Annotated in this window: 119 protein-coding genes and 2 tRNA genes (1 of these 121 running past the window's edge); 74 read left to right on the forward strand and 47 right to left on the reverse strand. The window is 68.3% G+C overall.

What is annotated here, in order from left to right; genetic code table 11:
- Positions 1-928 precede the first annotated feature (928 nt).
- From AC07M8_RS07750 to AC07M8_RS07785, 8 genes are all read left to right on the forward strand, one after another.
- A complete protein-coding gene (locus AC07M8_RS07750; protein ID WP_495173794.1) occupies positions 929-1,579 on the forward strand; it encodes a peptidylprolyl isomerase in 651 nt (216 codons plus the stop codon).
- 146 nt (positions 1,580-1,725) lie between these two features.
- Complete coding sequence (locus tag AC07M8_RS07755) at positions 1,726-2,904, forward strand: BaiN/RdsA family NAD(P)/FAD-dependent oxidoreductase (RefSeq protein WP_495173795.1); 1,179 nt, start codon at positions 1,726-1,728, stop codon at positions 2,902-2,904.
- A 2-nt stretch (positions 2,905-2,906) separates the two neighbouring features.
- Positions 2,907-3,584, forward strand: coding sequence for an HPP family protein (locus tag AC07M8_RS07760; RefSeq protein ID WP_495173796.1), 678 nt, complete (start codon positions 2,907-2,909; stop codon positions 3,582-3,584).
- An 84-nt stretch (positions 3,585-3,668) separates the two neighbouring features.
- Positions 3,669-5,462 carry a DEAD/DEAH box helicase gene (locus AC07M8_RS07765; RefSeq protein ID WP_495173797.1) on the forward strand — a complete coding sequence of 598 codons (1,794 nt, stop codon included), beginning with the start codon at positions 3,669-3,671 and terminating at the stop codon, positions 5,460-5,462.
- A gap of 129 nt (positions 5,463-5,591) precedes the next feature.
- On the forward strand, positions 5,592-6,071 hold the full coding sequence (locus AC07M8_RS07770; RefSeq protein ID WP_495173798.1) for a YaiI/YqxD family protein: 480 nt from the start codon (positions 5,592-5,594) through the stop codon (positions 6,069-6,071).
- A 288-nt stretch (positions 6,072-6,359) separates the two neighbouring features.
- On the forward strand, positions 6,360-7,421 hold the full coding sequence (locus AC07M8_RS07775; RefSeq protein WP_495173799.1) for a hypothetical protein: 1,062 nt from the start codon (positions 6,360-6,362) through the stop codon (positions 7,419-7,421).
- 111 nt (positions 7,422-7,532) lie between these two features.
- On the forward strand, positions 7,533-8,627 hold the full coding sequence (locus tag AC07M8_RS07780; RefSeq protein WP_495173800.1) for a type I restriction endonuclease: 1,095 nt from the start codon (positions 7,533-7,535) through the stop codon (positions 8,625-8,627).
- Between the two features lie 104 nt (positions 8,628-8,731).
- The gene (locus tag AC07M8_RS07785; RefSeq protein ID WP_495173801.1) at positions 8,732-9,205 is read left to right on the forward strand and encodes a hypothetical protein; all 474 of its coding nucleotides are present in this window, start codon (positions 8,732-8,734) and stop codon (positions 9,203-9,205) included.
- 108 nt (positions 9,206-9,313) lie between these two features.
- Here the strand turns inward: AC07M8_RS07785 and lepA are convergent, their stop codons facing one another.
- From lepA to pnuC, 3 genes are read right to left on the reverse strand one after another with little or no spacing between them, the layout of a single operon-like run.
- Positions 9,314-11,122, reverse strand: a complete 1,809-nt coding sequence (lepA, locus tag AC07M8_RS07790) for a translation elongation factor 4 (RefSeq protein ID WP_495173802.1) — start codon at positions 11,120-11,122, stop codon at positions 9,314-9,316.
- A gap of 57 nt (positions 11,123-11,179) precedes the next feature.
- The gene (locus AC07M8_RS07795) at positions 11,180-11,701 is read right to left on the reverse strand and encodes an AAA family ATPase (RefSeq protein WP_495173803.1); all 522 of its coding nucleotides are present in this window, start codon (positions 11,699-11,701) and stop codon (positions 11,180-11,182) included.
- Positions 11,698-12,270 (reverse strand): nicotinamide riboside transporter PnuC, encoded by a 573-nt coding sequence (gene pnuC / locus AC07M8_RS07800; RefSeq protein ID WP_495173804.1) that lies wholly within the window; start codon positions 12,268-12,270, stop codon positions 11,698-11,700. Before pnuC ends, AC07M8_RS07795 begins: the two co-directional genes overlap by 4 nt.
- Positions 12,271-12,378: 108 nt before the next feature.
- Between pnuC and AC07M8_RS07805 the strand changes: the two genes are divergently transcribed.
- Positions 12,379-12,455: transfer RNA gene (locus AC07M8_RS07805), tRNA-Pro, on the forward strand.
- Between the two features lie 51 nt (positions 12,456-12,506).
- On the opposite strand, the gene AC07M8_RS07810 is transcribed toward AC07M8_RS07805, so the two are convergent.
- From AC07M8_RS07810 to AC07M8_RS07825, 4 genes are all read right to left on the reverse strand, one after another.
- Positions 12,507-12,983: a hypothetical protein gene (locus AC07M8_RS07810; RefSeq protein ID WP_495173805.1), complete on the reverse strand. Its 477-nt coding sequence runs from the start codon at positions 12,981-12,983 to the stop codon at positions 12,507-12,509.
- A 67-nt stretch (positions 12,984-13,050) separates the two neighbouring features.
- Positions 13,051-13,176 carry a hypothetical protein gene (locus tag AC07M8_RS07815; RefSeq protein WP_495173806.1) on the reverse strand — a complete coding sequence of 42 codons (126 nt, stop codon included), beginning with the start codon at positions 13,174-13,176 and terminating at the stop codon, positions 13,051-13,053.
- 75 nt (positions 13,177-13,251) lie between these two features.
- On the reverse strand, positions 13,252-13,434 hold the full coding sequence (locus tag AC07M8_RS07820; RefSeq protein ID WP_495173807.1) for a hypothetical protein: 183 nt from the start codon (positions 13,432-13,434) through the stop codon (positions 13,252-13,254).
- Positions 13,435-13,493: 59 nt separating this feature from the next.
- The gene (locus tag AC07M8_RS07825) at positions 13,494-14,114 is read right to left on the reverse strand and encodes a cysteine hydrolase family protein (protein ID WP_495173808.1); all 621 of its coding nucleotides are present in this window, start codon (positions 14,112-14,114) and stop codon (positions 13,494-13,496) included.
- A gap of 71 nt (positions 14,115-14,185) precedes the next feature.
- Here AC07M8_RS07825 and dinB point away from each other — a divergent pair, with 71 nt between their 5' ends.
- Complete coding sequence (gene dinB, locus AC07M8_RS07830) at positions 14,186-15,304, forward strand: DNA polymerase IV (protein WP_495173809.1); 1,119 nt, start codon at positions 14,186-14,188, stop codon at positions 15,302-15,304.
- A 13-nt stretch (positions 15,305-15,317) separates the two neighbouring features.
- Here dinB and AC07M8_RS07835 read toward each other — a convergent pair whose 3' ends face one another.
- The 3 genes from AC07M8_RS07835 to glmU all read right to left on the reverse strand — a co-directional run bounded on the left by AC07M8_RS07835 (position 15,318) and on the right by glmU (position 19,515).
- Complete coding sequence (locus AC07M8_RS07835) at positions 15,318-16,232, reverse strand: ROK family protein (protein ID WP_495173810.1); 915 nt, start codon at positions 16,230-16,232, stop codon at positions 15,318-15,320.
- Positions 16,233-16,338: 106 nt separating this feature from the next.
- Positions 16,339-18,162: a glutamine--fructose-6-phosphate transaminase (isomerizing) gene (gene glmS, locus AC07M8_RS07840; RefSeq protein ID WP_267394926.1), complete on the reverse strand. Its 1,824-nt coding sequence runs from the start codon at positions 18,160-18,162 to the stop codon at positions 16,339-16,341.
- On the reverse strand, positions 18,163-19,515 hold the full coding sequence (gene glmU, locus AC07M8_RS07845; protein ID WP_495173811.1) for a bifunctional UDP-N-acetylglucosamine diphosphorylase/glucosamine-1-phosphate N-acetyltransferase GlmU: 1,353 nt from the start codon (positions 19,513-19,515) through the stop codon (positions 18,163-18,165).
- A 63-nt stretch (positions 19,516-19,578) separates the two neighbouring features.
- Between glmU and AC07M8_RS07850 the strand changes: the two genes are divergently transcribed.
- A complete protein-coding gene (locus tag AC07M8_RS07850; protein WP_495173812.1) occupies positions 19,579-20,271 on the forward strand; it encodes an HAD hydrolase-like protein in 693 nt (230 codons plus the stop codon).
- Positions 20,268-20,627 (forward strand): VanZ family protein, encoded by a 360-nt coding sequence (locus AC07M8_RS07855; protein WP_495173813.1) that lies wholly within the window; start codon positions 20,268-20,270, stop codon positions 20,625-20,627. The genes AC07M8_RS07850 and AC07M8_RS07855 overlap by 4 nt, the downstream gene beginning before the upstream one ends.
- Here AC07M8_RS07855 and AC07M8_RS07860 read toward each other — a convergent pair.
- The 4 genes from AC07M8_RS07860 to AC07M8_RS07875 are packed head-to-tail and all read right to left on the reverse strand — an operon-like array spanning position 20,602 to position 23,057.
- Positions 20,602-21,609 carry a nucleotidyltransferase domain-containing protein gene (locus AC07M8_RS07860; protein ID WP_495173814.1) on the reverse strand — a complete coding sequence of 336 codons (1,008 nt, stop codon included), beginning with the start codon at positions 21,607-21,609 and terminating at the stop codon, positions 20,602-20,604. The genes AC07M8_RS07855 and AC07M8_RS07860 overlap by 26 nt on opposite strands.
- Positions 21,594-22,448: an HprK-related kinase A gene (locus AC07M8_RS07865; protein WP_495173815.1), complete on the reverse strand. Its 855-nt coding sequence runs from the start codon at positions 22,446-22,448 to the stop codon at positions 21,594-21,596. Before AC07M8_RS07865 ends, AC07M8_RS07860 begins: the two co-directional genes overlap by 16 nt.
- Positions 22,445-22,711 (reverse strand): HPr-rel-A system PqqD family peptide chaperone, encoded by a 267-nt coding sequence (locus AC07M8_RS07870; RefSeq protein ID WP_495173816.1) that lies wholly within the window; start codon positions 22,709-22,711, stop codon positions 22,445-22,447. The genes AC07M8_RS07865 and AC07M8_RS07870 overlap by 4 nt, the downstream gene beginning before the upstream one ends.
- Positions 22,712-22,715: 4 nt before the next feature.
- A complete protein-coding gene (locus AC07M8_RS07875; protein WP_267395109.1) occupies positions 22,716-23,057 on the reverse strand; it encodes a hypothetical protein in 342 nt (113 codons plus the stop codon).
- Positions 23,058-23,315: 258 nt separating this feature from the next.
- Between AC07M8_RS07875 and AC07M8_RS07880 the strand changes: the two genes are divergently transcribed.
- The 10 genes from AC07M8_RS07880 (at position 23,316) to AC07M8_RS07925 (ending at position 33,133) form a co-directional block, all read left to right on the forward strand.
- Positions 23,316-24,566, forward strand: a complete 1,251-nt coding sequence (locus AC07M8_RS07880; protein ID WP_495173817.1) for an ATP-binding protein — start codon at positions 23,316-23,318, stop codon at positions 24,564-24,566.
- A gap of 18 nt (positions 24,567-24,584) precedes the next feature.
- Positions 24,585-25,625, forward strand: a complete 1,041-nt coding sequence (locus AC07M8_RS07885; protein WP_495173818.1) for a substrate-binding domain-containing protein — start codon at positions 24,585-24,587, stop codon at positions 25,623-25,625.
- A complete protein-coding gene (pstC, locus tag AC07M8_RS07890; protein WP_495173819.1) occupies positions 25,622-26,998 on the forward strand; it encodes a phosphate ABC transporter permease subunit PstC in 1,377 nt (458 codons plus the stop codon). The genes AC07M8_RS07885 and pstC overlap by 4 nt, the downstream gene beginning before the upstream one ends.
- Positions 26,991-28,289: a phosphate ABC transporter permease PstA gene (gene pstA, locus AC07M8_RS07895; protein WP_495173820.1), complete on the forward strand. Its 1,299-nt coding sequence runs from the start codon at positions 26,991-26,993 to the stop codon at positions 28,287-28,289. Before pstC ends, pstA begins: the two co-directional genes overlap by 8 nt.
- Positions 28,289-29,059 carry a phosphate ABC transporter ATP-binding protein PstB gene (pstB, locus tag AC07M8_RS07900; RefSeq protein WP_495174261.1) on the forward strand — a complete coding sequence of 257 codons (771 nt, stop codon included), beginning with the start codon at positions 28,289-28,291 and terminating at the stop codon, positions 29,057-29,059. The genes pstA and pstB overlap by 1 nt, the downstream gene beginning before the upstream one ends.
- A 20-nt stretch (positions 29,060-29,079) precedes the next feature.
- Positions 29,080-29,775: a phosphate signaling complex protein PhoU gene (phoU, locus tag AC07M8_RS07905; RefSeq protein ID WP_267394943.1), complete on the forward strand. Its 696-nt coding sequence runs from the start codon at positions 29,080-29,082 to the stop codon at positions 29,773-29,775.
- Positions 29,775-30,467, forward strand: a complete 693-nt coding sequence (gene phoB / locus AC07M8_RS07910) for a phosphate regulon transcriptional regulator PhoB (RefSeq protein ID WP_267394944.1) — start codon at positions 29,775-29,777, stop codon at positions 30,465-30,467. The genes phoU and phoB overlap by 1 nt, the downstream gene beginning before the upstream one ends.
- A 103-nt stretch (positions 30,468-30,570) precedes the next feature.
- Positions 30,571-30,900: a hypothetical protein gene (locus AC07M8_RS07915; protein WP_495173821.1), complete on the forward strand. Its 330-nt coding sequence runs from the start codon at positions 30,571-30,573 to the stop codon at positions 30,898-30,900.
- 110 nt (positions 30,901-31,010) lie between these two features.
- A complete protein-coding gene (locus AC07M8_RS07920) occupies positions 31,011-31,916 on the forward strand; it encodes an SDR family NAD(P)-dependent oxidoreductase (RefSeq protein WP_495174262.1) in 906 nt (301 codons plus the stop codon).
- Positions 31,917-32,095: 179 nt separating this feature from the next.
- Complete coding sequence (locus AC07M8_RS07925) at positions 32,096-33,133, forward strand: hypothetical protein (RefSeq protein ID WP_495173822.1); 1,038 nt, start codon at positions 32,096-32,098, stop codon at positions 33,131-33,133.
- Here AC07M8_RS07925 and AC07M8_RS07930 read toward each other — a convergent pair.
- On the reverse strand, positions 33,130-33,471 hold the full coding sequence (locus AC07M8_RS07930) for a DUF2794 domain-containing protein (protein ID WP_267394948.1): 342 nt from the start codon (positions 33,469-33,471) through the stop codon (positions 33,130-33,132). The two genes, AC07M8_RS07925 and AC07M8_RS07930, sit on opposite strands and share 4 nt — an antisense overlap.
- Positions 33,471-34,157, reverse strand: a complete 687-nt coding sequence (gene epsC, locus AC07M8_RS07935) for a serine O-acetyltransferase EpsC (protein ID WP_495173823.1) — start codon at positions 34,155-34,157, stop codon at positions 33,471-33,473. Before epsC ends, AC07M8_RS07930 begins: the two co-directional genes overlap by 1 nt.
- Positions 34,158-34,368: 211 nt before the next feature.
- On the opposite strand from epsC, the gene AC07M8_RS07940 reads away from it, so the two are divergent.
- The 5 genes from AC07M8_RS07940 to AC07M8_RS07960 all read left to right on the forward strand — a co-directional run bounded on the left by AC07M8_RS07940 (position 34,369) and on the right by AC07M8_RS07960 (position 39,607).
- Positions 34,369-35,142 (forward strand): sulfite exporter TauE/SafE family protein, encoded by a 774-nt coding sequence (locus tag AC07M8_RS07940; protein WP_495173824.1) that lies wholly within the window; start codon positions 34,369-34,371, stop codon positions 35,140-35,142.
- Positions 35,143-35,311: 169 nt separating this feature from the next.
- Positions 35,312-35,875, forward strand: coding sequence for an alkyl hydroperoxide reductase subunit C (gene ahpC / locus AC07M8_RS07945; RefSeq protein WP_495173825.1), 564 nt, complete (start codon positions 35,312-35,314; stop codon positions 35,873-35,875).
- Between the two features lie 195 nt (positions 35,876-36,070).
- Positions 36,071-37,657 (forward strand): alkyl hydroperoxide reductase subunit F, encoded by a 1,587-nt coding sequence (gene ahpF / locus AC07M8_RS07950; RefSeq protein ID WP_495173826.1) that lies wholly within the window; start codon positions 36,071-36,073, stop codon positions 37,655-37,657.
- 374 nt (positions 37,658-38,031) lie between these two features.
- Positions 38,032-38,934 (forward strand): hydrogen peroxide-inducible genes activator, encoded by a 903-nt coding sequence (locus tag AC07M8_RS07955; protein WP_267394953.1) that lies wholly within the window; start codon positions 38,032-38,034, stop codon positions 38,932-38,934.
- Between the two features lie 64 nt (positions 38,935-38,998).
- Positions 38,999-39,607, forward strand: a complete 609-nt coding sequence (locus AC07M8_RS07960; RefSeq protein WP_495173827.1) for a fasciclin domain-containing protein — start codon at positions 38,999-39,001, stop codon at positions 39,605-39,607.
- Positions 39,608-39,782: 175 nt separating this feature from the next.
- On the opposite strand, the gene AC07M8_RS07965 is transcribed toward AC07M8_RS07960, so the two are convergent.
- The 3 genes from AC07M8_RS07965 to pgsA are packed head-to-tail and all read right to left on the reverse strand — an operon-like array spanning position 39,783 to position 41,057.
- A complete protein-coding gene (locus tag AC07M8_RS07965; RefSeq protein ID WP_495173828.1) occupies positions 39,783-40,232 on the reverse strand; it encodes a molybdenum cofactor biosynthesis protein MoaE in 450 nt (149 codons plus the stop codon).
- On the reverse strand, positions 40,229-40,486 hold the full coding sequence (gene moaD, locus AC07M8_RS07970) for a molybdopterin converting factor subunit 1 (protein ID WP_267394956.1): 258 nt from the start codon (positions 40,484-40,486) through the stop codon (positions 40,229-40,231). The genes AC07M8_RS07965 and moaD overlap by 4 nt, the downstream gene beginning before the upstream one ends.
- A 4-nt stretch (positions 40,487-40,490) precedes the next feature.
- Complete coding sequence (pgsA, locus tag AC07M8_RS07975; protein WP_495173829.1) at positions 40,491-41,057, reverse strand: CDP-diacylglycerol--glycerol-3-phosphate 3-phosphatidyltransferase; 567 nt, start codon at positions 41,055-41,057, stop codon at positions 40,491-40,493.
- A gap of 118 nt (positions 41,058-41,175) precedes the next feature.
- Between pgsA and AC07M8_RS07980 the strand changes: the two genes are divergently transcribed.
- Positions 41,176-42,465, forward strand: a complete 1,290-nt coding sequence (locus AC07M8_RS07980) for an MFS transporter (protein WP_495173830.1) — start codon at positions 41,176-41,178, stop codon at positions 42,463-42,465.
- Positions 42,466-42,469: 4 nt separating this feature from the next.
- Here AC07M8_RS07980 and AC07M8_RS07985 read toward each other — a convergent pair whose 3' ends face one another.
- Positions 42,470-42,637 carry a hypothetical protein gene (locus AC07M8_RS07985; protein WP_495173831.1) on the reverse strand — a complete coding sequence of 56 codons (168 nt, stop codon included), beginning with the start codon at positions 42,635-42,637 and terminating at the stop codon, positions 42,470-42,472.
- A 111-nt stretch (positions 42,638-42,748) separates the two neighbouring features.
- On the opposite strand from AC07M8_RS07985, the gene AC07M8_RS07990 reads away from it, so the two are divergent.
- Together AC07M8_RS07990 and AC07M8_RS07995 are read left to right on the forward strand one after the other, a co-directional pair.
- A complete protein-coding gene (locus AC07M8_RS07990; protein WP_495173832.1) occupies positions 42,749-43,225 on the forward strand; it encodes a GreA/GreB family elongation factor in 477 nt (158 codons plus the stop codon).
- Positions 43,226-43,460: 235 nt separating this feature from the next.
- Positions 43,461-43,643: a hypothetical protein gene (locus AC07M8_RS07995; RefSeq protein WP_267394961.1), complete on the forward strand. Its 183-nt coding sequence runs from the start codon at positions 43,461-43,463 to the stop codon at positions 43,641-43,643.
- A 51-nt stretch (positions 43,644-43,694) separates the two neighbouring features.
- On the opposite strand, the gene AC07M8_RS08000 is transcribed toward AC07M8_RS07995, so the two are convergent.
- From AC07M8_RS08000 to AC07M8_RS08010, 3 genes are all read right to left on the reverse strand, one after another.
- The gene (locus tag AC07M8_RS08000; protein WP_495173833.1) at positions 43,695-45,050 is read right to left on the reverse strand and encodes a sensor histidine kinase; all 1,356 of its coding nucleotides are present in this window, start codon (positions 45,048-45,050) and stop codon (positions 43,695-43,697) included.
- Positions 45,047-45,748 (reverse strand): response regulator, encoded by a 702-nt coding sequence (locus AC07M8_RS08005; protein WP_495173834.1) that lies wholly within the window; start codon positions 45,746-45,748, stop codon positions 45,047-45,049. Before AC07M8_RS08005 ends, AC07M8_RS08000 begins: the two co-directional genes overlap by 4 nt.
- Positions 45,749-45,850: 102 nt before the next feature.
- Positions 45,851-46,114, reverse strand: coding sequence for a hypothetical protein (locus AC07M8_RS08010; protein WP_495173835.1), 264 nt, complete (start codon positions 46,112-46,114; stop codon positions 45,851-45,853).
- Between the two features lie 261 nt (positions 46,115-46,375).
- Here AC07M8_RS08010 and AC07M8_RS08015 point away from each other — a divergent pair, with 261 nt between their 5' ends.
- Together AC07M8_RS08015 and AC07M8_RS08020 are read left to right on the forward strand one after the other, a co-directional pair.
- Positions 46,376-46,858: a hypothetical protein gene (locus AC07M8_RS08015; protein ID WP_495173836.1), complete on the forward strand. Its 483-nt coding sequence runs from the start codon at positions 46,376-46,378 to the stop codon at positions 46,856-46,858.
- A gap of 126 nt (positions 46,859-46,984) precedes the next feature.
- The gene (locus AC07M8_RS08020) at positions 46,985-47,809 is read left to right on the forward strand and encodes an EF-hand domain-containing protein (protein ID WP_495173837.1); all 825 of its coding nucleotides are present in this window, start codon (positions 46,985-46,987) and stop codon (positions 47,807-47,809) included.
- A 221-nt stretch (positions 47,810-48,030) separates the two neighbouring features.
- On the opposite strand, the gene AC07M8_RS08025 is transcribed toward AC07M8_RS08020, so the two are convergent.
- The 3 genes from AC07M8_RS08025 to AC07M8_RS08035 form a co-directional block, all read right to left on the reverse strand.
- The gene (locus AC07M8_RS08025; protein ID WP_495173838.1) at positions 48,031-49,092 is read right to left on the reverse strand and encodes a glycosyltransferase family 4 protein; all 1,062 of its coding nucleotides are present in this window, start codon (positions 49,090-49,092) and stop codon (positions 48,031-48,033) included.
- A gap of 6 nt (positions 49,093-49,098) precedes the next feature.
- Positions 49,099-49,995: a UDP-2,3-diacylglucosamine diphosphatase gene (locus tag AC07M8_RS08030; RefSeq protein ID WP_495173839.1), complete on the reverse strand. Its 897-nt coding sequence runs from the start codon at positions 49,993-49,995 to the stop codon at positions 49,099-49,101.
- Between the two features lie 79 nt (positions 49,996-50,074).
- Positions 50,075-52,474, reverse strand: a complete 2,400-nt coding sequence (locus AC07M8_RS08035; protein WP_495173840.1) for a DUF3772 domain-containing protein — start codon at positions 52,472-52,474, stop codon at positions 50,075-50,077.
- A gap of 83 nt (positions 52,475-52,557) precedes the next feature.
- On the opposite strand from AC07M8_RS08035, the gene AC07M8_RS08040 reads away from it, so the two are divergent.
- Positions 52,558-53,538 carry an amidohydrolase family protein gene (locus tag AC07M8_RS08040; protein ID WP_495173841.1) on the forward strand — a complete coding sequence of 327 codons (981 nt, stop codon included), beginning with the start codon at positions 52,558-52,560 and terminating at the stop codon, positions 53,536-53,538.
- Positions 53,539-53,629: 91 nt separating this feature from the next.
- Here the strand turns inward: AC07M8_RS08040 and AC07M8_RS08045 are convergent.
- Both AC07M8_RS08045 and AC07M8_RS08050 read right to left on the reverse strand, forming a co-directional pair.
- Positions 53,630-53,705, reverse strand: a tRNA-Ala gene (locus tag AC07M8_RS08045).
- A gap of 139 nt (positions 53,706-53,844) precedes the next feature.
- The gene (locus tag AC07M8_RS08050) at positions 53,845-54,165 is read right to left on the reverse strand and encodes a TIGR02300 family protein (RefSeq protein WP_267395020.1); all 321 of its coding nucleotides are present in this window, start codon (positions 54,163-54,165) and stop codon (positions 53,845-53,847) included.
- A gap of 112 nt (positions 54,166-54,277) precedes the next feature.
- Between AC07M8_RS08050 and aroA the strand changes: the two genes are divergently transcribed.
- Both aroA and cmk read left to right on the forward strand, forming a co-directional pair.
- Positions 54,278-55,621, forward strand: coding sequence for a 3-phosphoshikimate 1-carboxyvinyltransferase (gene aroA, locus AC07M8_RS08055; protein ID WP_495173842.1), 1,344 nt, complete (start codon positions 54,278-54,280; stop codon positions 55,619-55,621).
- The gene (gene cmk, locus AC07M8_RS08060) at positions 55,618-56,235 is read left to right on the forward strand and encodes a (d)CMP kinase (RefSeq protein WP_495173843.1); all 618 of its coding nucleotides are present in this window, start codon (positions 55,618-55,620) and stop codon (positions 56,233-56,235) included. The genes aroA and cmk overlap by 4 nt, the downstream gene beginning before the upstream one ends.
- A 13-nt stretch (positions 56,236-56,248) precedes the next feature.
- Here cmk and AC07M8_RS08065 read toward each other — a convergent pair whose 3' ends face one another.
- Entirely contained in the window at positions 56,249-57,085 is an 837-nt protein-coding gene (locus tag AC07M8_RS08065; protein WP_495173844.1) for a hypothetical protein, read from the reverse strand.
- A 1-nt stretch (position 57,086) separates the two neighbouring features.
- Between AC07M8_RS08065 and AC07M8_RS08070 the strand changes: the two genes are divergently transcribed.
- On the forward strand, positions 57,087-57,233 hold the full coding sequence (locus tag AC07M8_RS08070; RefSeq protein WP_495173845.1) for a hypothetical protein: 147 nt from the start codon (positions 57,087-57,089) through the stop codon (positions 57,231-57,233).
- Here the strand turns inward: AC07M8_RS08070 and AC07M8_RS08075 are convergent.
- Positions 57,230-58,780, reverse strand: a complete 1,551-nt coding sequence (locus AC07M8_RS08075) for a hypothetical protein (RefSeq protein WP_495173846.1) — start codon at positions 58,778-58,780, stop codon at positions 57,230-57,232. The genes AC07M8_RS08070 and AC07M8_RS08075 overlap by 4 nt on opposite strands.
- A 483-nt stretch (positions 58,781-59,263) precedes the next feature.
- Here AC07M8_RS08075 and rpsA point away from each other — a divergent pair, with 483 nt between their 5' ends.
- From rpsA to AC07M8_RS08105, 6 genes are all read left to right on the forward strand, one after another.
- A complete protein-coding gene (gene rpsA, locus AC07M8_RS08080) occupies positions 59,264-60,982 on the forward strand; it encodes a 30S ribosomal protein S1 (protein ID WP_495173847.1) in 1,719 nt (572 codons plus the stop codon).
- A 134-nt stretch (positions 60,983-61,116) separates the two neighbouring features.
- On the forward strand, positions 61,117-61,395 hold the full coding sequence (gene ihfB / locus AC07M8_RS08085; protein ID WP_267395025.1) for an integration host factor subunit beta: 279 nt from the start codon (positions 61,117-61,119) through the stop codon (positions 61,393-61,395).
- Between the two features lie 129 nt (positions 61,396-61,524).
- Entirely contained in the window at positions 61,525-61,698 is a 174-nt protein-coding gene (locus tag AC07M8_RS08090) for a hypothetical protein (RefSeq protein ID WP_495173848.1), read from the forward strand.
- A gap of 755 nt (positions 61,699-62,453) precedes the next feature.
- The gene (locus AC07M8_RS08095; protein WP_495173849.1) at positions 62,454-62,762 is read left to right on the forward strand and encodes a glycine zipper 2TM domain-containing protein; all 309 of its coding nucleotides are present in this window, start codon (positions 62,454-62,456) and stop codon (positions 62,760-62,762) included.
- Positions 62,763-62,852: 90 nt separating this feature from the next.
- Positions 62,853-63,278, forward strand: coding sequence for an OsmC family protein (locus tag AC07M8_RS08100; protein ID WP_495173850.1), 426 nt, complete (start codon positions 62,853-62,855; stop codon positions 63,276-63,278).
- Between the two features lie 140 nt (positions 63,279-63,418).
- Positions 63,419-63,955 carry a glycine zipper 2TM domain-containing protein gene (locus AC07M8_RS08105; RefSeq protein ID WP_495173851.1) on the forward strand — a complete coding sequence of 179 codons (537 nt, stop codon included), beginning with the start codon at positions 63,419-63,421 and terminating at the stop codon, positions 63,953-63,955.
- A gap of 178 nt (positions 63,956-64,133) precedes the next feature.
- Here the strand turns inward: AC07M8_RS08105 and AC07M8_RS08110 are convergent, their stop codons facing one another.
- A complete protein-coding gene (locus AC07M8_RS08110; protein WP_267395031.1) occupies positions 64,134-64,355 on the reverse strand; it encodes a hypothetical protein in 222 nt (73 codons plus the stop codon).
- A gap of 58 nt (positions 64,356-64,413) precedes the next feature.
- Between AC07M8_RS08110 and AC07M8_RS08115 the strand changes: the two genes are divergently transcribed.
- The 6 genes from AC07M8_RS08115 (at position 64,414) to AC07M8_RS08140 (ending at position 68,377) form a co-directional block, all read left to right on the forward strand.
- Entirely contained in the window at positions 64,414-65,196 is a 783-nt protein-coding gene (locus AC07M8_RS08115) for a hypothetical protein (protein ID WP_495173852.1), read from the forward strand.
- A gap of 120 nt (positions 65,197-65,316) precedes the next feature.
- Positions 65,317-65,700 carry a fluoride efflux transporter CrcB gene (crcB, locus tag AC07M8_RS08120; protein WP_495173853.1) on the forward strand — a complete coding sequence of 128 codons (384 nt, stop codon included), beginning with the start codon at positions 65,317-65,319 and terminating at the stop codon, positions 65,698-65,700.
- Positions 65,697-66,806 carry an RluA family pseudouridine synthase gene (locus AC07M8_RS08125; protein WP_267395034.1) on the forward strand — a complete coding sequence of 370 codons (1,110 nt, stop codon included), beginning with the start codon at positions 65,697-65,699 and terminating at the stop codon, positions 66,804-66,806. The genes crcB and AC07M8_RS08125 overlap by 4 nt, the downstream gene beginning before the upstream one ends.
- 10 nt (positions 66,807-66,816) lie before the next feature.
- Positions 66,817-67,470: an HAD-IA family hydrolase gene (locus AC07M8_RS08130; RefSeq protein ID WP_495173854.1), complete on the forward strand. Its 654-nt coding sequence runs from the start codon at positions 66,817-66,819 to the stop codon at positions 67,468-67,470.
- On the forward strand, positions 67,467-67,700 hold the full coding sequence (locus AC07M8_RS08135; protein WP_495173855.1) for a hypothetical protein: 234 nt from the start codon (positions 67,467-67,469) through the stop codon (positions 67,698-67,700). The genes AC07M8_RS08130 and AC07M8_RS08135 overlap by 4 nt, the downstream gene beginning before the upstream one ends.
- Positions 67,697-68,377: an ATP12 family chaperone protein gene (locus tag AC07M8_RS08140; RefSeq protein ID WP_495173856.1), complete on the forward strand. Its 681-nt coding sequence runs from the start codon at positions 67,697-67,699 to the stop codon at positions 68,375-68,377. The genes AC07M8_RS08135 and AC07M8_RS08140 overlap by 4 nt, the downstream gene beginning before the upstream one ends.
- A gap of 115 nt (positions 68,378-68,492) precedes the next feature.
- Here AC07M8_RS08140 and gmk read toward each other — a convergent pair whose 3' ends face one another.
- From gmk to AC07M8_RS08165, 5 genes are all read right to left on the reverse strand, one after another.
- On the reverse strand, positions 68,493-69,143 hold the full coding sequence (gmk, locus tag AC07M8_RS08145) for a guanylate kinase (protein WP_267395038.1): 651 nt from the start codon (positions 69,141-69,143) through the stop codon (positions 68,493-68,495).
- A gap of 196 nt (positions 69,144-69,339) precedes the next feature.
- Positions 69,340-69,537, reverse strand: a complete 198-nt coding sequence (locus AC07M8_RS08150; RefSeq protein ID WP_495173857.1) for a hypothetical protein — start codon at positions 69,535-69,537, stop codon at positions 69,340-69,342.
- Complete coding sequence (locus AC07M8_RS08155) at positions 69,534-69,746, reverse strand: hypothetical protein (RefSeq protein ID WP_495173858.1); 213 nt, start codon at positions 69,744-69,746, stop codon at positions 69,534-69,536. Before AC07M8_RS08155 ends, AC07M8_RS08150 begins: the two co-directional genes overlap by 4 nt.
- 64 nt (positions 69,747-69,810) lie before the next feature.
- The gene (gene fumC, locus AC07M8_RS08160; protein ID WP_495173859.1) at positions 69,811-71,202 is read right to left on the reverse strand and encodes a class II fumarate hydratase; all 1,392 of its coding nucleotides are present in this window, start codon (positions 71,200-71,202) and stop codon (positions 69,811-69,813) included.
- A gap of 60 nt (positions 71,203-71,262) precedes the next feature.
- Positions 71,263-71,748, reverse strand: a complete 486-nt coding sequence (locus AC07M8_RS08165; RefSeq protein ID WP_267395042.1) for an SspB family protein — start codon at positions 71,746-71,748, stop codon at positions 71,263-71,265.
- Between the two features lie 71 nt (positions 71,749-71,819).
- On the opposite strand from AC07M8_RS08165, the gene hisB reads away from it, so the two are divergent.
- The 9 genes from hisB to AC07M8_RS08210 all read left to right on the forward strand — a co-directional run bounded on the left by hisB (position 71,820) and on the right by AC07M8_RS08210 (position 77,570).
- Positions 71,820-72,407, forward strand: a complete 588-nt coding sequence (gene hisB / locus AC07M8_RS08170) for an imidazoleglycerol-phosphate dehydratase HisB (protein WP_495173860.1) — start codon at positions 71,820-71,822, stop codon at positions 72,405-72,407.
- A 123-nt stretch (positions 72,408-72,530) separates the two neighbouring features.
- The gene (gene hisH / locus AC07M8_RS08175; RefSeq protein WP_495173861.1) at positions 72,531-73,139 is read left to right on the forward strand and encodes an imidazole glycerol phosphate synthase subunit HisH; all 609 of its coding nucleotides are present in this window, start codon (positions 72,531-72,533) and stop codon (positions 73,137-73,139) included.
- Positions 73,136-73,897: a 1-(5-phosphoribosyl)-5-[(5-phosphoribosylamino)methylideneamino]imidazole-4-carboxamide isomerase gene (gene hisA / locus AC07M8_RS08180; RefSeq protein ID WP_495173862.1), complete on the forward strand. Its 762-nt coding sequence runs from the start codon at positions 73,136-73,138 to the stop codon at positions 73,895-73,897. The genes hisH and hisA overlap by 4 nt, the downstream gene beginning before the upstream one ends.
- Entirely contained in the window at positions 73,897-74,133 is a 237-nt protein-coding gene (locus AC07M8_RS08185) for a hypothetical protein (RefSeq protein WP_495173863.1), read from the forward strand. The genes hisA and AC07M8_RS08185 overlap by 1 nt, the downstream gene beginning before the upstream one ends.
- Positions 74,130-74,891, forward strand: coding sequence for an imidazole glycerol phosphate synthase subunit HisF (gene hisF / locus AC07M8_RS08190; protein WP_495173864.1), 762 nt, complete (start codon positions 74,130-74,132; stop codon positions 74,889-74,891). The genes AC07M8_RS08185 and hisF overlap by 4 nt, the downstream gene beginning before the upstream one ends.
- A gap of 55 nt (positions 74,892-74,946) precedes the next feature.
- A complete protein-coding gene (locus AC07M8_RS08195) occupies positions 74,947-75,129 on the forward strand; it encodes a hypothetical protein (protein WP_495173865.1) in 183 nt (60 codons plus the stop codon).
- 32 nt (positions 75,130-75,161) lie between these two features.
- Entirely contained in the window at positions 75,162-75,467 is a 306-nt protein-coding gene (locus AC07M8_RS08200; RefSeq protein WP_495173866.1) for a phosphoribosyl-ATP diphosphatase, read from the forward strand.
- 34 nt (positions 75,468-75,501) lie between these two features.
- Positions 75,502-75,879: a histidine triad nucleotide-binding protein gene (locus AC07M8_RS08205; protein ID WP_495173867.1), complete on the forward strand. Its 378-nt coding sequence runs from the start codon at positions 75,502-75,504 to the stop codon at positions 75,877-75,879.
- Between the two features lie 134 nt (positions 75,880-76,013).
- On the forward strand, positions 76,014-77,570 hold the full coding sequence (locus tag AC07M8_RS08210; protein WP_267395052.1) for an amino acid permease: 1,557 nt from the start codon (positions 76,014-76,016) through the stop codon (positions 77,568-77,570).
- A 106-nt stretch (positions 77,571-77,676) separates the two neighbouring features.
- Here the strand turns inward: AC07M8_RS08210 and AC07M8_RS08215 are convergent, their stop codons facing one another.
- Complete coding sequence (locus AC07M8_RS08215) at positions 77,677-78,675, reverse strand: adenosine kinase (protein WP_495173868.1); 999 nt, start codon at positions 78,673-78,675, stop codon at positions 77,677-77,679.
- Positions 78,676-78,794: 119 nt separating this feature from the next.
- Here AC07M8_RS08215 and AC07M8_RS08220 point away from each other — a divergent pair, with 119 nt between their 5' ends.
- Genes AC07M8_RS08220 through AC07M8_RS08230 form a run of 3 tightly spaced genes read left to right on the forward strand, consistent with a single transcriptional unit; the run spans position 78,795 to position 81,000 of the window.
- The gene (locus tag AC07M8_RS08220) at positions 78,795-79,472 is read left to right on the forward strand and encodes an EI24 domain-containing protein (RefSeq protein WP_495173869.1); all 678 of its coding nucleotides are present in this window, start codon (positions 78,795-78,797) and stop codon (positions 79,470-79,472) included.
- Positions 79,469-79,846, forward strand: coding sequence for a hypothetical protein (locus AC07M8_RS08225; protein WP_495173870.1), 378 nt, complete (start codon positions 79,469-79,471; stop codon positions 79,844-79,846). The genes AC07M8_RS08220 and AC07M8_RS08225 overlap by 4 nt, the downstream gene beginning before the upstream one ends.
- Positions 79,847-79,890: 44 nt before the next feature.
- Complete coding sequence (locus AC07M8_RS08230) at positions 79,891-81,000, forward strand: aldose epimerase family protein (protein WP_495173871.1); 1,110 nt, start codon at positions 79,891-79,893, stop codon at positions 80,998-81,000.
- Between the two features lie 69 nt (positions 81,001-81,069).
- Here AC07M8_RS08230 and queG read toward each other — a convergent pair whose 3' ends face one another.
- Positions 81,070-82,161 (reverse strand): tRNA epoxyqueuosine(34) reductase QueG, encoded by a 1,092-nt coding sequence (queG, locus tag AC07M8_RS08235; protein ID WP_495173872.1) that lies wholly within the window; start codon positions 82,159-82,161, stop codon positions 81,070-81,072.
- Positions 82,162-82,277: 116 nt separating this feature from the next.
- Between queG and AC07M8_RS08240 the strand changes: the two genes are divergently transcribed.
- From AC07M8_RS08240 to msrB, 3 genes are all read left to right on the forward strand, one after another.
- Positions 82,278-83,171: an ABC transporter ATP-binding protein gene (locus tag AC07M8_RS08240; protein ID WP_495174263.1), complete on the forward strand. Its 894-nt coding sequence runs from the start codon at positions 82,278-82,280 to the stop codon at positions 83,169-83,171.
- The gene (locus AC07M8_RS08245) at positions 83,168-84,397 is read left to right on the forward strand and encodes an ABC transporter permease (protein ID WP_495173873.1); all 1,230 of its coding nucleotides are present in this window, start codon (positions 83,168-83,170) and stop codon (positions 84,395-84,397) included. Before AC07M8_RS08240 ends, AC07M8_RS08245 begins: the two co-directional genes overlap by 4 nt.
- A gap of 100 nt (positions 84,398-84,497) precedes the next feature.
- Complete coding sequence (msrB, locus tag AC07M8_RS08250) at positions 84,498-84,992, forward strand: peptide-methionine (R)-S-oxide reductase MsrB (protein ID WP_495173874.1); 495 nt, start codon at positions 84,498-84,500, stop codon at positions 84,990-84,992.
- 84 nt (positions 84,993-85,076) lie between these two features.
- Here msrB and AC07M8_RS08255 read toward each other — a convergent pair whose 3' ends face one another.
- Entirely contained in the window at positions 85,077-85,655 is a 579-nt protein-coding gene (locus AC07M8_RS08255; protein ID WP_495173875.1) for a CHAP domain-containing protein, read from the reverse strand.
- A gap of 426 nt (positions 85,656-86,081) precedes the next feature.
- On the opposite strand from AC07M8_RS08255, the gene AC07M8_RS08260 reads away from it, so the two are divergent.
- A complete protein-coding gene (locus AC07M8_RS08260; RefSeq protein WP_495173876.1) occupies positions 86,082-87,227 on the forward strand; it encodes an acyl-CoA dehydrogenase family protein in 1,146 nt (381 codons plus the stop codon).
- Between the two features lie 19 nt (positions 87,228-87,246).
- Here the strand turns inward: AC07M8_RS08260 and AC07M8_RS08265 are convergent, their stop codons facing one another.
- The 3 genes from AC07M8_RS08265 to AC07M8_RS08275 all read right to left on the reverse strand — a co-directional run bounded on the left by AC07M8_RS08265 (position 87,247) and on the right by AC07M8_RS08275 (position 90,523).
- The gene (locus tag AC07M8_RS08265; RefSeq protein ID WP_495173877.1) at positions 87,247-87,489 is read right to left on the reverse strand and encodes a hypothetical protein; all 243 of its coding nucleotides are present in this window, start codon (positions 87,487-87,489) and stop codon (positions 87,247-87,249) included.
- Positions 87,490-87,760: 271 nt separating this feature from the next.
- The gene (locus AC07M8_RS08270; protein WP_495173878.1) at positions 87,761-90,016 is read right to left on the reverse strand and encodes an NADP-dependent malic enzyme; all 2,256 of its coding nucleotides are present in this window, start codon (positions 90,014-90,016) and stop codon (positions 87,761-87,763) included.
- Between the two features lie 132 nt (positions 90,017-90,148).
- Positions 90,149-90,523, reverse strand: coding sequence for a winged helix-turn-helix transcriptional regulator (locus AC07M8_RS08275; RefSeq protein ID WP_267395062.1), 375 nt, complete (start codon positions 90,521-90,523; stop codon positions 90,149-90,151).
- A 104-nt stretch (positions 90,524-90,627) separates the two neighbouring features.
- Between AC07M8_RS08275 and AC07M8_RS08280 the strand changes: the two genes are divergently transcribed.
- The 4 genes from AC07M8_RS08280 to AC07M8_RS08295 all read left to right on the forward strand — a co-directional run bounded on the left by AC07M8_RS08280 (position 90,628) and on the right by AC07M8_RS08295 (position 97,595).
- Positions 90,628-91,374, forward strand: coding sequence for an SDR family oxidoreductase (locus AC07M8_RS08280; RefSeq protein ID WP_495173879.1), 747 nt, complete (start codon positions 90,628-90,630; stop codon positions 91,372-91,374).
- Positions 91,375-91,521: 147 nt separating this feature from the next.
- Positions 91,522-94,098: a DNA mismatch repair protein MutS gene (gene mutS / locus AC07M8_RS08285; protein WP_495174264.1), complete on the forward strand. Its 2,577-nt coding sequence runs from the start codon at positions 91,522-91,524 to the stop codon at positions 94,096-94,098.
- Positions 94,099-94,323: 225 nt separating this feature from the next.
- Positions 94,324-97,068, forward strand: a complete 2,745-nt coding sequence (locus AC07M8_RS08290; protein ID WP_495173880.1) for a [protein-PII] uridylyltransferase — start codon at positions 94,324-94,326, stop codon at positions 97,066-97,068.
- Between the two features lie 62 nt (positions 97,069-97,130).
- Positions 97,131-97,595 (forward strand): DUF4126 domain-containing protein, encoded by a 465-nt coding sequence (locus AC07M8_RS08295; RefSeq protein ID WP_267395065.1) that lies wholly within the window; start codon positions 97,131-97,133, stop codon positions 97,593-97,595.
- Positions 97,596-97,636: 41 nt separating this feature from the next.
- On the opposite strand, the gene AC07M8_RS08300 is transcribed toward AC07M8_RS08295, so the two are convergent.
- From AC07M8_RS08300 to AC07M8_RS08315, 4 genes are all read right to left on the reverse strand, one after another.
- Positions 97,637-100,450 carry a TonB-dependent receptor gene (locus AC07M8_RS08300; protein WP_495173881.1) on the reverse strand — a complete coding sequence of 938 codons (2,814 nt, stop codon included), beginning with the start codon at positions 100,448-100,450 and terminating at the stop codon, positions 97,637-97,639.
- A gap of 209 nt (positions 100,451-100,659) precedes the next feature.
- Entirely contained in the window at positions 100,660-101,193 is a 534-nt protein-coding gene (gene infC / locus AC07M8_RS08305; RefSeq protein WP_267395067.1) for a translation initiation factor IF-3, read from the reverse strand.
- Positions 101,194-101,369: 176 nt separating this feature from the next.
- On the reverse strand, positions 101,370-103,379 hold the full coding sequence (gene thrS / locus AC07M8_RS08310; protein WP_495173882.1) for a threonine--tRNA ligase: 2,010 nt from the start codon (positions 103,377-103,379) through the stop codon (positions 101,370-101,372).
- Positions 103,380-103,489: 110 nt separating this feature from the next.
- Entirely contained in the window at positions 103,490-104,305 is an 816-nt protein-coding gene (locus tag AC07M8_RS08315; protein WP_495174265.1) for an LD-carboxypeptidase, read from the reverse strand.
- Between the two features lie 99 nt (positions 104,306-104,404).
- Between AC07M8_RS08315 and AC07M8_RS08320 the strand changes: the two genes are divergently transcribed.
- Positions 104,405-105,835, forward strand: coding sequence for a glutamate ligase domain-containing protein (locus AC07M8_RS08320; RefSeq protein WP_495173883.1), 1,431 nt, complete (start codon positions 104,405-104,407; stop codon positions 105,833-105,835).
- Positions 105,836-105,870: 35 nt separating this feature from the next.
- Positions 105,871-106,125: a DUF6356 family protein gene (locus AC07M8_RS08325; RefSeq protein ID WP_495173884.1), complete on the forward strand. Its 255-nt coding sequence runs from the start codon at positions 105,871-105,873 to the stop codon at positions 106,123-106,125.
- Here AC07M8_RS08325 and AC07M8_RS08330 read toward each other — a convergent pair.
- A complete protein-coding gene (locus AC07M8_RS08330) occupies positions 106,118-106,489 on the reverse strand; it encodes a PilZ domain-containing protein (protein ID WP_495173885.1) in 372 nt (123 codons plus the stop codon). The genes AC07M8_RS08325 and AC07M8_RS08330 overlap by 8 nt on opposite strands.
- A gap of 178 nt (positions 106,490-106,667) precedes the next feature.
- Here AC07M8_RS08330 and AC07M8_RS08335 point away from each other — a divergent pair, with 178 nt between their 5' ends.
- The 4 genes from AC07M8_RS08335 to gloB form a co-directional block, all read left to right on the forward strand.
- Positions 106,668-107,390, forward strand: coding sequence for an alpha/beta fold hydrolase (locus AC07M8_RS08335; RefSeq protein ID WP_495173886.1), 723 nt, complete (start codon positions 106,668-106,670; stop codon positions 107,388-107,390).
- Entirely contained in the window at positions 107,387-108,205 is an 819-nt protein-coding gene (locus tag AC07M8_RS08340; RefSeq protein WP_495173887.1) for a tetratricopeptide repeat protein, read from the forward strand. The genes AC07M8_RS08335 and AC07M8_RS08340 overlap by 4 nt, the downstream gene beginning before the upstream one ends.
- Before the next feature lie 72 nt (positions 108,206-108,277).
- Positions 108,278-108,712: a VOC family protein gene (locus tag AC07M8_RS08345; protein ID WP_495173888.1), complete on the forward strand. Its 435-nt coding sequence runs from the start codon at positions 108,278-108,280 to the stop codon at positions 108,710-108,712.
- A 1-nt stretch (position 108,713) separates the two neighbouring features.
- Positions 108,714-108,947 carry the beginning of a hydroxyacylglutathione hydrolase gene (gene gloB / locus AC07M8_RS08350; RefSeq protein ID WP_495173889.1) on the forward strand. 492 nt of this gene lie beyond the right edge of the window, so only the first 234 of its 726 coding nucleotides appear in the window; the start codon lies at positions 108,714-108,716; the stop codon falls past the right edge of the window.

Raw genomic sequence — 108,947 nt, forward strand, 5'->3', positions numbered from 1 at the left:
CCTGAATGCCGCCAAGACCCGGAGCCGCCGCCCACATGTCCCTTCATCTTACCTACAATGTCAAAGAGCCGACAAAAATACCGGCACAGCTACCTTACCCCTTTTTCTCGGGGCAGCCAGCGCGCCAGATTGTTGTGACTGCCGCGGCGACCATGTCGGCCACCGCTGCGGTGACACCCATCTAGGTCGATCGTTCCCACCACGCAAGAGCTTTTTTCAGTTTTACGACAGTTTCAATGCAGACCAGCGACTTAGCCTCTGTGAACCACCCTGCCCCGCCGGCGTGCACCGCCCCGCAGCCGGGAGCGTCGATCAGGCTGGGCAGAAGATAAGGTGGCTCGCACGGGGGCGTGGAGGACGCAGAGCCTGCGCATGATAAGTCATTCCCCAGGCCTCAGCGCTATCCTGCCTCCATGGCCGCCGCATCCCGGCTTCCCTCTCCTCTGCGTTCTCCGCGCCTCCGCGCGCACCAAACACCTTCTTGGCGGCAGCGCCGACAGGAGCACACCGGTTGGCTAGTTATAGAAGGAGGATCGTGCAGGAAGGCCGACAGCGGGGGAGAGGCCGAAAAGGCCTCGATCCCCCGCGCCGACATCGTGCCGGTTGCCGGTCTTACCGGCGGCTCCGCTCCGTATGATTATCTACGGCGCGACGAAGGCAGCTATCGCCTAGCGCCTCGTACGGACAAAAAAAAGGCCGGTCAGAGACCGGCCGAAAAGTTTTAGGAGAGGATGCCTGAAAGGCGGGTTCCTTTTGCGGCGCAGCACGGCTCCACGCAAGTGCAAAAAGCGCAATCGTTATTTCGTTAACTGCATTCGCGCTTTCGCTTCGGCTTTCGTGCGCTGTCGCCGCGATGCTTGCCAAGCCACGTGCGCTTGCCTAGCCCGACTGCCTTGCCGCTATGGCCGCCATCATCACGAGTAAACCGATGCGTTTCGTTTCGATCTTCGCGCGCCATGCCCTTCTTGCCATGATCACCAGCGCCGCGGCTGCGCCCGCGGCCGCCCCGCGCGGTGACGGGGTAGTGCGGGTCCGACTGACCACCTCGGAAGGACCGATCGTGGTCGCACTCGACACCCGCCATGCGCCCAAGACCAGCGCCAACTTCCTCGCCTATGTCGATGATGGTCGGTTCAACGGCGTCACCTTCTATCGTTCGGCGCGCAGCCGCAACGAGCAGACCAAGGGCTTCGTTCAGGGCGGGATCCGCACCGACGCGCGCCGGATCCTCCCGCCCTTCCCGCTCGAGACCACCGCGATGACCGGGCTGCATCATCTCGATGGCACCATCTCGATGGCGCGCCGCGCCGAGGCGGGATCGGCCGGGGGCAATTTTTTCATCACCGTCGGCCCGATGCCGACGATGGATGCCCATCCTGGCTCGCCCGGTTATGCGGCGTTCGGCCATGTCGTCAGCGGCATGCCGACCATCCACCGCATCCTTGCCAAGCCGACCGGTGGGGGCATGGGCGGGCAATTGCTGCTCCACCCGGTGCAGCTGGTCAGCGCGGTGCGGCTCGACGGCAAGCCGCGGCCGACGGGCATGGTCAAGCCGTGGCTGATGAAGACGCATTCATAAGGCTGGGATAAGGCTGGCGGACGATGAGGGCGCGGCTCCCGGCTCCTCTCAATCATGTGATCCCAGCCTGCGCGGGGATGACGATCCGCGGTGAACGACAACCTACGTCATTGGACGTCCGCCCAGCCGTCGGCTAACGCGCCGCGATGTCACGCGACACCTTTGATGCCATCATCCTCGGCGCCGGCGCGGCCGGGCTGATGGCCGCCGCGGTGGCCGGGCAGCGCGGCCGGCGCGTGCTGCTGGTCGATCATGCCGACGAACCCGGCAAGAAGATCCTGATCTCGGGCGGCGGCCGCTGCAACTTCACCAACCTCCATACCCAGGCCGACCGCTATCTGTCGGCCAACCCGCATTTCGCCAAGTCGGCGCTCGGCCGCTACACCGCCGCCGACTTCGTCGCGCTGGTCGAGCGCCACGGCATCGCCTGGCACGAGAAGACGCTGGGCCAGTTGTTCTGCGACGGCTCGGCGCGCCAGATCGTCGCGATGCTGCTCGACGAGTGCCGTGCCGGCGCGGTCGAGATCGCGCTCGGCCAGCCGCTCGGCGAGGTCGCGCATGACGGCAACGAGTACCGCGTCGCGATCGGCGCGCGGCAGGCGAGCGCGCCGCGCCTCGTGATCGCCACCGGCGGGCCATCGATCCCCAAGATGGGCGCGACCGGCCTTGCCTATGATCTCGCCCGCCGCTTCGGGCTCAAGGTGGTCGAGCCGCGCCCGGCGCTGGTGCCGCTCACCCTGGGGGGCGAGGAGACCTTTTTCCGCGAACTCTCCGGCGTCGCCGCCGAGGTGGTGGCGCGGATCGGCAAGATCGCGTTTCGCGAGGCGGCCTTGTTCACCCATCGCGGCCTGTCCGGCCCGGCGATCCTGCAGATCTCCTCCTATTGGCGTCACGGCCAGCCGATCGCGGTCGATTTCGTCCCCGATGCCGCGCCCGACTGGCTCGCCGCCGCCAAGCGCAGCCAGCCGCGCACCACGGTGCGCCGCGCGCTTGCCGCCCGCCTGCCCGATCGCCTCGCCGAGGCGCTGGCCGATCGGCTCGGTCTCGCCGGCGAACTCGCCAATCTCGCCGATCGCCGGCTCGACGAGGCGACGCGCCGGCTCGGCAGCTGGGCGTTCAACCCCAATGGCAGCGAAGGCTTCGCCAAGGCCGAGGTTACCGCCGGCGGGATCAGCACCGCCGAGCTGTCGTCGCAGACGCTCATGGCGCGGCGCGTGCCGGGGCTGCATGCGATCGGCGAGGCGGTGGACGTCACCGGCTGGCTCGGCGGCTATAATTTCCAATGGGCCTGGTCGAGCGGCTGGGCGGTGGGCCAGGTGCTGTAGCGATGATGACCCGGCCACGGCTGTTCATACCTCTGCTCGCCGGCGCCACGCTGCGCGACCGCGTCGCCGCCGGCCTGGCCGCCGGCATCGGCATCGCGCTGACCAGCCTGAGCTCGGGCTGGATGCTCGGCTGGAGCAGCCTGCCGCTGCTGGTCGCGCCGATCGGCGCGTCGGCGGTGCTGCTGTTCGCGGTGCCGGCGAGCCCGCTCGCCCAGCCCTGGCCGCTGCTCGGCGGCAATGTCGTCTCGGCGTTGGTCGGGGTGGCGGTGGCGCAACTGCTCGGCCATGGGCCGCTCGCCGCGGGGTTCGCGGTCGGCGCGGCGATCGTGACGATGTCGCTATGCCGCTGCCTCCACCCGCCCGGTGGCGCCGCGGCGCTGACCGCGGTGATCGGCGGCCCGGCGGTGGCCGCGGCGGGGTTCGTCTTCCCGTTCGCGCCGGTCGCGGTCAATTCGCTGCTGCTGCTCGGCGCCGGCTGGGCCTTCCACCGCGTCTCCGGCCACCGCTACCCGCACCGCGCTGGGGCGCCGGTCGCCGCGCCCGGCCTGCTGCGCGCCGACATCGACCGGGCACTTGCCGAGGCGCATGAGAGCTTCGACATCGCGCCTGACGATCTCGAGCAACTGCTCGGGCGCGCCGAGTTCCACGCCCAGGCGCGACGAGACCGCCGCCCGGCCTGATCCCCCGCCCCGCGGCGGGACGGCGTGCCCCTATCGTTCGGGCCCCCTTGCTGCTATGGCACCGGTATCCCATTTAGGACCTTCATGCCTTTTTCATCGCTTCCCCCGCTTCTCGCCGAGGCGCTCACCGCGCGCGGCTATGCCGCCCCGACACCCGTCCAGGCCGCCGTCATCGAGCCTGAGGCCGCCGGGCGCGACCTCGTCGTCTCCGCGCAGACCGGCTCCGGCAAGACCGTCGCCTTCGGCCTCGCCATGGCCGGCGAGCTGATGCCCGAGGGCGCGCTGCCCCCCCCGGCACAGCCGCTCGCCTTGATCATCGCCCCGACCCGTGAACTCGCGCTCCAGGTCAGCCGCGAGCTGATGTGGCTGTACAAGGAGGCGCATGCCCGCATCGCCACCTGCGTCGGCGGGATGGACGCCTCGAAGGAGCGCCGCTCGCTCAGCCACGGCGCGCATATCGTCGTCGGCACCCCCGGGCGCCTGCGCGACCATCTCGAGCGCGGCGCGCTCGACCTGTCCAACCTCAAGGTCGCCGTCCTCGACGAGGCCGACGAGATGCTCGACATGGGCTTTCGCGAGGACCTCGAGCAGATCCTCGATGCCTCGCCCACCGAGCGGCGCACGCTGATGTTCTCGGCGACGATGCCCAAGCCGATCGTCGCCCTTGCCAAGCGCTACCAGCGCGACGCGCTGCGCATCTCCACCGTCGGCGAGGACCGCGGCCATGGCGACATCGCCTATCAGGCCGTCACCGTCGCGCCCGCGGATATCGAGCATGCGGTGATCAACCTGTTGCGCTTCCACGAGGCGGAGACGGCGATGCTGTTCTGCGCCACCCGCGACAACGTCCGCCACCTCCACGCCAGCCTGGTCGAGCGGGGCTTCGCCGCGGTTGCCTTGTCCGGCGAGCACAGCCAGAACGAGCGCAACCAGGCGCTGCAAGCCTTGCGCGATCGCCGCGCCCGCGTCTGCGTCGCTACCGACGTCGCCGCGCGCGGCATCGATCTGCCCAGCCTCAGCCTCGTCGTCCATGTCGAGATGCCGCGCGACGCCGAGACGCTGCAGCACCGCTCGGGCCGCACCGGCCGCGCCGGCAAGAAGGGCACCGCGGTGCTCATCGTGCCCTACCCGCGCCGCCGCCGTGTCGACATGATGCTGCGCCAAGCCAAGATCGCCTGCGAGTGGATCCCCGCCCCCTCGGCGGACGACATCCGCGCGCAGGACCGCGAGCGGCTGATCACCACCCTGCTCGCGCCGATCGAGTTCGACGACGAGGATCGCGAGCTCGCCGCGCGCCTGATCGCCGAGAAGAGCCCCGAGGATATCGCCGCCGCGCTGGTCCATGCCCATCGCAGCGCGATGCCGCAGGCCGAGGACCTGCTCGACTCGTCGTCGGCCGCCCCGCAATCTAGCGATAGGACGCAGGGCCACCGTCCCGGCTTCGACGACACCGTCTGGTTCCAGATGGACATCGGCCGCCGCCAGAACGCCGACCCGCGCTGGCTGCTGCCGCTGATCTGCCGCCGCGGCCACATCACCAAGGCGGAGATCGGCGCGATCCGTATCAACCCGAACGACACGCTGTTCGAGGTGCCGCGCGCGGTCGCCGATCGCGTGCTCGCCTCGGTCAAGCGCACCGCCAACCCGGAGAATGACGAGGGCAGCCTCCAGATCATCCCGTTCACCGGCAACCCCCGCGAGGGCCGCGCGCCCCGCGGCGAGGGTGACGGCCCGGCGCGCGCCCCCCGCCCGCCGCGCGACAATGCCGCGCGTCCGCCGCGCGACAATGCAAGCCGCCCGCCGCGCAGCAGCGGCCCCGCCGGCGGCCCGCCGCGCCACCAGGCCAAGCCGTACAAGCCGCGCGGTCCCCGCCCCTGATCCCGCGGCGCGGTCTGACACCCCGGCGCGGGCCGGGGTCTTTAACGGCACTGTCGGGGCATCGGCCTCACCACACCCCGGCGGTCGCCGGGGTGACGGCGCGACGCAAAGCCCGGCATCGGCCGCTGCATGACTGACCCTGCCCCCACGCCCGTGACCGGCGGCGTCCGCATCCTGGTCGATGCCGACGCCTGCCCGGTCAAGGACGAGATCTACAAGGTCGCCTGGCGCCGCGGCGTGCCGGTGACGATCGTCAGCAACAGCCATTTCCGCGTCCCCGCCCACCCGCTGATCGGCCGCGTCGTGGTGAGCGACGGCTTCGACGCCGCCGACGACTGGATCGCCGAGGCCGCCGACGCGCGCGCGGTGGTGATCACCGCCGACATCCTCCTTGCCGATCGCTGCCTCAAGGCCGGCGCCACGGTGCTCGCCCCCACCGGCAAGCCCTTCACCCCCGCCTCGATCGGCGGCGCCATCGCCACCCGCGCGATCATGGCGGACCTGCGCGCCGGCGGCGACCAGCTCGGCGGCCCGCGCCCGTTCGCCGCCGCCGACCGCAGCCGCTTCCTCCAGGCGCTCGACACCGCGCTCGCCAAGCTCCAGCGCTAGCGCGTGAGGACATCGGATCGAATTGCCCGATCCGTTCGCCCTGAGCTTGTCGAAGCCTGTCCTGAGCGACGCCGCAGGCGGCATGAGACTCACGGTGCTGCGACAAGCTCAGCACGAACGGATCGACTCCACGTCATCCTGGTCTAGCTAGCCAAGGCCACGGCGCTCCTCTGCCTCGACAAGCGATGCCTCTACCCCGCCTCGCCGCCGTCAAACTTTCCCATCTGCACAAACCCCCTGCAAATAGCGCTGTCCTACAACGAACCATATGGGTTAGCCATGCGACTCATGAAGAACCTCACCCCCACCCCGCCCGAGCAGCGACCCGCGCCGGCCCCCTTCACCCCCGTGCCGCGGCTGCGCGACCGGCATGACGGCTGGACGCCCGAGCGCCAGCGCGCCTTCATCGCCGCGCTCGCCGACACCGGCTCGGTGCGCACCGCGGCCAACATGGTCAACATGTCGCCGGAGAGTGCCTATGCGCTGCGCCGTCACCCGGCGGCGGCGAGCCTGCGCGCGGCGTGGCAGGCGGCGCAGGGCATGGGCGTGCTCCGGATCAAGGACGAGGCGTTCGAGCGCGCGCTCAACGGCCAGCTCGTCCCCGTCTTCTGCGGCGGCAAGCTGATGGGCTATCGCCGCAAGAAGAATGACCGGCTGCTGATGTTCATCCTGCGCCATTATGGCGCGACGCCGGACCAGCCCCGCCACACCATCCGCCACATCACCGCGCGCGCCAGCGCCGCCGCGATCGCCACCGCCCCGCCGGACGCCACCGCGGATCAGCCCGCGCTCGCCGCCAGCGCCGCCACCGCCGGCGCCACCACCCCCGGCGTCACCCTCCCCCAAGCCGCCGCCGCCGCGGCCCAGGCCACCATCACCACCGCCGCCACCAGCGACGCGGCCGACGACGCCGACAGCCACGCCGCCACGCTTGCCGCCTTCGCCGGCGTGCCGCTCGACGCCGCCGCGCGCGCCGAGGTCCTCGCCGCGCTCGCCGCCAACGCGATCCGCGCCGCCGAGACCCCGATCGAGGACGATCCAGACGTTCTCTTCATCCACCGCGGCGATACCGATGGCGAGTTCGTCGGCGAGTTCATCGGCGACCCCGACGACGACGACGAGGACGAGCGCGAGCCCTTCAACCCCGGCGAACCCGGCTGGCGCGCCCTAGCCGACCCCGCCGCGCTCGACGCCCTAGACGCCGCCGCCGCGTGCGTTCGCACCTCCAAGGAGAGCGGCGACTGGGACCGCCTGCCGGTGCCCACCCCCGCGCCGCAACCGACCCTCGAGGAGCGTCGGGCGATGGTGGCGAAGGTCGAGAAGCCGTATGATCCGGCTGATTGGGAGTGAGGGCATGATCGAGACCGAGCAGGTACCTGTCTGCTAACAGACTTCGTGTAGGCTCTTGCCAAGTACCAAGAAATAGTCAGTCTCCTCGTATTGTCGGGGGAGAGTCGTGATATGGATCTGGCTACCAAGCTTGTTGAACTGGAGAAGCGCACCGCACAGCATCGCGAGCTCCTTCTAACCGAGGAGGCAGCAAAGACAGCGCTGGTCATGCCCTTCCTGCAGGCGCTTGGATACGACGTCTTCAATCCCAATGAGGTGATTCCAGAATTTACGGCGGATGTCGGCATCAAAAAAGGGGAGAAGGTTGATTATGCCCTATGCATCAACGGGACACTGAGCATCCTCGTCGAGTGCAAGCCTTCCTCGGTCGACTTGGACCTGAAGCACGCTTCACAGCTGTTCCGCTACTTTGCGACCACTGATGCTCGCGTAGCAATCCTGACAAATGGGGTAGTATACCAATTCTACTCGGACACCGAGCAGCCGAACAAGATGGATGAAAAGCCCTTTTTCATTTTCTCTTTGGATTCCATCAGGCGCACGGACCCTGCCACTCTCGAGCGCTTCTCGCCGTCCACGTTCAGCATCGAGGGCATTGTGGCGGAGGCCGGGCGACTAAAGATGGAATCGTTGGTCCGCATCGAGCTGGAACGTGAGTTTTCCGCACCATCGGAAGATTTCGTCCGCCTTATGGCGTCGCGCGTCCAGTCCGGCCGACTAACTGCAGCCGTTAAGGAGCAATTTCAGGCGATTCTTACCGCGTCGATCGGCGCGATCATCCGTGATCGCGTGAACGAGCGACTTACGTCGGCTCTCAACGTGGCGAACCCGTCGCCCGAGCCGATCGAGGACGGGGCCTCGGATGATCTGTCCGATGGAGACGGCATCATTACGACGGACGACGAGATTGCAGGATTCCGTATAATCCAGGCCATTGCCACGCGGCACGTCGATCCGAAACGAGTGACAATCCGAGACTCCAAGTCCTATTGCGCGGTCCTTCTGGACGACAACAATCGCAAAACGCTCGCTCGGCTACACTTCAACAGCCCTACCACACGGTACGTCGGCACGTTTACTGGCAAGGAAGAGACGCGCCATTCGGTTCAAGCGCTGACGGATCTGTATAAGCTTGAACCACAAATCTCAGCGCGTCTGATCGAACTAAACGGCAACACAGCCCGGCTGGGCGAACCGACCGTTTGAACTACATCAGAAAAGGGGTAAGTCTTCCGACATTAGGCATTTAGAGAAGAAAACTGGTCACTAACTGATTGAGGCAAGCTCATCGCTGAACTGGCAAGGCATCTATGACATCTCTGAACTTTGCAAACTTGAGGGCTCACATCCTCCCGCTGTCTGTTGCCTCTGACTTTGAGGCGGCGCGTCAGGAATGGGATCTAGTTGCTATCGAGCTTAGCGATGAATGGGACAGTTGCCCTTGCGGTCAGGACATCAAAGAACATTGCTATATTCGAAACCGTTATACTCACAATAGTACTTACGTCGGCAATGTCTGCATCAACCGTTTTATCCAGATCAGTACTGGAAATATCTTTGACGGGCTTAGGCGCATAGCTCAAGATGATACCGCAAATGCCAACGTCGATTTAATTGAATACGCCTACCGTATGGGGTACTTGTATGGTGAAAAGGAGTATCGCTTTCTCCTCCAAACCGCCCGAAAACGCCTCCTTTCGAAGGCTCAAGTTGACTGGAAACGCAAGATCAATCGGCGGATTCTTGCGCGAACGGTCGTTCGCCGTAGAACGGCACGTCAGTAGTGGGCGCATTGGCGAGCCCTTAGAGGCTAAGCCGACAGCGAAATATCACTTGTCCTTACGAAAGGTTGCTTAGCTAATTAGCGGCAACTTCAATTCAGCTCCTCAACCCTACCCCTCATCCCCCATCCGCAGCGCCGCGATGAACGCCTCCTGCGGGATGCTCACGCTCCCGTACTCGCGCATCTTCGCCTTGCCCTTCTTCTGCTTGTCGAGCAGCTTGCGCTTGCGGGTGGCGTCGCCGCCATAGCATTTCGCGGTCACGTCCTTGCGCATCGCGCTGATCGTCTCGCGCGCGATCACCTTGCCGCCGATCGCCGCCTGGATCGGGATCTTGAACAGGTGGCGCGGGATCAGTTCCTTCAGCCGCTCGCACATGCCGCGGCCGCGCACCTCGGCGGTGCCGCGGTGCACGATCATCGACAGCGCGTCGACCGGCTCGTCGTTGACGAGGATGCTCATCTTGACGAGGTCGCCCTCGCGATAGCCGATCTGGTGATAGTCGAAGCTCGCATAGCCCTTGGACAGCGATTTGAGCCGGTCGTAGAAGTCGAACACCACCTCGTTGAGCGGCAGCTCATAGGTCGCCTGGGCGCGGCCGCCCACATAAGTGAGATTCTTCTGGATGCCGCGACGGTCCTGGCACAGCTTGAGGATCGAGCCGAGATATTCGTCCGGCACGTAGATCGTCGCCTGGATCCACGGCTCGCTGATCATCGCGATCTTGTTGGGGTCGGGCATGTCGGCCGGGTTGTGCAGCTCGATATGGCCGCCATTGTGGCTGAGCTCGATCTCATAGACCACCGAGGGCGCGGTGGTGATCAGGTCGAGATCGTACTCGCGGGTCAGCCGCTCCTGGATGATCTCGAGGTGGAGCAGGCCGAGGAAGCCGCAGCGGAAGCCGAAGCCCAGGGCGGCGCTGGTCTCCATCTCGAAGGAGAAGGAGGCGTCGTTGAGCCGCAGCTTGCTGATCGATTCGCGCAGCTTCTCGAAGTCGTTGGCGTCGACCGGGAACAGCCCGCAGAACACCACCGGCTGGACTTCCTTGAAGCCCTCCAGCGCCTGGGCGGCGGGGCGCTTGGCGTCGGTCAGCGTGTCGCCGACCCGCGCCTGCGCGACGTCCTTGATCTGCGCGGTGATGAAGCCGATCTCGCCGGGGCCGAGGTCGCTCAGCTGCTCGATCTTGGGGCGGAAGCAGCCGACGCGGTCCACCAGATGAGTGGTGCCGGCGTTCATGAACGCGACCTGCTGGCCCTTCTTGAGCACGCCGTCCATCACCCGGACGAGGATGACGACGCCGAGATAGGGGTCGTACCAGCTGTCGACCAGCATCGCTTTCAGCGGCGCGTCGATGTCGCCCTTCGGCGCCGGGATGCGGGTGACGATCGCCTCGAGGATCTCGGCGATGCCGATCCCCGATTTGGCGCTGGCGAGCACCGCGCCCGAGGCGTCGATGCCGATCACGTCCTCGATCTCCTTGCGCACCTGCTCGGGCTCGGCGGCGGGGAGGTCGATCTTGTTGATCACCGGCACGATCTCATGGTCGTGCTCGATCGACTGGTAGACGTTGGCGAGCGTCTGCGCCTCCACGCCCTGCGCGGCGTCGACCACCAGCAGCGCGCCCTCGCAGGCGGCAAGGCTGCGGCTCACCTCATAGGCGAAGTCGACGTGGCCGGGCGTGTCCATCAGGTTGAGCGTATAGGTCTCGCCATCCTTGGCGAGGTACGACAGGCGCACCGTCTGCGCCTTGATGGTGATCCCCCGCTCCTTCTCAATGTCCATGTTATCAAGGACTTGGCTCGACATCTCACGCTCGGTGAGGCCGCCCGTCTGTTGGATCAGCCGGTCGGCCAGGGTCGACTTGCCATGGTCGATATGCGCGATGATAGAGAAGTTACGGATCGTGGAGAGCGGAGTCATGCGCTGCCCCTAGCAGCCCTGCCCGCCGTCGTCATCATGGCCCTCGTCGGTCGCGGCTCAGGCGCGGCTCAGGCGCTCGATCGCGGCCAGGGTGTTAAGGTAGCGGGCATGGCCGGTGCCGCTCACCAGCGCCCAGCGCACGCCGCGCCGCTCGAGCTCGGCGCGCGACAGGTCGAAGAAGCGCTGCCGCTCGGCCGCGGTCCCGAACATGCGGGTGCCGTCCTCCACCCAGGGCAGGTCGATGTCGTAGAGCAGGTAGAGGTCGGCGGTGTTGTGCCAGGTGTCGAACCAGGGATCGCGGCGGCCGAACATCATCAGCCCCCATACCGCGCTCATCAGCGGGTCGGTGTCGAGGATCACGGGAAAGCGGCCGCGGGCGAGCGCGGCGCGGGTCTTGGCGTCGTGGCCCTTCCCGATCTCGACCAGGTCGGCCATCGTCAGGTCGGTGCCGAACGCCTCGCAATAGGTCCGCCCGAACTCGGCGACGCACGAGGTGTCGAAATGCTTGGCAAGCTGCGGCGCGATGGTCGACTTGCCGGTGCTCTCGGGGCCATGCAGGCAGATCGAGCGCGGCGTCATGCGGCAACCGCCTGACGCCGCCCGGCGCGCGACCAGTCGATCAGCCCGATCACCGAGAGCAGCAGCAGGACGACGTACACCGCCGTCGTGAACCACAGCTGCTTGGCCGCGTACAGCGGCACCGCGGCGCAATCGACCGCGATCCACAGCCACCAGCTCTCGACCGCGCGGCGCGCCTGTAGCGTCTGCGCGGCGATGCTGGTGATCGCGATGGCGGCATCCCACCATGGATAGGCGGCATCGGTATAGCGGTGCATCAGCAGCCCCCAGGCGATCGTCGCGCCCGCGCAGCCGATCGCCCAGCGCGCGCGTGCCGCAACGGGCAGGCGTTCGACCACCAGCTCGCCGGCGGCGGCGCGGTTACGGGTCCAATTGACCCAGCCGTAGACGTTGACCACGAAGAAGAAGCCCTGGAGCAGCGCGTCGCTATACAGCCGCGCCTCGGCGAACACGAACGCGTAGACCGCCACCGCGGCGAGCGCGAACGGGTAGTTCCACACGCTCCGCCCCGCCACCAGCGCGACGTTGACGATGACCAGCAGGGCGGCAAGCGCTTCAATCCAACTCACGCTCGCGGGCCTAGCATCGCGGCGGCGCGGGTAAAGGCGAAAAGCCCGGTGCTTTTAGGGCTTGATGCGCGCCGGCACTGCGGCTAGGCGCTCCCACCTGCAATGTGTCGGGGCGTGGCGCAGTCTGGTAGCGCACTGGTCTCGGGGTCCAGGGGTCGTAGGTTCGAATCCTATCGCCCCGACCATTGCAGCGTTGGGACGATGAGGTCCCTTCCCCCCGAACATCCGCTAATCGGCTAGAGCATCACCGGCGTGTGCACCTCGGCGCGCGGCGCCTTGGGGCTGATCCGCTCCTGCCGGCCGAGCAGTTGCAGGATCGAGACGCGCTCGGCGACGACATGGCCCCGCAGGCTGGCAGTCTGGGCGAGCGCGCGCAGCCGATAGGCGCGCCAATCGTCGAGCGGCCCCGCTGCCGCCGCGGCGCGGGTATAGGTGCGAAACTCCTCACCGGCGACGATGCAGGCGATCTTCAGCCGCCTCGCCTCCTTGGCCCGCTCGCCACCGGCAAAGATCGCTGGCTCGAAGATGTCGCGATGCTTGAACAGCGCATATTCCATCAGCAGCCGCGCCATCTCCTGGCGCCGCTCGATCAGCATCGCGGCATCGGCGGCGAAGATGCTCTGCCTGGCGAGCACCGGCGATACCTGTGACAGCACCGCGATGATCGCCCGATAATGGCCGTCGAGCCGTACGGAGACAGAGGGTTCTCGCATGGCCTTGCCATAGAAGCGGCCGAGTTACGGCAACCTCCAGCCCTCCCCCCGTACTTGTCGCAGGGGCTCAGCGCCTGAACGCGAACCACAGCATGATGAGGATCGCCAGCACGCCGATTAGCGCGGTGTAGCGCAGCATGTGCGGCACCAGCCCGCGCTGCGGCTCGGCATTGTGGTTGTCGTGGTCGGCCATGGGCAAGCTCCGCTCGCGGAAGGTGCGAGGCCGGTTCAACGCACCGCCCGCCACAATGGCCACGGGGTCAAGACGTCAGGCGGCGCGCAATTGCGGTTGATGACCAAGCACTGCGCCACCGGGTCGCTCGAAATTCTCGGCGGTCGCGAGCAGCCGCGCCGCACTCAACCTCAGCTCGACTGCCTGTTCGGGAGACGCGCTATGCTCGGCCTCGTGCAGGCGGATCAGCGCCTCGTTCCGCAGTTCGTCGACATCCATGCCCCTGGGCTTAGGCCGATCATCTATCCACGATGCTCACAGGCATGGTGAAGAAGGACTCAATCATCACGCGCCGCGCCGCTCGTTTTGCCGACGGCGTCGATCCACTCGGCAAGGCTCAACTCGACGGTCTGCCTGATATCGGCGCTCATGCTGTTGCGCATGATGTCGAGCGCCCAACGGGTCCGCTCGGGATGCGAGCCGGCAACGCCGTCGCTGGGGATCCACAGCTCATACTGCCGCATGTGCGCGTCCGCCGCGGTGAACAGCACGCAGATGTCGGCGGCAATCCCGGTGATGATCAGCCGGCTGACCAAAAGCTGCGGCAGCAGCACCGGCAGGTTGGTAGCGTAGAAGCCCGAGAACTGCGGCTTGACGATGAAATAGTCGGTCTCGCGCGGGCGCAAGCGGTCGATCAGCTCATGCCCCGGCCCGCACTTGGCCAGCGCCGCCTCGACGAGCTTGCTGCGCTCGGTATGCCACTGGCCATCGTTGTCGTTGATGTAGATCACCGGCACGCCAGCGGCATCGGCGGCGTCGCGCAGCGTCAGGATCGCCGCGGCCGCCGTGTCGGCCGAAGGCTTCAATTCGCTGCCCCCGTCGAAATCGAGCGCGTTGATCATGTCGATGATGAGCAGAGCGGTGTGCCCGGCGGCGGCTGGGAGCGTGGGGTCGGTCATCGCCCGATAATAACGCGCCGGTCGCAACTCGGCCTTGATCTGCAGCGATTTAGCGGCACAAAAGGAGAACCATGGTCGACACAGCCACGATGACCGACGCCCATGGCGATGCGGCGCCGCCGCAACGCAAGGTGATCCACGTCGACATGGATGCTTTTTACGCGAGCGTCGAGCAGCGCGACGATCCGGCACTGCGCGGACGCCCGGTAGCGGTCGGCGGTTCGCGGGCGCGCGGTGTGGTCGCAGCGGCGAGCTACGAGGCGCGGGCGTTCGGCGTGCGCTCGGCGATGCCGTCAGTTACGGCGCTGAGGCGCTGCCCGGATCTGGTGTTTGTGCCGCCGCGATTTGAGGTCTATCGCGCGGTGTCGCAGCAGATCCGCGCCATCTTCGCCGATTATACCGCGCTGATCGAGCCACTGTCGCTCGACGAGGCCTATCTCGACGTCAGCGAGGACCGCCACGGCCTCGGCTCCGCGCAGGCGATTGCCGAACAGATCCGCGCCCGGATCAAGGCCGATACCGGCCTCACCGCGTCCGCTGGCGTGAGCTACAACAAGTTCATCGCCAAGCTCGCCTCGGACCAGAACAAGCCGGACGGCCTGTGCGTGATCCCGCCGGCCAAGGGTGCGGCCTTTGTCGCCTCGCTGCCGGTGAAGCGCTTCCACGGCGTCGGCCCGGTCACCGCGCAGCGGATGGAGCAGCTTGGTATCCTCACCGGCGCCGACCTGCGCGATCGGCCACGCGCCTTTCTCCAGGCGCATTTCGGCTCCTATGCCGATTACCTCTATGGCGCCGCCCGCGGCGAGGATCATCGCCCGGTGCGCGTCGACCGGCCGACCAAGTCGGTGGGCGCCGAGCGGACGTTCGAGACCAATCTGTCCGATCCCGCCGAGCTCCACGCTGCGCTCGACCGCGTCGCCGACGCCGCCTGGGTGCGGATCGAGCGCAGCAGCGCGCGTGGCCGCACGATAACGCTCAAGCTGCGCCACGCCGACTTCCGCACCATTACCCGCGCGCGATCGTTGGCGGGCGTGGTGGCAAGCCGGGACACCCTGCTCGCGATCGGGATCGAGCTGCTCGATGCGCAGCTGCCGGTGCCCGGCGGGATCCGGCTGCTCGGGCTCACCCTGTCGGGCATCCTTGGCGAGGATCCCGGCGAGGACGAGGCCCAGCCTGCCCTGCCGCTGTAAGCACGGGACCCGTTCAGCCGGCGTTGTAGGAGCGCAACTGTCTTTCGAGCGCTTGGCCGCCGAGCACGATCGCGCCGAGCGGCCCTGCATTGCCGCCGAGCGCCGGCGCCACCACGAAGCTGTCCTCGCCGATCTCGGGGAGCGCGATATAGCCGGCGAGGCTCTTGACCATCGCCGCGCGCACCCGCGGGAACAGATGGGGATTGCCGACCATCACGCCGCCGCCCATCACGATGCGGCGCGGTACGCCGGTCAGCACCAACGTGTGGCAAAGCTGGCCGAGTGCCTGGACCACGCCTTCCCACACCGGATGATCGGCGGGGATCTCCTCGCCCTTCAGCCCGGTGCGCGCGCCGATCGCGGGGCCGGACGCCAGCCCCTCGAGGCAGGCGCCATGGAACGGGCACACGCCCACCCAATCGTCGCCTGGTTGGCGGACCGGGCGGATGTGGCCGAATTCGGAATGGGTCAGGCCGTCGACCGGCCGCCCGCCGGCAATCAGCCCGACGCCGATCCCGGTGCCGACGGTCGCATAGGCGATGTCGAGCAGGCCCTCGGCAGCGCCCCAGCGCGCCTCGGCCAACGCGGCGCCGACCACATCGGTGTGGAAGCCGGTCGGTACGTTGTAGCGTGCCGCCAGTCGCCGGGCGACATCGGTGTCAGCCCAATGCGGCTTGGGCGTTGAGGTGATAAAGCCATATTGGCCGGCATGATGGTCGATCGAGATCGGGCCGAAGCTCGCGATCCCCAGCGCGTCGAACCCGCGCCAGCCATCGAGTACCGCCTCCACCGCGGCGAGCGTCTCGGCCGGCGTGGTCGTCGGCAATTGCACGCGATCTTCGATCTGGTCGGGCCCGCGCGCCAGCAGGCACACAATCTTGGTGCCGCCCAGCTCGATCCCCGCCACCAACGGCGGCACACTCACCAACGCTTCATCCTGTCGTTCACTATCGTCTCCCGGCCGCGCCCATCGACACGGCGCCCGTCATCATCAGTGCTTGCCCACCTAAACGGCGGCACCCCGATGACCTAGGCTATTCGACAGTGACCGACTTGGCGAGGTTGCGCGGCTGATCGACATCGGTGCCCTTGGCGACGGCGACATGATAGGCCAGCAGCTGCACCGGCACCGCATAGACCAGCGGCGCGATCAGCGGATGGACCTTGGGCATGGTGATGGTGGCGATGCACCCCTCGCCGGCAGCCTGGATGCCGTCATAATCGCTGATCAGCACCACCTTGCCACCGCGTGCCATCACTTCCTGCATGTTGCTGATCGTCTTGTCGAACAGCGGGCCCGAAGGGGCGATTACGATCACCGGCACATTCTCGTCGATCAGCGCTATCGGGCCATGCTTCATCTCGCCCGCGGCATAGCCTTCGGCGTGAATGTAGCTGATCTCCTTGAGCTTGAGCGCGCCTTCCAGCGCCAGCGGGTAATCGGTGCCGCGGCCGAGATACAGCACGTCGCGGGCGCCCGCGATCACGCCTGCCATCTCGGCGATCGCCTCGTCATAGGCGAGCGCGGCGTTGAGCGCGGCCGGCGCCTCGCCGAGATGCTTGACGATCTGCTTCTCCTCGCCATGCTTGAACTGGCCCTTGGCGCGCGCAAGATTAGCCGCCAGCGCGGCGAGAACGGCGAGTTGGCAGGTGAAGGCCTTGGTGGAGGCGACGCCGATCTCGGGGCCCGCATGGGTCGGAAGCAGCAAATCCGCCTCGCGCGCCATGCTGCTGGTGGGCACATTGACCACCACCGCGATCGTCTGGCCCTCGGCCTTGGCGTGGCGCAGCGCGGCCAGCGTGTCGGCGGTCTCGCCCGACTGGCTGATGAACAAGGCGAGGCCGCCCGCCTCCATCACCGGCGCGCGATAGCGGAATTCGGAGGCGACATCGAGATCGACCGGCACCCGGGCGAACTGCTCGAACCAATATTTGGCGACCATGCCGGCGTAGAAACTGGTGCCGCAAGCGACGATCGTCACCCGCTTGATCTGCGACAGGTCGAACTCGGGGATCGGCAGCGTCACCCGATCCTCCATCCGCTGCAGGTAGGAACGCAGCGTCTGCGCGACCACGATCGGCTGCTCGTAAATCTCCTTCAGCATGTAATGCCGATGGTTGCCCTTGGAGATCAGCTCGCCGGTGACGCCGGAAATGGTGATCGCGCGCTCGACGGCGTTGTTGTCGCGATCATAGACCTGCGCGCCATCACGGGTGCAGACTACCCAGTCGCCCTCGTCGAGATAGGCGATGCGCTGGGTGAGCGGTGCCAGCGCGAGCGCATCGGAGCCGAGATAGGTCTCGCCATCGCCATGGCCGACCACCAGCGGCGAGCCGAGCCGCGCGCCGATCAGCAGATCCGGATGCTTGCGAAACAGGATGGCGAGCGCAAACGCGCCGTGCAGCCGCGGCAGCACCTCGCGTACCGCGCCGATCGGATCGAGCCCGGCCTCCACCTTCTCGCTGATCAGATGCGCGACCACCTCGGTATCGGTCTCGCTGGTGAACACCCGGCCGCGGGCGATCAGCTCGTCGCGCAAGGATTTGAAATTCTCGATGATGCCATTGTGCACCACTGCCACCTCGCCGGTGGCGTGCGGATGGGCGTTGTTGGTGGTGGGGCCGCCATGGGTCGCCCAGCGGGTGTGGGCGATGCCGGTGGTGCCGGGCAGCGGGTTGGCGGCAAGCTCGCGCGCCAGATTGACCAGCTTGCCCGAGGCGCGGCGACGCTCGATCGCGCCATCGTGATCGGTGGCGATGCCGGCCGAATCATAGCCGCGATATTCCAGCCGCTTGAGCCCGTCGAGCAGCCGGTCCGCAACGTCGTCCGTGCCGACGATTCCAACGATTCCACACATTTACTTGGCTTCCTTCTTGGCACGCGACGCAGCTTGGAAATGAGTGGCCCAACCCGGCTTCTCGACCTGCGGTGGCCTGACCAGCGCCAGCGCGCCCGGTGCGACATCACGGGTCAGCACCGACCCTGCCGCGACGATCGCGCCATCGCCAACGGTAACCGGCGCCACCAACGCGCTGTTCGAGCCGATGAACGCCCCTGCACCGATCACGGTCTTATACTTGAAGAAACCATCGTAATTGCAGGTGATCGTGCCCGCACCGATGTTGGCCCCCGCTCCCACCTCGGCATCGCCGATGTAGCTGAGATGGTTCGCCTTGGCTCCGGCGCCGAGCACCGCTTTCTTCATCTCGACGAAGTTGCCGACCTTCGACTTTGCGCCCAGCACCGCGCCGGGACGCAGGCGCGCATAAGGGCCGACCTCGGCGCCCTGACCCACGCTCGCGCCTTCGAGATGGCTGAAGGCATGGATCGTCACCTTGTCGGCGACAGTGACGTTGGGTCCGAACACCACATTGGGCTCGATCACCACGTCGCGCCCGATCTGCGTGTCATAGGCGAACCACACCGTCTCCGGCGCGATCAGCGTCGCGCCGTCGGCCATCGCCTGCGCGCGGCGGCGGGCCTGCCAGTCGCCCTCCACCGCCGCCAGTTCGGCGCGGCTGTTGACCCCGGCGACCTCGTCGGCGTGCGTCTCGATCACCCGGGCGAACCCACCCTCGGCGCCGGCGAGCATGACGATGTCGGGCAGATAATATTCGCCGGCGGCATTGTCGTTGCCGACCGCGCCGAGCAGGCGCCACAGATCGGTGGCGCGCACCGCCATCAGCCCCGAATTGCACAGGGTCTCGGCGCGTTCGTCGGCGCTGGCGTCCTTATACTCGACCATCTTGGCGATCCGCCCGTCGGCACCGGCGATCACCCGGCCATAGGCGCCGGCGTCGGCAGGACGGAAGCCGAGCACCACCGCGGTCGGCGTCGGCTCGGCATGGAGGCCGTCGATCATCCGCCGCATCGTCGCCGCGCTGACCAGCGGCACGTCACCGTAGAGGATCAGCACGTCGCCGGCGAAGCCTGCCAGCGCATCCTGCGCCTGGAGCACGGCATGGCCGGTGCCGAGCTGCTCGGCCTGAAGCGCGGTGTGGATCCCGAGCGGCGCGACTGCCGCCTCCACCTGCTCGCGGCCGGCGCCGGTGACCACCACCACCCGTTCCGGCGACAGCGCCGAGACGCTGTCGACGAGGTGGAGCAGCATCGGCCGGCCGGCGATCGGGTGGAGCACCTTGTGGAGATCGGATTTCATCCTTGTGCCCTTGCCGGCGGCGAGGATGATCACTGCGAGAGGTGTCGTCATGCGGCCGGTGACTGCCACGGAAGAGTTGCCATTTCCATAGCATCGGGCCAACTGCGTTGACCTATGACGCAGAATTCATTGCTCCGTTCGCCGTTCGCCATCGTCGGATTCGACCTCGACGGCACGCTGCTCGACACCAGCGGCGACCTCGCCGCCGCGGTCAACCACGCGCTCGCCACGGTCGATCGCGCGCCGCTCCGCGTCGATCAGGTCAAGCCGATGATCGGTGGCGGCGCCCGCCACATGCTGGCGCAGGGCATGGCGGCGACCGGCGGTTGCGACGAGGCGACGCTCGACCTTCTCCACCGTCGGCTGCTCGACTATTACCAGGCCCATATCTCGGTGCTGACCCAGCCCTACCCCGGCGCCTTGGCGGCGCTCGATGCGATCGAGGCGGGCGGCGGCACGGTCGCGATCGTCACCAACAAGCTCGAGGGCCTCGCCCGCACCCTGCTCGGCGACCTCGGCCTGCTCAATCGCTTCGCCTGCGTGATCGGTGGCGACACCATGGGCCCGGGTAACGGCAAGCCCTCGGCCAAGCCGATCGAGGAGATGATCCGCCGCTGCGGCGGCGGCAGCGCGGCATTCGTCGGCGATTCGATCTACGACGTCCAGGCCGGCCAGGCCGCGGGCCTGCCGGTGGTGGCGTGCAGCTTCGGCTTCCTGATGCAGCCGGTCGCCGAACTCGGCGCCGATGCAGTCATCGACCATTATGACGAACTGCTCCCTACGTTCGAGCGACTGGCCGCACGATGACGATCTTCCGCTCCGTGCTCGTGTTCCGCGTCCTGCTCGCGCTGGCAATGATCTTTGCCGTGACCATGGCGCTGGTGCCGCACCCGCCGCACATCCCCGGCAATCCGATCGACAAGATCCAGCACATGACCGCGTTCGCGACGCTGGCGCTGCTCGCCGCGCTTGCCTTCCCGCGCCGGCCGCTCTGGCAGCTTGGCGAGCATCTGTCCTTCGTCGGCGCGCTGATCGAGGTGCTGCAGGCGATCCCCGCATTGCACCGCGATTGCGACATCATGGACTGGATCGCGGACACGGCGGCGATCGCGATCGTGCTGGTGATCGTCGCGCTGGTCAGGCGGCGCCGCGCCGCCATTTGATCCACAGGTGCCGCGCCAGCATCGCCGGCGGCATCCGTAGCCAGTGCGAGCGGATGTAGAAGGCGAGCCGCGTCACCGGCCGGATCGGACGCCCCCAACCGTCGCGCGCGAGCAGCCGGCGCTGGAAGAGCCAGTCGCCGGCGCGCGAGCCCTGCCAACCAGCGGGGATCGGGGTGCCAAACAAGGCGGCGGCCAGGCGCATGGCACGCATCATGTGGCGCTGCAGGCCATGGTGATGCGCGCGCTCGGCGAGCCCGTCAGTGCCATGTTCCTCGACGAGGCAGTGGATGTCCCACAGGTTGCGCAGCCCGCCGGCGAGGTCGCCGTCGGCGAACAGATGCGCGGCGGCATGGACGATCATGTCGTTGGGACAGAGCACCCTGAGGCCGTTCTCCAGCGGCATGCTCGCCGCGATCAGCGCCGCCGGGTCCGGCCGCACCCGGGCGGTGAGCGGCAGGATGGTATGATGGACGTCGATCATCCGATCGCGCGCGGTATGGATCAGCGGCGGCAGCTCGTGCATCCAGCGCCGATAATAATCGTCGTCATAGGGATCGGGCTTGACCCATTCCCACCCCGCCGCGAGCAGCGCCGTCTCCACCGCGTCGAGCCGGTCGCGGGCCACCAGGATATCGAGATCGCCGATCGAGCGCCCACGCGCGGCGAGCAGGCCCGCGGCGACGAAGGCGGTTCCTTTCAGCAGGATCACCGCGCAGTCGAGCGGCGCCAGCGCCCGCCGGGCCATCTCGGCCTCCCACAGCGCCGCGCGCCTGCCCTGTGCCGAGGCGGCGCGGGCGTCGGCAAGAATTCCGGCCACCTCCTCGGGTACCGGCAGCGACTCGAGCCGGCGCGCGAGCGTGCCGATCAGCTGCTCGGCACGCGCCATGGTGATCAGCGCGGTCCAGTCGGTGTCGAGCGCAAGGTCGGTCGGCTCCGCCAGCGCCCGGGCGAGCAGCCGCGCATCGGTCACAGCCTTCGCCACAACGCCTCCACCTGGTCGATCGCGGCGGCGCCGTCGGGATAGTCGATGGCATGGGCCGACACCGTGCCGACCAGTCTGGTCAGCGCGGCAAAGCCCGCCTCGCCAAGCCCGACATAATTGGTCGAGGCCTGGGTCAGCCGCACGAACGCCTCGCTTGCCGGCATCGGGCGGGTCGCGGCGGCGGCACCGAAGCGCGGGAACAGCAGCAGCGCCGGACGGGCCGGCAGGTCCATCGCGGTGATCGCAGCGGCATCGGGGACCATGTGGCGGATATCGCCCTTGGGCGTGGCCGCCAGCAGCGGGCCGAACCGGGCGGTGGCCCACGCCGCGTGCGCGGCGGCGATCGCCTCGTTCTTGAGGCTGATCAGCCGCGGAAAGGCATGAACCAGCCCGGTGGCGGGATCGATCAAGGCGAACTCGTCACCCATGAACCGCCAGCCCCGCGCGGCGAGCAGCGTCGCCAGGGTCGATTTGCCCGCGCCCGATTCGCCGCTCATCACCAGCGCGAGCCCGTCGCGCTCGACCACCGAGGCGTGGAGCAGCAGATAGCGGCGGCCGCCCAGCGCCAGTTGCAGGTTCATCGCCATCTCGGCCGCCAGCAGGCCGAACGCGAGCGGCAGCGGCGCGGCATCGGGCAGGGTATAGTCGCCGCCGATCGTGACCGCCGGGCGCAGCCACCGTCGCCACGGTCGGGCCGCGTCGAGCCGCACGGTGAAGTCGGGCACGTCGGGCGCAGGATAGTCGCGGTAGAGATCGTCGAGCAGTTCGATGGGGGCCCGCCATGCCGAGCCGATGCGAAAGCCGATTGGTCCGATCCTGACCGCCGTGCTGTATCTCATGTCGCCGACAACAATCCGGCCTCGACCAGCTCGTCGACCCGCGCCGCGAGCGAGGCGACGTCGGCATCGGCGAGCTCATAGTCGTCGCCGAGCCGCTCGAGCAGCGCCTCGATCGACAGCGCCTCGCCGGCGAGGATCGCCAAGATCTCGGGCGCGGGGCTCACCAGCAGATGGGTGATGCCGGACGGCCGGTGGAAGATCGCGGTGAACGCGTCGAGCTCGGCGATCAGCAGCGCGTCGCTCGCCGGCGCGCGAAACGGCATCCGCTCAGCCGCGCGGCATCTGCAGCGAGGCGTAACAGGTGAAGCCCCCCTGCCCGCGCTGCAGCCGGCGGATGTAGTTCACATAAGCGCGATTGCTGTCATAGGTGGTGCCCGGCAGCTGGCCGCCGGCGAGCGCCTGCTTCACCTCGTCGCCCTTGAACGGCCGTGGCGCGGGCGCATAGGCGCCCTTGGTGCCGGCCGGCACTACCGCGCCGCCGGCGTCGATATAGCCTCCGGCACGGGCGCGCTCGGGCACCGCGATCTCGCAATGCATCACCGATCCCACGGTCTGCGCCAGCGCCGGACGGATCGAGACCACTGCACCTGCGGTGACGGCGCCGAGCATCAGCACCCGGCGGCGGGTGGCCACGCCATCGGCCAGCACGCCCTCGCTGTGCGCGGGGGCATGCACCGCCGCTGCGCCATCGGCACCGCGCACAACGCCGTTGTCGGAAGCCTTGTCGTCGCTCATGCTGCCCCTGCTACCGGCGCATGCCTTTCACATTCGCTAACCACAGGCAAGCCATGGACCGGTGCCGCCGGCGAAAGGTGCCGTTCCGGGACAGACTGTCGCCACCGGCGAATTACGTTAACATGGATGATCATGGCCTCCCGATTCGTTCAGCGCCTCACCGGCGCCCTGGTGATTGCCGTGCTGGCCGCGATCGCGGTGTATCTGGTCGACGGGCGCCCGGATGGCGCGGCGGTGACGCTGGTCGGCGCGGTCGCCGCCGCACTGGCGGCGATGGGATTGCGCGAACGCCGCCCCGCCGTTGCCAACCCCGACGTGCCCGATGCCGATCTGCTTGTCGCCGAGGTGCTCGACGCTATCCGTGAGCCGGTGCTGCTGGTCCGGGCCGGCATCGTCACCTGCGCCAATGCCGCGGCCCGCTCGCTGCTCGGCGGGCATATCGTCGGCGAGGATGTCCGCGTCGCCATTCGCCATCCGGCCGCCGCGGATCGGCTGGCGTCACCGGCAGCGCTGCCCGATCGCCCGGTGGAGCTCGTTGGGCTTGGCACCCGCGAGCAGCGCTGGGAGATGCACACCGGCGAAACCTCGCACGGCGTGCGCATTGTTCACCTCGTCGACCAGACCGGCAACTATGCCGCCGAGCGGATGCGGATCGATTTCGTCGCCAATGCCAGCCACGAGCTGCGGACGCCGCTGGCCTCGATCCTCGGCTTCATCGAGACCTTGAGCGACGAAGCCGGCGAGGATCCTGGCATCCGCAATCGCTTCCTCAAGGTGATGTTCGACGAAGCCCGCCGCATGCAGCGGCTGGTGGAGGATCTCATCTCGCTGTCGCGGATCGAGGCGGAAAAATACCGGCTGCCGGGCGAGACGGTCGATCTTACCGAGCTGCTTGAGGAGGTTCACGGCGAGCTGCTCGCCGCCGGCGGGCCGCGCATCGGCCAGGCGGCGATCACGATCGGCGACGATCTCCCGCCGGTGGTCGGCGACCGTGCCCAGCTCTCCCAACTGCTCCACAATCTGATCAACAACGCCATGAAATACGGCAAGGCCGGCACGCCGGTGAACGTCACGCTGGCGCTGGACCGATCGGGGATGATCCGCTTCGCCGTCGCCGACGAGGGCGAGGGCATCGCGCCGCAGCACATTCCGCGCCTCACCGAGCGCTTCTATCGGGTCGATGCCGGGCGCAGCCGCAGCGTCGGCGGGACCGGGCTCGGGCTCGCCATCGTCAAGCATATCGCCGAGCGCCACCGCGGCCGGCTCGATATCGCCAGCAAGGTCGGCGTCGGCACCACCGTGGCGATCACGCTGCCGCCGGCGGAGGCCGTGTCATCAAAGGGTAACGCGCCTGTCACACAGGCCGTCTCGGGCGGCAACTGAGTCGCTGGCGGGGGCCTGATGCGCGTTCTTCTTCTCGGCCTCGGGCTGCTGCTCGCGGGCTGCCAGGACCAGGCGAACGGCGGCGGCGCAGGCTCGCGCGACTGGATCACCGCGGTCGGCTCGTCGACGGTGTACCCCTTCACCACGCTGGTCGCCGAACAATATGTCGCCGCCAACCCGGGCGCGCGCGCGCCGGTGATCGAATCCACCGGCACCGGCGCCGGCATGAAGCTGTTCTGCGCCGGCGTCGGCGCCGGCCATCCTGACATCGAGGACGCCTCGCGCCGGATCAAGCGCAGCGAATATGCCGCCTGCCAGCGCAACCGCGTCGGCCCGGTGATCGAGATCCAGGTCGGGATCGACGGCATCGCCTTTGCCGAGGCCAATAACGGCGCGCGGTTGGCACTGACGCCCACCGATCTCTACCGCGCGCTCGCCGCCACGCCCGGCGGCCGGCTCAATCGCGCGCGGACCTGGCGCGACGTCAACCCGGGCCTGCCCGCCACCCCGATCCAGGTCTACGGCCCGCCCTCGACCAGCGGCACCCGCGACGCGCTGACCGAGCTGATCCTCGCGCGCGGCTGCGAGGAGAGCATCCCTGCCGCCAAGCCGCTCGCGACCAGCAATCCCGATGCCCATGCTGCGCTGTGCACCCGCATCCGCGAGGATGGCGCCTATATCGACGCCGGCGAGAACGACAATCTGATCGTCCAGAAGCTTGCCGCCAACCCGCAGGCGATCGGCGTGTTCGGCTACAGCTATCTCGAGGAGAATGCCGCCACCGTCCACGGCGTCACGATCAACGGCATCGCGCCGACCTATGCGACGATCGCGAGCGGCGCCTATCCGGGATCGCGGCCGCTATACCTGTACGTCAAGAAGGCGCATCTGATCGCGGTGCCGGGTCTCAAGCAATTCCTCCAGCTCTATGCGCTCAATTGGGGCGCGGGCGGCCCGCTGGTGCGCCGCGGGCTGATTGCGGCGCCGGCGGCGATCCGCGCCCGCGCGGCGGTGATCATCACGCACGATACCGCGCTTGATCCGCGGGATCTGCGATGAGCGGTCTGGCGATCTTCTTCGTCGTGCTCGGGCTGGCGCTGATCGGCTGGCTGTCGGCGCGGATGCGCGCCTCGGGGTTCCGGCGCAGCCCCTCGGTACGGTTCAGTTCGTTGCCCGCGCATTACGGCTGGTTCGTCGCGCTCGCCGCGCTGGTGCCCGCACTGGCGTTCCTCACCGCCTGGGCGCTGTGCTCGCCGGCGCTGGTCACCAATGCGGTGCTCGCCACGCCGTTCGCGACGCAACTGCCCCCGCCGGGGTTCGAGCGCGCCTCGATCCTGTCGGAAGCGCGGACCCTGGGCGCCGGGCACAGCTTCGGCGCGTTCCACGATCTCGCGCGCAATCTCGCCCCTGCCTATGCCGCCGCCCAGTCGCGCTACGACTGGATTGCCACCGCGCTGGCGCTGCTGCTCGCCTTCGGCTGCGGTGCCTTCGCCTTCGTCCAGGTCCGCCCCGGCTTTGCCGCACGTACCCAGGTGGAGCGCGGCATCATGGCACTGCTGCTCGCCGCCTCGCTGCTCGCGATCCTCACAACCGTCGGCATCGTCGCCTCGTTACTCTATGAGTCGGCGCGGTTCTTTTCGATCGTGCCGCTCGGCGACTTCCTGTTCGGCACCCATTGGAGCCCGCAGGTGATCGACGGCCGCGATCCCGGCGCCAATCTTGGCGCGGTGCCGCTGTTCTGGGGCACCTTCTTCATCGGTGCGGTGATCGCGATGGCGGTGGCGATCCCGTTCGGGCTGATGAGCGCGATCTATCTCACCCAATATGCCCACCCCACCACGCGGCGCTGGATCAAGCCGGTGCTCGAGATGCTCGCGGGCGTCCCCACCGTGGTCTACGGCTATTTCGCCGCGCTCACCGTTGCGCCGGCGGTGCGCGACCTCGGCGTCACCCTCGGTATCGCCTCGGCCTCGTCGGAGAGCGCGCTGGCGGCGGGGCTGGTGATGGGGATCATGATCATCCCGTTCGTCTCGTCGATGGCCGACGATTCGCTCGCCGCGGTGCCCGCCGCGATGCGCGACGGGAGCCTGGCGATGGGCGCGACCAGTTCCGAGACGATCCGCAAGGTGATCCTGCCTGCCGCCCTACCCGGCGTGGTCGGCGGCATCCTGCTCGCGATCAGCCGCGCGATCGGCGAGACGATGATCGTGGTGATGGCCGCGAGCGGCGTTGCCACCCTCACCGCCAACCCGTTCGCCAGCACCACCACCGTCACCAAGCAGATCGTCGACCTGCTCACCGGCGAGGCCGAGTTCGACAGCGCCAAGACACTCGCCGCCTTCGCGCTCGGGCTCACCCTGTTCGTCATCACCCTGCTGCTCAACATCGTCGCGCTGACGGTCGTCAAACGGTACCGCGAAGCCTATGAGTGACACGCTGGTTCCCGAGCTGCCGGTGAGCAACGCCGAGCCGCCGGCGCGCGCGCCGACCGACTGGCGCACGCATGCCCTGCAGCGCCGTATTCGGCGCCGCTATGCCGCCGAACGCCGCTTCCGGCTGATCGGCCTGGCGGCGGTGTGGCTCTCGGCAGGCTTCCTTGCTTTCCTGCTCGCCTCGATGCTGTGGCAGGGCGTCAGCGGCTTCCGCCAGACCCGCGTCGCGGTGCCGCTCGATTTCGCGGCGATGCGGCTGCAGCTCGATCCGGCGCGGCTCCAGGGGCGCGGCGCCGATCTCGCGCTGGCGGGTGCCGGGCTGGAGGGCGCGGTCGACAGCGCCGCGACCCAGGCGTTCGGCAAGGATGGCGCGGATCTGCTCGCCGACGATGCCTGGCTGGTGGTCCGCGACCGGCTCAAGGCCGATCCGACGCTCCTGCGCCGCCGCGCGACGATCGACCTGCCCGTTTCCAGCCCGATCGACGTCGCCGCCAAGCATGACGGCACGCCTGCAGCCGAGGCGGTGGTGGCGCGGCTCGCTTCCCGCGGCGTGCTTTCCAGCGGTTTCGCGACCGGCTTTCTCACCGCGGCCGACGCCACCGACCCTGGCCGGATCGGTATCTGGGGCGCGCTCAAGGGCTCGTTGCTGACGATGCTGGTGACGCTCGGCCTTGCCTTCCCGGTCGGCGTCCTCGCGGCGCTCTATCTGGAGGAATATGCGCCGCGAAACCGCTGGACCGACCTCATCGAGGTGTCGATCAACAATCTCGCCGCGGTGCCCTCGATCATCTTCGGCCTGCTCGGGCTCGCGGTTTTCCTCAACACGCTGCATCTGCCGCGCTCCGCACCTTTGGTCGGCGGGCTGACCCTTGCGCTGATGACCATGCCGGTGATCGTCATCGCCGGGCGCAACGCGATCAAGGCGGTGCCGCCGTCGATCCGCGACGCCGCGCTCGCGGTCGGCGCCTCGCCGGTTCAGGTGGTGTTCGACCATGTCTTGCCGCTCGCGCTGCCGGGGATCCTCACCGGCACGATCATCGGCATGGCGCGCGCACTCGGCGAGACCGCGCCGCTGCTGATGATCGGCATGCGCGCCTTTATCGCCGCGCCGCCGGGCAAGCTCACCGACCCCGCCACCGTGCTCCCCGTCCAGATCTTTCTCTGGTCCGACGAGGTCAGCGCCGGCTTCGTCGAGAAGACCTCCGCGGCAATCATCGTCCTGCTCGCCTTCCTGATGGCGATGAACGGCCTCGCCATCTACCTCCGCAACCGCTTCGAGACCCGCTGGTGATCCCTCCCAACCGACAGGCCAAGATTTCGGCCCGCCACGTCAGCGTCCATTACGGCGCGAAGCGGGCGATCGACGACGTCTCGATCGACGTCGATCAGGACAATGTGCTTGCGTTCATCGGCCCCTCCGGCTGCGGCAAGTCGACCTTCCTGCGCACCCTCAACCGGATGAACGACACTGTCGCCAGCGCGAGGGTGGCAGGCGAGATCCTGCTCGACGGCGAGGATATCTACGCCTCGACGATGGACGTGGTGCAGTTGCGCGCCCGCGTTGGCATGGTGTTCCAGAAGCCCAATCCTTTCCCAAAGTCGATCTACGAGAATGTCGCCTATGGCCCGCGGATCCACGGCCTGGCGGTGGATCGCGGCGATCTCGACGACATCGTCGAAAGCTCGCTGCGCCGCGCCGGCTTGTGGGACGAGGTCAAGGACCGGCTCGCGGACAGCGGCACCGCTCTGTCCGGCGGTCAGCAGCAGCGGTTGTGCATTGCCCGCGCGATCGCGGTCGATCCCGAGGTTATCCTGATGGATGAGCCGTGCAGCGCGCTCGATCCGATTGCCACCGCCAAGATCGAGGAGCTGATCCACGAGCTGAAAGGCCGCTATGCGATCGTGATCGTAACCCACAACATGCAGCAGGCGGCGCGCGTCTCGCAGCAGACCGCCTTCTTCCATCTCGGCACGCTGGTGGAGTTCGGCTCGACGTCGGACATCTTCACCAACCCTCGCGAGGAACGTACCCGCGATTACATCACCGGCCGCTACGGCTGAGCGACGAACAGGACAGTCATATGGTGGACCATACCGTCAAGGCGTTCGACGCCGATATCGGCCAGCTGCGGGGGATGATCTCGCAGATGGGCGGGCTCGCCGAGGATGCGATCGGCCTGGCGATGCAGGCATTGCAGCGGCCCGATCCCGCACTCGCCGCAAAGGTGCGCGCCGACGACAAAGCGATCGATGCGATCGAGGCGGAGGTCGAGCGGCTCGTGGTGCGCATCATCGCGCTGCGCGCGCCGATGGCGGTCGACCTGCGCGAGGTAGTCGCCGCGCTCAAGATCGCCGCGGTGGTCGAGCGGATCGGCGATTATGCCAAGAACATCGCCAAGCGGGTGCCGCTGATCGAGAGCGAGCACCGCATTGAGCCGATCTCGGTGCTACCGGCGATGGCCGACATGGCGGCACGGATGGTGCGCGACGCGCTCGACGCCTTTGCCGCGCGCGACGCCGAGGCGGCCGTCCAGGTCTGCCGCAGCGATGCGGCGCTCGACGATTTCTACGACAGCATCTTCCGCACGCTGGTGACCCACATGGTCGAGAATCCGCGTACGATCAGCCAGGTCGCGCATCTGCTGTTCGTCGCCAAGAACCTCGAGCGGATCGGCGACCACGCCACCAACGTCGCCGAGATGGTCTATTTCGCCGCCACCGGTACCCAGCTGGCCGAGCATGAGCGCGGCGGCGCACGTTTTGAGGAGCAACGCTGATGGCCCGTGCACGCATGCTGCTGGTTGAGGACGACGCCGCGCTGGCCGAACTCCTCGTCTATCATTTCAAGCGCGAGGATTTCGACGTCGCGCACACCCCCGATGGCGAGGAAGCGCTGCTGCTCGCCAAGGAGAAGGCACCCGACATCGTCCTGCTCGACTGGATGGTCGAGGGCCTGTCCGGCATCGAGGTCTGCCGCCGGCTGCGGCGGATGCCCGAAACCGCCAACGTGCCGATCATCATGCTCACCGCGCGCGGCGAGGAAGAGGATCGCGTCCGCGGGCTGGAAACCGGCGCCGACGATTATGTCACCAAGCCCTTCTCCCCGCGCGAGCTGGTCGCCCGGGTCGGCGCGGTGCTGCGCCGCGTCCGCCCGGCGCTCGCCGGCGAAGCGCTCACCTATGGCGACATCGAGATGGACACCGTCGGCCACAAGGTCCGCCGCGGCGGCGAGGTGGTGCCGCTCGGCCCCACCGAATTCCGCCTGCTCAAGCATTTCCTCGAGCATCCCGGCTGGGTGTTCAGCCGCGAGCGGCTGCTCGACGCGGTGTGGGGCCATGACAGCGACATCGAGAGCCGCACCGTCGACGTCCATATCCGTCGGCTGCGCAAGGCGATCAACATCGGCGATCTGCCCGATCTGATCCGCACCGTGCGGTCGGCAGGTTATTCCCTCGATTCAGGAACTTGACCATCGATCGGTAGAATCGGCAGCGAAACGAAGGAGCCAAGTCGGAAATCGGGCGTTGGGCGGGGGCGCTGACGCTTCTGCGCTTCAGATCAAGGAGACTTTCATGAAGCTCATCCTCTTGGCCGCTGTCGCTGCCATCGCCACCCCGGCGATCGCCCAGCAGACCACCACCGACACCACCACGTCGCAGACGACCACCGACACCACCACGGCCGCTCCCGCGCCGGTGACCACCGGTTCGGGCGATCCCGTCGGCGGCTATCAGCCGAGCGCGCCGGCCGTCAGCGGCGGCACCCCCGGCGCGTCGGTGCCCCCGACGTTCCAGCCGGCGCCGAGCCCGGACCAGGCCTATCCCGCCCCGGCTCCGCTCGCCAAATATCCGGTCTGCAAGAAGGGCCAGTACGACAAGTGCATCCAGCGCGGCGGCAAGTAAGCCCCCGCTGAGCATACGGAGAGGCCTGCCGGCAGCCGCCGGCTTGCCCTCGCGTTCCGGTTGAGAGAAGGCGCTCCTCGATAATAGAGAGGAGCGCCTTTTTCATGTCCATGCCATCCGAGATCCGTTTCGACGGCCGCGTCGCGATCGTCACCGGCGCCGGTGGAGGCCTCGGCCGCAGCTATGCGATCGAGCTCGCCAAGCGGGGCGCCCGCGTGGTCGTCAACGATCTCGGCGGCGCGCGTGACGGCACCGGCCAGTCCGATGCCGCGATGCAGGTAGTCGACGAGATCAAGGCAGCGGGCGGCGAGGCGATGGCCGATGGCGGCAACGTCGCCGAATACGAGCAGATGGCCGCGCTCGTCGACCGCGCCAAGCGCGACTGGGGCAGCGTCCATATTCTCATCAACAACGCCGGCGTGCTCCGCGACAAGACCTTCGCCAAGATGGATCCGGCCGACTTCGAGTTCGTGGTTCGCGTCCATCTGCTCGGCTCCGCCTTTGCCACCAAGGCCTGTTGGGAGACGTTCCGCGAGCAGCAATACGGCCGGGTGCTGATGACCACCTCGTCGAGTGGGCTGTTCGGCAATTTCGGCCAGGCCAATTACGGCGCGGCCAAGCTCGGCATTGCCGGGCTAGCCAAGACGCTCCACCTCGAAGGCGCCAAGCACAACATCCGCGTCAACAGCATCGCGCCCACCGCGGGCACGCGGATGACCGAGGGGCTCCTCCCCGACGCCGCCTTCCATGCCTTCGCACCGGAGAAGGTCACCCCCGGCGCCTTGTTCCTGGTCAGCGACGACGCGCCGAGCAACGTCATTCTCGGCGCCGGCGCAGGGGCATTTCAGACGTCGTACGTCACGCTGACCCGCGGCGCGTTGCTCACCGGCAAGGCGCTGTCGCCCGAGGGCGTTGCGGCGGAATGGAACGCGATTGTCGATCGCGACGACGAGCTCGTCCCCTCCAGCGGCGGCGAACAGGCGCTGGCGATCGGCAGGCTGCTCCAGGGCGGCTGATCGGGGACGGACCCCCAAAAGGTCCGTCATCCCAGCGAAAGCTGGTATCTCTGTGGGCTGGAGCGAAACAAGAGCCGCTAGAGACCTTACCCTTCACTGGGGTGACGGCATCGCGCGGATACGGTGTATTGCCCACATAACCCACCTGTGGTATCGCCGCTTTACTAGGGAGGAACCGCATGTACAGCGAGAGCGACATCGATGGCGCCATCACCGCCGGCGTACTGACCCCGCAAGCCGCCGCAGCCTTCCGCCAGCACGTCGCCGCGACGCAGGCCGCACCGGCGGTGGACGAGGAGCATTTCCGCCTGCTCACCGGGTTCAACGACATCTTCGTCTCGATCGCGGTGGTGCTGCTGCTGCTCGCGCTCGGCCAGATCGGCAGTTCGATCGCGCGCCCGCTGGCAGGCGTGCTGGTCGCCGGCGCCGCCTGGTTGCTCGCCGAATATTTCACCGCGCGGCGGCGGATGGCGCTGCCCAGCATCCTGCTGCTGCTCGCCTTCGTCGGCGGCGTGGTCTCGCTTCCGTTCACGGTGGCGACGCTCGCCGATCATTCGCTGTCCACCGCCGCCGGCAGCCTGGTCGCGGCCGGGGCGGCGCTGCTCGGCGTGATCGCCGCCTACCTGCACTGGCGCCGGTTCATGGTGCCGATCACCGTCGCCGCCGGCGCGGTTGCCGCCGTCGGGGTCGCGATCGGCCTTGCCCATGCGGCGTGGCCGACGATTGATCGCTTTACCTGGCCGTTGCTGCTGATCGGTGGGCTGATCGTCTTCGCGGTCGCGATGCGCTGGGACATGTCCGATCCGCAGCGCCAGACCCGCCGCGCCGACGTCGCCTTCTGGCTGCACCTCGCCGCAGCGCCGATGATCGCGCACCCGATCTTCCAGACACTGGGGGTGTTCGGCAACGACATCGGCATCGCCACCGCGCTGGTGGTGCTCGCGCTCTACCTGCTGTTCGCCTTCGTCGCGCTCGCGGTCGATCGGCGCGCGCTGCTGGTGTCGAGCCTCGTCTACGTGCTCTACGCCATGTACGCGCTGTTCCGCAGCGCCGGCGCGATCGAGCTCAGCGCCGCCTTCACCGCCTTGGTGATCGGCTCGGCGCTGCTCAGCCTGTCGGCCTTCTGGCACCCGATGCGCAAGCTGGTGGTGGGCACGCTCGGCGCGCTCGCCACCCGGTTGCCACCGGTGCAGATGACCCCGGCAGCCGCCGTCTAGTCTTCCACCAGCTTCATCAGCCGGCGCTCGACGGGCGCGAGCACCGGGCCGAGTTCATGGCCACGCTTGATCACCGCGCCATGCTCGCCGATCAGCGCCCACATGCCCTGCTTGTTGCGCAAGGCAGGGCGCTTCTCGATGCGGAACTCGGGGCGCTCGGCGGCACGGCGGAAGGCGGCGAACACCGCCGCGTCGCGACCGAGGTCCATTGCATAGTCGCGCCAATGCCCCGCCGCGACCATCCGGCCGTAGAGATCGAGAATGCGGTTGAGCTCGAGCCGCTCGAAGCCGATCTGGCTGGGCCGACCGACCTGCGGAAACGGGGTGACGCTACCCATCAGGCGCGGTCACGGTCCTGTGCAGGCGCGCTCTCGGCGAGCAGCGCGTCGAGCCGTTTACGCATCGTCTCGAGCTCGCAGCGCATGATCTCCATCTTCTGCGTCTGCGGATCGAACATCTCGCTGCACGGCGTGCCATAGGGGACGAAGCGCGACGGCACTGCGCCGCCCTCCACCATCGTTGCGCGCGCGGGAATGCCGACCATCACCGCGCCATCGGGTACGTCGCGCGTCACCACCGCATTGGCGCCGACCCGCGCGCGCGGCCCCACCGTAATCGGCCCCAGCACCTGCGCGCCCGAGCCGATGATCACGCCATCGGACAGCGTCGGGTGGCGCTTGCCGGCGACGCCATTGTCCGGGCTGGTGCCGCCCAGCGTCACGCACTGATAGATGGTCACATCGTTGCCGATGTGCGCGGTCTCGCCGATCACGGTGAAGCCATGGTCGATGAAGAAGCGGTGGCCGATCGTCGCACCGGGATGGATGTCGATCGCGGTGAGGAAGCGCGAGATGTGGTTGACCAGCCGGGCGAGGAAGAACAGGCGGGCGCGGAACAGGCGGTGCGCCACCTTGTGGAAGCCGAGCGCCCAGACACCGGGATAAAGCATGATCTCCCAACGCGACCGCGGCGCCGGATCGCGCGCCTTGATCGAATCGAGATATGCTATCAATCGTCCGATCATCGCTCGCTTCCCCGTTCCGGCCCCCATGTTGGCGTTACCGGCCGCGTTCCTACGCCGCTATTTAGGGACAGTTCGGCGGCAATGCCATGCCCGCCGCCGCGCTACTTTCACCCCACAAACCCCAGCTATGTTGTCGGGATTGCCCTAACCGTGCATCCATCGCCGATTGGCCGGTATCCGGCCCCAATACACCAGCCGGAGAATGCTGCCGATGTTCGAGTTCTTGGCTGCCGTTGATTGGGCGCATCTGTGGCCGTTCATCGCCATCGGTTTTGCCGCCCAGGTGGTCGACGGCGCGCTCGGCATGGCGTTCGGCGTGATCAACTCGACGCTGCTGGTGACGGTGATGGGGCTGCCGCCGGCCCTCGCATCGGCGAGCGTCCATGCGGTGGAGACCTTCACCACCGCCGCCTCGGGGATCAGCCACGTCGCGCACAAGAACGTCGACTGGAAGCTGTTCCGGCGGCTCGTCATTCCCGGGATGATCGGCGCGGTGCTCGGCGCGACGCTGCTCTCCAAGATCGACGCCTCGGTGGCGCGGCCGTTCGTGATGGCCTATCTCGCCTGCATCGGCGTCTACCTGCTGTTCCGGGCGTGGCGCGGCAAGGTCGAGCCCAAGAGCCCCAAGGTGATCGAGCCGCTGGGCCTCGTCGGCGGCTTCCTCGATGCCGCGGGCGGCGGCGGCTGGGGGCCGGTGGTCACCTCCAACCTGCTCGTCCAGGGCGCGACCCCGCGCCACACCATCGGCACCGTCAACACCGCCGAGTTCTTCCTCACCGCGACCGCCTCGGCGACCTTCTTCGTCCAGCTCGGCTGGGCGGCATTCACGCTGCAGACTGTCGGGCTGCTGATCGGCGGGCTGCTCGCCGCGCCGTTCGGCGGCGTGCTCGCCAAGCGGATTCCGACCCGGCCGCTGATGGCGATGGTCGGCGTGCTGCTGACGCTAACCAGCGCCTGGTCGATCTACACGGTGCTGTCGCGCTAACTTCGCTAACGTCGCGCATATCGCCGTGAAATCAGGGCCTTTTCAGCGCTCCGCTCGATCACTCACACCCGACTGATCGATTCGGTCGATTGACGCGATGCAGCATCTGAATTTCCGCATCGCAGCATAGCCTCCTATATCCGGGTCACACCCTTTTACGGAGAACCCCATGACCCTCATCGGCAGCCAGCTGAAGCCGTTCACCACCCAGGCGTACAAGGAAGGCAAGTTCGTCTCCGTCAGCGACACCGACGTCGCCGGCAAGTGGGCGGTGTTCTTCTTCTACCCGGCCGACTTCACCTTCGTCTGCCCGACCGAGCTCGAGGATCTGGCCGACGTCTACCCGACGCTGCAGAAGATGGGCGTCGAGGTCTATTCGGTGTCGACCGACACCCATTTCAGCCACAAGGCGTGGCATGACAGCTCGCCGGCGATCGGCAAGATCAACTATTACATGCTGGGCGACCAGAACCATGTGATCAGCAACAACTTCCAGATCCTGCGCGAAGGCCAGGGCCTCGCCGACCGCGGCACCTTCGTGGTCGATCCCGAGGGCGTGATCCAGCTCGTCGAGATCACCTCGGAAGGCGTCGGCCGCAACGCTGCCGAGCTGCTGCGCAAGATCAAGGCCGCGCAGTACATCGCCGCTCACCCCGGTGAGGTCTGCCCCGCCAAGTGGGAAGAAGGCGAAGAGACGCTGGCGCCGAGCCTCGATCTCGTCGGCAAGATCTAATCAAATAAACGCCCCTTCGGGAGCCTCAAGCGGCCCGGGGCGGACCATCCGTCCCGGGCCGTTTTCATTCCCACGTCCGTTCGCCCTTCGCTTGTCGAAGGGCATTCACCGCGGGCACACCGCGTCCAGCCAAGCCCCTCGACGGGCTCAGCGCGAACGCGGGGTGGACGCCCGCGGCCATTGCAAGGATTACCCATGCTCGACGCCAATCTGACGCAGCAGCTCAAGGCCTATCTGGTCAACATCCGCGAGCCCATCGAGCTCGTCGCCAGCCTGGGTGACGACGCCAAGTCGCGCCAGATGGGCGAGCTGCTGGACGAGATCGCCGTGCTGTCCGACAAGGTGACGGTCGTCGCCGGCCAGGACCGCCGCACCCCCAGCTTCATGATCCGCCGCGTCGGCACCGACATCGGCGTGCGCTTCGCCGGCCTGCCGATGGGCCATGAGTTCACCAGCCTGGTGCTGGCGCTGCTCCAGGTCGGCGGCCACCCGTCCAAGGCGGCGCAGGAGCTGCTCGACCAGGTCCGTGGGCTCGAGGGCGAATATGTCTTCGAGACCTATTTCTCGCAGTCGTGCCAGAACTGCCCCGACGTGGTCCAGGCGCTCAACCTGATGGCGGTGCTCAACCCCGGCATCACCCACACCTCGATCGACGGCGCGCTGTTCCAGGACGAGGTGACCGAGCGTAAGGTGATGGCGGTGCCCACCATCTTCCTCAACGGCGAGAGCTTCGGCCAGGGCCGGATGGAGCTGGAGCAGATCGTCGCCAAGCTAGATACCGGCGCGGTCGCCAAGGCGGCGGCGAAGATCGCGACCAAGGAGGCGTTCGACGTGCTCGTCGTCGGTGGCGGCCCGGCCGGCGCCGCGGCGGCGATCTACACCGCGCGCAAGGGCATCCGCACCGGCATCGCCGCCGAGCGCTTCGGCGGCCAGGTGCTCGACACGATGGCGATCGAGAACTTCATCTCGGTGCCGCACACCGAAGGCCCCAAGCTCGCCGCCGAGCTCGATCGCCACGTGCGCGACTATGAGGTCGACATCATGAACCTTCAGCGCGCCGAGAAACTGATCCCGGCCGCCACGGAAGGCGGGCTGCACGAGGTCCGGCTGGAGAATGGCGCCTCGCTCAAGGCGAAGACCGTGATCCTCTCGACCGGCGCGCGCTGGCGCGAGATGAACGTGCCCGGCGAAGCCGAGTATAAGAACAAGGGCGTCGCCTATTGCCCGCATTGCGATGGCCCGCTGTACAAGGGCAAGCGCGTCGCGGTGATCGGCGGCGGCAATTCGGGCGTCGAGGCGGCGATCGACCTCGCCGGCATCGTCGCGCACGTGACGCTGATCGAATATGACAGCGAGCTGCGCGCCGACGCGGTGCTCCAGCGCAAGCTCGCCTCGCTGCCGAACGTCAAGATCATCACCTCGGCACTGACCACCGCGGTGCATGGCGATGGCAACAAGGTGACCGGGCTCGCCTATAAGGACCGCAACCACGACACCGCGCATGAGGTGGAGCTCGAGGGAATCTTCGTCCAGATCGGGCTGGTGCCGAACACCGAGTGGCTGAAGGACGCAATCGCCTTGTCGCCGCGCGGCGAGATCGAGATCGATCATCGCGGCCACACCTCGCAGCCGGGGATCTTTGCGGCCGGGGACGTGACCACGGTGCCGTTCAAGCAGATCGTGATCGCGATGGGCGAAGGCTCGAAGGCGGCGCTGTCGGCGTTCGATTATCTGATCCGGCTGCCGGCGGAAGAGACAAGGGACTGGGAAGAGGCGGCGTAAGCGGCACTTCTGCCCGTACTTGTACACGCAGATGATCGTCACCCCGGCGCAAGCCGGGGTGACCAGCGGCTCTTGGATAGCCCTTGCGGCTCGAGACCCCAGCCTTCGCTGGGGTGACGGAGGGGCGGCAGGACACGCCGCCCCCCCCCTTCTTCGTCATGCCGAACTTGTTTCAGCATCCATCGCCCATCACGCGCTGCAAGCCCGCGGGCAGTGCAGGTCATGGATCCTGAAACAAGTTCAGGATGACGACGGAAGTAGGCCGGCCGTCTGCTCTTTTCGCGAACGAGCCTGCCACACCGGTCGTGACCAACCGGGCTGGCCTAATTGCCCGGATCCGTTACTGCGCGCCCTACCATCGACAGGAACGATCAATGGCGCAGACCTATCTCCCGACCCTCAAGCAGCTGCAATATCTGGTGGCGCTGCGGGACCATGGGCATTTCGGTCGCGCGGCCGAGGCGTGTTTCGTCACCCAATCCACGCTGTCGGCCGGCCTGCGCGAGCTGGAGACGCTGATCGGCGTCGTGCTGGTCGAGCGGACCCGCCGCGTCGTCCGCTTCACCCCGCTCGGCGAGCGGATCGCCGAAAAGGCACGGCGGGTGCTGCGCGAGGCGGAGGAACTGGGCGATCTCGCGCGCGCCGCCGGGCGGCCATTGTCGGGCGAGATGCGGATGAGCGTGATCCCCACCATCGCGCCGTTCATGCTGCCGCGCATCCTGCCCCGGCTGCGGCGCGACTATCCCGATCTCAAGCTGTTCCTGCGCGAGGAGCCGAGCGGCGCCGCCTGCGAAGGGCTGCACAACGGCCGCACCGATTGCGTGCTGCTCGCGCTGCCCTATGCCTGCGGCGAGGTCGCCTCGCAGGTGCTGTTCGACGACCGATTGTTCGTCGCCTTCCAGCCGCAGGACATGCCGAGCGACCCGCCGCGTGTGTCTGCCGACCTGATCGACGAGACACGGCTGCTGCTGCTCGAGGACGGCCATTGCCTCAAGGATCATGCGCTCGGCGCGTGCAACCGCCCCGAGCTGCGCGCCGAGGCGACGATGCTCGGCACCTCGCTCCACACCATCGTCCAGATGGTCGACAATGGCCTCGGCATGACGATGCTGCCGGAGATGGCGATCGATGCCGGCATCCTCGAGCATACCGGCATCGTCGCGCGGCCGCTCGACGCCGACAATGCGGTGCGCCGGATCGCACTGGTGTGGCGGCGCGCGTCGCCGCGCGAGCGCGATTTCCAGCTGCTCGCCGATGTGCTCGCCGAGGCGCATTGAACCCGCCGGGGAAACCATTAGATCGCCCACGCGTCGTCAGCGTTGCATAAAGAAGGTCAACCGGTTGAAGTCATTGTCGCGCCTCGGGCTTGTTGCCGCCACCTTGTCGCTGGCCGGATGCGTCGCGCCCGGCGACGCGCCGCCCGCACCCGCGCCGCGGCCACTGCCGGCGATCTCCCCCGCGGGCTCGCCGGCCGACGATGCCGAGCGGATGCTGCCCGACGCGACGATCCTCGCCAATGTCGCGATCGCGCCGAGCCTCGCGACGCTGTCGAGCGCGATCCGCGCCGCGGGCCTTGGCGCCACGCTGTCGGGATCGACCCCGGTGACGCTGTTCGCGCCGTCCAACCCCGCGTTCGGGCGGTTCGGCCCCGGGGTGCTCGAGCGGCTGATGCAGCCCGCCAACCGGCCCGCGCTGGTCGCGTTGCTGCGCTATCACCTCGTCGCCGGGCGGCTCAGCGCGCAGGACCTGATGGCGCGCATCGCCGTGGGCGGCGGCACGACGACGCTGACCACGCTCGCCGGCCAGCCGATCACCGCGACGCTGACCGGCCAAGTGATCACGCTCACCAGCGTCACCGGCAACCGCAGCTATGTGGAGGTCGGCGATCTCACCCAGGCCAATGGCGTGATTCATATCGTCAACGGGGTGCTGGTGCCGACGCTGCCCTGAGGGGTGGGTTGGGTAGCGTCGTTATCGCATGGGTCCCCGCTCCTAGGGTACGATGGCAAGTCTCTTCTTTGTCATCCTGAGCTTGTTTCAGGATCCATCGCCCGGTCGTGCCCAGCGGAGAGCGCGGGCCATGGATGTTGAAACGAGTTCAGCATGACGCAATTGAGGGCGTGCCCTATTCCCAGCGCGCGGCCGCGGCGTGGTCGGTGTCGCGGGGTTCTACCCAGGTGGCGGTGTCGCCGCGGGTTTCGCGTTTCCAGAAGGGCGCGTCGGTCTTGAGACGGTCGATCAGATAGGCGCAGGCCTCAAGCGCGGCGCCGCGGTGCGCGGCGGCGGCGGCGACGAAGACGATGCGCTCGCCCGGCTGCATCGGCCCGACGCGGTGGACGATGGTCGCCGCCGCCAGCGACCAGCGTGCGACGGCGCCTTCGGCAACCCCGCGCAGCGCGGCCTCGGTGGCGCCGGGATAATGTTCGAGCTCGAGCGTCGCGACGCCGTCGTCGGCGCGGACCAGGCCGGTGAAGGTCGCGATCGCGCCGGCGTCGCTGCCCTCGACCAGCGCGGTCTCGGCGGCCAAGTCGATGGCGTCGCGCTGCACCGCCACCCGGATCGGCGCCGCGCTCATCCGCCGGTCACCGGCGGGAACAGGGCGATCTCGCGGGCGCCGGCGATGCTCGCCTCGAGCCCGACGAACTGCTGGTCGACTGCAGCGCGCAGCCGGCCGCGATCGGCGAGCGCGGCGGCATCGTCGCCGTGGCGCGCCGCCAGCCAGTCGACCAGCGCGCCGACGGTGGCAACGGTGGCGGGCGGGTCGATCACCTCCTCGGCACGACCCATGCGCTCGCGCACCCAGGCGAAATACAGCATCTGGATCGCCACCGGATCAGTCCATGTGCCTGAGGCCGACGCGCAGATAGTCCCAGCCGGTGACGAGCGTCAGCACCGCCGCCGCCCACAGGCAGGCGAGCCCGACCGTCTTGATCCACAGCAGCGCCGGCAGCGCGCCTGCCAGGATCAGCGCGCCGAACGCGATGAGCTGCAGCGTCGTCTTCCACTTGGCAAGCTGCGACACCGGGAGCGACACCTGCAGCCCGGCAAGAAATTCGCGCAGCCCCGAGACAGCGATCTCGCGCAGCAGGATGATCAGCGCGGCGATCAGGTGGATACCGGTGATCAGCGCCTGATCGTCGTGCCGGGTGCCGACCAGCATCAGGATCACCGCCGCGACCATGATCTTGTCGGCGATCGGATCGAGGAACACGCCGAGCTTGGAGACGGTGCCCTGGGTGCGGGCGAGATAGCCGTCGAAATAATCGGTGATGCCCATCAGGCAGTAGAGCACGAAGGCCAGGCCGAAGCCTGCCTCCCAGCGCGGCCACCACAACAGCCCGACGAGCAGCGGCAGGGCGACGATCCGCGACAGCGTCAGCAGGTTGGGCAGGGTCAGCATCGCCCCTCTCCTACCCTGCGATGGCGCCGGGGGGTAGCCGGGATTAGCGTTGGCACCGCCCCGCGCGCTGGGCTATGCCTGCCGCCCTCGTTGCCACGATCCAAGGCCGTGCGTTGTTATGCTGAATGCGTTGGGGTTGCTGAAGCAACGCCGCTTCCTGCCCCTGTTCACGACGCAATTTCTGGGCGCGTTCAACGACAATCTGTTCAAGACCTCGATGGTGCTGTTCGCCACCTACACGATCTTCAACGATCCGCGGATGGAGGCGAATTTCAACGCGCTCGCCACCGGCCTGTCGATCCTGCCGTTCTTCCTGCTCTCGGCGCTCGCCGGGCAGTTGGCGGACAGCCACGACAAGGCGCGGATCATCCGCATCGTCAAGACCGCCGAGATCGGGATCATGCTGCTCGGCGCGGCCGGGCTGATGGTGGCGCGCGCGGGCTTTCCCGGCGTCGGCATCGGGCTGATGCTCGGCGCGGTGCTGTTCCTCGGCGTCCATTCAACCTTCTTCGGCCCGATCAAATACGCCATCCTGCCCCAGCATCTCGGCCCGTGCGACGTGCTCGGCGGCACGGGCCTCGTGGAGGCGGGCACCTATCTCGCCATCCTGCTCGGCACGGTGGTGGCGGGCTGGGTGTCGATCGAGGGCGCGGCGGCGCTGGTGCTCGCCATCGCCATCCTCGGCTGGTTCATCGGCCGCCAGGTGCCCCCCGCCCCGCGCGAGGGGCCGCGGCTGGTGCTCAACTACAATCCCTTCACCGCCTCGTGGCGGCTGATCAACGCGACGCTGCACATTCCCCGCTTGTTCCTGGCGATCTGCGCGATCAGCTTCTTCTGGACGATTGGCGCGGTGCTGATCATCGTCTTTCCGCCGCTGGTGAAGAACGTGCTCTCCGCCGACGAGCGGGTGGCGAGCGGCGCGATCGCGGTGTTCTCGGTCGGCGTCGCGATCGGCTCGGTGGTGATCAATTCGATGCTCAAGGGCCGCGTCAGCGCGCGCTTCGCGCCGGCGTCGGTGATCGCGATGGGCGGGTTCGTGGTGCTGTTCTCGTTCCTGTGCCGCGGCTGGACTCCGGCGGCGGCGGGCCATTATTACGATTGGACCGAGTTCGTCGCGCAGCCCGGCGCGATCCCGATCATGCTCACCCTGCTCGCGATCGCGACCACCGGCGGCATGTTCGTGGTGCCGCTCTACGCCTTCCTCACCACCACCGTGGAAAAGGACCAGACCGCGCGGACGGTGGCGGCCAACAATGTCGTCAATGCCGGGGCGATGACGATCGGCTCGATCGCGGTGTTCGGGATCAGCGCGCTGGGGGTAACGCCGGTCAACATGCTGTTCCTGGTCGCGGCGATGTGCCTCGTCTCGGCGTGGATCGCGCAGCGGCTGCATCTCGCCTGCGACTGAGGCGTCAGAAGATCAGCGTGTAGAAGCAGACGAAGAAGGCGCCGAAGCTGAGCATGAACAGCTTCCAGTCGGAATCCTGGTCGACATCGGCCGCCATCCGCGGCGCCGGCGGCAGGCTCTGCCGGAAAGGATGACGCGCTGCTTCGTTGGTGAGAACTAATCGTCTGGTCATGGCGAAAACGTTAACGCCGCGTTTACGATTCCGACCAGAATCAAAACTGCCCAGGATCGGGACTGTCCACGCGCGGGACAGCCGCGGCGGGCGCCGAGCAGAGGATGAGTGATGAGCGTCGCCTTCCGTCGCGAGAGCGACGAGGAACATCTCGAACCCAAGTTCGAGCTACCGATCCCCGCCGGGCCTAATCTGGTCACGCGCGCCGGCCTGCAGCTCATCGAGACGCAGATCGCCGAGCTCGAGGCAAGGCTCGCTGCGACCGACGCCGGCGACAAGGAGGCGATCGACCCGCTGCGCCGCGACCTGCGCTATTGGCAGACGCGCCGCGCCACCGCGGCGGTGACGCCCGCGCCGGCCGATGGCAGCGCCGGCTTCGGCGCGATCGTGACGATCCGCCTGGCGGGCAAGCAGCGCGTCATCGCGATCGTCGGCGACGACGAGGCCGATCCGCGCGGCGACCGCATCGCCTTTTCCGCCCCGCTCGCCCGCGCGCTGTTCGGCGCCGAACCGGGCGACCTGCTGCCGTTCAACGGCCGCGACGAAGCGATCGAGGTGATGGCCGTGGCGGCGATCGACGAAGGCTGATCGAATATTGGTCTGAGCTACGGGACTCCCCCCGGGGCGTCCCGTAGCTCAGGTTTGCCGGGTGCCGGGGAGCACCCGATGTCGATGGCGTCATGATTGGGAGAGAACATCACCGACACCGCCACGGTGCCGGCGCCATGTTGCGGCGAGATTTCCGCAGCGCCCTGCCGGGGCTCATGCCGGACATTCGCGGGCAACGTGCCGGGTGCAGCAGACGGCGACAAGGAGATTCCCGATGCACCTCGCCTCCCATGCCCTCTCGCCGGCCTGCACGCGCGGCGTTGCCCGTCACCGGCCGAACCGCCCCCAGCCCTGCGACCAGCCCGGAGTGCTGCGCGCGCGCTGCCGTGGCTGCGGGCTCAAGCTGATGCGCACCGCAATCAGCCGGCATTGGATCATCGCGGATCGGCTGGGCTGAGACCAAGGCCTTGCGCCAGAGGGGGTGAGGCGCCGGCCTCGCCCCCGCCCCTCACACCGGCAGCGTCACCGTCGCCAGCGCGCCGCCGTCCGGGTGGTTGATGATGGTGGCATCGCCGCCATGGGCGCGGGCTACGCCGCGAACGCTGGCAAGGCCAAGGCCGACGCCGCCGGTATCGCGGTTGCGCGAGCGCTCGCCGCGGAAGAACGGCTCGAACACATGTTCGAGATCGTCGGGGTCGATGCCGGGGCCATGATCGCGGACTTCGATCACGGCATGGCCATCTACCCGCGCCAGCATCACCTCGGCATCGCCGGCATATTTCAGGGCGTTGCCGATCAGGTTGGAGAGCAGCGCCTTGAGCCCGGTCGCATCGCCCTCCATCACCAGCGCGTCGCCATCCTGCAGCACTACCTTTTCGCCATGATCGGTAAGATCGTCGGTGACGCTCTCGACCAGCGAGCGCAGGTCGAGCCGGCGCCGGTCTGCCGCCTGCGTCGCATCGCGGAAGAAGGCGAGGCCGGCGGTGATCATCACCTGCATGTCGTGGATGTCGGCGGCGCTTGCGGCACGGATTGCCTCGGGCGCGCGCTCGAGCCGGAGGCCCAGGCGCATCAGCGGCGTGCGCAGATCATGCGCGATCGCCGCCATCATCGTCGTGCGATCCTCGACATAGCGGTTGAGCCGCGCCTGCATCCGGTTGAACGCCGCCGCCGCCTCGGCGATCTCGGCGGGGCCGTCGATCGGCACCGGGGCCGCGCGCGGATCGCGGCCGAGCCGCTCGGCGGCGCCCGCGAAGATCGCGATCGGCTTGGCGAGCCGCCGCGCCAGCGCCCAGGCGAAGGGCGCCACCACCAGCATCGCCACGACCAGCCAGAGCAGCGCCCGCCAGCGCCAGTTCTCCAGACCCGTGCGCGATGCGCGGGCGAGCCGCCAAAGACCGTCCGGCTGCTGCACCGCCACCTCGAAGCTGCCGAACAGCACCTGGCTGCGCGCATCGGGCGAGCCGCGCGGCATCACCGGGGCCATCCGCCCCATCCCCAAGGTCCGCACCATCATCGGCGGCGGGCCGCCGAACGACACCCGGACCTGCTCGAGCGGCACGCCCATCTGCGTCGCGATCTCGGCGCGCGCGCGCACCCCGTGATTGGGGTTCTGCCGCGGCACGTTGTCTTCCTGCGAGAGCAGGATCTCGCCGCTCGAGTCGTGGCCTCGCTTCAGCGCCGCGACCACCTGGGCCATAGAATAGACCCGCGGCGTCGGCGGCCCGACATAGACGACCAGCGCGAAGTTGAGCAGCTGCACCGCGGCGACGCTGGCGAGCATCACCAGGAAGATACGCAGGAACAGCGGAGTGCCCGCCCAGCGCTTGGAGGTCCGCGAGGCGCTGCCTGAGATCGTCGTCATGCGCGGCTGACCGCGGGAACGAACAGATAGCCTTCGTTGCGGATGGTGCGGATGATGTCGTCGCCGTGACTGCGCAGCTTGCGGCGCAGGCGGCTGATCTGGACGTCGATGGCGCGATCAAACGCCTCCGAATTGGGCCCGCGCGCTGCCTCCAGCAGCAACTCGCGCGACAGCACCCGGCGCGGCCGCTCGACGAAGGCGCGCAGCAGCGCGAACTCGCCGTCGGTCAGTGCCACCAGCACGCCTTGAGGATCGAACAATTCGTGGGCCACGACGTCCATCTGCCAGCCGTCGAAGGCGAAGCGGATCTGCGCGACCGGGCTGGCGAGGTTGCGGCTGCGCAGCGCGGCCCGGACGGTGGCGAGCACCTCGCGGGCGCTGCACGGCTTGGGGAGGTAATGGCCCGCGCCGACCTCGAGGCCGACGATCCGGTCACGTTCCTCGCCGAGCGCGCTCAGCAGGATCACCGCCGGGCCGTTATCGCGGGTGATTCGCTGGCAGGCGGAGATGCCGTCCTCGCCCGGCATCATGATGTCGAGCAGCACCACGTCGATCCGCTCGCGCGCCAGGATCGCATCCATCTCGCGCGTATTGGCCGCGGTTTCCAGACGATAGCCGCGATCCCGCAGGCTGTCCGACAGCAAGGTGCGAATGTCGCGATCGTCATCGACGACCAAAATGGCAGCGGCGGTATCCATGGGGCGATGAAACGTCATGCCGGCAACTTTGCCAAGTCTTTGTTGCCGCTAGATATCAACGACGCGGATCGCCGCCGACTGTGGCCTTGCGGCCACAGCCCGTCAGCCCAGCGCGGGGCCGGCCAGCGGATAGGCACGGCGCAACTGCACGCCCGCCTCGCCGAGCGGGCTCCGCCGCGCCGGATAGCCGCCGAGCGCGCCCGAGGCGCGGGTGGCGTGCATCACCGCCAGCGAGGCATGAGCGGCTGCCGCAACCGGGTTGACGGCGTTGATCGCAAGCACCGCTTCCTGTTCGGAGCGGCGCGACGCGCGCGCGAATTCGCTGGGTGCCGGTCGCGGCGCTTGTTGATGCTGCTGATGATCCACGGATCGTTCCTCGTCGTTCGCCGCCATCATGGCGATCGACCGTTGCAGCGGTATGTCGCGCCCGTGTCATCGCCGCTCACATCGTGTCGAGCGGCGCGGCGCGCACGGAAATATTGCGGCTACATGCGCGGGCTATCGTGCCCGCTGGCGAGTTGCGCGACCTTGTCGGCGGGAAAGTGCATCGGATATACTCGATGCTAACCTTCTCCCGCCCATCGGGTGCCGCCGAGATCGTCGGAACCAAGGCCAAGCAGTTTTACGATGACGTCGATTTCCCCCCTTCCCGTGATCCGCGGCGTCACTGTCGACGACGGTGCGCAAGCAGCCGCGCAGGCTGCGGCGCAAGCGGCCGCCGCGGCGGCGGCTGGACAGGATGCGGCCGCGCCAGCCGACAAGACGATCGATCCGGACGCGAGCCGCAGCGCCGCCCACCAGTCGATCGATAAGCGGATCGATGCTTTGGTTGCGCGGCAGCGCGGCGACCATGCGATCACCGCCGATCAGGCCGACGAGCTCAAGCGGCTGCTCGCCGGCGGCGCCCCCGCCCCGACGTCGACTGATGCTGCGGGCGGCGACTCCGCGGCACCGACCGGTTCGACCGGCACCGCGCCCAGCTTCGGCGATCAGCTCGATGCGCTCAGCAAGTCGCTCGACAAGCTGCGCACCAGCCTAACGCGACACGCCGCTTACGGCGCCGGCAGCACCGCGGGCGATGGCGGCCTGGTGTTCGACCGGCTCGCCTGAACCGTTGACCGTGGCGGCGGCAGCCGCAATTTCGCGCGCAGACATATCGCGGCAACATCGCGCTGGTTGAGCGTGCTCCCATCGACCGTCGCGCCTGCCGGGCGTGGCACAGGGGGAGTTTCGTCCATGCGCCGTTCCATTCGTTTCGCGCCTGCCGTGCTGGTGGCGCTGATGCTCGCCGGCTGCGCGACCACGCCGCACCCCCACCCCGGCGATCGGGGGCACGGCGGCCACGGCCATCATCCGGGTGGACCCGGCGGGCCGGGCGGCCCTGGTGGACCAGGCGGCGGCGGCCACGGCCGGGTGTTCATCAGCCCGATGGGCGAGCCGTTCCACGGCAGCGAGGCGCAGCGCGATCCCGAGCGGCAATGGTTCGACGCGGCCGACACCAATCACGACGGCAAACTCTCGCCGGCGGAATTCCAGGCCGATGCGACGCGGTTCTTCGCGGTGCTCGATCGTCACCACGACGGCGAGATCGATCCCGACGACATCGATTATTATGAAAGCACGCTGGCGCCCGAGGTCCGCTCGGGCCAAGGCGGCGGCTTCCAGGCGCCGCCCTCCGACGACGGCGGCACCAGCAAGGCGCCCGCCTATGATGCCGGCCAGCTCGGCGCCTCACGCTACAGCTATTTCGACCTGCCCGAGCCGGTCTCCGCCGCCGACCGCAACCTCAACCGCGGTGTCGACCCCAGCGAATGGGCCTATGCCGCCGACCATCGCTTCGCCTCGCTCGATCGCGACAAGGACGGCTTCCTGACCTTTGCCGAACTGCCGCACCCAAGCGGGCGCAGCAGCCGGCCGAGCGGCGGTGGCGGCAGCGGCCGGCCAAGCGGCCATGGTGGTCACGGTGGCGGCCATGGTGGCGGCATGGGCGGTGGCGCCATGGGCGGCGGCATGGGTGGTGGCGGCATGGGCGGCGGTGGTGGCTTCGGCGAAGGCGGCTGACCTGTGGTCGTCGTCAGCGTTCATCGCTGGGAGAATCATGGCCGGACGATACACGTCGCCTCGCCTGCGACGGCGAGGAGCATGCAGCCACGAGCCGTCACCCCAGCGCAAGCTGGGGTCTCCTGCGGCTCCTTCCCGGCGCTCCCCAGGAAGATCCTAGCTTTTGCTGGGATGACGGTGCTTGGCTACAGAATCGCCGCCTTATGCACCACAGCCGCGACCTACGCCGACGCCGCGGCGCTTCCCGTCCACGTGCCTGCCCCGCCCGGCCGCGCCGTGCGGATGCCCGGGGCAAGGTTGCCGAGGAACTGCCTGGCGCTGTTCGCCCAGGTGAAGCCGGCACCATAGGCCGCGCATGCCGCGCGATCGAGTCGGAGCGCCGCGGCGATCGCGCGATCGAGGTCGTCGTCCATCGCGCCGACTGCCGGATCGAGCAGATCGCGCGGGCCGATCGCGGGTAGCGCCGCTACCGGGGTGCCGCACGCCAGTGCCTCGATCATCACCAGCCCGAAGGTGTCGGTGCGGCTGGGGAAGACCAGCACGTCGGCGGCGCGATAGGCCGCGGCAAGGTCCTCGCCGAATCGTGCGCCGAGGAAATGCACCTGCGGGTAGCGCGCGGCGAGCTCGGCGCGCGCCGGGCCGTCGCCCACCACCACCTTGCTCCCCGGGTGGCGCGCCGCGAGGAACTGCTCGATGTTCTTCTCGACCGCCACGCGGCCGACATAGAGCTGCACCGGGCCGGGCAGCGCGCGAACCCGCGCGTCCCTGGCGCCCACCGGCGTGAACAGCGCGAGATCCACCCCGCGCCCCCAGCGCCGCGTCTGGCCGAGGCCGTGGTCGGCGAGCACCGTGTCCACCGACGGTGTCGAGCTCAGGATCGCTGCCGACGGGCGGTGAAACCAGCGGATGTAGCGCCACGGCCAGGCCGGATCGATTCCGGTGCGCGCCGCGACATAGGCGGGGAACTGGGTATGGTAGGCGGTGGTGAAGCGCTGGCCGCGACGCAGGCACCAGCGCCGCGCGGCAAGGCCCAACGGCCCCTCGGTGGCGATATGGACCGCGTCGGCGGCGAACGGCTCGAGCAGCCGCGCCACCCCGCGCCGCCCAGTCCATGCCAGCCGGATCTCGGGATAAGTGGGGCATGGCAGCGAGCGGAACTGCTCGGGCGAGACGATCAGCAGCTGGTGGCCGAGCGCGGCGAGCTCCCGGATGACCGCGGTCAGCGTCCGCACCACGCCGTTGACCTGCGGCGTCCAGGCGTCGGTGACGATCGCGATCCGCACGGCGCGTCAGGCCGCGATCGCGGCGGCGCGGGTGGCGGCGGCGTCGGCCGAGACACGCGCCGCGATTTCGTCGCCCCAGTGGAGCAGCTCCATGGTGCCGTCGTGCTGCTCGACCAGCGCGGTGCAGCCCTCCACCCAGTCGCCGTCGTTGTAATAGGCAACCTTGCCGATGGTGCGCATCTCGGCGGTGTGGATATGGCCGCAGACCACGCCGTCGACGCCGCGCGAGCCGGCGGCATGGGCCACCACTTCCTCGAAGTGCGAGATGAAGGCGACCGCGTTCTTGACCTTGGCCTTGGCGTGCTTCGACAGCGACCAATAGGGCATGCCGAGCCGCCGCCGCGCGCCGTTGACCCAGCGGTTGAGCACCATCAGCAGCGTGTAGGCGGTGTCGCCGACATGCGCGAGCCAGCGGTGCGCGAGGGTGATGGCGTCGAACTCGTCGCCGTGGAGTACGAGCAGGCGGCGGCCGTCCGCGGTGCGGTGGATCGCCTTGCGGCGGATCGCGACGCCGCCGAAGTTCATGCCAGCAAACTGGCGAAACACCTCGTCGTGGTTGCCGGGAATATAGACCACCTGGGTGCCGCGCTTGGCGCGCTTGAGCAGCCGCCACACCACGTCGTTGTGCGCGGCGGGCCAGTAGAAGCGCTTCCTCAACTGCCAGCCGTCGATCATGTCGCCGACCAGATAGAGGATGTCGCTGTCGACGTGGTCGAGGAAGTCGATCAGCATCGCCGCGTTGCAGCCGCGGGTGCCGAGATGGACGTCGGAGATCCAGATCGTCCGGTAATGCCGCCGCCGCACGCCGTCGGCGTGGTGCGGCGTGGTCGGCCGCGCCGGCCGCGGCAGGGTGAAGCCGAGGATGTCGGCGCCCGGCGCCGCGAGATCCGAACCGTTCTTCATGGCAATGCACTCCCGTTGGTGCGCTTGCCCACGGGTGATGACCGCTTAGTGTGACGGGCGCATCACCGCGCCGTGACGATCAGGTTGCAGCGGCCGCCGCCGGCGGCGCGGGGAGCGGCGCGCCGACCAGCTCGAGCCGCTGCGCGACGGTGCCGATCTCGACGCCCTCCTCGTTGAACCGGCCGAGCAGCGTCATCAGCACGTTGCTGCGCGCGCCATAGGCATCGCGCTGGGTGGCGACATGGGCGAAGCAATTGAACAGGATGCGGCCATCGACGATGCTGTCGATGAACGCCTTGGGCGCGGGCTCGGCGAGAATCGCGGACTCGGCGGCGAACGCGGCGAAGACGATCTCGCGCACCTGCGCGGGATCGGTGCCGAGCGGTACCGAGAATTGCAGCTGCAACCGCCCCATCGCGTTCGCCAGCGTCTTGTTGAGCACGGACTTGGTGATCAACTCCGAATTGGGGACGATCAGCGTCGAATGATCGGCGAGCTCGATCTCGGTGGAGCGGACGCTGATCCGGCGAACGTCGCCCTCGTCGGCGCCGACGCGGACGAGATCGCCGATCTTGATCGGCCGCTCGGCGAGCAGGATCAGCCCGGACACGAAATTCTGGGTGATCGCCTGGAGACCGAAGCCGATCCCGACCGACAGCGCCGAGAGCAGCAGCGCAATCCGCTCCATGCCGATGCCGAGTGAGGCGAGCGCCCATAGCCCGGCGAGCAGCACGCCCACGTAACGCGCGACCAGGCTCACCGAATTGCGCGCGCTGCCGTCGAGATCGGTGACCGGCAGGTAGCGGCCCTCGAGCCAGCCCATGAACAGCCGCACCAGCGTCAGCCCGACGAACAGCACGATCACCCCGCGCAGGATGGTACCGGGCGAGATGCTCACCCCGCCGAGCTCCACCCCTTGCGCGAGCGTGCCCATCCGCCCGAATATCGAGCCGATGTCGGCGCCGAACGGGGTCAGCGTCAGCCCCACAGCGCCCATCACCAGCACCAGCCGCAGCACCGCCGAGAGCAGCAAACCGAATTGATCGACCGCGCTGCCGCGCAACCCCAGGCCGTGGGTCAGGCCGACGCCAAGCCGGCTGGTGCGCAGGAACAGGCTGGTGGCGACATCGTCCACCCCGATCATCAGGATATAGGTGGTCGCGGCGACGATCGCGGTCCAGGTGACGGCGCGCACCAGGAACAGGCTGAGGCTGACATAGCCGAGCAGCAGCGCGACCAGGGCGATCCCAAGCACCAGCCAGGCGGCGAGCGTCGCCAGCGTCAGCCCGGCGCGCGACACGACGAGCTTGTCGGGATCAGCCTCCGCCGCCCCTGCCGCGCGGATCCGCCCGATCGTCAGCAGCACGCCACTGGCGAGCACGCAATGCAGCAGCGTCTCGGCCACCTCCGCCAGCACATGCATCGCGGTGCTCACGCCGATCGCGGCGTTGAACGCATCGAGCAGCACCGTCGTCAGCGCCAGCGTCGCCAGCAGCCAGGTCCAGGGCCGCATCCCCTCCGCCGTCCCGGTGGAGATCGGCAGCAGCCGCCACGAGGGCTGGTGTCGCATCAGCAGCGCGCCGCCGAGCGCACCGATAAAGCCGCACAGCCCCACCGCGGGCGCCACGCTGTCGAGCAGCCCGCTCCACAGCGGCGGCTCCAAGCCCGACCAGCGCAGCGCCTGCACCAGCGTCGCCCCGCTCAGCCACGGCACCAGCGTGCCGATCACCAGCCGCCACAGCGCGTTGGCGGACCGACGCAGCCGATGCCCGGGCGCGCCCTCGATCAGGAATCGCTGGCCGGCCTTGCGCGCCGCGACCCGCACCGGGAACAGCAGCGCCAGCGCGGCGAGCAGGCCGAGCAGCGCCAGCACCGGCCGGCCGGTCTTGAAATTGGCGCGGGCCTGGTCGGCGCCGCCTTCGACGAAGCGCATCACCCGACGGGTGTCGCGCGGCACCGCGGCGAACACCGCGCGCCAGAAATCCGGCTCGATCGGGGAATACACGCGGGTCGACACCCGCTGACCGAGCTGCTGCGCCTGGCTCTGGTCGATCTCGGTAACCAGCTGCCCCGCCTCCACCGCGAGCAACCGGCCGCGCTTGGCGCCCGAATCAAGCGCCGAGCGCTGCTGCGCCAGCCGGGTACGCTGGAGGCGGATGTCGGGGGTCTCCACCACCCCGGCGGCGACCGGGCCGAGCCCGGCGATCCGCGCGTCGACCAGCGCCAGTTGCTGCTCCAGCCCCGCCACCGCATCATTGGCCGAGCCTTGCGCGGCCGCGGCCTTGGCGCGCAGCGCGCGGCGCTGGTCGCTGTCAATCCGCGTATCGAGCGCGGCGTCGACCGCCTTGATGTCGGCATCGGCCTGGGTGAGCTGCGCCGACAGCGCCACCATCGGCGCCGGCTGCACCTGTGCGGCGAGCGGTAGCGGCAGGATCAGCAGCAGCAGCGACAGCAGAAGACGGAGATGACGGATCGGCATCCGCCCGGACTAGCGCGTCGGCGGCGTGGCGCCAAATCGGCGATCGGGCGTTGATCCGCGTGCAACACCCACAGGAGCCGCTGGTGAAGCTGATCGGCATAGAAGAACATTATCTCACCCCCGAGATCCGCGACGCCTGGACCGCGATGGGTCTCGAGGCGAGCGACCCCGGCGTCGGCATCCATTCGGGCGAGATCGAGCGCCGGCTGCTCGATCTTGCCGAGGAGCGGCTGGCGCTGATGGACGAGACCGGGCTCGACGTGCAGGTGTTGTCGCTGACCACGCCGGCGCTGCACGACCTTGGGCCCGAGAGCGTCGAGCTCGCGCGGCGCGCCAACGATGCCGTGGCCGCGGCGATCGCCCGCCACCCCACCCGCTTCCAGGCGTTCGCCGCGTTACCGGTGTCGATGCCCGACGAGGCGGCGCGCGAACTCGAACGCTGCGTCAACGAACTGGGCTTCAAGGGCACCATGCTGTGCGGCCGGGTCGGAGAACGTAACCTCGACCATCCGTCGCTGGCACCGGTGCTGGAGAGCGCCGCCGCGCTCGGCATGCCGATCCTGCTCCACCCGCGGACGCCTACAAAGGCGGTGCGCGACGCTTATTACTCGGGGTTCAGCCCGCAGATCGATGCCGCCTTCGCGATGTTCGGGCTCGGCTGGCATTATGATGCCGGCATCCAGTTCGTCCGGCTGGTGCTCGGCGGCACCTTCGATCGCCTGCCCAAGCTGCAGCTGATCCTCGGCCATTGGGGCGAGGTGGTGCTCTTCTATGCCGAGCGGCTGGCGGCGATGGACCGCTTCGCCGGGCTCGGCCAGCCGATCGCGCATTATTTCCGCAGCAACCTCTATGTCACCGCGAGCGGCATGTTCATGCCTGCCTATCTCGAGCGCGCGCTGGCGATCGTCGGCCCCGACCGGCTGCTGTTCTCGACCGACTATCCCTACCAATATCGCGCCGGCGGCGACGCGCGGCGGTTCCTCGCCGAATGCGGGCTCGACGATGACGCCAAGGCAGCATTCGCGCACGGCAACTGGCAGCGCCTCACCGGCGACAGCTCTTGACGAGGGTCCGGTATCAGGGCTGAGGATATGAGGTGAAGTCGGCCCGATAGGCCTGGGATAACTGCCTTCGATCAGGCACTTATCGCGGAAATGGTGGAGCCGAGGGGGATCGAACCCCTGACCTCTGCAATGCCATTGCAGCGCTCTCCCAGCTGAGCTACGGCCCCATTCCGTTTCCGGAGGCGCGTCCCTAGCGGGAGGCGTCCGGCTTGGCAAGCGACCGATGCGCGCTGCCAACCATTTTTTTGCCGGCTGCCCGTGCGCGCCGCGCCATCATGGCGCAGCGGCACGGGCACCCGCACAAACTCAGTGCTCGTCGTCCTCGTTGGACGTCTCGACACCCAGGTCGTCGTCGCCGCCGAGATCGACCTCGTCGTCGGCCGAGGGCTCCTCATCGTCGGCGGGAACCTGCAGATCCTCGTCCTCGCCCTCGAGATCGCGATCCGCCTCCTTGGTGTCCGGCTTGGCCTGCTCGAACGGGAGCGGCTGCTTGGACTTCAGGATCGGTTCGGGATTCCAGTGCGACCCGCAGTTGATGCAGGTGACGGGATCGTCCTTTTCGAGGTCATAGAAACGCGTCGCGCATTTCGGGCACGTGCGCTTCGTGCCCCATTCCGGCTTGATCATGCCGTGTCGTGCCTTTCGGAATTGGGTTCTTGGAAGAGGGACGGATCCCTTGCTTCGGCGAAGTGGGGCGCGCCTTGCCATAGCACAAGGTGACTGTCAAAGCCCCACCCCGATGTCACACTCGCTTCCCCAGCCCTTTGCCGCCGGATCGCGCGGCCCGTTGACCGGCCGGATCACCGTCCCCGGCGACAAATCGATCAGCCACCGCTCGCTGATGCTCGCCGCGCTCGCGGTCGGCCGCAGCCGCATCGAAGGCCTGCTGGAGGGCGAGGACGTGCTCGCCACCGCCGCCGCGATGCGCGCGATGGGCGCGACCATCACCCGCGACGACCATGACGGCGAGGCCGTCTGGCATGTCGACGGGGTCGGGGTCGGTGGGCTGCTCCAGCCCGAGACGGCGCTGGAGATGGGCAATTCGGGCACCTCCACCCGGCTGCTGATGGGGCTGGTCGCGAGCCATCCGATCACCGTCACCTTCACCGGCGACGCCTCGCTGTCGAAGCGGCCGATGGGCCGCGTGATCGAGCCGCTCGAGCAGATGGGCGCGAGCGTCACCGCCTCCCCCGGCGGCCGGCTGCCGCTGATGATCCGTGGCCTCTGCCCGGCGGTGCCGATCAGCTACACGCTGCCGGTCGCCTCGGCGCAGGTGAAGTCGGCGATCCTGCTCGCCGGGCTCAACACGCCCGGGATCACCACGGTGATCGAGCCGGTCGCCACCCGCGATCACAGCGAGCGGATGCTGCGCGGCTTCGGTGCCGCGCTCACCGTGCGCGAGACGGACCAGGGCCGGGTGATCGAGCTCACCGGCGAGGCCGAGCTGACGCCGCAGCATATCGTCGTTCCCGGCGACCCCTCGTCGGCGGCCTTCTGGCTGGTCGCCGGCTCGATCGTCCCGGGCGCCGATCTCGTCGTCGCCAATGTCGGGCTCAACCCCACCCGCACCGGGCTGATCGCGGCATTGCGCCTGATGGGCGCCGACATCACCGAGCTCGACCGCCGCGAGGTCGGCGGCGAGCCGGTCGCCGACCTGCGCGTCCGCCATGCCGCGCTGACCGCGATCGAGGTGCCGGCCGATCTCGCGCCGAGCATGATCGACGAATATCCCGTGCTGTTCGTCGCCGCCGCCTTCGCTGCCGGCCGCACGGTGGCGCGCGGCGCGCACGAGCTGCGCGTCAAAGAATCCGATCGGATCGCCGCGATGCTGGCCGCGCTCACCGCCTGCGGCGTGCCGTGCGAGGAATTTGACGACGGCCTCGCGGTCACCGGCACCGGCGGCACCGCGATCCCCGGCGGCGGCGCGGTCGCGACGCTGCTCGACCACCGCATCGCGATGAGCATGGTCGTCGCCGGCCTCCACGCCAGCGCGCCGATCGCGATCGACGATATCGCGCCGGTCGCCACCAGCTACCCCGCCTTCTTCCAGTCGCTCGACCAGCTAGCCGGAGCATCCGCGTGATCATCGCCGTCGACGGCCCTGCCGCCTCGGGCAAGGGCACCATCGCCAAGGCGCTCGCGCGCCATTACGGCCTTCCCCACCTCGATACCGGGCTGCTCTACCGCGCCGTCGCCGCCACCGTGCGCGCGATGGAGCTCGATCCCGAGAAGGAGGCCGATGCGGTCGCCGCGTGCAGCTTCGACGACGGCCTGCTCGCCGCTCCGGCGCTGCGCTCCGACGAGATCGGCCAGCTCGCCTCGGTCGTCTCGGCGCACCCGCTGGTGCGCGCGGCGCTGCTCCACCGCCAGAAGCGCTTCGCCCATCAGGCCGGTGGCGCGATCCTCGACGGCCGCGACATCGGCACGGTGATCGCGCCCGACGCCGACGCCAAATTGTTCGTCAAGGCGACCCCGCAGATCCGCGCCAAGCGCCGCCACGCCGAATTGCAGGCCAACGGCTCGGCGATCAGCTTCGACAAGGTCCTCGCCGACATCCGTGCCCGCGACGAGCGCGATTCGAGCCGCTCGACCGCGCCGCTGGTGATGGCCGACGACGCCGCGCTGCTCGATACCAGCTTCCTGTCGATCGACGCCTCGGTGCAGAAAGCGGTGGCGCTGGTCGAGGCGCGGCGCTGACGGCGCCCGCCCGTTAGAACAGCTTGCGCACCGAGAATTTGATTATCCGGCCATAGGGCGTGAGGAACACCCGCTGGAAGCGATAGGGCGTCGCCCCGCTGCGGTCGCGCACCGTCACGCGGTCGTTGAGGATATTCTGCACCTGGAGCTGGAAGGTGATCTTGTTCGCCCAGGCGGCGCGCGGCGCGAGCCGGGCGGCGTCGATCGTCGAATATAGCCCCACATAGGTGCGCCCTGAAAAGCGCAGGTCGGCCGCCGCGATGTCGCTGCGGATGCGCGTGGCCGTTTGCCACAGCGCGTAGAAGCCGCCCTGCACCGGGCCGATCGATCCGCCGATATTGCCTTCGGCTTCGTAGCGCGCGCGGCCGCCGGTGCCGTCGAGCGAATCGCCGCCGAGCAGGTCGAGGCTCGGCTGCCCTGGCTGCAGCACCAGCCGGTCGTCGAGCCGCGCGGTCACGGTGAGCGAGGAATAAAGCATCGGCCGCGGCTTGGGCGGCGGTGGCGGTGGCGCACCGGCTGACGCGGGCGCCGCCGGCGGCGGCTCATGACCCAATTGGGTCCACAGCGATGCCTTGCCCTGCACCTTGCGCTCCCGCTCGCGGTAGATGTTCACCGGGCGCAGGTCGGCGCTGAGCAGCAGGCCATCGGCGCTGCGCACGAACCGGTCGGGAAAGGCCACCTGCAACGCCGCGGTGACGCTGCCGAGATTGCCGGTCTGGTCGTCGATCCGGGTCTCGATGTAATCGAGGTTGAGGCGCAGCTCCTTGTCCTTGATCGGCTTCCACGACACGCCGGCGGTGCTGATCCGGCGCCGCTCGGGCGCGAGGTCGGCATTGCCGCCCGCGGTCACCGTGACGAGCGCGCTGCTGCCGGTCAGGAAATCGAACAACGGCGCATTTGGCAGGGTCAGCGCCGGATTGGTGAGAAGCGCGATCGCCGGCGGCGTCTGGGTGCTGCTGATCGAGGCGGTGACCTGGAGCGGCGTCGCCGGGGTCTAGGTCAGGCCGAGGTTGCTGTTGGTGAGGCTGCCGTAGCGCGACACCGCGGCGACGCCAATCGTGCCATTGGCCGACAGCGTACCGATCGCGGCGAGCACGCCCTGGTTGGCCGAGGCGATCGGCACGTCAATGGTGACGCTCGCCGCCTGCGTGACGCGGCGCAGGTCGAGCTCGGCCGCGGTGCCGCCGGCGAGCGTGCCATGGCTGGTGGAGCGCGCGTAATCCGCGGTCAGCGTCATCTGCACATCGCCCGCCGGTAGCCGCAGCAGCGGCCCGTTGGCGGTCGCCTTGCCGGTCACCGTCGTGGTCGCCGTGCGGCTGCGCGCGACGAGCCGGTCGGCGGTCGCGGCGGCGGCGAGCGGACCGAACGGATCGCCGCCGGCATCGATCGCGGCCTGGACGGGCGCGAGGTCGATGCCCTGCTCGGCCGCGGCGCGGACCCGCGCGCGATCGGCGCTGCCGGTGACGGTCCACTGCCAGCGGCGGAGGCTGCCCTGCACGGTGCTGCCGGCGTGAAGATTAAGGCTGTTGTTGTGCTGGCGCAGCACGCCTGCCTCGCCGAGATAGCGATAGAGCAGCGTGTCGCCGGCGACCGGCGAATAGGGGTTGCCGCCCGGTACGCGCAGCGCCGCGCTCGCCAGCCCGACCAGGCCCGAGCCACGCTCCGCCTCCATCGTCAGGTTGAGCGAGGCTATCACCGTGCGGCCGATCGGCACCGCCTGGGTAGTATCGACCTTGAGCGTGTCGCGCCGGGGGATCGACTGATAGGGCGAGAGATTGGTCACCCGCGGCGTGCCGGCGCCAGCCAGATAGCCGGCGAGCGAGCCCTGGGCGGCCGGGTCGAGCGGCACCGGTGCCACCGTCACCGCGCGGCCGGCGAGCGCATCGAGTGCCGGATCGATGCTGCCGCCGCCGATCCCGGCGAGGTTGCCGGTGAGATCGAACAGGCTGCTCGTGTCGGGGATCGTTTGCCGCTCGGTACCGAGCAACGCGTCCTGGTGATCATAATTGATCGTCAGCGACGATCGCTTGCTGCGGTCGATCCGGGTGGACCCGAGCGCCAGCGTGCTGGTGTCGGCGCCGCCTTCGGTGGTGGTCCCCGCCCCCTGCTCCACCGACAGCGCGCGGAAATGGCGCTTGGTGATGAAATTGACCAGCCGCACCGTCGACGGGAAGCCGAACCGCGGTGCGTCCGTCTCGGGCAGCACCTCGGTGCGCTCCAGCGCCTCGGGCGGCAGCGTCTGGATCTCGCCATAGCCCGACACCCGGCGGCCGTTGAGCAGGAACACCGGGCCGGCGCCGCTCGCCGCGGTGACCAGCGGCTTCAGCAGACGCAGCATGTCATCGAGATTGGTGACGCCGAGCGCCTGGATCGATGCCGCATCGAGCACCGCGACCGGCGCGATGTCGCCGAGCGCCGAACCGGGCAGCCGCTTGGTGGTGACGAGGATGTCGTCCCGGCCGCGCGGCGCGTGCTGCTCGTCCTGCGGCGCGCCGTCCTGCGGCTCATCTTGCTGGGCAAGAACAGCGGTGGGGATGACAAGCAACGCCGCTCCCGCCAGCCTTCGCCATCGACGCCCGTTCCTTGCCCGCACCCCGCGCTCCCACCCCGCTGCCATGCCGGCATACTGTATCGCCGGGCCATGTCGCGATCTTTGTTCGGGCGGTGCTTCGGCACGTCGCCGCACCACTTCTGCGAGCAGCCGTGATCGCCGCGCAAGCTGGCACGACGCATGCTGGGAGCGGAGCGAAACACCCCCCGGCCTGCCTCTTGCGCCCCCGCCGCGTCCACCTTGCCGTTACCCCCGTTTTCGGCTATGTCACCACCGTCCGGCGAGCAGGCGCTCGCGGAGGTAGGCGCGACTGGTTATCCTCTCGCGCCCTTTTCGCATCCAACGCGCATCGTATTCCTCCGCTGCCCTGAACGACGGATGCCGCGACCGGCACGGGGCCGCCGCGGCGTTTTCAGCCAAGACCATCGGAACCAACCGATTGGCCGGAAACGATTTTAACTAGGACACTCTAACCCTATGGCTACCCAGCCCACTCCTACCCGCGACGATTTCGCCGCCATGCTCGATGACATGTTCGGCGGTGCCGACAGCTTCGAAGGCCGCGTCGTCCATGGTACCGTCACCGCGATCGAGAACGACCTTGCCGTCATCGACGTCGGCCTCAAGTCGGAAGGCCGCGTGCCGCTCCGCGAGTTCGCCGCACCCGGCCAGAAGTCGGACCTCAAGGTCGGCGACGAAGTCGAGGTCTATGTCGACCGCGTCGAGAACGTCCACGGCGAAGCGATGCTCAGCCGCGACCGCGCCCGCCGCGAAGCCGCCTGGGACAAGCTCGAGCTCGAATTCTCCAAGTCGGCCCGCGTCGAAGGCGTTATCTTCGGCCGCGTCAAGGGCGGCTTCACCGTCGACCTGTCGGGCGCCGTCGCGTTCCTGCCGGGCTCGCAGGTCGATATCCGCCCCGTCCGCGACGTCACGCCGCTGATGGACATCCCGCAGCCCTTCCAGATCCTCAAGATGGACCGCAAGCGCGGCAACATCGTGGTGTCGCGTCGCGCCGTGCTCGAAGAGACCCGCGCCGAGCAGCGTTCGGGCCTGATCATGAGCCTGGCCGAGGGCCAGATCATCGACGGCGTCGTCAAGAACATCACCGATTACGGTGCGTTCGTTGACCTCGGCGGCATCGATGGCCTGCTCCACGTCACCGACCTGAGCTACAAGCGCGTCAACCACCCGTCCGAGATGATCAACATCGGCGACACGGTGAAGGTGCAGATCATCCGCATCAACAAGGACACGCAGCGCATCAGCCTCGGCATGAAGCAGCTCGAGTCCGACCCGTGGGATGGCGCATCCGCCAAGTATCCGGTCGGCGCCAAGCTTTCGGGCCGCGTCACCAACATCACCGAATATGGCGCGTTCGTCGAGCTGGAAGCAGGCATCGAAGGCCTGGTTCACGTCAGCGAGATGTCCTGGACCAAGAAGAACGTCCACCCGGGCAAGATCGTCTCCACCTCGCAGGAAGTGGACGTCGTGGTGCTCGAGGTCGACGAGGACAAGCGTCGCATCAGCCTCGGCCTCAAGCAGGCGCAGAACAATCCGTGGGAGGCGTTCGCCGCTTCGCATCCGATCGGTTCGACCGTCGAGGGCGAAGTCAAGAACGCCACCGAGTTCGGCCTGTTCATCGGCCTCGACAACGATGTCGACGGCATGGTCCACATGTCCGACATCGCTTGGGGCGTGTCGGGTGAGGATGCCCTCAACCTGCATCGCAAGGGCGAGACCGTCCAGGCGATCGTGCTCGACATCGACGCCGAGAAGGAGCGCATCAGCCTCGGCATGAAGCAGCTCGAGCGTGGCGGCCCGGCAGCCGGCGGCATTGCCGCAGCTGGCGACAAGCTGAACAAGAATGCGGTCGTCACCGTGACCGTGCTCGAAGTCCGCGACGCGGGCCTCGAGGTTCAGCAGGGCGACGATGGCGCGACCGGCTTCATCAAGCGCACGGATCTGGGTCGCGATCGCGACGAGCAGCGTCCGGAGCGTTTCCAGGTCGGCCAAAAGTTCGACGCGATGGTGACGGGCTTCGACCGCTCCAAGAAGCCGACCTTCTCGGTCAAGGCGATGCAGATCGCCGAAGAGAAGCAGGCCGTGGCGCAGTACGGTTCGTCCGACTCGGGCGCGACCCTCGGCAACATCCTGGGCGAGGCGCTCAAGGCCCGCTCGGACGCCGACAAGAAGTAAGCACTATTCGGGGCGTCTCGCGAGAGGCGCCCCGATTTTCCTCCATCGTGGAGGTAGATGCCAATTCGGACCTATACGGCGCGCCGTTAGGTCGCTATAAAGCCGGCATTGCACTTGAAGCCGGGGGGCTTGCGATGATCCGTTCCGAACTGATTTTGAAACTGTCCGAAACCAACCCCGATCTGTCGGCGCAGGAAGTGGAGACGATCGTCACCGCCTTCTTCGACGAGATCACCCGCCGCCTCGCCGCCAATGGCCGGGTCGAGCTGCGTGGCTTCGGCGCCTTTTCCACCCGTGCCCGCGATGCGCGCACCGGCCGCAACCCGCGCACCGGCGAGACGGTGGATGTCGACGCCAAGCGCGTCCCCTATTTCAAGCCCGGCAAGGAAATGCGCGCGCGCCTCAACGTTTGAGCTGGTGCGATCCGCACCGCGCAGGCATGATCGCGGCGTCGGCCTGAGAGGTCGCGCCCAATGCCGCCGCTGCTGCGTCATCTTCGATCAGCCATGCCGCGTTCAGCTGCCGCCGGTTAGGCGCCGGTGATGCGCACTCCTTGGGGCAAGCTCGGTCTTGCCGCGGTCATCCTGCTCGCCCCCGGGGGCTTCATCCTCGGCGCGACGCTCGCCGCCAACCACTATCGCAAACGCGCGGCGGCCGGTCGCGACGACGTGCCGGAGTCGCCACCGTCTGAGTCGCCCGAGCTGCCTGTCGCCTGAGCGACACGCCGGGCTGGTCGGTCGCACCGGCGTTAGCAGGCAAGGAGTGGTTCGCGGGCAAGCGCGGAGCGGACAATCCCTTGCTGCCCCGATAGCCGCCGCCCGCAGAAAACCGCCTCTGCGTCCTCCGCGCCTCTGCGCGACCCTAAGCTTGCCGACCCGGCAACGGCTGCGACGGCACACTGCTCCCCAATGTCACCTCAGCGAAGGCTGGGGTCTCCTACGGCTCCTGTTCTACCCTCACGGCTCAAGGTCCCAGCAAGCGCTGGACCGACGATGTCAGCCGATGAGAAGGCAGTTCGCGCAGAGGCGCAGAAGACGCAGAGAAGAAATATGAGCCTTCACCCGTCTGCCCCGACCGCGACCAGCTCGACGCAGGATACCTCTCCGCGTCCTCCGCGCCTCAGCGCGCCACCCTGATCGCGGCGGTAACGGCAGACGCTGCGACGGTGGCTTGTCTTCTCCTCATCCGTCGCCCCAGCGGAAGCTCGCGCGACTCCGTCCCTGCACCACGCCTGAGATCCCAGCCGTCGCTGGGATGACGGTGGTGGATGAGTCGTTTCCCTGCGGTGCAGCAGCCCATCCCGCGGAGTCCGATGCCAGCCTTATTCCAAAATGCGGCCAGCCGACCGATATAGTCCCACCAGCCGCACACCCGGATGGAACCTGAACGCGAGGTTGTTTCAGGTTCATGCAACCCCTGCCATCACCATCTCGTTTTGATGACATCGAGTTCGTGAAACGGGAGTGATTGTATGCGTAAATTGATGCTTGCCCTGGGCTGTTCCGCGATGGTGCTGCCGGTGACGATGATCGTGCCGGTCAGCGCCGCCGGCGCCCGCAACCACCATTATCGCGAGTGGCGCGACGATCGCGGCCGTGCCCGTTGCCGCAAGGCGGACGGTACAACCGGCCTGCTGGTCGGCGGTGTTGCCGGCGCGCTGCTCGGCCGCACCATCGATACCCGCGGCGATCGCACGGTGGGCACGCTCGGCGGCGCCGTCGCCGGTGGCCTGCTCGGCCGCGAGATCGACCGTGGCGGCAGCTCGCGCCGCTGCCGCTGAGCGTGAATTGACATGGCAAGGAGCGTCGCGAGGGATCGCGTCGCTCCTTGTTGCGTTCGCCTCCATTCAATCCAGGATGGAGAATGATCGATGGTGACCCGCAGCGCTTCGGCAACCTATGAAGGCCTCGGCAAGGACGGCAAGGGTCATGTCTCGACCCAGTCGGGCGTGCTCTCGAACAACCCTTATGGCTTCAACACCCGCTTCGAGAACGAACCCGGCACCAACCCCGAGGAGCTGATCGCCGCTGCCCATGCGAGCTGCTTCACCATGGCGCTGAGCTTCGCGCTCGCGGGCGCCGGCCATTCGGTCGGCACGCTCGAGACCAGCGCCAAGGTCACGCTCGACAAGGATGGCGACGGCTTCACCATCACCAAGTCGGCGCTGACCCTCAAGGGCCATGTCGAGGGCATCGACCAGGCCGAGTTCGAGCGCATCGCCGCCGAGGCCAAGGCCGGCTGCCCGGTGTCCAAGGTGCTCAACGCCGAGATCACGCTGGAGACGACCTTCGGCTGATCGGCATGGCGGAGGGGTGGATTGACTGCCCCTCCGTCGTCGGCGAACTCGCCCGCCAGGATGAACGGCTTGTTGTTTTCGGTTCACGCAACCGCGCCATCTCGCCACCCGTTCACGTCACATCCCAACAGGAGAGTGACATGCGGATCGCAATACTCACGGCGGCCTTGGCCGCCAGCGTCTTCGCCACCGTGCCGGTGACGGCGCAATATAACGGCGGTCGCGCCAACCAGGATTATCGTGACGACAGCCGCGGTGATGGCCGCGGCGACGATCGCGGTGATCGGCGCGGCGATGATCGTCGGGGCGATGGCCGCCGCAACGACAATCGTTTTGCCGGTGGCAACCGCGATTGGCGCCAGTATCGCAACTATGATTACAACCGCGTCGAGAATGGCCGCCGCGGCTATTTTGCCGACAATTACTATCGCGACGGCCGCTATTATCAGGAGCGCCGTCTCGGCCGCAACGATCGGATCTATCGTGGCTCCAACGGCCGCTATTACTGCCGCCGCAATGATGGCACCACTGGGCTGATCCTCGGCGGCGTCGCCGGCGGGCTGCTCGGCAACTCGCTGAGCTACGGCCGCTCGTCGACGCTGGCGACGCTGCTCGGCGCCGGTGGCGGCGCGCTGCTCGGCCAGTCGATCGACCGCGGCAACGTCCGCTGCCGCTGAGCGATAGGCTCGACCTGAAAGCTGACTGGAAAGGCCCTGGCGCAAGCTGGGGCCTTTTCGTTGACGAGCTTTACCTTCGGTCACCTCACCACCGTTCGTGCTGAACCTGTCGAAGCACGATGAGACGCATGCCCTCCGGCCAGCTCAGGGCGAACGGCGGAAAGGGTGGAACAGGGTTCTAGAAGATCCCGCCACCCAGCATCAGCCGTACCGCGAAGATCACGATCAGCACGAGGTTGAGGTTACGCCCGCCGTTGGACGATGACAGCGCCCCGACCGCGGCACCGACAATGCCGATCGGGATCACCAGCCAGTTCATCCAGCCGAGCAGCGGCACGAAGGCGACCAGCCCCAGCACCAGGGTGACCAGGCCGATCAGGATGGAGATGATGTTGAACATTGCCTAGATGTGGCGCCGACCGCGCCGGGCTGCAAGCATTGCGGTGTCGATCCCGTGCATGACAATCTTAACCCTGTTCTGCGATGATGCGCGGATGCACTGCTCTCGCCCCCCGCTCGTCTTGCTCGCTGCGCTGGCGGCAGGGCTGTCGCTCGCCGCCTGCTCGAAGCAGCCGACGCCGCAACAGGATCTCGACAGCCTCGACCAGGAGCTGACCGACGCGGCCAAGCCGGCCAATCAGGCCGATCCCGCCGTCACCGCGGCGCTGCGCGACCAGATCATGGTCGATCCCGCGCTCACCCAATCCGCCAACACCAATGTCATCCGCCCGCCGAGCCGCCCGGTTTCGGGTGCGGTGCCGCCCGACGGCATCGGCGCGCGACCCGACGGCGTCACCACCACCGATCTGCGCGCGGCACCGGCCGCCAAGGGCGACTGCCCCGCCTGCCGCAAGGCGCAGGGCGCGCTGACGCTCGGCGAACTCGCCAGCCGCCAGGCCGGTGGCGCCGCCTGCACCGCCAATCTCACCTATTCCGCGACCTGGGCCAACCGCCTGCCCGCGGGCGTGCCGCTCTATCCCGACGCCCGCGTCGCCGAAGCCGCAGGCGGCCCGGCCTGCGGGCTGCGCGTGGTCAGCTTCGCCAGCGCCGCGCCGGTCGGCCGCGTGCTCGACTGGTATTACACCCAGGTCACCAGGGCGGGCTATTCGGCCGATCACCAGGCCGACGGCACCCAGCACGTGCTCGGCGGCACCCGCGGCGACGCCGCTTACGTGCTCTACGTCACCCCGCGCAGCGGCGGCGGCAGCGACGTCGACCTGGTCGCCAACGCCGGGCACTGAGCGGGCGCGCTGCATCCGGCAGTGACCGGGCAGCGTTGCCGGCCAGCTTTGCCGGGCAGCGTCCCACACCCATCACCACAGGTGGTTCGCGCGGGCGGCAAAACGCGCTAGGGAGGTGACATGCCTCTTTTCCTCGTCATGACCGGCGGCGCCATCGGCTCCGGCGCGCGTTACCTCACCGGCCGCCTCGCGCTTGCGCTGTTCGGCCCGGCCTTTCCCTATGGCACGCTTGCCGTGAACCTCGTCGGTGGCCTGGCGATGGGCGTGCTCGTTGGCACGCTCGCGCGGGTTGCCGGTGGCGGCGAAGCGTGGCGGCTGTTCGTCGGCGTCGGCGTGCTCGGCGGCTTCACCACCTTTTCCTCCTTCTCGCTCGACGTCGTCACCCTCGCCGAGCGCGGCGCGCTCGCCACCGCGCTGGTCTACACGCTCGTCTCGGTGATCGGCGCGATCGTCGCGCTGTTCGCCGGCCTCACTCTCGCCCGCAGCATCGGCGTCGCGGCATGAGCGGCGGCGCGACGATCAGCGCCGGGGTGCGCGAGTTCACCGTCGGCTTCGACGACGACGACATCCGGCTGGACCGCTGGTTCAAGCGGCACCTGCCCGACACCAGCTTCACCACCGTCGCCAAATGGGCGCGCACCGGCCAGCTCCGCGTCGACGGCAGCCGCGCTGCGCCGGGCGACCGGATCAAGGCCGGCCAGATCCTGCGCGTGCCGCCCCCCGAGGCGCCGCGCCCCGAGGGCGAGAAGCCGCAGCGCGAGCGGGTGCCGCTGACCGACGAGCAGACCGAGTTCGTCCGCGAGATGGTGATCCACCAGGACGCCCAGGCGATCGTGCTCAACAAGCCGCCGGGCCTCGCCACCCAGGGCGGCACCAAGACGCATGAGCATGTCGACGGCCTGCTCGACGGGCTGCAGTTCGACAATGAGGGCCGCCCCAAGCTGGTCCACCGCCTCGACAAGGACACCTCGGGCGCGTTGCTCGTCGCGCGCACCAGCCGCGCCGCGGCGTTCTTCGCCAAGACCTTCTCCGGCCGCACCGCCAAGAAGGTCTATTGGGCGCTGATCGTCGACGTACCCTCGATCGAGGACGGCATGGTCGAGCTGCCGATCGCCAAGCAGCCGGGCACCGGCGGCGAAAAGATGCACATCGACGAGGAGAACGGCCAGGCCGCGCGCACCCGCTACCGCGTCATCGAGCGCGCCGGCAACCGCGCCGCCTGGGTCGAGCTGCAGCCCTTCACCGGCCGCACCCACCAGCTGCGCGTCCACATGGCCGCGATCGGCCATCCGATCGTCGGCGACGGCAAATATGGCGGCGCGGCGGCGTTTCTCACCGGCGGGATCAGCCGCAAGATGCACCTCCACGCGCGCCGCATCCGCGTCGATCATCCCGATGGCGGCGAGATCGACGTCCAGGCCGAGCTGCCGACGCATTTCGCCGAGAGCCTCAAGCAACTGGGCTTCGACGAGATGCTCGGCAACATGATGCCGCTCGACGAGAAGGCGCCGCCGAGCAAGGCCGAGAAGAAGCAGTTCGCCAAGCAGCACGCCAAGACGGTGCGCAAGGCGCGCAAGGGCGAGCGGCGCGGCCGCGGCAGCCGCGATTGAGCGCGGCGGCATGATCCGGCTCGCCGTGTTCGATTGCGACGGCACCCTGGTCGACAGCCAGGCCAACATCTGCCGCTCGATGGAGGAGGCCTTCACGGTCGCCGGTCTCGTCGCGCCGCCGCGCGCGGCGATCCGTCGCATCGTCGGGCTCAGCCTGGTCGAGGCGATCGCGGTGCTGCTGCCCGAGGCCGACACCGCGCAGCACCGGCGGATGGCGCAGGATTACAAGGACGCCTTCTTCCACCTGCGCACCACCGGCGAGATGGAGGAGGAGCCGTTGTTCGAGGGCATCGTCGAGGTGCTGACCACGCTCGTCGACGACGGCTGGCGGCTCGGCGTCGCCACCGGCAAGTCGGATCGCGGGCTCGCCCATATCCTCGCCCACCATGGCCTCGCCGACCGGTTCGTGACGCTGCAGACCGCCGATCGCCATCCATCCAAGCCCGATCCGGCGATGCTGCTCGCCGCGATCGCGGAGGCCGGCGCCACGCCCGGCGGCACGGCGATGATCGGCGACACCAGCTTCGACATGGCGATGGCCAAGGCCGCCGGTGCCCGCGCGGTCGGCGTCGCCTGGGGCTATCACACCGTCGGTGACCTCGCCGCGGCCGGCGCCGATGTCGTCGCCGATCGCGTGCCGGCGCTGCGGCACCTGCTCGCATGACCCGCCTCGCCACCGCGGCCGACCGGCTCGCTCGCCGCCGCTATTTCACGATGACCGCCACCCGTATCGCCGGCGCCGCGGGCGCGGTGTTCGGCGTGTTCCTCGCGTTCAAGAGCCATGGCCTGCCGGTCAAGATCCTCGGCATCGCCATCGTGCTCTCGGCGCTGCTGATGATCGCCACCGTGCCGCGCAGCCTCGCCCACCGCTGGCGGACGCCGCCGCAGCGATGAAGCGCTTCTGGACAGACGTCGGAATCGACGAGGCCCGGGTGGTGACGCTCGACGGTCGCCCGGTCCGCACTCCCGGCCGCGTACCGCTCGCGCTCCCCACCGCGGCACTGGCCGAGGCGGTCGCCGCCGAATGGCGCGCGGTGCCCGAGACAATCGACCCGCGCCGCATGCCGCTCACCGGCCTCGCCAATGCCGCGATCGACCGGATCGGCCCCGATCCCGCCAGCTTCGCCGCCGGGCTCGCGCGCTACGGCGAGAGCGACCTCTTGTGCTACCGCGCCGATGGCCCCGACGATCTGGTCGCCCGTCAGGCCGCCGCCTGGGATCCGCCGCTCGCCTGGGCGCGCGCGCGCTACGACGTCCATCTCGAGCTCGCCACCGGCATCATCCACCGTGCGCAGCCGGCCGCGACGATCCGCCGGCTCGGCGACGCGGTCGCCGCGCTCGACGCCTTCACCCTCGCCGGCCTGTCGCCGCTGGTGACGATCAGCGGCTCGCTGATCCTCGGCCTCGCGCTGGTCGACGGCGCGATGGAGCCCGCCGACATCTGGGCCGCCGCCAATCTCGACGAGGACTGGCAGGCCGAACGCTGGGGCAACGACCCGCTCGCCGCCGACGCGCGCGAGGCACGACGGCGCGATTTTGACGGGGCGGTGAGGTTCCTGGAGACGCTCTAGAGCTGCCGCCCACCTCACCGCTCGCCCTGAGCTTGTCGAAGGGCATGAGCCTCACCGTGCTTGAGACTCACCAAGCGTCGACAGGCTCAGCACCAGCGGGGGGAGAAGCAGCCCCTCAGCGCGTCAGCCGGCGGATGAAGCCGATCAGCCCGGTCTGGCGCGAGCGCTTGAGCCGCTCGGCGGCAAGGATCGTCTTCACCCCGGCGATACACTGGTCGACATCGTCGTTGACCAGCACGTAATCATAGCCGTCCCAGTGGCTTACCTCGTTGGCGGCGCGCGCCATGCGGGCGTCGATCACCTCCATCGTGTCGGTGTTGCGCCGCTCGAGCCGCGCGCGCAGTTCGGTCATCGACGGCGGAAAGATGAACACGCGGACGACGTCGCCACCGGCGATCTGGAACAGTTGCTGCGCGCCCTGCCAGTCGATGTCGAACAACACGTCCTTGCCGGCGGCGAGCATCGCCTCGACCTGCGCGCGCGGGGTGCCGTAGCGGTGGTTGAACACGTGCGCCCATTCGAGGAACTCGTCCTCCGCAACCATGCGGCGGAATTCCTCGAGATCGACGAAGTGATAGTCCTTGCCCTCGACCTCGCCGGGCCGCATCGGCCGCGTCGTCGCCGACACCGACATGCCGAGCTCGGGTTCGTCGGCGAGCAGCTTGCGCGCGATGGTCGACTTGCCTGCGCCGGACGGCGAGGACAGCACGAACAGAACGCCGCGGCGCTTGAGGCTGTGGGGATCGGGGTGAGCGGTGGCGTCCATGCGCGCTACTGGCGTGGCGGGCCCCCGGGCGTCAACCCCGCGCTGGGGCGGACTGTCCCGCCACGCGCCGCACCCGACCCACAACCGTCATTCCAGCAAACGCCGGGATCTTCCCAAGGCGCGCGATCCGCCCGCCCACGACGAGGCCCCCAGCGTTCGCTGCGGCGAGGGAATTTACCTGGCGACCAGCCTCGGCTCAGCCCCGCTGCGTCTCGCGATGCCGGTCATACGCCTTCTTCGCGACATAGCCGCCGCCGATCAGCAGCCCGAGCGGCCCCATCCGGCGCAGCGCCACCGCGGCGATCGTGCCCATCGCGGCGCCCTTGAGCCCGCCCGAGCCATCGCGGCGATCCATCTCGCGGCCGACCAGCGCACCGATGATCTTGCCGATCATGCCTCGGCCTCGCCGAATGCCGCATCCTTGAGCGCACCCGCGCCGCGCAGCACCGCCCAGCCGACCGCATAGGTCACCGCCAGCGGCAGCACGACCTTGAGCACGTTGGCGGTGATCGCGCCGACCACCGCGCCATCCGCCGCGCTGTCGTCGCCGGACAGGGAATCGACCGCGCCACCGATCAGCGCACCTATGGTTGTAGCACTCACGTCATGATCTCCTCTTCGCGGGGAAGAGCGTTTGGCGACCCGCCGGGTTCCCCGGCCGGCCCGATCAGCGGCCGATCATCGTCTCCGGCCGCACCACGCGGTCGAACGTCGCCTCGTCGACCAGACCCAGCTCGAGCCCCGCTTCCTTCAGTGTCTGGCCATGCGCATGGGCGTGCTTGGCGATCTTGGCGGCATTGTCATAGCCGATCTCGGGCGCGAGCGCGGTGACGAGCATCAGCGAGCGATCGACCAGCTCGGCGATCCGCTCGCGGTTGGCGGTCATCCCCTCGACCATCCGGTCCGCAAAGCTCTCCATGCCGATCGAAAGCAGGTCGATCGAGCGCAACACATTGGCGCCGATCAGCGGCTTGAACACGTTGAGCTCCATATGCCCCTGCAGCCCGCCGATCGTGATCGCGACGTGATTGCCCATCACCTGCGCCGAGACCATCGTCAGCATCTCGGCCTGGGTGGGATTGACCTTGCCGGGCATGATCGAGCTGCCGGGCTCGTTGGCGGGCAGGTCGAGCTCGCCGAGCCCCGAGCGCGGCCCCGAGCCGAGCAGCCGGATGTCGTTGGCGATCTTGGTCAGCGCCACCGCCAGCGTGTTGAGCCGCCCGGAGAAATCGACCAGCGTGTCATGGCTTGCCAGCGCCTCGAACTTGTTGGGCGCGGTCTCGAACGGCAGGCCGGTGAGCGCGGCCATCTCCGTCGCGAAATCCTCGGCAAAACCCGCCGGCGCGTTAAGCCCGGTGCCGACCGCGGTGCCGCCCTGCGCGAGCTTGCACAGGCCATGCTCGATCAGCGGCACCAGCCGCGTCCGCGCCAGCCGCACCTGCGCATAATAGCCCGAGAATTCCTGACCGAGCGTCAGCGGCGTCGCATCCTGCAGATGAGTGCGGCCGATCTTGACGATGTCGCCCCATGCCTCGACCTTGGCGAGCAGCGCCGCCTCGAGCTTTTCCATCGCCGGCACCAGCCGGTGGGTCGCGGCAAGCGCCGCGGCGACGTGCATCGCGGTCGGGAAGCTGTCGTTGGACGATTGGCTGCGGTTGACGTCATCATTGGGGTGGACCGGCACCTTGCCGCCGCGCGTGCCCGCGAGCATCTCGTTGGCGCGGCCGGCGATCACCTCATTGGCGTTCATGTTGGATTGGGTACCCGACCCCGTCTGCCAGATCACCAGCGGGAACTGGTCGTCGAGCGCGCCGCTCGCGACCTCCGCCGCCGCCGTCTCGATCGCCGCGGCCTTGTTGGCGTCGAGCCCATGGCGCCGGTTCACCCGCGCCGCCGCCTGCTTCACCAGCGCCAGCGCGTGGACGATCTCGATCGGCATCTGCTCGCGCGCGCCGAACGGGAAATTCTCGATCGATCGCTGGGTCTGCGCGCCCCAATAGGCTTGCGCGGGAACCTCGATCGGGCCGATCGAATCGGTTTCGGTACGGGTGTCGGTCATGGAGACACTACTAGCGCCGGCGATGGGAGTTCCAACGCCTGGCAGCTACCCGCCGCCCGGTCACTTCTTCCGCTTAAAATCCACGCTGACGACGTTGGAGCCATCCTCCACCGGCGTCACGGTCGGGCCGTCATTCTCGGCCTCGTCGTGCGGCTCGGGGCCGTCGTCGGGGCCTTCGGTCGCCTGAAAGCGCAACTCGAAGTTCACCGCGGGATCGTGGAAACCGGTGATCGCCGAATAAGGGATCACCAGCTTGCTCGGCACCTGGTTGAAGCTCAGCCCCACCGAGAACTTCCGCTCGTCCACCGTCAGGTCCCAATAGCGGTTCTGCAGGACGATCGTCATCTCGTCCGGAAACCGCTCGATCAGCCGCTTGGGGATGTCCACCCCGGGCGCCTGGGTCTTGAAGGTGATGTAGAAATGATGCTCGCCGGGCAGGCCGCCGCTCTCGGCAACGGTGTCGAGCACGCGGCCGACCACGGCACGCAGGGCTTCCTGGACGATTTCGTCATACGGAATAAGGCTATCGGGCAGGCCGTCGGTCATTCCCCTTGGGTAGCGGGGTTTGATGACCGGTCAAGATTGCATGACGCCCGATCACCGTTATGGAGCCTGACATGCGCACTTCGACGATCAACCGCTCCACCGCCGAGACCAGGATCGACGTCACTGTCAATCTCGATGGCACCGGCCTCTATGACGTGTCGACCGGAGTCGGCTTCTTCGATCACATGCTCGAGCAGCTGTCGCGCCATTCGCTGATCGATCTCCACGTCCGCACCGTCGGCGATCTCCACATCGACCAGCACCATACCGTGGAGGACACCGGCATCGCGATCGGCGAGGCGGTCGCCTGGGCGCTCGCCGACAAGCGCGGTATCCGCCGCTACGGCGACGCGCTGTCGCCGATGGACGAGACGCTCACCCGAGTCGCGCTCGATATCTCCGGCCGCCCCTGGCTGGTCTGGAAGACCGAATTCAGCCAGAAGCGCCTCGGCGAGATGGACACCGAGATGTTCGAGCATTTCTTCCACAGCTTCGCCCAGGCCGCCGGGATCACGCTGCACATCGAAACGCTCCACGGTAGCAACAACCACCATATCGCCGAAAGCGCCTTCAAGGGCCTTGCCCGCGCGCTGCGCATCGCGGTGGAGATCGATCCGCGCAAGGCCGATGCGATCCCCTCGACCAAGGGGATCTTGTGATCGCCTCCCCTGCCCCCTTTCCGTCATCCCAGCGAAAGCTGGGATCTCCGGCGATGGCGGGTAAAGCGCCGGCAAAGGCCCCAGTCTTCGCTGGGGTGACGAAAATGGGGGATGGCTCAGCCCATGCCTAACCTCGCGCTCATCGATTACGGCGCCGGCAACCTCCACTCGGTGGAAAACGCCCTGCGCGCAGCCGGCGCGACCGACATCGCCGTCACCGCGGATCCCGCCCTAGTCGCCAGGGCCGATCGCATCGTCCTGCCCGGGGTCGGCGCGTTCGGCGCCTGTGCCGCCGCGCTACGCGCCGTGCCCGGCATGGTCGAGGCGATGGAGCAGCGGGTGCGCCGCGACGGCATCCCCTTCCTCGGCGTCTGCGTCGGCATGCAATTGATGGCCGACGCCGGCCACGAGATGGGCGAGCACGCCGGGCTCGGCTGGATCCACGGCCAGGTCCGCCGCCTCGAGCCCAGCGACGCCCGAGCCAAGGTCCCGCACATGGGCTGGAACGACGTCGTGCCGCGCGGCGACCACCCGCTGGTCCCTGCCGGCGAAGCCTATTTCCTCCACTCCTACGCCTTCGAAGGAGAAGACGTGATCGCCACCAGCCATCACGCCGGCCCGGTCACCGCCGCGATCGCGCGCGACAACATGCTCGGCGTCCAGTTCCATCCCGAGAAGAGCCAGCGCTACGGCCTCGCTATGCTCGCCGGTTTCCTCGCGTGGCGGCCATGAGCGATACCGTCATGAGCGAGGCGGGGCCGCTGATCGTCTTCCCGGCGATCGACCTCAAGGCCGGCCAGGTCGTCCGCTTGGCGGAAGGCGACATGAACCGCGCCACCGTCTATGGCGACGATCCCGCCGCCCAGGCGCTGCTGTTCGCCGAGGCGGGCGCCGAGCACCTCCATGTCGTCGATCTTGATGGTGCCTTCGCCGGCGAATCGGTCAACGGCGACGCGGTCAAGGCGATCGTCGCCGCCTTTCCCGGGCACGTCCAGCTCGGCGGCGGCATCCGCACCCGCGCCAGCGTCGAGCGCTGGTTCGATCTTGGCGTGTCGCGCGTCGTGATCGGCACCGCGGCGCTCGACGACCCGGAGTTTGTCCGCGCCGCCGCGCGTGATTTCCCCGGCGGCATCGTTGTCGCGGTCGATGCGCGCGATGGCATGGTCGCGACCAAGGGCTGGGCCGATGTTTCCACCACGGCAGTGGTCGATCTCGCCCGCCGCTTCGAGGATGCCGGCGTCGCTGCCCTGCTCTTCACCGATGTCGGCCGCGACGGGCTGCTCAAGGGCTGCAACGTCGAAGCGACGGTGGACCTCGCCCGCTCGGTCGATATCCCGGTGATCGCCAGCGGCGGCGTCAAGGGCCTGGCCGAAATCCACGTCCTCGCCCTCCATGTCCGCGACGGTGTCGAGGGCGTGATCACCGGTCGCGCGCTGTATGACGGCCGGCTCGACCTGGCCGCGGCGCTCAGCATCGCGCGCGCCGCGTGATGCCCGCGGTTACCGGCACACTGATCGGCGGCGTCACCGCCTGCTATGTGCCGCTGCTGCGCGATCAGATCCGCGACGGCGAGATCGGCATCCCGTTGACGGGCACCAACCCCATCAAGGTGCGCAGGATCGAGCATCCCTGGCTGTTCCGCGCCTCCGTTGTCGGCCAAATCGTGCTGGTGACGCTGTTGCTCGCCGCCGCGGTCGTGCTGCTCGTCGAGGCGGTGCTGCGATGACCGTCCGCGCCCGCGTCATCCCCTGCCTCGATGTCGCCAACGGCCGCGTGGTGAAGGGCGTCAATTTTGTCGAACTGCGCGACGCCGGCGATCCGGTGGAGCAGGCCCGCGCCTATGACCGCGCCGGCGCCGACGAGCTCTGCTTCCTCGACATCACCGCCAGCCACGAGGCGCGCGGCACCATCCTCGATGTCGTCCGCCGCACCGCCGCGGTGTGCTTCATGCCGCTCACCGTCGGCGGCGGCGTCCGCACCGCCGACGATGCTCGCGCCCTGCTGCTCGCCGGCGCCGACAAGGTCGCGGTCAATTCCGCCGCGGTCGCCCGGCCCGAGGTGGTTGCCGAGATCGCCGAGCGGTTCGGCAGCCAATGCTGCGTCGCCTCGGTCGACGCCCGCCGCATCGACGGCGCCTGGGAGGTGTTCACCCACGGCGGCCGCCGCGCCACCGGGATCGACGCGGTCGAGCATGCCCTGCGCCTCGCCGATCTCGGCGCCGGCGAGTTGCTGGTCACCTCGATGGACCGCGACGGCACCCGCAGCGGCTATGACCTCGAACTGATCCGCACCATCGCCGATCGGGTCAGCGTGCCGGTGGTCGCCTCGGGCGGGGTCGGCGGGCTTGACGATCTCGTCGCCGGAATCCGCGACGGTCACGCCAGCGCGGTGCTCGCGGCCTCGATCTTCCATTTCGGCGAGGCAAGCGTCGCCGACGCGCATGATGCGCTCGCCGCGGCGGGAATCCCCGTCAGGAGCCATTGAGCGCCGCCGCACGGTGAGGGTGACGGCCGCCGGGTCCCCCGCTACACCCGTCGCCATGCTCCCTATCCTCTCCGTCGCCGGCGGCCACAGCGGCACCGTCCATCCGCGTAACCAGCCTGAACTGTCCGATTTCGCGCTGTTCGCGGTCGCGATCATCGCGGTGTTCTTCGTCCGCCGCGCGCTGCGCAAGCGCTTCATCACCCGCCGGCGCGAGCGCGACGCGGCAAGCAAGGATTGACCCTGGGGCCGCTCTCGCGCCAAGCGGCAGGGATGGACACGCTCGATCGCCTCGAAGCCACGATCCGCGCCCGCCGCGGCGCCGATGCCGGCACCTCCTACACCGCCAGCCTGTTCGCCAAGGGTCGCGCCAAGATCGCCCAGAAGATCGGCGAAGAGGCGACCGAGACGGTGATCGCCGCACTCGCCGCGCCCGACAAGCTCGCCGCCGAGGCCGCCGATCTCGTCTTCCACCTGCTCGTCCTGCTCGCCGACGCCGGCCTTGGCCTCGACGACATCCGCGCCGAGCTGGACCGGCGCGAGGGCGTGTCGGGCCACGACGAGAAGGCGTCCCGCTAACCCTCCTCCGCCCCGATCTACAAGGAAGGCCGCCATGCCGATCGACGCCACCCAGCCCTATGACGACCAGAACGTCTTCGCCAAGATCCTGCGCGACGAGATCCCCGCGCGCCGCGTCTACGAAGACGATTATGCGGTCGCCTTCCACGACATCGCCCCCTCGGCGCCGACCCACATCCTGGTGATCCCGCGCGGCCCCTATGTGTCGTGGGACGATTTCAGCGCGCGTGGCTCCGATGCCGAGATCGCCGGCTTCGTCCGCGCGGTCGGCACCGTGGCGCGCGCCGCCGGGCTGGTCGAACCCGGCTACCGGCTGCTCGCCAACACCGGCGGCGATGCCGGCCAGGAGGTGCCCCACCTTCACGTCCACCTCTTCGCGGGCCGGCCGCTCGGGCCGATGCTGGCGCGCTGAGCCGCTCCGCCGGGCGCGTTTGCCCAGGCCGTCAAACCAAAAAGCATTGCGCCCACCCTATTTGGAGTTAGGCTCGGGCGCTTCACCATGCGGAGGCGCAGCCAGGCGCCGCGCAAGTGGGGGGAATTGACTAGATGATTTTCGGGCGCGTCAAACCACTCGACGCTATCCTCGCCACGGCCGAGAAACGCGGGCTTCACCGCTCGCTCGGCGCGTTCCAGCTCACCATGCTCGGGATCGGCGCCGTGATCGGCACCGGCATCTTCGTGCTCACCTCCGAAGCCGCGCAGAAAGCCGGCCCGGGGATGATGCTCTCGTTCGTCATTGCCGGCTTCGTCTGCGCGGTCGCGGCGCTCTGCTATTCCGAGCTCGCCTCGATGGTGCCGGTCGCCGGCTCCGCCTATACCTACACCTATGCGGTGATTGGCGAGCCGCTCGCCTGGATGGTCGGCTGGGCGCTGATCCTTGAATATGCGCTGGGCGCGAGCGCGGTCGCGGTCGGCTGGTCGGGCTATTTCGTCGGCCTGCTCGCGCATCTCTCCAGCTTCGTGCCGTTCCTGCCCGATATCGCCATCCCGCAATGGCTCGCGGTCGGCCCCAGCCAGGGCGGGCTGATCAACCTGCCCGCGGTGGTGGTGTCGATGCTCGTCACCTGGCTGCTGGTGCTCGGCACCAGCGAGAGCGCCAAGGTCAACGCGATCCTGGTCGGCGTGAAGATCCTCGCGCTCACCCTGTTCATCGCCATCACCCTGCCGGCGGCCAACGGCGCCAATTTCACGCCGTTCATGCCGACCCATCTGTCGGGCGTTGCCGGCGCCGCGGCATCGATCTTCTTCGCTTATGTCGGCTTCGACGCGGTCTCCACCGCCGCCGAGGAAACCAAGAACCCGCAGCGCAACGTGCCGATCGGCCTCATCGCCAGCCTCGGCATCTGCACCATCTTCTACCTGCTCGTCGCCGCCGGTGCGATCGGCTCGCCGCTCGGCGCCCAGCCGGTGATGGACGCCGCCGGCCGCCTGCTCGACCCGGGCACGCCCGAACTCGCCGCCCGCTGCCAGCAGATCATCGCCGGCGGCGCGCTCGAGCCGCTGTCCTGCTCCAAGGAGGCGCTGGCGCATATCCTGCGCGTGTTCGGCTGGCCGATCGCGGGCAACTTCCTCGCCGCCGCGGCGATCATCGCGCTGCCGTCGGTGGTGCTGATGATGATGTTCGGCCAGACCCGCGTGTTCTTCACCATGGCGCGTGACGGGCTGCTGCCGGCGCGGTTCGCCGCGGTCCACCCGAAGTTCCACACCCCGCACGTTATCACCATCGTCACCGGCGTGGTGGTGACGATCGCCGCCGCCTTTGCGCCGGTCGGGCAGCTCGCCAATTACTCCAACTCGGGCACGCTGTTCGCCTTCGCGATGGTCTCGATCGCGGTGCTGGTGCTGCGTCGCACCGATCCCAGCCGCAAGCGCCCGTTCCGCACCCCCCTGGTGTGGGTCGTCGCGCCGGTGTCGGTGCTCGGCTGCCTCTACCTCTATGCGTCGCTGGACTGGGCCTCGATCCTGGTGCTGCCGATCTGGGGTGCGGTCGGCCTGCTGATCTACTTCGCCTACAGCCGCAGCCGCAGCCACGTCGGCCGCGGTATTGTCGACGTGGTCGACGATCCGGCGATGCAGCCGGAGATCGCCAAGCCGCTGCACTGAGCGGCGCACGACCGACACGCAAAAAAGGGCCGGGGGAGCGATCCCCCGGCCCTTTTCCTATCGCGCCGTCCCGGGTGCACCCCGGGACAAGCATCGCCGCGGGCGCTTACCCCAGCTTGGCGGCGACCATCGCCTTGAGGTCTACCGTCGGCCGCGCGCCGACATGGCTGATGATCTCCGCCGCGCAGATCGCGCCGAGCTTGAGCGATTCGGCAAGGCCCTTGCCCTGCGCCTGGCCGTGGAGGAAGCCCGCCGCGAACAGGTCGCCGGCGCCGGTGGTGTCCACCACCCGCGCGATCGGCTCGGCCGGCACTGCGGCGCGGCTCCCGGCCTGCACCGCGATCGCGCCCTCGGCGCCGCGGGTGACGACCAGCGTCGGCACCTGCGCGGCGAGCTTGGCCACCGCCGCATCGAAATCCTCCACCTCGGCGAGCGCGACCAGCTCGCCCTCGTTGGCAAACAGGATGTCGATCATCCCGTCGGCGATCAACGCGCGGAAATCGCCGCCATGGCGGCCGATGCAGAACACGTCGGAGAGCGTGAAGGCGACCTTGCGGCCGGCCTTGCGCGCCGTTTCGATCGCCGCCCGCATCGCCGCGCGCGGCTCCTCGGGATCCCACAGATAGCCCTCGAGATAGAGGATCGCGGCATCAGCGATCAGCGACAGGTCGAGCGCACGCTCGGGCAGGAACTGCGAGGCGCCGAGGAAGGTGTTCATCGTCCGCTGACCGTCGGGGGTGACGAAGATCAGGCAGCGCGCGGTGGTGGGATCGCCGGCGCGCACCGCGGTGTCGAAATGGACGCCCGCGGCGCGGATGTCGTGGCCGAACACCTGGCCGAGCTGGTCGTCGGCGACCTGGCCGATGAAGCCGCACTTGCCCCCCAACGCGGCGATGCCGGCAACGGTGTTCGCCGCCGATCCGCCCGAGACCTCATGCCCCGGGCCCATCTTGGCATAGAGCGCATCGGCGTCTTCCGCCGAGAACATCAGCTGCATCGACCCCTTGGCGACACCGATCTCGGCGATGAACGCGTCATCGGCCTCGGCGAGAATGTCGACGATCGCATTGCCGATGGCGACGACGTCATAGGTAGGCTGGGACAAGGGGCAACTCCGCAAGACAAAGGACCCGCGCCCCCTATCGCGGAACACGCGCGCACGCGAGCCCTGCGGTCGCGCCCCCGTCATTGACCCCGCCCCCGCCCCGCGCCACCCCTGGTGCCATGCTTCGCGCCCTCCTCCTCTCGCTCCGCCAGCTCGGCGACCCGGCCATCGTGCGGGTGCTGGCCAAATCCCTGCTTCTCACCGCCGCGGTGTTCGCCGCGCTCGGCGTCGGCCTCTATTATGCGCTGTCCGCCTCGATCCCCGCGCTCACCGGCTGGCAGGACGACGGCGTCACCGCCGCGGTCGCCACGGTGGTGATCGCGGTGCTCGCCGCCTGGCTGCTGTTCCGGGTCGTCGCCATCGCGGTGCTCGGCCTGTTCGGCGACGACATCGTCCACGCCGTCGAGGCGCGGCATTATCCGGTCGCGCTCGCCAGCGCCCGCCCCGCCGGCATGCTGCGCGCGGCACGCCTGGGCCTCGGCTCGGCGGCGCGCGCGATTGCGCTCAACCTGCTGATGGTGCCGGTCTACATCGCCTTGCTGTTCACCGCGGTCGGCCCGGCGGTCGCCTTCTTCGCGGTCAACGCCTGGCTGCTCGGGCGCGACCTCGGCGACATGGTCGCGAGCCGCCATCTCGACGATGCGGCGATGCGGGGCTGGCGCAAGGCCACCGCCGGGCGCCGCTGGCTGCTGGGCCTTGCCGTCACCGGGCTGTTCGTGGTTCCGCTGCTCAACATCCTCGCGCCGATCCTCGGCGCGGCGATGGCGACGCATCTATTCCATGGGGACCAGGCGTGACACGGCGGATCATCTATCGGGCGGCCATCCTCACCCTTGCTTCCACGCTGGCGGCCTGCGCGGTCCCCGCCCCCCAGCCTGCCGCCCGCGCGCCGGTCGCCATCCCCTACACCAGCGCGGGGCTCGAGCGCGTCATCGGCCAGAATGCCGGCGCGCTCACCCGGCTGTTCGGCCAGCCCGATGCCGACGTGCGCGAGGGCCCGGCGCGCAAACTCCAGTTCGTCGGCCCGATCTGCGTGCTCGATGCCTATCTCTACCCCAAGGGGTCGGACGAGCCGCGCGTCACCTATCTCGACGCCCGCGAGCCGGATGGCAGCACCATCGACCGCGCAAGCTGCGTCGCCGCGCTGATCCGCCGCGACGGCGGCAAATAATCGCGGCCGGTTGCCGCCGGCGCGCCAGCGGCTAAGCTGCCACGATGCGTCACCTTTCCCTCGCCGCCGCGCTGCTCGCGCCCACGCTCCTCGCAGGCCACCCGGCAGCGGCGCACATCCGCGAGGATGCGCCCGGGCTTCACGAATATACCCTGCGCAACGCACATGGTCTCACCGTCCGCTTCCTCAACCTCGGCGGCATCATCACCGCGATCGAGACACCCGATCGCGCCGGCCACCGCGCCAACATCGTCTTGGGCTATGGCTCGACCGCCGATTATCGCGACAAGATCACCAAGAACGGCTTTGGCGCGCTGATCGGCCGCTACGCCGGCCGCATCGCCGGCGCGCGCTTCACGCTGGGCGGCAAGGAGTATCGCCTCAATGCCAATGACGGCGCCAATGCGCTCCACGGCGGCGGCAACGGTTTCGACGTCCAGCGCTGGCAGGTCGCCCCCTTCCATACCCCCGGGGTAGACGGCGCCCGGCTGACGCTGGTCAGCCCCGATGGTGCGCAGGGCTTCCCCGGCAAGCTCACGGTTACCGTCACCTATCGGCTGCTCGCCGACGACAGCTTCCACATCGACTATGCGGTGCGCACCACCCGCCCGACCCTTTTCAACATCACCAACCACAGCTATTTCAACCTCGCCGGCGGCGGCAGCGTGGCCGATCAGCGCCTGCGCATCGCCGCCGGCCGCTGGATCGATTCGGACGCGGTCGGCATCCCCACCGGCGCCCTCGCGCCGGTCGCCGGCACCCCGCTCGATTTCACCGCCGAGCATGCGATCGGCGAGCGCTGGGACGTCAAGGCACCGATGATGGCCGCGCATGGCGGCTACAACCACGGCTGGGCGTTCGACGGCGGCGTCACCCGCACAGCCCGCCCGGTGGTGTGGCTGCGCGACCCCGCGTCCGGCCGGACGCTCCGGGTCGAGACCACCGAGCCGTCGGTTCAGGCCTATACCGGTGACTATATCGACGGAAAGGACGTCGATGCGCAGGGTCGCGCGATCCACCCGCGCGACGGCATCGCGCTCGAGACCCAGCATTTCGCCGACGCCCCACACCAGCCGTCCTTCCCCTCGACGCTGGTGACCCCGGCCAAGCCGTATCGCTCGGAAACGGTGTGGCGCTTCGGGGTGGCGCGCTAAGCACCCTTCGTCATGCTGAACTCGTTTCAGCATCCATGGCCCAGCGCCAGCCGCGGGTACGCCGAGGGTTCAGGCCGTGGATCCTGAAACAAGTTCAGGATGACGGACGGGTTGCAGCCGCCCGAGCGCCCAGCCCGCGGCATCGCGCACCACCTCGGACGGATCGTCGAGCAATTCCTGCAGCACCCCGGCGAGCGCCGGATCGCCACTGTTCCCCGCCGCATAGGCCGCATTACGCACCATCCGGTCGCGCCCGATCCGCTTGATTGGAGAGCCCGCGAACACCTGGCGGAACCCCGCATCGTCCAGCGCCAGCAGGTCGGCCAGCGCCGGCGCGGTCAGCTCCGCGCGCGGCTGGAACGCCAGATTCGCGTGCGCCGCGACGGCGAACTTGTTCCACGGGCACACCGCCAGGCAGTCGTCGCAGCCGTAGATCCGGTTGCCGATCGCGGCGCGCAGTGTCTCGGGCACCGGCCCGGCATGTTCGATCGTCAGATAGGAGATGCAGCGACGCGCATCGAGCTGGAACGGCGCCGGAAACGCATCGGTCGGGCAGGCGCGCTGGCAGGCGTCGCACGATCCGCAGGTGTCGCGCCCGCCGCGGTCCGGCGCGAGATCCAGCGTCGTGTAGATCGCGCCGAGAAACAGCCAGCTGCCATGATCGCGGTTGACGAGATTGGTGTGCTTGCCCTGCCAGCCGAGTCCGGCTGCCTCGGCGAGCGGCTTTTCCATCACCGGCGCGGTATCGACGAACACCTTGAGGTCGCAGCCCGCGGTCTGCGCCAGCCAGCGCCCCAGCGCTTTCAGCTGCTTCTTGATCACGTCGTGATAGTCGCCGCCCTGCGCATAGACCGAGATCCGCCCGATCCCGCCTTCGTCGGCCAGCCGCAGCGGATCCGCGGCCGGGGCATAGCTCACGCCCAGCGCGATGACGCTGCGCACCGCGGGCCACAGCCCTGCCGGGCTGCCGCGATGGTGCGCGCGTTCTTCCATCCAGATCATGCCGCCATGCCGGCCCTCATCGAGCCATTCGCGCAGCCGCGCGGCGGTGAGCGGCGCGGCGTCGGCGCGCGCGATGCCGCAGGCGGCAAAGCCCAGCTCGGCCGCCTTCGCCTTGATCGCCCGTTCCAGGTCGGGCTGTTCCAGCTTGTGTTCCGCCACGCCGCCCCGCTACCACATCTCCATGGCGGCCGACACGCCCCACCACGGCCGAACGGGACAAGCATTTGGATAGACGGGTGTCGTTCGACGGGGAGGTCGCGGTCAGCGCCACCGGCATGGTCAAGCTGTTCGGCGAGCGCCGCGTCGTCGACGGGATCGATCTGTCGGTGCCGCGCGGCGCCATCTATGGCGTGCTCGGCCCCAATGGCGCCGGCAAGACCACTACCTTGCGGATGCTGCTCGGCATCATCGAACCCGATGGCGGCAGCCGCACGCTGCTCGGCCACAGCGCCCCGCGCGACGCCAGCGACCAGGTCGGCTACCTGCCCGAAGAGCGCGGCCTCTACCCGGCGATGAAGGCGCGCGAGGCGATCGCCTTCATGGGCGCGCTGCGCGGGCTCGACTGGAAGACCGGCCGCGCCCGTGCCGTCGAGCTGATGGAAGCCGCCGGGCTCGGCCACGCCGTCGACGAGAAGATCCGCAAATTGTCCAAGGGCATGGCGCAGCTCGTCCAGTTGCTTGGCGCCGTCGTCCACCGCCCCGACCTGCTGGTGCTCGACGAACCCTTCTCCGGGCTCGATCCGGTCAACCAGGAGCGGCTCGAGGCGCTGATCAACGCCGAGCGCGACCGCGGCGCGACCGTGCTCTTCTCCACCCACATCATGGCGCATGCCGAGCGCGTATGCGACCGGCTGGCGATCATCGCCGGCGGCAAGCGCCGGTTCGAGGGCACCGTGGACGACGCCCGCGCCACCCTGCCGCAGCGCGTCCGCTACCGCCCGAGCAGCCCGCGCCCCGGCATCGCCGACGTGCTCCCCGCCGATGCGGTGGCCGACGGCGACGAATGGCGGTTCGCGATGCCGCCGCAGGGCATCGAGCGCCTGCTGGTGACGCTGATCGATCGCGGCGACGGCATCGCCGGCCTGTCGATCGAGCGCCCCAGCCTCCATGACGCCTTCGTCCGCATCGTCGGCGGCAACGGCGATGCCCTTCCGGAGCCCCAGGCATGACCGCCAATCTGCGCCGCAGCATCCGCCAGACGCTGACCATCGCCCGCCGCGATTTCAAGGCGACGGTGTTCACGCCGATCTTCCTCCTGTTCCTGTTCGCGCCGGTGATCATGGGCTCGTTCGGCGCGATCGGCGGGATGGGCGCCGCCAGCGTCTCCGAAGGCTCGGCCGACAAGACCCGCGTTGTCGTCATCCTGCCGCGCGCCCATGCCCGCACCATCGCCGAGGCCGACACCCGCCTGCGCGCCGCGTTCCGCGACAGCGAGGCACCGCCGCCGCTCACCACGCTCGCGCCGGACGCCGATCCGGCCGCCCAGGCGCGCACCGCCTTCGCCGCCAAGGATTACGACGCCGCCGCGGTGCTCTACGGCCCGCTCGAGCGCCCGCAGATCCTCTACGGCGCCCGCGGCAGCCGCGCCGCCGACTATCTCGCGCTGCTCGCCGGCGAGACGCTTGCCGCGCAGCAGCTCGGCGCCGCGCTGCCGAAGGTGGTGCCGACGAAGACCGCGATCGCCCGCCAGGGCGCAACCGCGAGCGGCCAGCACCAGTCGGCGTTCTTCGCGGTGTTCGGCATCTTCTTCCTCACCCTGTTCCTGTCCGGCCAGGTGGTCGGCACCATGGCCGAGGAGCGCAACAACAAGGTGATCGAGGTGCTCGCCGCAGCGGTGCCGCTCGAAAGCGTGTTCCTTGGCAAGCTGCTCGGCATGTTCGGCGTCGCGGTGCTGTTCGTCGGCTTCTGGGGCACGGTGGTGAGCCAGATCGGCGCGGTGCTGCCGCCCGCCGCCGCCTCGGCCTTTGCCGAGATCTCGCCCGCGGTCGGCACCCCCACCTTCGCCCTCCTGTTCGCGGCCTATTTCACCATGGCCTATCTGCTGCTCGGCTCGGTGTTCCTCTCGGTCGGCGCGCAGGCGTCGACGATGCGCGAGATCCAGATGCTGTCGCTGCCGATCACGGTGATCCAGGTCGCGATGTTCGCGCTGTCGTCGGCCGCCGCCGCGCATCCCGGCACCGCGCTTGCCACCTTCGCCGAGGTGTTCCCGCTGTCGTCGCCGTTCGCGATGGCCGGCCATGCCGCCAACAGCCCCGAGCTGTGGCCGCACTTTGCCGCGCTCGCCTGGCAAGCATTGTGGGTGACGATCTTCATCGCCACCGGCGCCCGCCTGTTCCGCCGCGGCGTGCTCCAGTCGGGCAGCGCCAAGCCGTTCTGGCGCCGCGCCCGAGGCTGAGCGAGAGTCGTCACCACGCCCCTCACCGTCGTCCCAGCGAAAGCTGGGACGACGCACCGGCAGCTCTTCTCGCCGCCCAACCCATCACTATATTCTCCTGATGGATCACGCCCCCACCCGCCGCTCGTTGCTCTCGCTCGCCGCCACCGGCATCGCCGGCGCCGCCTTATGGGGCTGCCGCAGCGCCCCCGCCGCCGCGGCCGATCATTATCCGGTGCAGATGACCGACGCCGCCTGGCGCCAGAAGCTCGGCGACCAGGCCTGGGCCGTGCTCCGCCACGAGAGCACCGAGCGGCCCTATTCGAGCCCGCTCAACAACGAGCATCGCGCCGGCATCTTCGCCTGCAAGGGCTGCGGGCAGCCGGCCTATTCGTCCAAGACCAAGTTCGAGAGCGGCACCGGCTGGCCGAGCTTCTGGGCGCCGCTCGCCAATGCGGTGCAGACCAAGACCGACCGCTCGATGTTCGAGGAACGCGTCGAGGTTCATTGCGCGCGCTGCGGCGGCCATCTCGGCCATGTGTTCGACGACGGCCCCAAGCCCACCGGCAAGCGCTATTGCATGAACGGCGTCGCGATGACCTTCAAACCGGCCTGACGCGGCCGCGAACGCAAGAAAGGCCACGGGTCGCCGGGGCCTTTTTTGTTCGTCTCGTCTAGGTGAGACCTGGGATCAGCCCGTTCAGCGCGCCGCGACCGGCACCACCGGCACTGCCGCCGAGGTCGCGATGATCGCGGTGTTGGCGCGTGCCACGGCATCGGCGTCGTCGTTGCTCGCCGCATCGTCACCGGCCTCGCCCAGCGGCGCATGGCCCGAATAGATGAAGCCGTTGGTCGGATAGGCCGAGGTGCCGAGCCCGCCGGTCGGCGCATACCAGACCTTGACCTGGCTCCAGTCGCCCGCCGCCGAGACGTCGATCGCGCGGACGTTGCGCTCGATCGCGCCGGGGCGCGACCAGTTGGCGTGGGTCAGCAGCACTTCGCGGTCGCTCACCACCTGCGACACCATCGCGACATGGCCGACACGCATGCGACCGGTCGACTGGAAGGAGAGCACCGCGCCGACCTTGGGCGAATGACCGCGATCATAATGACCGGCGGCCTGGCTCCACCAGGTGTTGGCATTGCCATGGATGTCGATGCCCGAGATCTCGCGGGCATAAGGGGCGCACTGCCAGAATTGGGCAGCAGCCGGGGTGGCCATCATCAGGCCGCACGAAACCACCAGCGCGAAACGCGCTGCCAACGCCTTGAAGTTCATTTGCTGACCCCCCGGTCAAAAACCCGTTTGTCCATTGTTGGCTACGGGAGGAGTCGCGGATCACCAAGTCGCCGCGGAACCTTTTCCGATGAACGGTGTTCGCGCGCCGATGAACGGCTCGCCGTGCGACGAAATGCACGGATTTCAGCCGATCGTCGTTACCGGCAGGTTGATAAAGGGTTCGGAAAGCTGCCCTTTTCGAGTCACCGGGGCCGCTTCCGAAGCCATCGCTGGCTACGCCGGCCTTGTTCCAGGGGCAGCCACTCAGCCCGCCGACCGCCCCTCGTGGCGGGGCAGATCCCGGGATCACGGCGCCCGTTCGCGATTCCCACCCCGTCGCGAACCCTCTATCGTCGCCCCACCCGCGCAACGACGCGACGTCGCCGGCCCGCCAGCCGGTGCCAGCAACGACCAAGAGGATGCCGAATGCCGCTTGACCCCGATACCTTCGCCGCGCTGATCGACACCGTCCGCCGCTTCGTCGCCGAGCGCCTGCGCCCGCTCGAGGCGCAGGTCGAGGCCGACGATGCGATCCCCGATGCCCTCGTCGCCGAGATGAAGGCGATGGGCTTGTTCGGCCTGTCGATCGCCGAGGAATATGGCGGGCTCGCGCTGACCATGGCCGAGGAGGTCCGCGTCGCGATCGAGATGGGCCGCACCACCCCGGCGTTCCGCTCGGCGTTCGGCACCAATGTCGGCATCGGCAGTCAGGGCCTGGTGATGGCGGGCACGCCCGAGCAGAAGGCCGCATGGCTGCCACGCATCGCCAGCGGCGAGATCGTCACCAGCTTCGCGCTCACCGAGCCCGACGTCGGCTCGGACTCGGGCGCGGTGAAGACCCGCGCGATCCGCGACGGCGATGTCTACCGCCTCACCGGCACCAAGCGCTACATCACCAACGCCGACAAGGCCCAGCTCTTCACCGTCATGGCACGCACCGGCGACGAACGCGGTGCCCGCGGCGTCTCCGCCTTTCTGGTCCCGCGCGATCTTCCCGGCATCACCCTTGGCGAACCCGAGAAGAAGATGGGCCAGCGCGGCGCCAAGGTCGCCGACGTCCATTTCGACGACGTCCCCGTCCCCGCCGCCAACCGCTTGGGCGACGAGGGCGAGGGCTTCCGCATCGCGATGCGCGTGCTCGATCGCGGCCGCCTCCACATCGCCGCGGTGTGCGTCGGCGTTGCCGAGCGGCTGATCGCCGACAGCGTCGCCTACGCCAGCCAGCGCCACCAGTTCGGCGTGCCGCTCGCGCAGCACCAGCTGATCCAGGCGATGATCGCCGACATGAAGACCGAGGCGCTCGCCGCCCGCGCGCTGGTGCTCGAGACCGCCGCGCTCAAGGACGACGGTGCCGACGTCGTGCTCGAATCGGCCGCCGCCAAATATTTCGCCAGCGAGATGGTCGGCCGCGTCGCCGACAAGGCGGTGCAGATCTACGGCGGCGCCGGCTATATCGCCGATTATGGCATCGAACGCCTCTACCGCGACGTCCGCCTGTTCCGCATCTACGAAGGCACCAGCCAGATCCAGCAGCTGGTCATCGCCCGGGAAACGATCAAGCGCGGCGGATGAACGCCGGCGCCGTACACGCTCACGCGATCTGCACTTCTTCCACCACGATGTTCGCGCCTTTCATCTCGAGCCGGTACAAAGTGGTATCCACGGGATTATTGATCACGATATCGTTGTGGTCGGGCGCCCTGAAGCGCAGGAACGACAGCGGCACTGCCAAAGACGCCGGATCCTGCGGCACCGCCTGAAAAGTCGGCGCCATGGTCATCTGCACCGTCGCGTTGACGCCAACCATGCTCGCATCTGCCTGCACCGTCGCCATGCCCGTCTCTCCTCGTTGTTGCTCGCGAGGATAAAGGGCGTAGCGCCGCCGCCAATCTCATCAGCCTCCGCTATGGACAGACCAGCCAGTAAAGCGGCAGCTGTCCTTGTTCGGCAACGGCTTGGCAGCATGCGATACGGCAGGAATGGCTCAGTCATGGTCGCGTCGACGGCTACTCGGCTCTTCAACCAGTAATGGGGGAGGCACCGAGGAGCAGCATCCCGCGGCTCTGAACCCCGGCACTTTCATCCGGGGAACAGGAGTCCTTTCCTCAGCGCGCGATCCCGCCCGCCGCCAGCACCGCCAGCGTCACCAGCTCGCTCGCGGTGCTCGTCATCGGCGCGATCTGCACCGGCTTTTCCATGCCGATCAGCATCGGCCCGATCACATCGTCGCCACCGAGCTCGCGCAGCAGCTTCGCCGAGATGTGCGCCGATTGCAGCCCCGGCATGATCAGGATGTTGGCCGGCCCGGAGAGGCGCGCGAACGGATAGTTGGCGAGCTGCTTGGGGTTGAGCGCGACGTCGGGCGGCATCTCACCTTCATATTCGAAGCCGACGTTGCGCCCGTCGAGCACGGTGATCGCCTCGCGGATATTGTCCACCCAGGCGCCCTTGGGGTTGCCGAAGGTCGAATAGCTCATCAGCGCGACGCGCGGCTCATGCCCCATCCGCCGCGCGACCTGCGCGGTCTGCTCGGCGAAGTCGGCAAGCTGCTCGCCGGTCGGCCGCTCGTTCACCGTCGTATCGGCGATGAACACGGTGTGGCTCTGCCCCACCAGCACGTGGATGCCGAACGGGGTGCGCCCGGCCTCGGGATCGATCACCCGCTTCACCTCGCGCATGGTCTGCGCCCAGGTGCGGGTGATGCCGGTGATCATCGCATCGGCCTGCCCCAGCTGGAGCATCGCCGAGCCGAAGATGTTGCGATCCTGGTTGATCATCCGCTCGACGTCGCGGCGCAGATAGCCGCGCCGCTGCAGCCGCTCGTAGACGAAGTCGACCATCGCCGGCACCAGCGGCGAATGGCGGCTGTTGTGCAGCTCATACTCGTCGGGGTTGACGCCGAGCGCCGCCAGCCGGTCGTTGACGTCGTCGCGCCCCACCAGCACCGGCGTGCCATAGCCGCCTTCCTTGAACGCGATCGCGGCGCGCAGCACCACTTCCTCCTCGGCCTCGGCGAACAGCACCCGCTTCGGCCGCGCCCGCGCGCCTTCATAGGCCGCGCTCAGCACCGCGGTGGTCGGGTTGAGCCGCGCCCGCAGCGTCTCGCGATAGGCGCCCATGTCGACGATCGGCTTGGTCGCGACGCCCGAATCCATCGCCGCCTGCGCGACCGCGGTGGAGACCACCTCCATCAGCCGCGGATCGAACGGCGTCGGGATGATATATTCGGGCCCGAAGCTGTGCTGGACGCCATAGGCCGTCGCCACTTCCTCCGGCACCCGCTCGCGCGCGAGCTCGGCGATCGCATTGGCGGCGGCGATCTTCATCTCCTCGTTGATCCCGGTCGCGCGCACGTCGAGCGCGCCGCGGAAGATGAACGGGAAGCAGATCACATTGTTGATCTGGTTGGGATAGTCCGATCGACCGGTGGCGATGATCGCGTCGGGCCGCGCGGTCTTGGCCTCCTCGGGCAGGATCTCCGGCGTCGGATTGGCCATTGCGAAGATGATCGGCGCATTGGCCATGTCGACCACCATGTCGGCCTTGAGCGCACCCGCCGCCGACAGGCCGAGGAACACGTCGGCGCCGACCAGCGCTTCCTTCAGCGTCCGCGCCTCGGTCACCGCGGCATGCGCCGACTGCCACTGGTTGATGTCGTCGCGACCCTGGTAGATCACGCCCGCCTTGTCGCACATGATGACATGGTCGTTGCGCACGCCCATCGCCTTCATCAGCTCGGTGCAGGCGATCGCCGCCGCGCCGGCGCCGTTGACGACGAGCTTGATGTCCTGCAGCCGCCGCCCGGTCAGCAGGCAGGCGTTGATCAGCCCCGCCGACGCGATGATCGCGGTGCCGTGCTGGTCGTCATGGAACACCGGGATGTTCATGCGCTCGCGCAGCGTCTGCTCGATGATGAAGCATTCCGGCGCCTTGATGTCCTCGAGGTTGATGCCGCCGAACGACGGCTCCATCAGCTCGACCGCATCGATGAACCGTTCGACGTCCTCGGTCTTGAGCTCGATGTCGATCGAATCGACATCGGCGAAGCGCTTGAACAGCACCGCCTTGCCTTCCATCACCGGCTTGGAGGCGAGCGCGCCGAGGTTGCCCATGCCAAGGATCGCGGTGCCGTTGGAGATCACCGCGACAAGATTGCCCTTGGCGGTATAGTCATAGGCCTTGGCGGGATCGTCGGCGATCGCCTGCACCGGCACGGCGACGCCCGGCGAATAGGCCAGCGCCAGGTCGCGCTGGGTCGCCATCGGCTTGGAGGCGATGATCTCGATCTTGCCCGGCCGGCCTTCCGAGTGGAACAACAGCGCCTCGCGCTCGGAAAACTGGATGGTTCGTTCGTCGGCCATGATCGCCCTTCTTTCGGAGTGGGATTGCCTTAGGCAAAAGGGCGCCGAAATTAAACCCGGCAAAGCCCCCCTAAACCGCCGTCACGGCAGCAAAAGCGAGCGGTGCGAGCCGCTCTTTCCCGGCCCGGCCGCTCAGCGTGTGTCGAAATCGGCACGCGCCGCCGCGATCCGGTCGATGTTCTTCGCCGCCCACACCCACACCCCGCAGAACGCCTCGCTCAGCGTCGCGCCGAGGTCGGTCAGCCGGTATTCGACGCGGGGCGGCACCACCGGGTGGACGGTGCGGATCACCAGCCCATCGCGCTCCATGTGGCGCAACGTCTGGGTCAGCATCTTCTGGCTGATGCCGTCGGCGAGCGCGGCGATGCGGCTGAAGCGCTGCTCGCCATGCTCGGTCAGCACCTCGAGCACGATCATCGTCCATTTGTCGGCGACGCGGCCGATCACCTCGGTGACGAGTTCTTCCACCCGCGGATCGAGCTCGGGATAATCGTGATCTACCATCATGCTCTCCACTCGGTAAGTACCGCACTTTCGGGTGCCTACTTTCGTTCCGTGCGTGTCGGCCATATCTCCTTTGCGCGACGTTAGACAAGTTAGGAGCCATCCCCATGAAGATCACCGGCAACACCATCCTTATCACCGGCGGCGGCACCGGCATCGGCCGCGCGCTCGCCGAGGCGCTCCACGCGAAGGGCAACCAGATCATCATCGCCGGCCGCCGCGAGGGGCCGCTCCGCGAGGTCGCGGCGGCCAACCCCGGCATGGCCTTTGCGACACTCGACATCACCGATCCCGCCGCGATCAAGGCCTTCGCCGCCACGCTTGTCGCCGACCACCCCGCGCTCGATGCGGTGATCCTCAACGCCGGGATCATGAAGGCCGAGGACATGCTCGCCGAGCCCTATGACCTCACCGACGCCGAGGCGACGATCACCACCAACCTGCTCGGGCCGATCCGGCTGGTCGCGGCGCTGCTCCCGCACTTCAAGGCGCAAGGCAGCGCGGCGATCCTCACCGTCTCGTCGGGCCTCGCCTTCGTGCCGCTCGCGGCCACCCCCACCTACAATGCCACCAAGGCCGCGATCCACAGCTGGTCGCAGTCCTTGCGCCATCAACTCAAGGACACCGGCATCCAGGTTATCGAGATCGCGCCGCCCGCGGTCGCCACCGATCTGATGCCCGGCCACGCCGAGAACCCCCACTCGATGCCGCTCGCCGACTATATCGCCGAGACGGTCTCGCTGCTCGAGACCCAGCCCGAGGCGGCCGAGAATCTGGTCGAGCGGGTCAAGTTCCTCCGCAACGCCGAGCGGTCGGGCCACTACGATCAGGTCTTCGCTCAGCTCAACGACTGACGCGGCGCTCTCCCTCTCCGCCTCGTGGCGAGAGAGCGAGACGCGAAGCGCGGGATGGGTGAAGGGGTGAGCGCCACTCTTCCACTCGTCCCGCGCACCCTCTATCCCCCGCGCATGGCGACCAACGCACCCCCAGCCCCCACCCCGATGATGGCGCAGTATCTCGCGCTCAAGGCCGAAGCCGAAGACTGCCTGCTGTTCTACCGGATGGGCGACTTCTTTGAGCTGTTCTTCGATGACGCCCGCATCGCCAGCGGCGTGCTCGATATCGCCCTCACCTCGCGCGGCGAGCATCTGGGCGACAAGATCCCGATGTGCGGCGTCCCCGTCCATGCCGCGACCGCCTATCTCCAGCGGCTGATCAAGGCCGGCCACCGCGTCGCGATCGCCGAGCAGACCGAGAGCCCCGCCGCCGCCAAGGCGCGTGGCGGCTCCAAGACGCTGGTGTCGCGCGGCATCGTCCGCGTCGTCACCGCCGGCACGCTTACCGAGGAAGCCCTGCTCGATGCCCGCACCGACAATTGGTGCGTCGCGATCGGCGAGGTCGCCGGCGCCGTCGCGCTCGCCGCCGCGGACGTCTCCACCGGCCGGTTCGAGATCATCGACTGCTCGGCCGATGCGCTCGGCGCCGAGCTTGCCCGCCTCGCCGCCGCCGAGGTGGTCGCCGCCGAGACCAGTGACCATGCCGACGCCGCCACCAGCTTGCGCCCGCGCCACGGCTTCGACAGCGCGGCGGGCGAGGCGCGACTGAAGCGATTGTTCGAGGTCGCGACGCTCGATGGCTTCGGCCAGTTCAGCCGCGCCGGGCTCGCCGCTGCCGGCGGCCTCGTCGCTTATCTCGAGCATACCGCCAAGGGCGCGCTCCCCTTCCTGCGCCCACCCCGGCTGACCCGCGCCGCCGAGACGATGGCGATCGACGCGGCGACCCGCGACAGCCTCGAGCTCACCTGCACCACCGGCGGCCAGCGCAAGGGGAGCCTGCTCGACTGCATTGACCGCACCGTCACCGGCGCCGGCGCCCGCCTGCTCGCCGCCGATCTCGGCGCGCCGTTGATGGATACCAGCGCGATCAACGCCCGGCTCGATCTCGTCCAGCACCTCCATGACGACATCGCCCAGCGCGAACAGCTCCGCTCGGCGCTGCGTGCGCTGCCCGACATCGGCCGCGCGCTCGGCCGCCTCGCCGCCGGCCGCGGCAGCCCGCGCGATCTCGGCCAGCTGCGCGACGGCCTCGATGGCGCCTGGCACCTCGGCGAACGGCTCGGTCAGGGCGATACGCTCGCGCTGCTTGTCCAGATCGCCCCCAAGCTGCGCGGTCATGGCGCGCTGATCGATCTGCTCAAGCGCGCGGTGGTTCCCTCGCCGCCGATCGAGGCAACCGACGGCGGCTATATCGCGGCCGGCTACGATCTCGCGCTCGACGACCTGCGCGATTCCGGCGCCGGCGGTCGCCGCGCGATCGCCGCGCTCGAGGCCGAGTTCAAGACCGCGACCGGCATCGCCACGCTCAAGATCCGCCACAACAACGTGCTCGGCTATCACGTCGAGGTGCCCGCGCGCGCCGCCGACCCGCTGATGAAGCCAGACAGCGGCTTCACCCATCGCCAGACGCTCGCCGGCGTGGTCCGCTTCAACACCCCGGCGCTCCACGAGGTCGCCGCCAGGGTGTCGCAGGCCGGCGCCCATGCGCTCGCCGCCGAGGCCGCGCATTTGGAGGAGCTCACGACCGCCGCGCTCGCGCATCGCGAGGCGATCGCCGCCACCGCGGATGCGCTCGCCCGGCTCGACGTCGCCGCCGCACTCGCCGAGCGGGCGGCGGAAGGCAATTGGGCGCGGCCCCATCTCGTCGACCATGCCTGTTTCCAGATCGAGGGCGGTCGTCATCCGGTGGTCGAGGCAGCGGTCGCCCGCGCCGGCGACCGATTCGTCGCCAACGACTGCACCTTGTCCGAAAGCTCGCGGCTGTGGCTGGTCACCGGCCCCAACATGGGCGGCAAGTCGACCTTCCTGCGCCAGAACGCGCTGATCGCCGTGCTCGCGCAATGCGGCAGCTATGTCCCCGCCGCCGCCGCGACGCTCGGCCTGGTCGATCGGCTGTTCAGCCGCGTCGGCGCATCGGACAATCTCGCGCGCGGCCGTTCCACCTTCATGGTCGAGATGGTCGAGACCGCTGCGATCCTCGCGCAGGCGACTCCACGCAGTTTCGTCATCCTCGACGAGGTCGGCCGCGGCACCTCCACCTACGACGGCCTCGCCATCGCCTGGGCGGTGGTGGAGGCGATCCACGAGGACAATCGCTGTCGCTGCCTGTTCGCGACCCATTATCACGAGCTTACCCGCCTCGCCGAGCGCTGCGACGCGCTCACCCTCCACCACGTCCGCGCCCGCGAATGGAAGGGCGAGCTGGTCCTGCTCCACGAGCTCGGCCAGGGTCCCGCCGATCGCAGCTACGGCCTCGCCGTCGCCCGCCTCGCCGGCATGCCCCCCGCCACCGTCGCGCGCGCCAAATCGGTGTTGGCCAAGCTCGAAGCCGGCCGCGCCAAGACCGGTGGGCTGGCGGCCGGGCTCGACGATCTGCCGTTGTTCGCCGCCGTGCAGGAGGCTGAGGCCGAACGAGGCGATCCGGTCCGCTCGGAGGTGGAAGCGCTCGACGTCGACTCACTGACGCCGCGCGAGGCGCTCGACACGCTGTACCGGCTGAAAGCGCTGGCGCGGGAGGGATAACGCCCCACACCGTCATCGCGCCGTGCGGGCGGACGACGATCCGCGACGTTGGCTGTCCTACACACCACGAGCCTGATACCGCAGCACGGCAAGCCATCATCCCGCGCCCGATCGGCATCAAAATGGAAACGATCGCCGCAGACAATTAACGCCGTTGATCTCAACTTCCTCAACTTGTCATCGCCTATTACAGCGTTTGCCACGCCAACATCAGCAACGGTCGCCATGCCCAGCCGCTTCGATCACCTCCCCAACCGCCGCGCCATCGTCGATCGCCGCGTGCTCGCCGAGCAGATCGCCGCGCTGACCGGCAGCGCGCAGCAGCTGCGCAGCCAGGCCACCGCGCTGCTCAAGACCGCGCTCGGCGCCGGTCGCGTTGAGATCGAGCGGCGGCTGATCGAGCATCCCTCGCGCGGCCTTGAAGCCTCCAACGCCCAAGCGTATCTGGTCGACGCGCTGCTGCGCATCCTGTTCGATTTCGCCACCCAGCGCCTTCACCCGCTCGCCAATCCCACCGCCGGCGAGCGGCTCACTCTGATCGCGGTCGGCGGCTACGGCCGCGCCGAGATGGCGCCTTATTCCGATGTGGACATCGGCTTCCTCACGCCGGCCCGCCAGACGCCATGGGCCGAGCAGGTAATCGAATCGATGCTCTACGCGCTGTGGGACCTCGGCTTGAAGATCGGCCATTCCAGCCGCTCGATCGACGAGATGGTCCGCCAGGCGCGGGCCGACGTCACCATCCGCACCGCGTTGCTCGAGGCGCGCTTCGTCTGTGGCGACACCGCGCTTTACGACGAGGCCGCCAAGCGCTTCAAGGCGGACGTCCAGCACGGTACCGAGCGTCAGTTCATCGCCGACAAGCTGGCCGAACGCGACGCCCGCCACGTCAAGATGGGCGATACCCGCTATGTCGTCGAGCCCAACGTCAAGGAGGGCAAGGGCGGGCTGCGTGATCTTCACGCCTTGTTCTGGATCGGCAAATATATCTACGACGTCCAGCGCGGCGCCGATCTGGTCGAGGTCGGCCTGCTCACCAAGGCCGAATATCGGCTGTTCCACCGCGCCGACAATTTTCTCCAGGCGGTGCGCTGCCACCTCCACAGCATCACCCAGCGCGCCGAGGATCGGCTGACCTTCGACGTTCAGCGCGAGATCGCAACGCGGATGCGCTTCTCGGATCGACCGGGCAAACCCGCGGTCGAGCGTTTCATGCAATATTACTTCCTGCAGGCGAAGACGGTCGGCAACCTCTCGGGCGTCTTCCTCGCGCATCTCGACGAGCTGTTCGCGGCGCGCGGCAGCCGGTTCGGCCTGCCGACGATCCGCCGCCGCCCCGGCAAGCTTCACGGCTTCGTGCTCGATCGCGGCCGCCTCGCCCTGCCGCGCGACGACTTCTTCCGCGAGGATCCGGTGCGGCTGATCGAGATCTTCGCGCTCGCCGATCTCCACGGCGTCGAGATCCACCCGCTCGCGATGCGGGCCGCAGGGCGTGATGCCAAGCTGATCGACGATCATCGCGCCGACCCGCGCGCCAATGCCTTGTTCCTCGATGTGCTCACCTCCCCGCGCGACCCTGAGCTGGTGCTGCGCTGGATGAACGAGACCGGCGTGTTCGGCCGGTTCGTGCCCGATTTCGGCCGTGTCGTCGGCCAGATGCAGTTCGACATGTACCATCACTACACCGTCGACGAGCACACCATCCGCGCCATCGGCCTCCTCGCCCGGATCGATCAGGACAAGCTCAAGGACGATCATCCGCTCGCCTCGGCGATCATCAAGCACGTCGTCTCGCGCCGCGCGCTTTATGTGGCGGTGCTAATTCATGACATCGCCAAGGGCCGCGGTGGCGATCATTCGATCCTCGGCGCCGAGGTCGCGGAGCGGCTCTGCCCCCGGCTGGGGCTGAGCGCCGCGGAGACTGAGACGGTCGCCTGGCTGGTGCGCTACCACCTGCTGATGTCGGCCACCGCCTTCAAGCGTGACCTCTCTGACTTCAAGACCATTCTCGATTTTGCTGAGACGGTGCAGAGCCCGGAGCGGCTGCGCATGCTGCTGGTGCTGACCATCGTCGATATCCGCGCGGTCGGCCCCGGGGTGTGGAACGGCTGGAAGCGCCAGCTGCTCGGCGATCTCTACGAGGCGGCCGAGGAGGTGCTCCGCCTCGGCCACAAGCAGCGCGGCCGCGAGGAACGGATCGCCAGCCGCCAGGCGACGCTGCGCGCCTCGCTCGGCTGGCCGGACGACGCCTTTGACCGATTCGTCAGCCGCTTCCCCGAGGCCTATTGGATCGCCGAGCCAGACGACGTCCTTGCTCATAACGCGCGCTTCATCGCCGCCGCGGGTGACGCGGGCCTGGCGATCGACGCCCAGGTCTATCCCGGCCGCGGCGCGACGCTGGTGACGATCTACGCCGCCGATCATCCCGGCCTGTTCTATCGCATCGCCGGCGCCATCCATGTCGCCGGCGGCAACATCATCGACGCGCGCATTCACACCACGCGCGACGGCATGGCGATCGACAATTTCCTCGTCCAGGATCCGTTCGGCCGCCCGTTCGACGATCTCGGCCAGCTCGCCCGGCTGAAGACCGCGATCGAGGACGCGCTCGCCAACCGCGGCAAGCTCACCGATCGCCTCGTCGCCAAGCCCGCCGCGCGCACCCGCGCCGACGCGTTCGACATCGCCCCCAACGTGCTGATCGATAATCACGCCTCCAACCGCTTCACCGTGGTGGAGGTGAATGCTCGCGATCGCCCGGCGCTGCTCAACCAGCTCGCCCATGCGCTGTTCCAGTCCAAGGTGACGCTGCACTCGGCGCATGTCGCCACCTATGGCGAGCGCGCGGTGGACACCTTCTACGTCACCGATCTCACCGGCGACCGCATCACCGCGACGGCGCGGCTGCGCACCCTGGAAAAGCGGCTGCTGTCGGCCGCCGCGGGCGAGGAACTCGATCTGGCGGCGTGACGATGGAACCCTGATGGCCGGTCGGCGCGTTCTGAGCGGCAACCACGCCAGCGGAGACCATCATGCTCGCTTCCTTCCTCATGGGCCTCGTCGGCGGTCAGCGCGCCATGACCCCGCTCGCCACCGTCGCCATCGCCGCCGCCCGCGACGAGCTGCCCGCCGACAATGGCGCGCCCAAGCTCCTTGCCCATCCGGTGGTCGCCGCCGGCGCGCTCGCGCTCGCCGTTGCCGAAATGGCCGGCGACAAGCAGAAGACGGCGCCCGACCGCATCGTCCCGATCGGCCTCGCGGCGCGCTTCGTCACCTCGGCGATCGCCGGCGCCGCGCTGTCCTCGCACAAGCAGCGCTGGCTTGGCGCGGCGATCGGCGGCGCTACCGCGGTGGTCGCCTCCTACCCCGGCTGGCGTGCCCGCATGGCGGCGCTCGGCCGCTACGGCCAGACGCCGACCGGCTTCGTCGAGGATGCCGCGGTTGTCGCCGGTGCCGCCGCGATCACGCGCAACGCCGCCACGCTTGCCGCCGTCTGAGATGATCGAGGACGAGGGCTGCTCGCCCTCGTCCCGGCGATCTAGAACCGCGTCCGCAGCGTCACGCCATAGGTGCGCGGCTCGGCGAGGAACGAGGTAAAGATCTGGTTCCCAACCGCAAAGCTCGGGGCACCGAACCGCTGCACCTGCGCCTGGCTGCCTGCGCCCTGGAACGGCGCGTTGAACGCCACCTGCTGATATTGGGTGTTGGTGAGGTTCTGCCCCCATACCTCCAGCGCCCACACCTGCTTGGGCCCGCGGATGCCGATGCGGGCGTTGAGCAGGAAGAAGCCATCCTGCTCCTTCTCGACGAACTTGTCGGACCCGGTGTTATAGTCCGAGGTCAACCGGCCATCGACGTAGAACAGGGCGCTCAGCCCCGACGAACCGATCGGCGGCGACCAGCTCGCCGATGACGTCACCACATGGCGCGGCGCGTTGGACAAGTCGCTGCCCGAGAGCAGGAACAGCGCCGCATCGAGCGCCTCGCCGCTTTCGCTGCCCACCAGATTGTGGCGGAAGCGGGTGTCCGACAGCGTGTAGCCGAGGCTGATCGAGATGTCGCGCGCCGGGAACACGCCGGCCTCGAGTTCGAACCCTTGGCTCAGCACGCCATAGCCGGTCTTACCGGTGCAGCTGCCGGTGGCCGAGCTATTGTCTCCATCCGCGCCGTTGAGGCTATCGCCACAGGAGGTGAGGTTCTGGACGATGTAGTTGGTGCCATTAAAGGTGTTCAGCTGGAAGTTCTTGAACTCCTGGCGGAAGCCGGCAGCGTTGAAGGTGAACTGCGGGCTGGTGTATTTCAGCCCCACTTCATAGGCGTTCACCGTCTCGGGATCGAAGCGCAGCCGGCTGGCGCTGGCGTTGGTCGGCGACGTGAACACATTGGCCGACAGGTCCGAGCGGTCGAGATTGTACCCGCCCGCCTTATAGCCGCGCGAATAGGAGGCGTAGAGCAGCAGGTCGGGCACGGGCTTGTACGAGATCACGCCGGTTCCCGTGAACTCGCCCTCGCTGATCCTGTCCTGAAGATCGAGCGCGTTGAGCGCCGAGGTTGAATTACCGGTGCAGGTAAGCGTGATGATGCCGCCGAGCAGCGATTGTAGCGAGGCGAATGCCGGATTGGCCAGGAACGGGCTCAGCGCCGCCTGCTGGGCGGGGCAGACCGTGTTGTTGTTGTTGAAATCGGCGTGGAAGTCCTTGCGCTCATGGGTGTAGCGCAGGCCGCCGGTAATGCTCAGCTTGTCGGTGATCTTGAAGATGTTGTGGGTGAAGAAGGCGTAATTTTCGCCATCCTGATAATAGGTCGAACGGGTGTCGCCGAGATCGTTGAGCGTCGAGAGCCGCCGCACACCGCCAATCACCAGTGGCGCTGCCGCCCCGAGCGCGCCGGTCAGCACAGCGGTCCCCGTCGGGCTCAGGCAGCCGGGCGCATTGGGATTGCGCAGCGCGGCCGCCGGGTTGATCGTGGCGACGATCCGGCAGGCGGCGAAGGCGCCATATTGGGTGCCGAACTTGAGGTTGTCGGCAACGACGATGTCTTCCTTGGAATAGTAGCCGCCGATCAGCCAATCGAGCTTGCCGCCGAACGCCTCGCCGTTGAGCCGCAACTCCTGGCTGAAGGTGTGGAACTGGCGATAGCTGTTGCCGTCATCCGGCCGGTAACCGATATCGAGGTTGCCATAATCGATGTCGGAAGCGCCGCCGGACTTGTACTCGCGATAGGCGGTGATCGAGGTCAGCGCGGCGGCGCCGAAGTTCCAGTCGAGCTGCGCCGACCCGCCATAATCCTTGGTGACGTTGGCGTAGTCGCGGCCCGGGGTGAAGGCGATCTGGCGATTGTATGGATCGCCCGCGCTGGGGAAGATTGCCCCCATCGATTGCATCACCTGAACGATGCGGTTGCCCGCGGGATTAATGGCGAAGTCGCCCGGCACGCCCGGCGTCGGGTCGATCTTTTCGCGTAGGTCGGTGTAAACCGCGCCGCAGCATTTCTCGTCACGGCGGGTATAGTCGCCGATCAGGCGCAGCGAGATGTCCGGCGTCGGCTCGAACAGCAACTGCCCGCGGACGAAATAGCGGTTACGATCGTTATAGTCGGTGTCATTGACGACATCGCGGTAGAAGCCATCGCGCTTGCTGGCGACGCCGTCTATCCTAAACGCCAATTTGTCCTTGATGATCGGCCCGGTGATGCCGATCGCCGAGCGCAGCGCGTTGTAATTCCCATAGCTTACCTCGGCATAGCCACCGAATTGATATTGCGGCAGCTTGGTGATGACGTTGATCGTGCCAGCGGACGCGTTGCGGCCCGACAGCGTGCCCTGCGGTCCGCGCAGCACCTCGATCCGGTCCACCTCGCCGAGATCGTTGAGCCCAGAGCCGGTCCGGCTGCGGTAGACGCCGTCGATGAACACCGCGACCGAACTCTCGAGCCCGGGATTGTCGCCGACGGTACCAATGCCGCGGATGCGGGCGGAGGCATTGGCCTCTGAGCCGGTCGACGACACCAGCAGCGACGGCGTGAGTTGCGTCATCTGGCGGATGTCGGTCGCGCCTGAATTCTGCAGCGCCTCGGTGCTCACCGCCGAGATCGCGATCGGCACGTTAGACAGGCGCTCGGCGCGCCGCGTCGCGGTGATGATGATGTCGTCGTTGTAGTAACGGGTACGGTCACTTGCGGCGGGCTGCCCCTGATCGACCGAGGCGTTGGCGGCAGCGCCCGGCGTACTGGCCTGCGCCTCGGCCTGCGTGGTCGCCGCATCGGTCGGCTGCTGAGAGGGTGCCTGCTGTGCGAGGGCAGGCGCCGCAATCGCGATGGTCGCGGCGGATAGCAGATACGCGGTCAGGCGCATGATGGTCCTCTCCCTGGTCGAACCCTGTTTTTGAACTTCGGGTTTCTTCAGGAAGCTAGGATCGCCCCAGCATCAGCGTCCAATTATTTCGCCACGTAACCGCATTTTCCAAAACAGTGTATCCCATGCGCAACACCGAGCCTGTTGCCAGACCCGGTGTTCAAATCGCGTGGTCGCTGCGGCTGGAAAGCCGGATGACGGCTGCAGGCTTATTTGGGCGCGAGCACCATCAGCATCTGGCGGCCTTCCATGCGCGGATAGGCCTCCACCTTGGCGATCTCGGTAACCTGCTCGGCGACGCGCTGGAGCACCGCCATGCCAAGCTGGCCATGGCTGAGCTCGCGACCACGGAAACGCATGGTGACCTTGACCTTGTCACCCTCCTCGATGAACTCGGCGACCTTCTTCATCTTGGTGTCGTAATCGTGGTCGTCGATGTTCGGACGCATCTTGATCTCCTTGATCTCCTGCGTCTTCTGCGACTTGCGGGCGAGGTTCGCCTTCTTCTGCGCCTCGTACTTGAACTTGCCGACGTCGAGGAACTTGGCGACGGGCGGATCCGCGTTGGGCGACACCTCAACCAGATCCAAGCCAATTTCCTGCGCCTGCGCCATCGCCTCGCGCGTGTACATCACGCCAAGATTCTCACCCTCATGGTCGATCACGCGGACCTTGGGGCTGACGATCCACTCGTTAAAGCGGGGACCATTCATTGGCGGCGCCTGATTGGGTCGGCGCATCATGGGAGGACGTATGGGTATTGCTCCTGTGGTGGTTCAGACTGGTATATAGTGTTTCGACAGCCGTTTTAAAAGGATGTCGGTGGGTGCGCGCCAACCTGGGTTGAAGTGGCCACACCGTCGCCCCTCGGCCTGCGTCATCCCGTATCGACTCTGGGATGACGCAGGATCTGTCGCGATCAGCGCAGATCGGGGGCCAGCGCCTCCTGGCGGAGCTGCTCGGTCACCGCGGCGAGGCTCAGCATCTCCTGCCCCTGGCTGCCGAGTCGCCGCACCGCGACGGTGCCCTCTTCGGCCTCGCGCTTGCCCACCACCAGCAGGTTGGGGACTTTGGCCATGCTGTGCTCGCGCACCTTGTAGTTGATCTTCTCGTTGCGCAGGTCGGTCTCCACTCGCAGCCCTGCCTTGCGCAGCTCGGCAGCGACCTCGAGGGCATAATCGTCCGCGTCGGAGACGATCGTCGCCACCACCACCTGGACCGGCGCCAGCCACAGCGGGAAGCGCCCGGCGTGATGCTCGATGAGGATGCCGATGAAGCGCTCGAACGTGCCGAGGATGGCGCGATGGAGCATCACCGGCCGGTGGCGATTGCCATCCTCGCCGACGTAGCTCGCATCAAGTCGCTCGGGCAGCACCCGGTCCGATTGGATGGTGCCGACCTGCCAGGTGCGGCCGATCGCATCGGTCAGATGGAATTCGAGCTTTGGCGCATAGAAGGCGCCCTCGCCCGGCAGCTCCTCGAACTTGGCGAGGCTGCCCTCGCTCAGCTGCGAGGTGAGCACCGCCTGGCGCAGCTCGTCCTCGGCCTTGTCCCACATCGCGTCGTCGCCGAAGCGCTTGTCGGGGCGCAGCGCGAGCTTGATCGCATAATCCTCGAAGCCGAGGTCACGATAGACACTGTCGAGCAGCTCGCAGAATTGCTGCACCTCGGCGACGAGCTGATCCTCGCGGACGAAGATATGGGCATCGTCCTGGGTGAACTGGCGTACCCGCATGATCCCGTGCAGCGCGCCATGCGGCTCGTTGCGGTGGCAGCAGCCGAATTCGGCCATGCGGATCGGCAGGTCGCGGTAGCTCTTGATCCCCTGCCGGAAGATCAGCACGTGCGCCGGGCAGTTCATCGGCTTCAAGGCCATCAGATCGGCGGTGCCGCTGAAGATCGCCGCGTCGTCCTCGGTGCCGGGGATCTCGTCCGGCACCACGAACATGTTCTCGCGATACTTGCCCCAATGGCCCGACTGTTCCCACTGGCGCGCGTCCATCAGCTGCGGGGTCTTCACCTCGGCATAGCCTGCGGCATCGAGCCGGCGGCGCATATAGGCTTCTATCGCCCGCCACAGGATAAAGCCCTTGGGGTGCCAAAATACCGAGCCCTGCGCCTCGGGCTGAAGGTGGAACAAGTCCATCTCCGCGCCGATCTTGCGGTGATCGCGCTTGGCCGCCTCTTCCAGGCGGAACAGGTGCTGGTCGAGCTGCTTCTTGGTGAGCCAGCCGGTGCCGTAGACGCGGCTCAGCATCGCGTTTTTCTGATCGCCGCGCCAATAAGCGCCCGACACGCGGGTGAGCTTGAACGCGGCGGGATCGAGCTTGCCGGTCGAGGGCATGTGCGGCCCGCGGCACATGTCGAGCCACTCGCCCTGTCGATAGATGGTCAGCTCCTCGCCTTCGGGCAGCTCGGCGGCCCATTCGGCCTTGAAGCGCTCACCCTGCACGGTCCAGCGGTCGATCAGCTCCTGCCGCGTCCACACCTCGCGCACGAACGGCTCGTTGCGGGCGATGATGGCGCGCATCTCGGCCTCGATCGCGGGCAGGTCCTCGTCGGTGAACGGGCGATCCTTGCCATCGATCTTGGGCGGCGCGAAATCGTAATAGAAGCCGTCCTCGGTCGCCGGCCCGAAGGTGATCTGCGTGCCCGGGAACAGATGCTGCACCGCCTCGGCCATTACATGCGCGAAATCGTGACGAGCAAGCTCGAGCGCATCGGCCTCGTCGCGCATCGTGATCAGCGCGAGATCCGTGTCCTTCTCGAACGGCCGTGACAGATCGCGAACCTCGCCATCGATCCGCGCGGCGATCGCCGCCTTGGCAAGGCCGGGGCCGATGGCGGCGGCCACGTCCGCCGGGGTAGTCCCCGGGGCTACCTCGCGGACGGAACCGTCGGGCAGCGTGATGCGGAACATGGCGGACATGATAGGCCTTCATTGGGTAAAAGGAGGCGCGGCTTATGCCGTCGCCGCCGTCATATAGGCAAGCGGCGCGCTCGCGTCATCCCGGCCTTACGCAGCCGCGGCGGATGTGGTCACGCGATCCCGAACGGCACCACATGGTTCGCCTGACTATGCCCGACCTCCGCCCGCCCCAGATAGGGCACGCCGAGGTCGCGGCACCAGCGGTCCATCATGAACTCGAGCGTCTCGCCCCATTCGGGCTCGTTGGGGGTGATGTCGTTGACGATCCCCAGCCGCACCCCCGCCAGCCCTTTCAACTGAGTGGCATGGGCCATGTGGAACAGCAGCCGGTCTATATTGTACATCGCCTCGGATACCTCCTCGATCAGCAGCACGTGATCGGTGAGATCCGGCAGCCATGGCGTGCCGATCAGCGCGCCGAGGATCGAGAGGTTGAACGCCGCCGCCGGCCGCCCGTCGAGCCCTGGTTCCAGCCCCTGCCGGTCGCCCCGCGCCAGCCAGCCGAGCGAGCGCGCGACGGTGACGTCGCCGCCCTTGCGACGGATGTCGCTCGCCATCGGCCCGTGCGCCGGCCGGCCGATCCCGCGTGCGTAGAGGGCACCGAGCAGGAACCCCATATCCGAGTAACCAAGATACGCCTTGTGCCGGGCGGCCGCCCCGAGCTGCGGCATCACCGTCGACAGGAGGCGGTTGGAGCCATAGCCGCCGCGCAGGAACCAGATCGCGTCGAACGCGGGATCGTTGGCATAGTCAAGAAAGGCCGCCGCGCGGCGCGCGTCCGAGCCGGCGAAATGCCCGTCGACCTCGAAACATTGCGGGTGGAAGACGAGATCGACCTCGGGATAGGCCAACGCCGCGAATGCGCTGATCGGGGCAACGACGTCGTGATTGCCGATGCTCGCCAGCGCGAGAATGCCGATCTTCACTCCGATTACCCCCACATTCGTCCGTCGGCAGCGGCTACCGGGCCCGACAATCCCACACAGACCTTGCCCGCCGCCGCCCGTCTCGACTAGCCCGGCACCATGCAGATCGGCAACCTCGCGAACCGTCCTTGTTTCTTCGTCGGCATCGGGGGCTCGGGGATGATGCCGCTCGCGATGATCCTCGCCGGCCGCGGCGCCCGGGTGTCGGGCTCCGACCGCAACCTTGATTCCGGCCGCGTCCCCGCCAAGTTCGACGATCTCGCCGCCAAGGGCATCGCGCTGTTCCCGCAGGACGGCAGCGGCATCACCAGCCCCGGCCAGCTCGTCATCGCCTCGGCCGCGGTGGAAGACAGCGTCGCCGATATCGTCGCCGCGACCCGGCTCGGCTGCCAGCGCGCCACCCGCCCCGAGCTGCTCTCCGCGCTGTTCAACGACAGCTCGCTGCCGATCGGCGTCGCCGGCACCAGCGGCAAATCCACCGTGACCGGGATGATCGGCTGGATCCTCCACGCCTGCGGCCGCGACCCGACGGTGATGAACGGCGCGGTGATGAAGAACTTCGCCACCGCCGATGCGCCCTTCGCCAGCGCCTTGGTCGGCAGCGGCGAGGCCTTTGTCAGCGAAGTGGACGAAAGCGATGGCTCGATCGCTTATTACCGCCCGCGCATTGCCGTGCTCAACAACGTCAGCCTCGATCACAAGGGGCTCGACGAACTGCGCCTGTTATTTGCCGGCTTTATCGCCAAGGCAGAGACCGCGATCGTCAACATCGACAATGACGAGGCGGCACTGCTCGCCCGGCAGCGTCCGGCGACCCAGATCACCACCGTCGGTATCGCCCGCGACGCGGATTTTACCGCGCGCAACCTCGTCGAGGCGCCGTTCTCGATCGGCTTCGATCTGGCGGTCGCCGGCAATCCGCCGATCCCCGTCCGCCTTCAGGTTCCCGGGCGACACAATGTTGCCAATGCCTTGGCGGCAATCGCCGCGTCGGTAGCGGCCGGCGTGCCGCTGGCGGAGGCCGCCATCGCGATCGCCGGCTTCACCGGTCTGCGCCGGCGGTTCGATCTGGTCGGAGAGGCCGGCGGCGTCGCGGTGATCGACGATTTCGGCCACAACCCCGACAAGATCGGTGCCACGCTCGATACGCTCCACGCCTTCCCCGGCCGGCTGCTGATGCTGTTCCAGCCGCACGGCTACGGTCCCCTCACGGTGATGCGCCACGATCTTGTCGAGGCGCTGGCGGCGCGCATGGCCGCCAACGACATCCTCATTCTGCCCGACCCTGTCTATTACGGTGGCACCGTCACGCGCGATGTGACCAGTGCCGATATCGTTGCCGACCTCCAGGCCGCCGGCCGCGATGCCCGCTATGTCGCCGATCGTGACGCCGCCGCCGCGCTGCTGGTCGCCGAAGCATGTGGCGGCGACCGGATCATCGTGATGGGCGCCCGTGATGATACGTTGAGCCTGCTCGCCGGCAAGATGCTCGCCCGGCTTGGCGAGGGTGGCGCCGGAGCCGCGACCTGATATGCTCGGTCGTGCTGAAGCACGGAGTACCAGCCATGTTGCGTCGCCTGTTCCTCGATCACCCTCAGGCCGTTGGCGAAAGCTATGCCGAGCATCTGGCAACAGCCGGTCGCTTTGGGCTGGCAATGGTCGCTGGCGGCGGCGCCTGCCTTGTCCACGCCATCCTGCCTGCAGCCTTCAAGACCACCGGCAGCAGCACGGTCGCCGAACTCCACCGCCAGATGGTCGCCAAGCGCGGCGTCGTGAAGGCGGATCAGCTGCAGATGCGGACGGTCGATTTCGTCATCTGATCGGCTGAGGAACGACCAATGCGGCGTCGCAGTCGTCGACTCGCGACACGCGCAAATGCTCGAGCCCGGCATAGTTTCGGCGCACGATCTCTAGCGGGTCAACCGGGCCGGCGAAGCGCAGCCCATAGGTGCTCGCCGACTTCCACATCACGGTGCCCGGCATGTCGAGCCCATTCGCCTTCAACGTCACCCGCATGCCCAGCCGCAACCCGGCAATGCACCTCACCTTGGCGCCATCGCGCGAGATGTTGGCGATGATCACGGGAAACAGATCGGACTGGACGGCCAGCTGGCCGCCGAAGTGGGTCGGGAAACGCTGCGCTGCACGTGCTTCACGCGAGGCCGGCGTGCTTGACTGCGACATAGTACCTCCATCGAGAGACATGCCGGTTCGACGAAGCTAACTTGCATTAGTTCCGAAATGGACGAAACAATCGAAGTTAATGAAATCTCTCCAATCTCCTTTTGCTACAATTCGCGAAGGGCATTGGGGCGCCGGCAGAGTGGTTCTCCCGCCTCTGCTTTGCCTCTACAAAGCTCCGATGACCAATATCTCCCGCCCCCGCCTCGCCTATCATCTCACCGCCGGCACCGGCCCGACGATCGTCTTCCTGCCCGGCTACGCCTCCGACATGAACGGCACCAAGGCGGTAGCGCTGGAGGTCTGGGCCAGGGCTGCGGGGCGCGCCTACCTGCGCTTCGATTATGCCGGCTGCGGCCAGAGCGAAGGCGCCTTCGAGGAGCAGAGCCTTGCGGACTGGCGTGACGATGTGCTGGCGATGCTCGACGACGCCGTGCAGGGTCCAGCGATCCTCGTCGGCTCCTCGCTCGGCGGCTGGCTGATGCTGCTCGCCGCCAGGGCGCGCCCCGAGCAGGTCGTCGGCCTCGTCGGCATCGCCCCCGCGCCGGATTTCACCGACTGGGGGTTCAGCATGGACGAGAAGATGGCGATCCTCTCCGGTGGTCGGCTCGAGCGCGCCAATCGCTATGGCCCCGCTCCCACCGTCTACACTCGCGCCTTCTACACCTCGGGCGAAGCCAACCGGCTGATGTTCGGGCCGATCGCCTTCGATGGCCCGGTCCGGCTGGTGCAGGGTCAGGCCGATCCCGACGTGCCTTGGCATCGCACCTGCCGCCTCGCCGAGCTGATTCGTTCAGCCGATGTGCAGACCTGGCTGGTCAAGGACGGTGACCACCGCCTGTCGCGCGCACCTGATATCGCGCTCGTCGTCCGTGCGGTTGAGGATGTGATTGACGCATTATGATCAGCCTGCTGCTTGCCGCCGCCGCCACGCAAGCGACTCCCGTCGCCCGTCCGGCCGACCCGCGCGAGGCGCGCTATGAGCGCTGTGTCGATCTCGCCACCCGCGACACCGCCGCCGCCCGCACCGAAGCATCACAATGGGGCGCCACCGGGGGCGGCTGGTTCGCGCGCCAGTGCGCGGGCATCGCCTACACCCGCGACGGCCAATATCCCGCCGCTGCTACCGAATTCACGGCCGCCGCCCGCGCTGCAGAGCTTGCCCATGATGCCCGCGCCGCCAATTACTGGGCGCAGGCGGGCAACGCCTGGCTGGCCGCGGGCGAACCCGTCAAGGCCCGCGCCGCGCTCGACACCGCGCTGGTCGCCGGCACTCTGACCGGCCTGTCGCTGGGCGAGGCGCAGCTCGACCATGCCCGTGCGCTGGTCGTCGCCGGCGAGATCGATGCCGCCCGCCGCGATCTCGATCTCGCCCTCACCAACGCCACTGCCGATCCGCTAGCCTGGCTGCTGTCGGCAACGCTCGCGCGCCGGATGGGGGACCTGCCCCGTGCCAAGAAGGACATCGCCGAGGCGCTCCGCCGCTCCGCAGACGATGCTTCCGTCCAGCTCGAAGCGGGCAACATCGCCGCCACCGCGCACGACGAGGCCGGTGCCCGCGCCGCCTGGGCCGAGGCGGCACGGCTGTCGCCCAACGGCGAAGTCGGCCGCCACGCAGTTGATGCGCTGCGGCAGTTCGATACGCCGCCTCCGGCAAGTCCCGCGCCGGCGATCACGCCGCCGCCCTCGTCCGCGCACATGCCTGCGCAAGGTCGCTAAAATCCACCGCCTTGGCTGGTACCGCCAAGGCTCAGTTCCTAGGTAGCGGCCAACCCTTACCGAGGAAGCCGCATGAAATACCTCCACACCATGATCCGCGTCACCGATCCCGACGCGACCATCCGGTTCTTCGAGCTGCTCGGCCTCAAGGAAGTGCGCCGTATCGACAATGAGCGCGGTCGCTTCACGCTGATCTTCCTCGCGACCCCCGATGCGATCCGCCAGCCCGGCGAGCGCGCCGACTCCGAGGTTGAGCTCACCTACAATTGGGATCCCGAGCATTACAGCGGCGGCCGCAACTTCGGCCATCTCGCCTATCAGGTCGACGACATCTACGAGACCTGCCAGCGGCTGATGGACGCCGGCGTCACCATCAACCGCCCGCCGCGCGACGGCCATATGGCCTTTGTCCGCACCCCCGACGGCATCTCGATCGAGCTGCTCCAGGATGGCGTGCTCGAACCCGCCGAGCCCTGGTCGTCGATGCCCAACACGGGCGAGTGGTGACATGCTGGAGATCGTCCGCGTCGCGGTGCTGAGCGACAATTACGCCTGGCTGCTCCACGATGCCGATTCGGGCCAGACCGCCGTGGTCGATCCCGGCGAAGCGGCGCCAGTGCTAGCCGCAGCATCGGCAAGGGGCTGGACGATCGACGGGGTATGGACCACCCACTGGCATCCCGATCACACCGGCGGCAATGAGGCGATCAAGGCGGCGGGCGCACGGATCACCGGTCCCGCC

Source organism: Sphingomonas sp. GW821-FHT09E03, assembly GCF_059416225.1.

Coding starts and splice junctions, on each gene's coding strand:
- AC07M8_RS08015 (WP_495173836.1), top strand. CDS start 46,376: ATGACGTCGATTTCCCCCCTTCCCGTGATCCGCGGCGTCACTGTCGAC.
- AC07M8_RS07995 (WP_267394961.1), top strand. CDS start 43,461: ATGCACCTCGCCTCCCATGCCCTCTCGCCGGCCTGCACGCGCGGCGTT.
- AC07M8_RS07940 (WP_495173824.1), top strand. CDS start 34,369: ATGTTCGAGTTCTTGGCTGCCGTTGATTGGGCGCATCTGTGGCCGTTC.
- rpsA (WP_495173847.1), top strand. CDS start 59,264: ATGGCTACCCAGCCCACTCCTACCCGCGACGATTTCGCCGCCATGCTC.
- AC07M8_RS07985 (WP_495173831.1), bottom strand. CDS start 42,637: ATGACCAGACGATTAGTTCTCACCAACGAAGCAGCGCGTCATCCTTTC.
- AC07M8_RS08140 (WP_495173856.1), top strand. CDS start 67,697: ATGAAGCGCTTCTGGACAGACGTCGGAATCGACGAGGCCCGGGTGGTG.
- AC07M8_RS08275 (WP_267395062.1), bottom strand. CDS start 90,523: ATGATGGTAGATCACGATTATCCCGAGCTCGATCCGCGGGTGGAAGAA.
- AC07M8_RS07875 (WP_267395109.1), bottom strand. CDS start 23,057: ATGCTCGGCGCCGTCACCGCAGGTGCAGTGGTCTCGATCCGTCCGGCG.
- AC07M8_RS07990 (WP_495173832.1), top strand. CDS start 42,749: ATGAGCGTCGCCTTCCGTCGCGAGAGCGACGAGGAACATCTCGAACCC.
- AC07M8_RS08325 (WP_495173884.1), top strand. CDS start 105,871: ATGTTGCGTCGCCTGTTCCTCGATCACCCTCAGGCCGTTGGCGAAAGC.
- AC07M8_RS08280 (WP_495173879.1), top strand. CDS start 90,628: ATGAAGATCACCGGCAACACCATCCTTATCACCGGCGGCGGCACCGGC.
- AC07M8_RS08000 (WP_495173833.1), bottom strand. CDS start 45,050: ATGACGACGATCTCAGGCAGCGCCTCGCGGACCTCCAAGCGCTGGGCG.
- AC07M8_RS07825 (WP_495173808.1), bottom strand. CDS start 14,114: ATGACCGACCCCACGCTCCCAGCCGCCGCCGGGCACACCGCTCTGCTC.
- AC07M8_RS07770 (WP_495173798.1), top strand. CDS start 5,592: ATGACTGACCCTGCCCCCACGCCCGTGACCGGCGGCGTCCGCATCCTG.
- AC07M8_RS07850 (WP_495173812.1), top strand. CDS start 19,579: ATGACGCAGAATTCATTGCTCCGTTCGCCGTTCGCCATCGTCGGATTC.
- glmU (WP_495173811.1), bottom strand. CDS start 19,515: ATGACGACACCTCTCGCAGTGATCATCCTCGCCGCCGGCAAGGGCACA.
- AC07M8_RS08090 (WP_495173848.1), top strand. CDS start 61,525: ATGCGCACTCCTTGGGGCAAGCTCGGTCTTGCCGCGGTCATCCTGCTC.
- AC07M8_RS07810 (WP_495173805.1), bottom strand. CDS start 12,983: ATGCGAGAACCCTCTGTCTCCGTACGGCTCGACGGCCATTATCGGGCG.
- hisF (WP_495173864.1), top strand. CDS start 74,130: ATGACCGTCCGCGCCCGCGTCATCCCCTGCCTCGATGTCGCCAACGGC.
- AC07M8_RS07925 (WP_495173822.1), top strand. CDS start 32,096: ATGTACAGCGAGAGCGACATCGATGGCGCCATCACCGCCGGCGTACTG.
- AC07M8_RS07920 (WP_495174262.1), top strand. CDS start 31,011: ATGCCATCCGAGATCCGTTTCGACGGCCGCGTCGCGATCGTCACCGGC.
- AC07M8_RS08200 (WP_495173866.1), top strand. CDS start 75,162: ATGGACACGCTCGATCGCCTCGAAGCCACGATCCGCGCCCGCCGCGGC.
- AC07M8_RS08035 (WP_495173840.1), bottom strand. CDS start 52,474: ATGCCGATCCGTCATCTCCGTCTTCTGCTGTCGCTGCTGCTGCTGATC.
- AC07M8_RS08195 (WP_495173865.1), top strand. CDS start 74,947: ATGCTCCCTATCCTCTCCGTCGCCGGCGGCCACAGCGGCACCGTCCAT.
- phoU (WP_267394943.1), top strand. CDS start 29,080: ATGGTGGACCATACCGTCAAGGCGTTCGACGCCGATATCGGCCAGCTG.
- AC07M8_RS08290 (WP_495173880.1), top strand. CDS start 94,324: ATGCCCAGCCGCTTCGATCACCTCCCCAACCGCCGCGCCATCGTCGAT.
- AC07M8_RS07750 (WP_495173794.1), top strand. CDS start 929: ATGCGTTTCGTTTCGATCTTCGCGCGCCATGCCCTTCTTGCCATGATC.
- AC07M8_RS07755 (WP_495173795.1), top strand. CDS start 1,726: ATGTCACGCGACACCTTTGATGCCATCATCCTCGGCGCCGGCGCGGCC.
- AC07M8_RS08100 (WP_495173850.1), top strand. CDS start 62,853: ATGGTGACCCGCAGCGCTTCGGCAACCTATGAAGGCCTCGGCAAGGAC.
- hisA (WP_495173862.1), top strand. CDS start 73,136: ATGAGCGATACCGTCATGAGCGAGGCGGGGCCGCTGATCGTCTTCCCG.
- AC07M8_RS07885 (WP_495173818.1), top strand. CDS start 24,585: ATGCGCGTTCTTCTTCTCGGCCTCGGGCTGCTGCTCGCGGGCTGCCAG.
- AC07M8_RS08105 (WP_495173851.1), top strand. CDS start 63,419: ATGCGGATCGCAATACTCACGGCGGCCTTGGCCGCCAGCGTCTTCGCC.
- AC07M8_RS07865 (WP_495173815.1), bottom strand. CDS start 22,448: ATGAGATACAGCACGGCGGTCAGGATCGGACCAATCGGCTTTCGCATC.
- dinB (WP_495173809.1), top strand. CDS start 14,186: ATGGTCGACACAGCCACGATGACCGACGCCCATGGCGATGCGGCGCCG.
- AC07M8_RS07980 (WP_495173830.1), top strand. CDS start 41,176: ATGCTGAATGCGTTGGGGTTGCTGAAGCAACGCCGCTTCCTGCCCCTG.
- aroA (WP_495173842.1), top strand. CDS start 54,278: ATGTCACACTCGCTTCCCCAGCCCTTTGCCGCCGGATCGCGCGGCCCG.
- AC07M8_RS08130 (WP_495173854.1), top strand. CDS start 66,817: ATGATCCGGCTCGCCGTGTTCGATTGCGACGGCACCCTGGTCGACAGC.
- AC07M8_RS08115 (WP_495173852.1), top strand. CDS start 64,414: ATGACAATCTTAACCCTGTTCTGCGATGATGCGCGGATGCACTGCTCT.
- pgsA (WP_495173829.1), bottom strand. CDS start 41,057: ATGCTGACCCTGCCCAACCTGCTGACGCTGTCGCGGATCGTCGCCCTG.
- AC07M8_RS07785 (WP_495173801.1), top strand. CDS start 8,732: ATGACATCTCTGAACTTTGCAAACTTGAGGGCTCACATCCTCCCGCTG.
- AC07M8_RS07815 (WP_495173806.1), bottom strand. CDS start 13,176: ATGGCCGACCACGACAACCACAATGCCGAGCCGCAGCGCGGGCTGGTG.
- hisH (WP_495173861.1), top strand. CDS start 72,531: ATGCCTAACCTCGCGCTCATCGATTACGGCGCCGGCAACCTCCACTCG.
- AC07M8_RS08020 (WP_495173837.1), top strand. CDS start 46,985: ATGCGCCGTTCCATTCGTTTCGCGCCTGCCGTGCTGGTGGCGCTGATG.
- AC07M8_RS07765 (WP_495173797.1), top strand. CDS start 3,669: ATGCCTTTTTCATCGCTTCCCCCGCTTCTCGCCGAGGCGCTCACCGCG.
- AC07M8_RS08125 (WP_267395034.1), top strand. CDS start 65,697: ATGAGCGGCGGCGCGACGATCAGCGCCGGGGTGCGCGAGTTCACCGTC.
- pstC (WP_495173819.1), top strand. CDS start 25,622: ATGAGCGGTCTGGCGATCTTCTTCGTCGTGCTCGGGCTGGCGCTGATC.
- AC07M8_RS08150 (WP_495173857.1), bottom strand. CDS start 69,537: ATGATCGGCAAGATCATCGGTGCGCTGGTCGGCCGCGAGATGGATCGC.
- AC07M8_RS08260 (WP_495173876.1), top strand. CDS start 86,082: ATGCCGCTTGACCCCGATACCTTCGCCGCGCTGATCGACACCGTCCGC.
- AC07M8_RS08030 (WP_495173839.1), bottom strand. CDS start 49,995: ATGAAGAACGGTTCGGATCTCGCGGCGCCGGGCGCCGACATCCTCGGC.
- AC07M8_RS07855 (WP_495173813.1), top strand. CDS start 20,268: ATGACGATCTTCCGCTCCGTGCTCGTGTTCCGCGTCCTGCTCGCGCTG.
- lepA (WP_495173802.1), bottom strand. CDS start 11,122: ATGACTCCGCTCTCCACGATCCGTAACTTCTCTATCATCGCGCATATC.
- AC07M8_RS07780 (WP_495173800.1), top strand. CDS start 7,533: ATGGATCTGGCTACCAAGCTTGTTGAACTGGAGAAGCGCACCGCACAG.
- ahpC (WP_495173825.1), top strand. CDS start 35,312: ATGACCCTCATCGGCAGCCAGCTGAAGCCGTTCACCACCCAGGCGTAC.
- AC07M8_RS08220 (WP_495173869.1), top strand. CDS start 78,795: ATGCTTCGCGCCCTCCTCCTCTCGCTCCGCCAGCTCGGCGACCCGGCC.
- glmS (WP_267394926.1), bottom strand. CDS start 18,162: ATGTGTGGAATCGTTGGAATCGTCGGCACGGACGACGTTGCGGACCGG.
- msrB (WP_495173874.1), top strand. CDS start 84,498: ATGGATCACGCCCCCACCCGCCGCTCGTTGCTCTCGCTCGCCGCCACC.
- AC07M8_RS08205 (WP_495173867.1), top strand. CDS start 75,502: ATGCCGATCGACGCCACCCAGCCCTATGACGACCAGAACGTCTTCGCC.
- phoB (WP_267394944.1), top strand. CDS start 29,775: ATGGCCCGTGCACGCATGCTGCTGGTTGAGGACGACGCCGCGCTGGCC.
- pstA (WP_495173820.1), top strand. CDS start 26,991: ATGAGTGACACGCTGGTTCCCGAGCTGCCGGTGAGCAACGCCGAGCCG.
- AC07M8_RS08240 (WP_495174263.1), top strand. CDS start 82,278: ATGGTCAAGCTGTTCGGCGAGCGCCGCGTCGTCGACGGGATCGATCTG.
- AC07M8_RS08335 (WP_495173886.1), top strand. CDS start 106,668: ATGACCAATATCTCCCGCCCCCGCCTCGCCTATCATCTCACCGCCGGC.
- AC07M8_RS08135 (WP_495173855.1), top strand. CDS start 67,467: ATGACCCGCCTCGCCACCGCGGCCGACCGGCTCGCTCGCCGCCGCTAT.
- epsC (WP_495173823.1), bottom strand. CDS start 34,157: ATGATCGGACGATTGATAGCATATCTCGATTCGATCAAGGCGCGCGAT.
- ahpF (WP_495173826.1), top strand. CDS start 36,071: ATGCTCGACGCCAATCTGACGCAGCAGCTCAAGGCCTATCTGGTCAAC.
- AC07M8_RS07915 (WP_495173821.1), top strand. CDS start 30,571: ATGAAGCTCATCCTCTTGGCCGCTGTCGCTGCCATCGCCACCCCGGCG.
- AC07M8_RS08320 (WP_495173883.1), top strand. CDS start 104,405: ATGCAGATCGGCAACCTCGCGAACCGTCCTTGTTTCTTCGTCGGCATC.
- hisB (WP_495173860.1), top strand. CDS start 71,820: ATGCGCACTTCGACGATCAACCGCTCCACCGCCGAGACCAGGATCGAC.
- AC07M8_RS07880 (WP_495173817.1), top strand. CDS start 23,316: ATGGCCTCCCGATTCGTTCAGCGCCTCACCGGCGCCCTGGTGATTGCC.
- AC07M8_RS08210 (WP_267395052.1), top strand. CDS start 76,014: ATGATTTTCGGGCGCGTCAAACCACTCGACGCTATCCTCGCCACGGCC.
- AC07M8_RS08095 (WP_495173849.1), top strand. CDS start 62,454: ATGCGTAAATTGATGCTTGCCCTGGGCTGTTCCGCGATGGTGCTGCCG.
- AC07M8_RS07930 (WP_267394948.1), bottom strand. CDS start 33,471: ATGGGTAGCGTCACCCCGTTTCCGCAGGTCGGTCGGCCCAGCCAGATC.
- thrS (WP_495173882.1), bottom strand. CDS start 103,379: ATGTCCGCCATGTTCCGCATCACGCTGCCCGACGGTTCCGTCCGCGAG.
- AC07M8_RS08230 (WP_495173871.1), top strand. CDS start 79,891: ATGCGTCACCTTTCCCTCGCCGCCGCGCTGCTCGCGCCCACGCTCCTC.
- AC07M8_RS08330 (WP_495173885.1), bottom strand. CDS start 106,489: ATGTCGCAGTCAAGCACGCCGGCCTCGCGTGAAGCACGTGCAGCGCAG.
- AC07M8_RS07795 (WP_495173803.1), bottom strand. CDS start 11,701: ATGACGCCGCGCTCGATCTGCCTGCATGGCCCCGAGAGCACCGGCAAG.
- AC07M8_RS08255 (WP_495173875.1), bottom strand. CDS start 85,655: ATGAACTTCAAGGCGTTGGCAGCGCGTTTCGCGCTGGTGGTTTCGTGC.
- AC07M8_RS07760 (WP_495173796.1), top strand. CDS start 2,907: ATGATGACCCGGCCACGGCTGTTCATACCTCTGCTCGCCGGCGCCACG.
- AC07M8_RS07955 (WP_267394953.1), top strand. CDS start 38,032: ATGGCGCAGACCTATCTCCCGACCCTCAAGCAGCTGCAATATCTGGTG.
- crcB (WP_495173853.1), top strand. CDS start 65,317: ATGCCTCTTTTCCTCGTCATGACCGGCGGCGCCATCGGCTCCGGCGCG.
- infC (WP_267395067.1), bottom strand. CDS start 101,193: ATGATGCGCCGACCCAATCAGGCGCCGCCAATGAATGGTCCCCGCTTT.
- AC07M8_RS08270 (WP_495173878.1), bottom strand. CDS start 90,016: ATGGCCGACGAACGAACCATCCAGTTTTCCGAGCGCGAGGCGCTGTTG.
- AC07M8_RS08345 (WP_495173888.1), top strand. CDS start 108,278: ATGAAATACCTCCACACCATGATCCGCGTCACCGATCCCGACGCGACC.
- AC07M8_RS07870 (WP_495173816.1), bottom strand. CDS start 22,711: ATGCCGTTTCGCGCGCCGGCGAGCGACGCGCTGCTGATCGCCGAGCTC.
- mutS (WP_495174264.1), top strand. CDS start 91,522: ATGATGGCGCAGTATCTCGCGCTCAAGGCCGAAGCCGAAGACTGCCTG.
- AC07M8_RS08300 (WP_495173881.1), bottom strand. CDS start 100,450: ATGCGCCTGACCGCGTATCTGCTATCCGCCGCGACCATCGCGATTGCG.
- AC07M8_RS08185 (WP_495173863.1), top strand. CDS start 73,897: ATGCCCGCGGTTACCGGCACACTGATCGGCGGCGTCACCGCCTGCTAT.
- AC07M8_RS08295 (WP_267395065.1), top strand. CDS start 97,131: ATGCTCGCTTCCTTCCTCATGGGCCTCGTCGGCGGTCAGCGCGCCATG.
- ihfB (WP_267395025.1), top strand. CDS start 61,117: ATGATCCGTTCCGAACTGATTTTGAAACTGTCCGAAACCAACCCCGAT.
- AC07M8_RS07820 (WP_495173807.1), bottom strand. CDS start 13,434: ATGGATGTCGACGAACTGCGGAACGAGGCGCTGATCCGCCTGCACGAG.
- AC07M8_RS08340 (WP_495173887.1), top strand. CDS start 107,387: ATGATCAGCCTGCTGCTTGCCGCCGCCGCCACGCAAGCGACTCCCGTC.
- gmk (WP_267395038.1), bottom strand. CDS start 69,143: ATGGACGCCACCGCTCACCCCGATCCCCACAGCCTCAAGCGCCGCGGC.
- fumC (WP_495173859.1), bottom strand. CDS start 71,202: ATGACCGACACCCGTACCGAAACCGATTCGATCGGCCCGATCGAGGTT.
- AC07M8_RS07965 (WP_495173828.1), bottom strand. CDS start 40,232: ATGAGCGCGGCGCCGATCCGGGTGGCGGTGCAGCGCGACGCCATCGAC.
- AC07M8_RS08005 (WP_495173834.1), bottom strand. CDS start 45,748: ATGGATACCGCCGCTGCCATTTTGGTCGTCGATGACGATCGCGACATT.
- AC07M8_RS08245 (WP_495173873.1), top strand. CDS start 83,168: ATGACCGCCAATCTGCGCCGCAGCATCCGCCAGACGCTGACCATCGCC.
- AC07M8_RS08165 (WP_267395042.1), bottom strand. CDS start 71,748: ATGACCGACGGCCTGCCCGATAGCCTTATTCCGTATGACGAAATCGTC.
- AC07M8_RS08110 (WP_267395031.1), bottom strand. CDS start 64,355: ATGTTCAACATCATCTCCATCCTGATCGGCCTGGTCACCCTGGTGCTG.
- AC07M8_RS08265 (WP_495173877.1), bottom strand. CDS start 87,489: ATGGCGACGGTGCAGGCAGATGCGAGCATGGTTGGCGTCAACGCGACG.
- AC07M8_RS08050 (WP_267395020.1), bottom strand. CDS start 54,165: ATGATCAAGCCGGAATGGGGCACGAAGCGCACGTGCCCGAAATGCGCG.
- AC07M8_RS07775 (WP_495173799.1), top strand. CDS start 6,360: ATGAAGAACCTCACCCCCACCCCGCCCGAGCAGCGACCCGCGCCGGCC.